Consider the following 115,343-nt stretch of genomic DNA (forward strand, 5'->3'; position numbering starts at 1 on the left):
ACGGACGGTCGGCGGGACGGCGATGTGCGCGTACCAGGCCGCCGCCGCGTTCCACCTCTTCACCGGAATCGCCCCCGATACCGAGCGGATGCTGCGTCATCTTGACGTGCTTCTCGCTTGACCGTCCTCCAGGAGCATCAAGATGCTTACCGATACGACGACCCGGGAACTCCCGGAACCCCTCTCCCTTCGACGCATGGTCGGCCCCGGCATCGTGGCCGTGGGCATCGGCATGGCGGCCGGCGAGATCATTCTCTGGCCGTACCTGACCGCGATCGGCGGCCTGGGCCTGCTCTGGCTCGCCTTCACCACCCTGGCCGTGCAGTTCGTCATCAACATGGAGATCGAGCGATACACCCTGGCCACCGGCCAGACCGCGCTGATGGGCTTCTCTCGCTGGTGGAAGGGCTGGGGCATCATCATCTGCCTGGCCGGCGCCTTCCAGTACGTCTGGCCCGGCTGGGCGACGAGCGGGTCCACGGTTTTCACGTACCTGTTCGGCGGCGGTGACCCGGTCTGGATCACCGTGATCGGCCTGGTCCTGGTCGGCGCCCTGCTCAGCGTGTCCAAAGTGATCTACAAGACGGTCGAGCGGGTCGAGGTCGTCAAGGTCGCCCTGACGCTGTTCTTCCTCGCCGTCGTGGTCGTCTTCGTCATCTCGCTGAGCACGTGGGGCGAGGGCGCGAAGGCCACCGTGACCGATTTCGGTCAGATCCCCGAGGGCATCACGTTCACCCTGATCCTCAGCGCGATCGGTGCCGCGGGCGCGGGTGGCGTACACAATCTGGTTCTTTCGAACTGGATCCGCGACAAGCGTTACGGCATGGGCGCGCACGTGCCCCGCCTGATCTCACCCATCACCGGCCAGGAGGAGGCGGCCGGCGCCGACCGTTACCAGTTCCCGGTCGACGAGGCTTCGCTGAGCCGCTGGGCCACCTGGTGGAAGCGCGCGAACATCGAGCATCTGGCCACTTTCGTAGCGGTCTGCTTCGTGACGATCAGCGTCATGAGCCTGCTCGCGTACGAGACCCTCTTCGGCCGCGACGATCTCAAGTCGGATCCGTCCTTCCTCCGGATCCAGGGCGAGATCTTCTCCGCCGAGGTGGGCGGCTGGCTGCGCCTGCTCTTCCTCGCGGTAGCGGCGGTCTCCCTCTGGGCAGCCGCGATGGGCCTCCTGGACATCATCGGCCGGCTGGCCTCCGACTTCCTGCGCCGCACGTACCTGACCGATTCCGCCCGCTGGACCGAATCCCGCGTCTACCTCGCGGTGGTCTGGGCCGAGATCTTCCTGGGCTCCGCGATCCTGCTGGCCGGCTTCACCCAGCCCCTCGGCCTGCTCATCGTCTCCACCTGCGCCGCGTCAGTGGTCACCCTCCTTTACTCGATCCTCCTGGTCCGCCTCAACACCCGCGATCTCCCCGCCGCGATCCGCCTGCGCGGCTGGCGCCTGGGCGGAATGCTCATCGCCATCGCCTTCTACGGCTTCTTCGCGATCGCCATGGTGGTCACCCAGTTGCAGCGCCTCTAACAGCACCTTTCTTTCGGTACGCCCCAAATCCCACCAACCGCATCAACCACCTCCCGTGGCCTCCCGACACCTGCCGGCCCCTCCCCCCGGCGCCCTTCGCCGCCGGCCCCGGCGCCCCCTCACCGCCACAAAGCCGAGCCGTAGCCCAGCGAGGTCATCAAGCCGGATGACCTATCTGGGCCACGGCTCGACCGGCACGAGCGACTATTCAGGGTCGGGGCCACAGGGCGGCGACCGACAGGAAGCACATAGCGGTGATCGCGCCTACGGCCAGGGTCAGGGTGCCGAGGGCACCACCGGACATGGCCCAGAGGTCGCCGGCCAGCAGCGCCGTGCCGGACAGTGCGGCGGCCGCGGCCAGGGTGCGGGAACCCGCGGCCAGGGTGCGGGAACCCGCGGCCAGGTACCGCCGGGCGAGGACGTAGCAGGCCGCGATCAGCGCGATGAACGTGATCGAACCGGCGGCCATGTGGCCCAGCGCGTGCCCGCTCATCGTGGTCGGCACGGACGACCCGGGCTCGCCGGGCGTGGTTCCGTCAGCGGTGATGGCGAGTGGGGTGCTGGCTTCTGCTGGCATTTGGGGCTCCTCGTCGTCGGGGTTTGCCCTGGCGTCGGCTACCAGCACCTGACAGGTAATGGTTCGATTACCTGTCACATGGGCTGGATCGACGCTGGGGCAGAACTACACCGATGTGAGGGAGAAGGACGATGCGCTACCTGATGCTGCAGAAGGCCCACGGCGCCGAGCCGGACGAGAAGCTGTTCGCTGAGATGGGCGCCTTCATCGAGGAGCTGACCGCCTCCGGCATGCTGCTCGCCACCGGCGGGCTCGACCCGGCCGGGTTCAAGATGGAGTCGGCGGGTGACGAGCTGACCATCACCGACGGGCCGTTCACCGAGGCCAAGGAGGCGATCGGCGGGTTCGCGCTGGTGGAGGTCCGGTCGAAGGAGGAGGCGGTCGAGCTCGGCCGCCGGTTCCGGAAGATCGTGGGTGACGGGGAGACGCTGATCCACCAGGTGTTCGGCCCGTGACCGAGACCTCGGCCACCGCCGGCACGCCCGACCTGGCGACCGGCGCCGGCACGCCCGACATGGCGGCCGGCGCCAGTACGCCCGACGTGGCGGCGGTGGCCGGGGCTGTCTGGAAGCAGGAGGCCGCGCGGATCGTCGGCGGGCTGCTGCGGATGGTTCACGACGTCGGGCTGGCTGAGGAGTTCGCGCAGGACGCGCTGGTTGTGGCGTTGCAGCGGTGGCCGGTGGACGGCGTTCCGGACAACCCCGGCGCGTGGCTCATGACCATCGCGAAGCGCCGGGCCGTCGATCACCTGCGGCGCACCACGAGGCTCGAACCTCTCACCCACGGTCCGGAACAGGCGCCGGAACCGGCCGACGACGATGTGCTCCGGCTGATGTTCACGGCTTGTCACCCCGTACTCCAGCCTGAAGCTCGGGTGGCACTCACCTTGCGCGTGGTCGCGGGATTGAGCACGACGGAGATCGCCAGGGCTTTTCTGGTCACCGAGCCGGTGATCGTCCGGCGGATCGCCGGTGCGAAACGCACCCTGGCCGATGCCGGGGTGGCCTACGAACCGTCCGCCCCGCTGGCGTCGGTCCTGGAGGTCGTCTATCTGATCTTCAACGAGGGCTACTCGGCGACGTCCGGTGATGATCTGATCCGCGCTGACCTGTGCCTGGAGGCGTTGCGGCTGGGCCGGCTGCTGGCCGGGCTGGCACCGGACCAGCCGGAGGCGCACGGGCTGGTCGCGCTGATGGAGATCCAGCAGTCCCGGTCGGCCGCACGAACCGGCCCGTCGGGTGAGCCGGTGCAACTGCACGAGCAGAACCGCGGCCGGTGGGACCAACTGCTGATCCGCCGAGGTTTCGCGGCGATGCTGCGGGCCCGAGAGGCCCGAGAGACCCGAGAGGCCCGAGAGGCCCGAGAGGCCGGCGAGCTGGCCCGGCCGTCCGGTGGGCCACCCCCGCAGGCCGGACCCTATGTGCTGCAGGCGGCCATCGCGGTCTGTCACGCGCAGGCGCGGACCGCTGAGGACACCGACTGGGCCCGGATCGCGTCACTCTACGACGCGCTCGTCCGGCTGATGCCGACCCCGGTGGTACGCCTGAACCGGGCCGTAGCAGTCGGTTTCGCCCGTGGGCCGCAGGCCGGCCTCGACCTGATCGACGAACTGCGGGCCGATCCACGGCTGACCGATTACCACCTGCTGCCGAGCGTTCGCGGTGATCTGCTGCGCAGGCTCGGCCGGGTGACCGAGGCGCGGCACGAGCTGGAGCGGGCCGCCGGGCTGACCGCCAACACGGCCGAACGGGAGTTCCTGCTGGCCCGGGCGGCATTGTTGCCGGAGGTCGGCGGGCGCAGTCTCGGTGAGGCGACGGCCGCGTTCCTCGCGAGTCCTGGGGTGAACAGCCCGGCCACCGCCAGGGCTTATGGTCAGACGCTGTCGCGAATCGCCCGGGTTCTCGGCGAGCGCACCCCGTTGTCCGAGCTGACCGCGGCCCGGGTTCACGAAGCCTGTCAGGTGCTGTGGGCGGACGCGATGCCCCGTGGGTGGAACCGGCACGTGGCGGCTCTGCGGTCATTCGCCACCTGGGCTAATGTTCCGGAAATATCCGGAATGCTCCAGCCGCTCGTCGTCACGTCGCCCCCGGCTGCCGGTACCACCACGTGGCCGGAGAGTGCACCACTCCGGGAACGGACACTCTGGACGATGGTCAGGGAATCCAGCGCCCCGATCACGGCGATCCTCGCCCTCGACATCGAAGACCTGGATCTCGACGATCGGCGGACGATCACCGGCGTGGTGTCATGGCGATCGGCGACAGCCCGGTTGCTGACCGAGCTCATCGCCGAGCGTACCCATGGCCCTGTGTTTCTCTCCGAACGACGGCCCGGACCGGGCCGCCCAGCAGCGACCCGGGATCTCTGCCCGGTGACCGGGCGGAGGCGGCTCTCCTATGAGCGCGCCGAGTACCTGTGCAAACAGGCAACCGGCAGCACCCTGCGCCGCCTCCGCCCGTGACCGCCTTCTGAGCCAAGCGCCTTGAAGCTGGCGGCCTGAATCCGGCAGCCTGCACCCGGCGGCCTGAATCCGGCAGCCTGCACCCGGCGGCCTGAATCCGGCAGCCTGCACCCGGCGGCCTGAATCCGGCAGCCTGCACCCGGCGGCCTTAACCCGGCAGCCTTAACCCCGGGGCGCGGGTCAGGCCCGGCGGCGCCGGGTCCAGGAGAAGCCGATCAAGCCGGTGATCGCGGCGAGCACGCCGCCGCCGACCGTCCACACCCAGCGGGACGAGAACTCCGGCACCCCATCCGCTGAGAGCGAGAGCCTTGAGGAGTCGGCCGACGCCGACGGAGACGCGACCGGGCTTGCCGTCAGCACCTCACCCGGCCGGTTCACCGGAACCAGTGGCGCTTCGAGTTCACCCTGGTCAGCCCCGGTATCACCACGAGCGGCGGTCAGGGTCAGATCGACGGTGACCGGTAGGCCGAGGTCCTGCTCAGGCATCTCGGTGGTGGACAGGCGCACGTAGTACGTACCCGGCAACGGGTCACCGTCCCACGGCTCGGCCCACGACCGCACCTGCCGCAGCCGGCAACCGAGCGTCACCGAGGTGGCCGCGGTCTCGGCGATCGGGTTCTGCTCGCCGGCCACACAGGCCTGCCTGCGGCGCAGGCCGTCGAAGACCTCGACGGTCCAGGACTGCGCGCCGGTCCGTTCGGGCAGGCCGACGGTGGCGGCCAGCTCCGGGTTCTCGCCGGCGGCCGCACTGAACGACCAGTAAAGATAGTCACCGGTCACGGCGCTGACGCGGACCGGCTGGGCCGGGGAGATCGTGACGGCGGTGAGGAACGACGTGCCGGCGCTGCTGACAGCGGGAATGGGCGCGGGCGACGGCGCGGCAAACGCCACCGACGGGATGCCGAACACCAGCGACACAGAAGCGGCAGCAGCGGCGGCAGCAGCAGCAGCAGCAGCGGTTGTCTGAACGGCTCGCATGTCAGTTCTCCCTCCACTTGGCGACCCACCAGCGGGTCAGCCAGCCGGCCAGGACACCGGCTACGAGGCCCGCGATCGCGAGCACGAAGAGCAGCAGCCAGCCGCGTCCGAGGCCGGGTGCGTCCGGGGCCTGGGAGGCGTCGACCAGGTCGATGCTGAGTTCGAGGGGCATGCCGGGTGCGCCGGCGGCGGTCTTCGAGGCGAACGAGTTGCTGACGATGAGGCAGACGGATTCAGATGATTTTTCGGAAATATCGGTGGACCAGCGTAAACCTGTCGATAAAACGTCAGAGCGTCCACTGCCCGCGTCGACGCCACGGACCAGCTCGCGCCCGCCGGCCGTGGCCGCCTTGAGCAGTACCCCGTAGTCACGGTTCAGTTCGCGGTCCAACGCGATGCTCACCGACGCCCGCAGCTCCTGCCCCGTCGCGACGTCGACCCGATAGAACCGGTGTTCCCCGATCAGCTCCCGGTCGGTGTAGACGCCGGCCGCCAGCAGCGGCGCCGTCGTGCAGTCCTCGGCACCGGCCACCGCAGCCGGAACGACCGGCGGCGGCAGCGCGGCCCGGTCGACCACCTGCTTGATCCGTTCGGTCAGCTGCTCCTCGCTGTCCGCTGCCGCGTACGTCCCACCGGTCGCCGTGGAGATGCAGACAAGCTGCTTGCGGGTCTTCTCGTCCGGCGTGAGCCCGAGCGTGTCGATGACCAGGCTGGTGCCCTGGGCGGCCAGTTCACGGGCGACGGTGCACGGGTCCGGCGGGGTGCAGGTGTCCTCGCCGTCGGTGATCAGCACGATGCGGCGTACCGATCCGGTGTCACCAAGGTCCTCGGCCGCCTTACGCAGGGCGAGTCCGATCGGGGTGAAACCGGTCGGCTTCAACGACGCGATGGCGTTCTTGGCGGCTACCCGGTTGACCGGCCCGACCTCGACGATCTGCTGGGTGTCCTTGCAGCCGACCTTCTTGTTCTCACCGCCGTAGGTGGCCCCGAGCACCCGGATACCGAGCTGCGTCGTCTCCGGCAGCGCGTCGACGACATCGTTGAAAGCCTGTTTGGCCACCGAGATCCGGGTCGCCCCGTCGATGTCGTCGGCCCGCATCGAGCCACTGACGTCGAGCACCAGCTCCACCCGCGGCGGCTCAGCCACCGTCTCCGGAACCTCATCGGCGCGGGCCGGGCTCGCACCCAGCATCACATTCGAGGCGATCAATCCTATTGCTGCCACTATGGACAGTTTCTTGTGGATCACGCGGCAAGATCATAAACACCGGCCCCTTGGGTACGCGTAACCGCCCCTCCCCGGCCCCGAAGCCATCATGACCCCCGTGACAGTGGGCAAAGCGGCACCCACTCCGGGTGTGTGAGGGGGCGCCGGGGCCGGCGGCGAAGTGCGCCGGCGGGAGGGGCCGCCAGGTGTCGAGAAACCACGGGAGGCCGTTGATGCGGTTGGGGCGGCTTTGTGCGTATCAAAAAAAGGGTCAAGGGCGCGGGCCTCGGTTCCACCAGAGGGAGAGGGTGACGCCGCTCGCGGCCAGGAGGAAGCCGGCGAGGAGGAACCAGGAGGAGATCTCGACGTCTTGTGTGGTGACGCCGAATTCGCTGGGGAGATCGCCGAGTACGTCGGTGAGTTGTTCGGCGTCCTCGGCCTTGAAGTAGCGGCCGCCCGTGAGGTCGGCTACCTGGGTGAGTGCTTCCTCGTCGATTTCGCGGGCGCCGCCGCGGCCGCCGCCCGCGCCGAAGCCGCCACCGCCGTTGCCTCTGTTACCGAACGGGGAGTCGCCGTTGACCTGGTCGGCGGTGCAGACGAGCTGCTGGGGTTCGGTGGTGCCAAAGCCGATCGTGTAGACGCGCAGGCGGCGGGCTGCGGCTTCCTGAGCGGCAGTGACCGGGTCGACGCCCGTGGTGTTCGAGCCGTCGGTGAGCACGACGATGGTGTCCGGCTCGTAGTCCTGCTGCTGGTCGGGTGTCGTCGTGCCACCGAGTTCCGCTCCGGTGGCCGGCACGTCGGGGTTGATCTCGGCGATCGCGTCGACCGAGGTCAGAATGGCCTGGCCGATCGCGGTGCCGCGGGACGTCTTGAGGGTGTCGATCGCGTCGAGCAGCGGCTGCTTCTCCGAGGTGGGCGCGACCAGCAGACCGGCGATGCCGGAGAACGCGACCAGACCGATCTTGGTGTCGCCCTCCTGGGCCTCGACGAACTCGCGGGCCGCGTCGACGGCCACGGCGAGCCGGTTCGGGGCGATGTCGGTGTTGCACATCGAGCCGGAGACGTCGATGGCCAGCAGGATCGTGGTGTTGTTGGACGGCACGGCCACCGAGGCCTGCGGCCGGGTGATCGCGCCGGCGACGGCCAGCAGGCCGGCCAGGAACAGGAAGACCGGGATGCGGCGACGCCACGCCGTGCGGCCGGGCAGCGCCGCACGGATCAGCGCCACCGAGGAGACGGTGATCGCGGTCCGCTTGCGGCGCCGGTTCAGCAGCCAGCGAGCGAGCAACAGCAACGGTACGACCAGAAGCGCGAGCAGTGCCCACGGCCAGCTCAGCGACATCAGACGATCCTTCCGTGCCAGCGGGTGCTCAGGAACCCGCCGAGCGTCAGCAGCAGGAGGGCCGCGGCGGCGAACGGCGCGGTCAGCTCCAGCGGCTCCTTCTCGGTGGTGAGCCGCAGGTCGATCGACTTGGTCGTGTCGGCGAGCGTGCTCGCGTCACCGGCCTCGTGGTACGTGCCACCGGTGACCTGCGCGATCGCGGTGAGCAGCGATTCGTCGAGCGCGGTGCCGAGCTGGAAGCCGTCGACCTCGACGGTGCCACCCTGCGCGGTGCCCACGCCGACGGTTTGAATCCGTACGCCGGCAGCCGCGGCGAGTTCGGCGGCTGCCTCGACGTCGGGTCCGCCGGTCTCCTCGCCGTCGGAGAAGACGACGATCGTGGCGGACGGCCAGTAACCCAGGTCCGGTGCTGCTCCACCCTCTTCGGGGAGGGCCACCGGCTTGCCGGTGATCGTGCCCAGCCCGACCAGGATCGCCTGGCCCAGCGAGGTGCCGCCGCTCGCCTTGACCCGCTCGATCGCGGCGACGGCGGCCGCGTGATCAGCGGTCGGCGCCTGGGTGAGCAGGGCCTGGTCGCCGAAGACGAGCACGCCGACGTCCACCGTGTCCGGCTGCTCCTCGACGAAACCGGCAGCGGCGGTCTGCGCGGCGGAGATCCGGCTCGGTGAGACGTCCTCGGCGGTCATGCTGTTGGAGATGTCGAAGGCGAGCAGCACGGTCCCGGAGACCCGGGGCACGGACACCTCGGCCTGTGGACGGGCCAGCCCGATCAGCATGACCGGCAGGGCGGCGAGCAGGAGTGCGTACGGCAGGTGCCGCCGCACACCGCCACCGGCCAGGGTGCCGAAACCGGCAGCGGAGAGCGCGGCGGACCGGCGACGCTGCAGCGTGACGTACCCGTAGATCGCCGCGCCGGTCAGCACGACCGCGGCGACGAGCACCAGAGGGTACAGGAAAGTCATCGTCCGGACCGCCTCACCATGTCGACCAGCACGGCGAGCAGGTCCTGGTCGGTGGTGACCCGGTGCGGGCGTACCCCGGCCTTGCGCATGTTCTCGGCGAGGGCTTCCTCGCGGGCGCCGACCTGATCGGCGAGCCGGGTACGCAGCAGCGGGTCGCTCGTGTCGACAAGGATCTGCTCACCGGTCTCGGCATCCTCGACGAGCACCAGGCCGAGGTCGGGAAGTTCCAGCTCGGCGGGGTCGACGACCCGGATCACCACCACTTCGTGCCGGTGGGTGAGCATGGCGAGTGATCGTTCCCAGCCCGGATCGCCGATGAAGTCGGACATCACGAAGATCAGGCTGCGGCGGCGTGAGGTGGTCGTGGCGGCCAGGCGGAGCATTTCCCCCAAGTCCGTTGTTTTCTGCTCTTTCGAGGTCTGCGACCGGGTGAGTTCACGCGCGATTCGCAATGTCTGATCCCGGCCACCACGTGGCGGGATGACCTTCTTGGTGTCGTTGTCGAACAGGATCGCGCCGACCCGGTTACCGCCCTGCGCGATCAGCCTGGCCAGGCTGATCGCCAGCTCGCCGGCGACCGATTCCTTGCCGTCGTTGCCACCGAATCTCATCGAGGCCGACCGGTCCACGACGAACCAGGCCGTCATCTCGCGGTCCTCGGTGTACTGCCGGACGTGCGGCTCGTCGAGCCGGGCCGTCACGTTCCAGTCGATGTGCCGGACGTCGTCCTCCGGCGAGTACGCGCGCAGGTCGGTGAAGTCGAGCCCGGTGCCGTGCCACACCGTGCGGTACGCGCCCTGGAGGCGCCCGTCGAGGCGGCGCCCGAGTTTCCACTCGAGGCGCCGCAGCAGCCGATCCGGCGCTGTCACCATGATCTAGCGGCCCCGAGGTTCCGGGAAGGACAGGTTCGCCAAAATCTTCGAGATGATCAGGTCGGGGGTGACCTCGTCGGAGAGCGCTTCGTACGACAGGACGAGCCGGTGCCGCAGCACGTCCGGAGCCAGGTCGCTGAGGTCCTCGGGCACCACGTATTCCCGGCCGCGGATGAAGGCGAGCGCCCGTCCGGCCAGCACCAGGCTGATCGACGATCGAGGGCTGGCGCCGTACGTCACGTAGCGCGCCAGGTCGGTGAGGCCGACCCGGGCCGGTTCGCGGGTGGCGTGTGCGAGGTTCACCGCGAACTCGATGAGCGACGGGTCGACGTAGACCCGGTCGGCCTGCTGCTGAAGCTCGACAAGCGTTTCCGGGTTGATGATCTTCTGGATCACGGCGGCCGGAGCGAGGGACCGCTCGACGACCACGAACTCCTCGGTGATGCTCGGGTAACCGACCACCACCTTCATCATGAAGCGGTCGACCTGCGCCTCAGGCAGTGGGTAGACGCCCTCGTTCTCGATCGGGTTCTGGGTCGCCATCACGAGGAACGGGTTCGGCAGCTTGTGTGTCTCGCGGCCGATCGTGACCTGGCGTTCCTGCATCGTCTCCAGCAGGGCGCTCTGCACTTTCGCCGGGGCGCGGTTGATCTCGTCGGCGAGCAGCAGGTTCGTGAAGACCGGGCCGAGCTGGACCTGGAACTCACCGGTCGGCTGGTGGTAGACCCGGGTGCCGACGATGTCGGCGGGCACCAGGTCAGGGGTGAACTGGACCCGGTGGAAGTCGCCGCCGATCGCCTCGGCCAGAGACTTCACGGCGAGCGTCTTGGCCAGGCCGGGCACGCCCTCGACCAGGATGTGCCCGCGGGCGAGCAGCGCCACGATCAGCCGCTCCAGCAGGATGTCCTGGCCCACGATGGTCTTCTTGACCTCGTAGAGGACTTTCTCGATCGGGCCTGCGGAGGCCGCCGGCGCGTCGGTCCAGCTCATGTAAAAGTCCTTTTTCCTGAGAGGGGCTTTTCTTAGAGGGGCTTTTCCTTAGAGGGGCGGAGCTTGGCCGTTGCCTTCGCCGCCGCCGCCGAGGGCCGCGCCGATCGGCACGGCGAAACCGATGCCGATGAAGGTGCCCGCGTCGGTCGGGTTCGCCAGCGCCACGACGACGCCGACCACCTGACCCCGCGTGTTGATCAGCGGTCCGCCGGAGTTGCCCGGGTTCACCGCCGCGTCGAACTGGATCAGGCCTTCGATGTCGTCGGACTCGTCGCGGTCCAGCTTGCGGTCCAGCCCGGAGACCACGCCGCTGCTGGTGCTCCAGGTCAGGCCGAGCGGGTTGCCGATCGCCACGACCTCGTCGCCGACCGCGGCGCCACCACCGAGCGTGGCCGGGATCAGCGTCTCCGGCAGCGTCTGCGGCGCGATCGTCGCGATGTCCTGCGTGGCGTCCTCACTCGCGATCGCGGCCGCCGAGCGGCTGCCGTCCGCGTATGTCACCCGGATCGTCTCGGCGCCGTCGACCACGTGCAGCGCGGTCAGGATCGTGCCGTCGGCGTTGGCGATCACACCGGTGCCGGTGCCCGCCTCCAGCCGGTTCGCCGAGTCGTGGCCGGTCGTCTCGATCAGCACGACGGAAGGAGTCAGCGTCTCTGCGATCTCGGCGACGGTCAGGGGCGCGTCCGAAGCGGACGGAGAGGCCGAGGGAGCGGTTGCGGCAGGACTCTCGGTTTCGCCCCCATTTCGTACGAGGACAAGCGCGGTGATCGCCACAGCCCAGATGACGACCGCACCGATCAGCAGCTTGCGACGCCGCTCCGGAGTGTTCCATCGGGCCTTCGGCTTTTCCTGCTGCTCCGCCGGTGCGGGCTCCGGCGCGGGAACCCCCTCCGGGCGGAGCACCGTCATCACGGCACGACCGCCAGACTTTCCATTACTTGACCCTAAAAGCGATTCCTTAGAATTTGCCATGAGCCTTCTGATGGTTTCCGGTACGCAAATTTATCCATATGCCACAGAACGGTCCTGTGGCTGTTCCCGGTCACTCCGATCTTGCTGCGGTGGCGAGGGAGTGCGCCATCTCATCGATATCGGCACCGGACTCCTCGATCACCTCGTCGACGATCTCGGTGACCTCGTGCACCTCGGCGCCGACCTCACGCATCAGGTGGGCGGCGAGGGCCGCGACGACAGTGAGGGCGGGTTCGATGCGGAAGGGTGGCCGGGGCGGGCCGCCGGTGAGAAAGCCGAGAAGCGCCAGGCCGTGAGCCCGTTCCTCGTCGGTGATGCCGAGGTCGGCGAGGCGTGCACGGGCCATCAGGCTGTCCAGGTCAACCGGTGACGGATCGTGGTCGAACCGGATGGCGAGCAGCACCTGAAAGATGATCAGCAACCGCATCGTGTCCGGGACGGCAGTCGTGGGGCCGGCGCCGGCGGTCGCGCACCGGGCGAGTTCGTGTGGGGTGCGGGCCAGAAGGTCGGCGGGCGACAGAGCACCACCGTCACTCGCTGGCAGCCTGTCACTCCCCATCGGCAGCTCGTCACTCATAGCCGGGCCTTACCTCATAACCGGGCCTTATCTCATAGCCGGGCCTCGTCTCATCGCCGGGCCAGAGTTCGGCGCCGGACCTCGGCTCGGTGGCCGGGCGCGCCTCGGTGGCCGGGCTGGTGAGGCGGATCAGGGTGAAGCGGACGTCGGGGGCCGGGTCGGCGCGGGCGGTCTCGATCACCCAGTCGCCGGGGGCGAGGTCGTCGATCAGCAGGTGTGTCCTGGTCATCGCGTAGTCGCCGGAGAAAACGGCGTCGAACAGGCGCAGCGGCTCGTCTACGCGGATCATTCCGGCGGGCCGCCATCGCGCCAGCCCGGCGGCGGCCAGCGCGTCCCGGCGGGGGTCGATCACGGCGTTGCGGGCTTCGCGCTGGAAGATCAGGTGGTGGCCGGGCAGGTAGCCGGTGGGTAATCCGCCCGCCCGGATCACCAGGGCATCCGACGTGCCGATCGGCAGGATCCCGGCCTCGCCGGAGATCGCGCACGCACGCTGATAGGCGGCTTCCCATTCGTCGCCGAGTTCTTCCACGCCGCCCGCCTCTTCCACGCTGCCGGCCTCTTCCACGCTGCCGGCCTCTTCCGCGCTGCCGGCTTTGGGGGCGGCGCCGGCTTTGGGGGCGGCGCGGGCTTTGGGGGCGGCGCCGGCCTTGGGGGCGTTGCCGGGAGGTGGGGGCGCGCCGAAGGGTAGCTCCAGGCCGAGCCAGGAGCTGACCACTGATTCTCCGATCGCGATCAGCGGACCGCCCAGCGACGTGATCAGCACGATGCGGGCCCGTCGCCCTCGGGTCCAAGCAGCACTGTCGGCACACCCCTTTCGCGCGGGCCCACTGCGGGCCTGCATGGAATACAGCGCCGCCCGCAACAGGTTTGTCACCGCGTTGAAATGGGAGCGCTCCCATGCAACGATGGGCGTCACTGTGCTTTCCGCGTACCCCCGAACGCGAAGGACCACCCAGATGCGCGCACTCGCGCGGCTGGCCGTGACCACCCTGCTGGTCGCGGCTCCTCTCGCCGCCATCACCATCACCACTGTCGCGAGCGCGGCCGAGGACCCCGCCCCGATCATCGTGCTCACCAGCGACTTCGAGGACGGCACCGTCCAGGGCTGGTCCGGGCGGTCCGCCGAGACGATCGCGCACAGAACCGCCGTCACGCACGCCGGGACCGGCAGCCTCGCGGTCAGCGGACGCACGGCGACCTGGCAGGGCCCGTCACTCGACGTGCTCGACGTCTTCGAGAAGGGCACTGCCTACACGATCTCCGCTTGGGTACGCATGGAGTCCACCTCGGACAACGCCCGGCTCAGCGTCGAACGCCGCACCGGCGGGGTGACCGCTTACGATCAGGTGGCCGGCAACACGGCGGTGACCGCGGGCGGGTGGGTGAACCTGACCGGGCGCTACACGCTCGCGACCGACGTCGAGTTCCTCCGGGTCTACGTGGAGACGGCGTCGACGACCGGCTCGTTCTACATCGACGACGTGACCGCTTCCTACGTCCCGGCGCTGCCCGTACAGACCGACATCCCCGCGGTACGCGACGCCGTCACGTCGTTCCCGGTGGGTGCCGCGATCACCGGGGCGGAGATCGTCGGGGATCACGGCGCGCTTCTCCGGCGGCACTTCTCCTCGGTCACTCCCGGAAACGCTCTCAAATGGGATGCCACCGAACCCTCGGAGAACACCTTTTCGTACGCACAGGCCGACCCGCTGATCGCGTTCGCCGAGTCCAACGGGCTCGCCATCCGCGGGCACACGCTGGTCTGGCACAACCAGACGCCGGCCTGGGTCTTCACCGGCGCCGACGGCCAGCCGATGACGGCCACCGCGGAGGACAAGGAGTTGCTGCTGGCCCGGCTGGAGAACCACATCCGCAACGTGGCCGGCCATTACGGCACCTCGATCGCCGTCTGGGACGTGGTCAACGAGGTCATCGACGAGAACCAGTCAGACGGTCTGCGGCGTTCATCCTGGTTCAACGTTGCCGGGCTGGACTACATCCGGACCGCGTTCCGGGTGGCTCGCGAGGTGCTGCCGGACGCGAAGCTGTTCATCAACGACTACAACACCAACGTCCCGGCGAAGCGCGACAAGCTGTACGCCCTGGTCGCCCAGCTTCGCTCGGAAGGCGTACCGATCGACGGGGTCGGCCACCAGATGCACATCAACGTCAGCTGGCCCACGATCGCCGAGTCCGAGGCGATGATCCAGAAGTTCATCCCGCTCGGTGTCGAGCAGCAGATCACCGAGATGGACGTCAGCATCTACACCAGCAGTAGCGAGAACTTCGCGACGCCGCCGGCCGAGCGACTGCTCCAGCAGGCGTATGTGTATCGGGACACGTTCGCGCTCTTCCGCAAATACGCCTCGGAGATCACATCGGTGACGCTGTGGGGATTAGCGGACGACAACACGTGGCTGGACACGTTCCCGGTGACGCGCAAGGACGCGCCACTGTTGTTCGACACGCGCTTGCAGGCGAAGTCGGCGTACTGGGGCGTGGTCGACCCGTCAAAGATCCCACCGTCGCCGTCAGTCTCGGCTTCGTCCTCAGTTTCGGCGTCGCCGTCGGGGTCCGCTTCGCCGTCGGGGTCCGCTTCGCCGTCTGTTTCGGTGTCGCCGTCGGGCTCGGTGTCGCCGTCGGGCTCGGCGTCTGGCGCTGCGGGGTGTGCGGTCACCTATCGGGTCACCGGCAGCTGGCCGGGTGGTTTCCAGGGCGACGTGAAGGTCGCCAATATCGGGACGGCAGCGATCAACGGGTGGTCACTGGCTTGGCAGTTCACCGGCGGGCAGCAGATCTCCCAGCTGTGGAACGCCTCGATCACCCAATCCGGCGCTGCCGTGACCACGACGAACACCTCGTGGAACGGAACGCTCACTCCAGGCGGATCCGCCTCCTTCGGTTTCCTCAGCAGCTGGACCGGCAGCAACCCGGCCCCGGCAGCCTTCACCCTGAACGGCAAGCCCTGCACGCTCCTCTGAGCACGAGCAAGACAACGGCGCACCAAGGGCCACCAGCACAAGTAACGCAAAAGGCGCAACGCGCGAGGTGCCGCTCGAAGATCTTGTGCGGTTCGACCGGCCGATCGACCACGAGTGCACGAGTTTGCGGGACGGCCACCCGTGGCATGTCGGTTTCGAGTGGTTCGCGGCCGTTTGTGGCGACGGTCTGCCACCACAGCAGGTGGACATGCCGAATCTTGGAGACTCGTGGGTGCCCTGTGCCCCACCGGTCTCCAGGGTTCGACCGACACGATGCTTCACAGAGCCGGCGTGGTGACGCGGTGCTTCACAGAGCCGGCGTGGTGACGCGGTGCTTCACAGAGCCGGCGTGGTGACGCGGTGCTTCACAGAGCCGGCGTGGTGACGCGGTGCTTCACAGAGCCGGCGTGGTCGACGCGGTGCTTCACAGAGCCGACGTGGTCGACGCGGTGCTTCGCCGATCTTGTGGAGTTCGACGAACCGTTTGCGCACAACTCCGCAAGATCGGCCGTGCCTGTTCGATCTTGCGGAGTTGCGCGGACACGTCTGCGGAGAAGTCCACAAGATCCAGACGCGGTGGAGCGGAGGGGGCAGGGCGGCGCGGGGCGGCGCGGAACAGCGCGGGGCGGCGCGGAACAACGCGGGGCGGCGCGGAACAACGCGGGCCGGCGCGGAACAACGCGGGGCGGCACGGAACAACGCGGGGCGGCGCGGAACAGCGCGGGGCGGCACGGAACAGCTTGCTGAGATCGCGGCGAATTACGTGGTGAGCAGGGTGAGCACCGTCTCTCCGGGTTCGGGGTGGGTGGACAGGAGGGCTCGCACCGGAGCGTTCGGGTCTGGTTCGGCCGGTTCGGCCCAGTCGCCCTCGCAGCTGAGCAGGGCCGTCACCGCGTCCGGCGTCCGCTGGTGGGCGGCCAGCAACGCGAAGACCGGACTACCGCCCGGACCGGCGACCAGACTGCCGCCCGGACCGGCGACCAGACTGCCGCCCGGACCGGCGACCAGACTGCCGCCCGGACCGGCGACCAGGCTGTCGCCCTGACTGCCGCCCGGACGGCCAACCCTGCCTGCGGCCAGGCTGCCGGCTGCGCTTGGCTGGTGGGGTCGGGTGGGTGCTGGGCGGGATTGCCACGGTGGGGTCCACTCGTCGATGGCGGGCAGACTGCCGGGGAATGTGCGGCCCGCCTCCCTGGTCAGCACCGGTACCAGCTCGGCCGCCTGTGATTTCAGGGTCGTGATCAGGGTGGGCAGCCACGGCAGCAGGACCGGGTCGGGCAGCCGCCCGAACGCTTTCGACAGTGTCTCCACGACGAACGGCGCCAGCCTCGGCACCGGTTCGAGGGCCTGCACGAAACCGCTGACGTACTGCGGGAACGCCGGGACCACCAGTGGGTTGGCGAGCAGTTCGTCCACGCGTACCCGAAGGTCGGGCAATGGGAGATCGCCCAGCTGGTGGCGCGCCGCCCAGAGCAGGGACGTCTTGGCCGGCGTCTCCGGGTGCGACTGCCGCACGGCGAGTTCCAGCTGGGTGCGGTCACAGCCGAGGGACAGCGCGAGGCTTTCCATGCTGAAGAGGAATCCGAGCATCGCGCCGACCTGGCGCACACCGGTGTCCTCGTCAACGAACGCGGTCGGCAGCAGGGTGCAGTAGTGCGCGTACCCCTCGGTCACGAAGCGCTCGCACCAGCCGGGCAGCACCGGCTCGGTGGCCCGGTAATGGGCCATCAGCCGGCGGATCCGGCGCAGCACGGCCGGCGCCTCGTCGACGGTGCGCTCGGCGGCCAGCAATTCCACCGCGCGTACGCCGAGCTCGTCGGTGAGTCGCGGGCTGGTCAGGAAGAGCAGCGAGTCCTCGACCGCTTTCAGTGCGGTGGCGGCGGTCGCTTTCGGGTCCCAGGCGGCACGGCGCAGCCGTTGCTCCAGCACCTGCTCGACGGTGACGCCCTCGTAACCGAGCTCGATGATGGTCCGCTGGTGGCGGCCGATGTCGAGGTCCCAGCTCTCCTGGATGGGTTTCGCACCGAGCCGGCGCGATCCCATGATCGGGCGCACCGCATGGTCGGGCAGCAGGTAGCGCAGCATCCAGAGCAGGCGTGAGCAGGCGGCCAGCTCGGGCCGGGCGGCGAGGTCGAGCAGGGCGCGCTGGATCGTGCGCTGACCGAGGTTCAGCCCGAGCGGCGCGAGGCGGTCGTAGACGTCGCGGGCCAGGGGCGGCAGCGAGTCGTACCCGACCTGGCCGATCCGGTCGCCGCCGAGCAGGATCTCGCAGAGCCGGCGTACGTCGCGCCGGCCGGGGACGGTCTCCTTCTCGATGCAGGTGATCGCCGCGTCCTGGAAGTCGTACGGGGTGGGCCGCCGGCGACCGCGCATCCCGGCGAGCAGCACCGACGTCTCGAAGACCGCGATGGCGTCGGCCGTGCTGGCAAGGTAACCGTTGCGGCGGGCCAGCCGGACGATGTCGACGCACCAGCCGCGTAGTTCCTCCTCGTCGAGCCCGTCGAGGGCGGGCGGCCCGGAGAGGTAGCCGCTGAGCTGGTCGGTGACCGGCCCGCCGGCGGTGACCGGTGCCGGCGCCTTTTTCCGCGTGCTCTTCTTAGCGGACAGCGAGAACGGCCTCACCCCGGTCCGCAGCAACGATTTCTGCCAGGTGGCGGCCGCGATCGAGACCGAGCCGGGCGCCAGGCCGAACTGCGCCTCGATCGCCGAGTGGCTGGACGGGATGAGCCCGTAGAGCCACGTCGTCGCGGTACGCCCAGTGATCTCGAAGTCAGGCGTGCCCGGCTCCGAACCGGCTTCGGCAACCCGGCTGGCGGCGTGGAAGGCGCCGCAGATGTAGAGGCAGTCGGCCCGGTCGGCGCCAGTGGCGGCGAGGTGCTCCCGGATCCGGGTCCACATGTACCGCTCGCGGTCCTCGTCGGTCGCGTACCGCCGGGTGTCGTGTGGCGCGAGCCGGCGGAAGAGGCTGCCGACCATCACCATGACCTGCCGGTACGTCTCGTGGTCGGCACCGGCGAGGGGCTGCTCGACGTACTGGTCCCACCATTCGGACCAGTGCCGCACCCGGCCGTGGTGCAGCAGGTGCTCCTCCAGCTCGGCGAACCGGGGCCGCAGGTCGCCGATCTCCACACCGACCGCGTCGCCGTGCAGGTCGTCCTCGTCTTTCTGCGAGGAGGCACCCGGTTGCCACTGGAACACGTGGTCGGTGGAGCGGTCGACGAGAACCAGCTCGACGCCGGGGGTCTCCAGCGCGTACGCGACAGCCTGGTACTCCGCGGAGGCCTCGGTGATCGGCGCGACCACGCTGAGCGGCGCTGATTCCTTGGGGAAGCCGTCCAGTTCGGACGCGAAGGCCTGCAACGCCACCGGCAGACGGCAGTTGCGCAGCTCGGTGAGGAGCGGCGCGAGGTCCTCGCAGAGCTCCAGGTAGATCACCTTCGGCTGTTTCTCCCGCAGCCGACGGGCCATCGCGAGCGCCGAGGCCGGCGAGTGATGGCAGACCGGGAAGATCTCCAGCGGCTCGCGCAGCGCGTGATCGACGTCGTCGACCATGCCGGCCAGGATCTCCGGAAGCGCTGCCGGGCCACCGGCCAGCGCGTCAGCCGCGCCGAGCAGCTGCTCCCGCAATGAGTCGAAGGGACCGCTCACGACAGGGTCTCGATCGCCTTACGGCCGCCGGAGAGGAAACCGTCCCACTCGCCGCCGTGCTCACGGCTGCGCGGCTCGACCACGCCGTGCCAGTACTTGTTGAGGATCGCCAGGTCTTCCGGGCTGCGCCGGGCCAGCGAGCCGACCAGTGATCCGGCCAGCGCCTCGGCGGTGAGCGCGGAGGCGCCGAAGAAGTTGCTGTGCAGGATCGCGTCCTCCAGCACGCCGATCTGCTCGGCGGTGGAGAGCGCCGACTCCAGGCGCTCGTCGTCGCTGCTCGCCGAGCCGGCCGCCGCGCGCAGGTCGGCGAAGCTCTGCAGCAGCACGTCGAGCAGGGTCGGCGGGACCTCCAGCTCGATGTCGTGCCGGCGCAGCAGTTCTTCAGTACGGAACCGGACGATCTCCGCCTCACTCTTCTTGTTGGTCACCACCGGGATGCGTACGAAATTGAACCGGCGCTTGAGCGCGGAGGAGAGATCGTTGACGCCGCGGTCCCGGCTGTTCGCCGTCGCGATGATCGAGAAGCCGGGCTTCGCGAAGACGATGTTGTCGGTGTCCAGCTCGGGGATGGAGACGTACTTCTCGGAAAGGATCGAGATGAGCGCGTCCTGCACGTCGCTGGTCGAGCGGGTCAGCTCCTCGAAGCGGCCGATCACGCCGCCCTCCATCGCCGTCATGATCGGCGACGGGATCATCGAGGCCCGGGACTGACCCTTGGCGATGACCATCGAGACGTTCCACGAATATTTGATGTGGTCCTCGGTGGTGCCGGCGGTGCCCTGCACGACAAGCGTCGAGTTGCGGCTGATCGCGGCGGCGAGCAGCTCGGCCAGCCAGCTCTTGCCGGTGCCGGGGTCGCCGATCAGCAGCAGGCCACGGTCGGAGGCGAGGGTGACGATCGACCGCTCGACGAAGCTGCGGTCGCCGAACCACTTCGAGCTGATCTCCCGGTCGAGGCCGTCGGCGCGTTCCGACCCAAGGATGAAGAGGCGCACCATTTTCGGGCTGAGCCGCCAGGAGAACGGCTTGGGCCCGTCGTCGACCGACTCGAGCCAGTCCAGCTCATCGGCGTACTTGATCTCGGCAGGTGCACGCAGCATGTCGCTCATGGGGTGTCTCCTAGAAGGCGAGGAAGTTCTTGAGCTCGGTGACGAGCTTCTTGATGCGGCCGGAGAGGACCGGGGTGCCCTGGTCCTTGAAGCGCTGACGGAACCAGGGGTTGACGCTCTGCTGGCCGCCGCTGCTCACCGATCCGACCGGGATGAACCGGGCGCCGGAGCGGTGGATGGCGGCCATCCCGTCGAAGACGGCCTGTTCCTGCCACTCGTAGAAGTCCGAGATCCAGACGACCACGGTGTTGCGCGGGTCGACGATTTTCGGCCGGACCAGGTCGAGGGCGACGGTGCCGTCGGTGCCGCCGCCCAGCTGGGTGCGCAGCAGCACCTCGAACGGGTCGTGCACCCAGGGCGTGAGGTCGAGGGCCCTGGTGTCGTACGCCACCAGGTGGACGTCGACTTTTGGCAGGCCGGTGAAGATCGAGGCGAGGATCGTGCAGTTGACCATCGCGTCGACCATCGAGCCGGACTGGTCGACCACGACGATCAGGCGGGCCGGGGTGACTCGTTTCGCGGTCTGCTTGTAATAGAGCCGGTCGACGTAGAGGCGCTCCTCCGCCGGGTCCCAGTTCGGCAGGTTCTTCCAGATCGTCCGGTCGATGTCGAGGTTGCGGTAAACCCGTTTCGGCGGGATGGACCTGTCGATCGTGCCGGCGCTGGCCTGCGCCACCTGCGTACGCAAGACCTCGGCCACCTCGTCGACGAAGCGACGGATCAGCGCCTTGGCGTTGGCCAGCGCCACGCCGTCGAGGTTGTCCTTGTCACGGAGCAGCTGCTCGATCAGGGACATGCTCGGGGTGAGCTGCTTGGCGAGCTTGGGGTCGGCCAGCACCTCACGCAGGCGCATCCGGCTGACCAGGTCGGCCTCGATCGAGGCGAGGGCCGGGCCGAGGTCGACGTGGAAACCACTGCCCTGCTCGCTGCCGGCTGCCGCGCCGCCACTGCCGCCACTGCCGGCTGCCGCGCGGCCACGCATCGAACCTGGCTGGCAGCCCAGCGCCCGCTCGAACCAGCCGGCGTCCGCCTGCCAGCGGGACAGCTGCCCCGCCGTGACGTTGCCGGAGCCGGTCCCGAAGACGTTGAGCAGCAGCTTGGAGACGAGCGCGGCCCGGCGTACCTCGCCGTCGGTGTCGTCCTCGGCGCCGCTCAGCAGGCCCTCGAACTCCGCCTCGAGCCGCGGGAAACGCTGCACCACCGTGTCGACCGAGACGCCCGGGTCGAGCAACGCGGCCGGCAGGCCGAGGTCGTCGACGATCGCCATGCTCCCGGACTCCAGCGCGGGCTGCTCCTCGGGGTCGAAGAGCCGGGCGAGCAGTCGCCAATAAAGCACCTGGCGCCGATTTTCCGCTGTCGTCATTTGCGCAGCAGCCTTCCCGCGCGCTCGCGCAGCACGTCGACGGCCGTGCCGGCGACCGCCTCCGCCTTCGCCGCTTTGGCGTCGAGGGGACCGAGTGCCCAGTCCCCGGTGTGCACGGCGACCGCTTTCTTCCTGACCGAGGCCTGCACGGCGAGCGGCTGCACCAGCCATCGGCCGGCGTCCCAGCGCAGCAGGCCGATGCAGGCGGTGGACGCGGCGATCAGGGCCGGGGTGAGCGGGCCGGCCACCGGCAGCCGGTCGGTGGCGATCGGCACTGTGACACCGCCCAGATCGAGAGCCTCCGGCCCCGGCGTGTAACCCTCCAGCAGCACCGGCTCGGCGATCGCGGCCGGGTGCCGGTCGAGCGGCGCGGCGGAGAAAGCGGTTGCGGCGCCGAGCCGGACCCGAGCGGTGGCGAACGGGTCGGCCGGCTCGCCCGCGGTGACCCGGGACTCGTCCCAGATCAGGTCACCGCTGCCGGTCAGGGTCAGCCCGTTGGCCTCGACCACACGGTGCTCGGCCATCGCCGCCCGGAAGATCGGGAAGCCGGCGAGCATCCGCCAGGCGGACGGCCCGGTGATCGTCTCGACTTTCGGTGCGGCCACCGAGACGCGCACCAGGCGCACCTCTCCCCCGGCTGTTTCGAGCAGGCCGTGCGCCTGCGCCCGGAACACCGTCGGGTGCTCGTGCAGGTCGACGCCGAGCAGCAGGAAACGGCCGTCGACCGGCTCGCCCGGGTCGGCCGGAAAGCCGGCCTGGGAGAGCAGCAGGGCCCGGGACCAGAGGTCGGCCCAGCGGCGGACCGGGATGCGCTCGCACGTGGCGACCGGCGCGGCCGCCCCCAGCTCGGCGGCGAACCCGTCGAGAAGGACCGCGAGCCGGCGGGCCGCCGGGTCGGCGAGCAGCGCCTGCACAGCCGATGAACCGGCCGCGGCAAGCTCGTGGTCGACACCGCGCCAGCCGGCGATCGCCAGCTCCCGCAGCCAGGACCGGCTGCCACCGGCCACGATGGCCGGACCGGCGACGGGCGACGGCGACGGCGACGGCGACGGCAGGCGATCACGGCCCAGTGCGCCGGACAGCGTGCCGAGCAGCGCGTCGTGGGCGGCACCGAGCAGCGCGGACCGCGCGCCGGCCAGCGCGGCCAGATGCTCGTCGGTCACTGTCCCGGAAACGATCTTGCCGATCGAGTCGGACACCCGGCCGGCCAGAGGCGAGCCGGTGAACGCCCCGGCCAGCGACTCCAGCGCGGCGGCCCGGTCCTCGTCGATCCGGGCGAGACCGTGGACGAGCGCGTCGTCGAGGCCGTCGATCAGGGCGAGCGCCTCGGTGAGGCCGGTCGGCTCGGCGCGCAGGGCGTCGGTGAGCATCAGCGCACCGCCCCGGCGGCCGGGAACCACACCAGGTCGGGCAGCGGGTCGGTGGTGGCGGGCAGCTCCAGGTAGGACAGGTGGCGCAGGAAGCTGCTGAACACCTCGGCGGCACGGTTCGCCGCGACGGTCGGGTGCAGGCCGGTGATCAGGTCGGCGTCCTCGGCCACCTCGATCTTCAGGTATCGCGCGACGCGGGCCGCGCCGTACTGCAATGTGGCCTCGGTCAGCAGCGACCGCAGGTGGTTGCAGGCGAACGAGCCGCTCAGGCCGCCGCAGGGACGGTTGTTGTTGGTGTTGCAGCTCAGGCCGTGATCGCCGGCCGTGATCGAGGAGACGTAGACCCGGGAGACGTCCGACCTGCTCGACACGACGCCCTGCAACCGGCCCTCGGCGAGCTCGAGGAACGGCACCTTCGCCAGTTTCCGCGATCGCACGGGCTCGATGACGGGCGCCGAGCTGCGGCGCTCGTAGGGGATGCTCATGGGGCGTAGTTGTATCGGAGGGGTCCGACAAAAACGCCGGACCCCGGTTCGGCTAAAACGCCGGACCCCTGCCACGCGCCCTCAGAGGTGCTCGCGCAGACCCATCCGGGCGTGCAGCGCGCGCAGCGGTTTCGGCGCCCACCAGTTCCACCGTCCGAGCAGACGCATGAACGCCGGCACCAGCACCGGGCGCACCAGCAGCGCGTCCAGGATGATCGCCAGCGCCGAGCAGAGCCCGAAGAACTGGATGAACGAAACTCCGGACACCAGCATGGCCAGGAACGATACGGAGAGGATCGCCGCTGCCGCGCTGATCACCCGGCCGCTGTGCGACAGTCCCTCCACCACCGCGGTACGCAAATCGGCGCCCTGCCGGTGCCGTTCGAGGATCCGGGAAAGCACGAAGACCTCGTAGTCCATCGAGAGTCCGAAAGCCACGCAGAACAGCAGCACCGGGATCGCCACGGTCAGTGGTGTCGCGGTGAAGCCGAGCACTCCGGACAGGTGCCCGTCCTGGAAGATCCAGACGGCGACGCCGAAGACCGAACTCATCGTCAGCAGGTTGAAGAGCAGCGCCTTGATCGGCAGGAAGACGCTGCCGGTCAGCAGGAAGAGCAGCGCGAACGTCGTGCACGCGATCAGGATCAACGCGTGCGGCAGCCGCCCGCCGATCGAGCCGGTGATGTCGACCAGCTGCGCGGCCGGCCCGGTGACCAGCACCGGAACCTCGGCCGGCACCGGGACGACCCGGACCGCGCGGGCCAGCTCGGCGCCCTTCGCCGAGTACGGCTCGACGTCGCTGAGCACCGAGAAGTACGTAGCCATCCGGCCCGAGGCGAAGGTACGCGGATGCACCGTTGTCGCACCCGGCACGACCGTCCCGTCCACGTACGTCCCGGCCATGCTGTCCACCCGGGACACCCCGTCGACCAGGGACAACCGGGACGCGTAGACGGCGGCCCGCTTGATGCCGTTCGTGCCGGTGCCCCAGCCCTGTGCGACGACCACGGTGGCGCCGCTGCCGGTGCCGGCGAACTCGGAGCGCATCGCGTCCGCGACCACCCGGCTCTCCGCCTTCTCCGGCAGCACCCGGTCGTCGGCGATGCCGAACTTGATGTGGGTGAACGGCAGCGCGAGCGCGACCAGGAACATGATCACCGGTAGCGCTGTCAGAATCGGCCGGCGCATGACGTGGCCGGCGATCCGTCCCCAGAACGGCGCGTGCCCACCGGCAGCCGGCCTGCGGCGCAGCACCGGCCACTTGTCGATCCGGTCGCCGAGCAGCACGAGCAGGGCCGGCAGCACCATGAGTGCCGCCAGGACGGTGGCGATCACGACGGCGATGCCGGCGTACGCGAACGAGCGCAGGAAGTACTGCGGGAAGACGAGCAGGCTGCACAGCGCGACCGCCACGGTGGCCGCGCTGAACACGACGGTGGACCCGGCCGTACGCATCGTGGTGGCCAGCGCGGAGATCTTGTCCGGGTCGCGGAGCCGCTGCTCGCGGTACCGGGAGACGAACAGCAGGCTGTAGTCGACGGCCAGGCCCAGGCCCAGCGCGGTCGCCATGTTGACGGCGAAGACCGACACGTCGGTGAAGACCGCCAGCAGGCGCAGCGTGCCGAGGGTGGTGACGATCGAGAAGAGGCCGATCAGCAACGGAGCGCCGGCGGCCCAGACCGTGCCGAAGACGAGCAGCAACAACAACAGGGTGATCGGGATGGCGATCGCCTCGGCGTGCGCGAGGTCCGTCGTGACCTGCTCGTTGATGTCGTTGTTGACCTGGGTGAGGCCGCCGAAGGAGACGTCGATCCCACCGGAGGAGCCGGTCAGCGAGTGGAGATCAGCGACCCGGTCGGCGCTGACATCCTCGTCACCGTCCACCCGCGCGAGGATGACGCCTTTGTCATGATCACGACCGGCCAGCTGCGGTACCGGTTTCCGGGGGTTCCAGTACGACCCCACCACGGTCACGCCCTCCGTGGCGGAGAGCCGCTGGACGACCCGGGAAGCGACGACGAGCATGTCGGCGTCGTCGACCGAACCGCCCGGCTTGGAGATCATCACGACCAGGTTCGGGTCGGCGGCGTGGAAGTGCTGTGCCATCCACTGCCGGCCCTTCACCGACTCGGAGCTCGGGTCGTCGAAGCCGCCGCTCTTGAGCGCGCCGATCAGGTCGCCGCTGAAAACGATGGCGGCCACCGCCACCAGCAGCGCGGTGAGCAGCACGGACTTGGGGCGGCGGGTGACGAGCCGGACCACCGGCCCGGAAGCCGGGCCGGTGGTCGGGGTGCGGCGGCCGGTGGTGGCCGGCCGAGGGGCAACCGATGTCATTCCAGGCTCACGCGGGCTGCGGCACGGTCGCCGGGTCGAGGTGACGGGCGAGCAGGTCGACGGTGTGCTCGATGTCCTCCGTGGTGTGTTCCGCGGTGATGAAGAACCGCAGCCTGGCCAGCTTCTCCTTCACCGCCGGATAGAGGATCGGGTTGGCGCTCACCCCGTTCTTGAGCAGCGTGTCGGAGAGCCGCAGCGCCTTGATCGAGTCACCGGTGATCGCCGGCACGACCGGGGTGCCGTCACTCGGCCCGGTGTCCACGCCGGCCTGGCGGGCCAGCCGCAGGAACATCGCCGAGTTGTTGTGCAGCGCGGCCAGCCGCTGCGGCTCCTCGCGGAGGATGTGCAGGGCAGCGAGCGCCGCGGCGGCGTTCGCCGGGCTCATCCCGGCGCTGAAGATGAAGCCGGGCAGCGTGTACCGCATGTACTCGATCAGCTCGTGCCGGCCGGCCAGGTAACCGCCGCAGCTCGCCAGGGACTTGGACAGGGTGCCCATCCAGACGTCCACGTCGGCGCGGTCGATGCCGAAGTGCTCGCCGACGCCGCCACCGCGGGCGCCGAGCACGCCGATGCTGTGCGCCTCGTCGACCATGAGCAGCGCGCCGTGCTTCTTCTTCAGCGCGATCAGGGCCGGCAGGTCACAGATGTCGCCGTCCATGCTGTAGACGCCCTCGACCACGATCAGCACCCGGCGGTACCGGTCACGGGTCTGGGTCAGCAGCGCGTCCAGGGCGGCGTAGTCCTGGTGGGCGAACGGCTGGCGGGCGGCACCGGAGAGGCGGCAGCCCTGCAGGATGCTGTCGTGCGCGAGCGCGTCGTGCACGATCAGGTCGTCCGGGCCGACCAGGTGGCCGATCACGCTGACGTTCGTGGCGTGGCCGCCGATCAGGGTGATCGCGTCCTCGGCGCCGACCAGCTCGGCAAGGGCCCGGTCCAGCTCGTCGTGCAGTGCCCGGTTGCCGGAGAGGATCCGTGCCGCGGAGACCGAGGAGCCATACCGTTCGACGGCCTCCTTCACCGCGTACGCGACCATCGGGTGCCCGGACAGACCCAGGTAGTTGTAGCTGGAGAACGAGATCAGCTGACGTCCGCCGACCTTGGTGGCCCGGCCGATCACGCTGTCGTGCACCAGGTAGTACGGGTTCGTCACGCCAACCCGGTCGAGCATCACACCGCGGCGCTGGAACTCGACGACCTCGGGCAGGTAGGCCACGTCGGCGACCTCCTTGCGCGGGGGCACCACCAGGGAACGCTCGGGCGACGGGACGACCGGAGCGGCGTGCGCCGGGGCGGGAGCGGGTGTGCCGCCACCGAGGGCCGCCGAGAGCACCTGCGCGAGTTCACCGACGGTGGACACCTCGAAGACGTCACCCGGGTCCAGCTCCAGGTCCGGCCAGCGGCGCTTCACCGCGGAGACCAGCTCGGCCGTCATGATCGAGTCGAAGCCCAGGTCGGTGCCGAACGACTGGTCCGCCCGGACCAGGTCCGACGGGTACGCGCTGATCTTGCCGACCATCACGGCGAGTTCGGACACGATCTGCGAGGTGTCGTCCGGAGCGGTCTTCTGCGCCGGGACCGGGGCACGCTTCGCCGCGGGCACGCCATTGAGAACCGGTTCCTTGACCACGGCCTCCTTCACCACCACCGGCGGCGGGCCTTCGATAGCCGCGACCGGCTGAGCCGCCGGAACGGCCGGGGCCTCGATCCCCGGGACCGGCTCGGCGCCGATGCCGCGCAGGACGGCGAGCTGCTCCCGCATCAAAAGAATGACGTCGTTCACTGTCGTCGGATCTCCATTCCTGGTTGCGACATTCCTGGTTGCGACATTCCTGGGTACGACATTCCGGGTCGTCGCGACCGGAAGCGCCATGCGCTCCGGGAAGCGGACCTCAAGCTCAGCCACCGACCCCGGCGAGACAACTGACCCCGGCGAGACAACCGACCCCGGCGAAACGACCGATCCCGGCGAGACAACCGATCCCGGCGCCACTGCGGCAGCCGCGGGACGGCTCGCCCGGGTGACGGCTCGCCGCGGCCCGTCCGAGCCGGCGGCGCGGCGGATCGAGTAGTGCTGGGTCACCAGCGGCGACGGCGGCAGGGTCAGCAGCGGTACGCCCAGACCCGCGAACAACGGCGTCAGGTCTACCGGAACACCCGCGACGGCGAGCCGTCCCAGGCCTTCCAGCAGCGCGTACCCGTCGTCCGGCTCGGCCGGCATCAGTGCGATCTTGTCGAGCGGCGCCGAGGACGGGATCTGCGCGGCCATGCCGAGCAGCGCGTCACCGGAGCAGACCTGCACGAGGATGCGCGCGCCGGCGTCGACAGCGTTGTCGACAGCGTCACGGAACATCACCGGGGACGACGTCTGGCGGCCCCAGAGCGTACGCAACAGGTCCGGCTCGGCCGGCGCCTCCGGATCCACACTGGAGAAGAAGCGGGCGGTGGGCGTACGCACGGCAAGGTCTGCGGCGTAAGCCGCGACCCGTCCGTCGACCTCGGCCATCAGCGGCGAATGGAAGGCGTGCGAGACCCGCAGCTCGACGGCCGGGATGCCCCGGGTGCGGCAACGCTCCACCAGGTTCTCGACGGCTTCGCGGTGCCCGCTCGCGACGGTCTGCGCGGAGTGGTTGTAACAGCCCGCCCAGACGCCACGGATGCCGGAACGCAGCTCCTCGAAAGCCCGCGCGTCGGCCTTGATCGCGGCCATCGTGCCGGGCGCCGGCTCGTCACCGGCGGTCACCGCGGCGCCGCGTTCGATCAGGAAGTCGAGCCCGTCGTCCGGGGTGAGCGCCCCTGCGGACACCGCCGCCACCAGCTCACCCACGCTGTGCCCGAGGGCGATGTCCGGAGTGACACCGCAGTCGGCGAGCAGCTGGGTCATGCTGATTCCGGTGACACCGAGTCCCGGCTGACAGATCCGGGTGGCGCTGACCTGTGCCTCGGCGTCCGGTCCCGGGTCCTCGCAGAGCAGGCCGGAGACCGCGGTGCCGGTGCGCTTGTCGACGGTGTCGGCGAGCGGTCCGGCGTACCGGGCGAAGAGCGGGAAGCGTTCGACCAGGTCACGCAGGACGCCGGGGCGCAGCGAACCCTGACCGGGGAAGAGGAAGGCGACCTTGCGGTCGTCCTCGCCCAGCGGCGTCTCCGAGGCGTACAGACCAGGTCCGAGTTTGCCCAGCGTGCCGGTGGAGAGTTCCTGCGCGGCGAGCGCCAGGCGGCCGGCGAGCTCCGCTCGCGTCCGGCACATCACGGCCAGGCGCGCCGGGAGCGCTTCGCGGGTGGCCATGGTGCGGGCCACCGCGGCAGGGGTCAGGGCCGGGTGCGTGGAGACCATTGTGGAGAGGCGCTTTGCGTACGCCGAAAGAAGCTCGACATTCCCGGCAGTGATCAGTACGAGCCAGGGCCGTCCGTCATGGCCCGACTTCTCGCCCTCGTCGAGTGGGTCCGGGGCCTCACTGAGCACCGCGTGCACGTTGGTGCCACCGAATCCGAAGGAGTTGACGCCCGCGCGTCGCCGGTCGTCACCCACCTCCGGCCACTCCCGCGGCTCGGTCGTGATCGACAGGTTCGCCGCGGCGAGCGGCAGGTCGGCGTTCTCGGTGATCGCCGGCTGCGGCGGGATGATGCTGTGGTGCAGGGCCAGCGAGGCGCGCAGGATCCCGGCGGCGCCGGCGGCCGGGAGCGTGTGCCCGATGGTCGCCTTGCCGGAGGACAGGTAACAGGGGCGGTTGTCGCTGTGCCCCTCGCGTACCCGGCGGACCGCCTCGATCTCGACCCGGTCGCCGACCGCGGTGCCGGTGCCGTGCGCCTCGAGGAAGTCGATCGCGCCAGGCTCGAGCCCGGCGTCCACGTACGCGGCCCGCATGGCCGCCTCCTGACCTTCGGCCTTCGGCGTCATCGGCCCGGCGCCGCGGCCGTCGTTCGCCGTACCGATCCCGTTGAGCACCGCGTAGATCCGGTCGCCGGCCGCGATCGCGTCGTCGAGCGGCCGCAGCACCGCGATCGCGCCGCCCTCACCCAGGACGAAACCGTCGGCGCGGGTGTCGAAGGGCCGGCACACACCGGCCGGCGAGAGCGCACCCACCCGGGAGAACCCGATCAGCGCGCTCGGCGTCATGTTGATGAACACCCCGCCGACCAGCGCGGTGGTGCACGACCCGGTACGCAGGTGGTTGACCGCCTCGTGCAGGGCGACCATCGCCGACGAGCACGCGGCGTCGACGGCGAACGCCGGACCGCCCAGGTCGAGCAGCTCGCTGACCGTGCACGGCGCCATGTTGAGCAGGTTCCCGGCGAGCGAGAAGGACTGTGCCGGCTCGATCGCGGCAGCGGCCTCGGCCACCGCCTCGATCAGCGCGGAGTCGTGCGCACCGGCCGGGAGGGAACCGTCTGCCAGCATGGTCGCGATGACCCGGGCGCCGGCGATGTCCCGGTAATCCGATGAGCTGAGCCCCACGAAGACCCCGGTACGCGAGCGGTCGAACTCGCCCCGCTCCCAACCGGCGTCCTGCACCGCTTCGCGAGCCAGGTCGACGAGCAGCCGGTGCTGCGGGTCCATGGCCTTGGCGCGGCGCGGCGGGATGCGGTGGTGCAGGGCGGCGAACCGTTCCACCTCCGGGATGAACGCCACCCGGTCCGTGTACGTCGCGTACTTCTCCCGGAAGTCGGTCGAGAAGAATGTCTCATGATTCCAGCGGTCCGCCGGAACCGGTCCGAATTGTTGAGCCGCGTTCAACGAGTTAGCCCAGAACTCGGTAACGTCGCGAGCGCCCGGAAAACGGCAGGAAAGGCCGACGATCGCTATATCCACTGATGTCCCCATGCTTGTGTGCCTGGAAGGCCCAACCTGAAAGCGGGCAGGAAAGCGCCGACCTCGCCGATGAACAGCCGTCGGCGGATGCGCTTACTGAGTAGTGACTGACGCATATCTCACCGCCCTGAGCTGCGGATATGCCATGAAGCAGTAGTGCCACTCACTAAAATTCAGTACTTCTGTCAATTCATGTCGAAAATTTCCTTCCCGTACGCGGCGCACTCCTACTCAACGGAACGGGAATCGGAAGGTGTCGGGCGTGCTCGATGATTCACAGCACATTCCATCGGGACCGTCACAGTTACCGATCAGCGAGATCTCGGACGCGCGGGAAAACGTACCGGCTCGGGAAAGGTTACGAATCTCGACCCGATAGGGTAGTAGTCGGCCCCTCGTGTGTGCGGAGCTTTGCCGAATGGCTGCGAAGCGCCTAGCTTTCTGCGCCATGAAGCAAATGACCAAACGGTGGCTGGCTGCCGCGGCAGTGGTGGCAAGCATCGTCGCCGCAAACCCGGCTCCGGCCCAAGCGGCACCGACTGTTCAGCGGCAGCGTCTCATCGCGACCGCGTACTACGGGACCATGGACATCATCGCCCGCGAGACCCTCGGCCTGAAGGCCCGGTTCATCACGGTCGGCGGCCGTCCCGTTCCCAACCTGATCGTCAACTTCGTCACCACGGGCGAGCGTTTCCCGATGTGCGAGGCGACCACCGACCTCAACGGCTGGGCTGAGTGCCGCAACGGCCCGATCCCGCCGCCGCAGTCGCTGGCCAACCTCCTGGTCAACGGCTACGACGCCGTCTTCGACGGCAACCGTTACTACATGCCGGTGGCCGCCCACAACAACATCGGCATCGGCTAGAACCTCAAGCCAAGCCCGGCAGCCCGGCCGGTGATCGGCACTCCCGATCACCGGCCGCCCGCCGCCTGCCCACAAAAAAGCCCCCGCCGCCGGCAGGGGCTTTTCGCGTAGCCGTGATTACTACTGCCTACGCATTGTTGCGACCATGAAACCGAGCGGAGTTCTCTGGGCCAAAGACGCGAACCAGTGATGATCAGGCAGCGTGATCCCGCGGCAACGCTTCAGCCGGCAGTACCAGCACCTTCCCGTCCACACGTTGGACGAGACCGATCTCGATGTCAGGAAGTTCCGAGGCGGCCACCGACTCCTCGTCAGCCAATTGCCTCAGCCGACCGGGCCAGGCGAGCAGGGTGTTGACCTCGCCCTGTGTCAACAGGCGGTCGGTGAAGCTCTTGGTCGGTGCGCGGAGCTGGAGTGCCGCCATGTCCACCAGGAGCACGCGCAGGTCACCCTGGAGTTCGTCGACGTCTCGCTGCTCGTCCTGCAGCACATCGGTGAAGCGGTGAAAGTCGAGTTCCGGGGATCTCTGGGCATGGTCGACGGCTTGCAGGACCGCGACGCGCCGCTTCGTGGCGATCGCCAGCATGGCGAGCCGGAGTTCGGTGCGGAAGGCGCCGTTGGACTGATCGATACCCGGGAAGGCCTGGACGAGGTCAGCGATCTCCACTCCCTCGGGCGGGAACCCTTCGAGCCTGGCCCGCCACGCTTTCGCCCTGCGGGTGGCCGCCTCGATGGCGGTGTCGACGGTGTGCACCGCGGAGTCCAGGCCCAGCGAATGCCCGGCCTCGCCCCTGTCGAGCAGCAGCGCGGCTGCCCTTTCGACGGCTCTGGTCGCGCCGTTGAGGCGGTCGCGTTCCTCGTCGAGGTTCTGGGCGGTCAGCTCCTGAAGGAGTTCGGTGACCCGTTCCATGGCCTTGCGGCGCTGCTCTTCGGCGTGCACGCTCGCGGCCGCGGCCACGGCGAGCAGAATGAAGGTCGAGGCTGCGGTGACCACGGCGGCTCCGGTCACCGCCTTCGCACCGTTCTTCATGAACGTAGTGGCGCCGGAGGACGTCGCATCGGTCACCACTGGAACGAACGTCGCGTTTTTCTCGATTCCCGCCTTGCCGAGGATGCCACTGTAGATCCCGCCGGCGACTTCCTTGGACGGCATGGACCGAACCAGCCCTTTACCGAGTTGCGCGGCCAGTCGCCTCGGTACCACCATCCGGTACAGCGTCTCCGAGGTCTCCGACAGCGTCTCTGTTGACTTCGCCGCATCCGCGGGCAGTTTCAGCAGGTTGCGGAGTTCCAGAGCGAGCGGCGAAGCCGCGTCGAGGAGCTTTCCACCGGAAAAGTGCGTTTGCGGCGGAAGCACATAAGCTTCCACGGTGACGAGTGGCGTATCGAGGAATGCGGCGAGTGCCTGCCGCAAACCGGCCAGTCGCGCCGGCGTCATCCCTTCAGGGGCTACAGGAAGCTGAACTGCTTGCGAAACCTTCTCGGGGTTCGTGGCCAAGGTCCAGACCGGCACCTGCAACTGCTCTGTCACGCTCTCCGCCATTCCTAGTCGTGGCTCCGGCCGAGCCTAGTGGTGTCGACGACGCCGGAGAATCGTCGTCTTCGGCAACATCACGAGAGATACGTATCAGTGGGCTACCGGATCAGGTCCGGCAGCGGCACCGTCATCGGGCTGCTGTAGCGGCCGGCGGTTTCTGTACCTGCCGGTCATGGATGAAGTTCGTGGCATCGACGGTGGCACTCGTAATGGCGCACAGTGTCGCCGTCAGCGCGAGCCAGAATGCCGCCGTGCTCTTCCAGTCCTCGGCGATCTTGACGGTGACCACTTCAATGCCGTCGCCTCCGGTCGGCAACCGGCCAGGACGCGTGCCGGGCGTATTCGGGTCAGGCTGGCGGCGCCAGCCGAAGCGGGCGAAGAACTTCGACCACACGTGCTCCGACCGGCCGCATCCGAAGATCAGGCCGTTGACCGGGCGGCCGCACTGCCCGCCCTTCTGCGTGGTCACTCCGCACGTGGTCGGCGCCTTCACGGCCAGCACCCAGGCCGGGATGGCGACAGCGACCGAGACCGACCAGGCGAGGCTCATGAAGTCGAGCGTCACCAGGAAGTAGACGACGCCAACCACGGCCACTGCCTCGATGCCAAGCATCACGAAGGCATAGTCGCGTTTCTGCATTACGGGACCTCCTGTGAGTCGAGGAGCGTGATGAGGTCGATCAGTTCGGCACGGAGCCGGGCCAGTTCGGTGGCGGTGATGCCGAGTTCGTAGGTGTGGTGGTGACCGGCTCGTGACAGGGCCCACCACAGGTAGCTGGCCCGTTGCCCGATCTCCGGGCCGGCGTAGTGGCCGAGAAGGAGCAGTTTGTGCCGCTGGGCGCGGGCCTGCCCGATCTCCGGGCACGCCCGCTGCCAGTAGCGGTCCATGGCGGTTTCGAGTTCGTACCGCAGCAGCCAGGCGCAGGCCCGCGGCCAGCATCCCCGAGCTCCACGGATGACGGTGGTCAGCATCCGGTCGGCGGTTTCCAGGCAGGTGCTCATGACAGCCTCGCCACCAGGGCCTCGGAGGCGATGACCATGTCGACGCTCTCCATGTCGCAGTGCCCGTGCATCGCCTTCGCTACGGCCTTCACCGTGTCGACGGCGCGGGGCACCCGGCTCCGGTTCAGCTGGGCGTAGAGGTCCCCGCGACGGCCGGGGTCGCCGAACAGTCCGAGGGTCAACCTGTCCTGGACACTGTGAGCCGCGTCCAGGGCAGCGTCGATTTCTCGCAGGGGCGTGCCCGCCGCGTACTGCGCTGCCCGATAGCGGTCCATCGCCGTCGCCTCGAGCGCAGACCGGCAGAACCCGGCGACCATCAGCCGCCTCGCCTGTTCCGGGATCTCCTTGTCTCGAGCGACCGCTCGGGCGTCCTCCAGGTAGCGCTTGGCCGGCCACAGGTTCTTGCGCACTTCGACGACCGATCCTTCACGCCGGGTCACCTCGCGGACGTCGGCGTCCACGCCGAGTCGCCGGATCGCTTCGGGCAGCCGGTCGTCGTGGGTGAACACCACGACCTGCCGGGTACGTGCCACCTCCCGCAGCACCTCGGCGAACCCGTCGACCTTGCTCGGGTCCATGCTCTGCACCGGGTCGTCGATCACCACGAACCGGTACGGGCTCGCATCGGCGCACGCCCGTGGCAGGAACAGCGCCAGCCCGAACGCATGCAACTCGCCCTGGCTCATCACGGCGAGCGCCGGGGTGTCCGTCCCGTCGACAGCCACCGAGATGTCGACCCGCCGCCGGGTGTTCGTGCCGCCGAGCTTGATCTCGCCCATCTCGACATTGCTCTCCTGCCGCAGCAGGTTCCAGATCTGCTGAGACTGCTGGGCAGCCGCCTGGAACCGGTCGGCCCGCATCCGGTCGGTGACAGCGGTGAGGTCGCTACGTGCATTGGTCAGCAGCGCCAGCTCACCCGCCTCGACCCGGACCACCATGGCGTCCTCCACCCAGCGGCGGATCGCGGCGCCGGGCTCCTGCCACGAGTCGTGCCGGTTGGCCAGCCACTCGGCTGCGGCCACACCGAGCTTGTAGTGAGCTGCCGAGACAGACTCCCAGGAGGTTCGGTCGACGGTCAGCGAGTTCAGTGCCCCGTCGACCGCGGCAGTCAGCTCGGGCAGGGCCGGAGCCAGGTCCGCCACGATCGGTGCCAGCATCCTGCGTACGGCGCCGATCTCGCTCTGCACCTGCCGCAGCAGTTCCTCCTGTCGCTGGGTCGCGACACGCACCGCCTCGGTGGCCAAGCGCAGCCGGCCGACCTCCTGCTCGGCTTGTTCCCGCCAGGAGCCGTTGAGAACACCGACCTGGCACACCGGGCACGACTGATCGCCAAGGTCCCGGTGCATCTCCAGGGCACCCCACAGGAGATCCGCCACCCGATGCCCGACAGCGATCTCGGTCCGGGCGAGCTGCTGAACCGACTCCTCCGCACCGGCCAGCTCACGCAAGCTGTGCCCGATCTCCGGAAACTCCAGTTCGGCGAGCCGCCGCGCGGCTGACGCCGCAAGAGCGTCAACACCTCCGGCCTCCCCGAGGGCCAGGTCAGCGAGCCTCGCAAGGCTCGCCTTCCCGGCTTGCTTTCCCAGCAGGCGTACGGCTTCAGCGGCACGCGGGTCGTCCAGTACCTCGAGTCGCGTGCGCAGATCGTTGAACGCGCCCCGAAGCGCGACCGCCCGATCGTCACGTTCTTTACGCAGCGCCTGCAGCCGTGCGCTGGCGGCGGAGAGCGGCGCCAAGCCGAGGATCGGCGCGATCGAGTCGTACAGTTCGGTGGGTTTGGATCCGATCACCCGCTCCAGATCCCGGGCGGACAGGAACGGCCGGAAGCGGTCAGCCGGGCCCAGCCACTCGGGCAGGCCATCCGACGGCATCGCGGCACCGTTCCGGGTCACGCTCACCGTCGCAGCTGCCACGTCCGTCTCGCCAGCTGCCCAGGTGCGGCGGACCACGACGGGCTGACCGCTTTGTGCGGAGCGCAGCTTCACCGCGATCGCCCGCTCGCCGTCGAAGTGCATGTTTCGCCATCCCTCGCGGAAGACGGCCGGCCGCTGCGACCAGCGCGGCGAGTCCTCGGTAAGGGCGTACTCGATCGATTCGGCGAGACTGGACTTGGCGGAACCGTTCCGCCCCGCAATAACGGTCAGGCCGGGTTCGGGCTTAAGCCGCAGCGCAGCGGCGGGTGCGCCGATCCCACGGAAGCCGATGGCCTCCACCGACTCCAGATAGATCTCCGGCTCCTCGCCCGCCCGGGTCGAGTCGGCGGGTGCGTCGGGCAGCGGCTCGCCGCGCATGACGGCCGCCAAGTTGTCCTCGCCGAGAAAGGCCGCGAGGACCAGATCGATTGCCGGTCCGGTGGCTCCGTGAGCTCGCAGCCGGTCGGTGAGTTCGTGATAGAGCGTGAGTGCGTCGTCCATGGGGACCCCCTGTTTACTACCGGTTGATGCTCTGTTCGCGGCAGAGCGGTGTTGCGGTCAGTCGTGCTGCGGGAAGAGCGTTGGAACGCCGGTGAGGCCGGCATACGAGCTGGTCACGATGGGGAGATGGTCCAGTTGCCGTCGGCGGTGATCTCGACAAGTGCCGGTGCCTGCAACGGCCGGGTGCCGGAGTAGCCGCCGATCTCGTTGACGAGCAAGCCACCCTCACCGGTCTCCAGCGAATACGCATAGACCACGAAGTTCGCCGACCCCTTGGAGTGCGTGATCTTCGCCTTCGTGGCCGTGCCGCCCAGGACGATGACGTCATCGCCCTTGCCCGCGGCCTTACCGGAGGCAGCTTTAGTGGCGAGTTGGTCGACCGAACCGATCGTCAGCGTCCAGCGGCCGGTCGCCTCGATCTCGAACTGGGTGGTCTGCGCGCCGTCCTCGAGGTTGATCCAGCGCTTGCCCTTGTACTTGCCGATCTCGTTGACCAGCAGCGACTCCGGACCATCGCTCTTGAGAACGGTGTTGCTGGAGCAGCGGCAGTCGAAGACGACAACCGAGAGGTCGCTGAGCGGCGGGATGTCAACGACATCGTCGCCTTTGCCTTTGATGACGCGCGGCTTGGCAGCCGCCTTGGTGGTCGCCGGCGCTTCGGCCGGGGTGGTGGTCTCCGTTGCCGTGGTCTGGGTCGCCGTCGGCGTGGTCTCAGCGATCGTCGTCGCCGGTGCTGCGGAGGGCACGGACACGGCCCCGAGCTTGGAGTTGTCCTCCTTGTCGGCCGCGCTGATCGCGGCGACCCCGGCACCGCAGCACAGCAGGACGAGTGCGGTCAGCGCGGCACCCCCTATGACGAAGATGCGCTTGCCCCGCTTCGGCTGAGGCGCCGGCTGCGGGAAGGGTGCCTGCGGGAACGGGTTCTGCGGGATGGTCATCGTGCGGCTCCTAATCGAAGAATGTCGTTCGCGGTTCGACCTCAACAGGAGAGCATGAATTGGTGACCGGCTCGCTTGAGGTTGTGATAACCCGGGTTATCAGCCATAGCGATGGACACGAGCACTCGAATGCCTAGAGTGAGTGGCCTGATTGCTGAGGAGGTGAGAGAGCGTGAGCGGGGAGTACATGTCGTCGACTGAGGTGGCCCGGCTTGCCCAAGTGGAGCGGCCCGTGGTCACCACCTGGCGCCGCCGGCACTCCGATTTCCCGCCCCCCGTGTCGACGGGGAACGGCCAGCCGCTCTTTTCGGCCACCGAAGTCCTGGACTGGCTTCTAGACACCGGCCTCGGCAACACGGACCCGACGACCTTGCGCGCCGAGCGAGACATGAACACCTTGACCGCGTACGCCCGGGAACACGGCGGCCGTCGCATGCTGCTCACGCTGAGCGCCGCTCTCGGCCTGCGTCATCTCGCCCGGCGCGCCCTTCCCGCCGATCCGCTTCCTCTCGCCGACCGCCTCGACCCGGACGACGATTTCCTGCTGACCGATCTGCGGAAGGCACCCGCCCCAGCCGTTCTCCCGCAGCTGGTCGAGCAACTGATCGAGGGTGCCTTCGACCCGAGCCGGGCACATCATTTTCTGCTCGGCAACGCGGCTCGTCTCGGCTGGCCCGAGTTGAACGCCGACGCGCTCACCGCTCCCCTGCTCACGCTGATCCGGATGGTCACCGACCTGCCGGGCCGTCTCCCGACGCACGGCGACCTCACCATCGGCGATCCGTGGGCCGGCCCCGGCGACCTGCTCGCCGCAGTTCTGACCGGCCAGGAGCCGGAAACGCTCCGCTTCACCGCCGCACAACCGGACCCCGCGCTGGCCCGGCTGATCCGCCGCCGCCTACTGCTGGCCGGCGTCCCCGAGTTCAACATCGACGTGGTTTCGGACGAGCTGAATGACGAGTTCGCCGAAGCGGACGTGATCGTCACCCGGCTCCCCTACCAGCCCAGCGAGCTCCGCGACACAGTCGAAGACCTCAGCAAGATCAACGATATCGCCGACCGGCTCGGCCCCGGCCGTACCGCCATCGTGATCGGCCCCGCCGCCAGCCTGGTCGACGCCTTGCGCGACACCGACGCGATCACCAAACGGGCCGACCTGTTGGGTCAAGGCTTCGTGGAAGCGGTGGTGCGCCTGCCTGGCGGGATCTTCCCGGCTCGTCCCGGCCACCCCGCCGCCCTGTGGGTGCTCACTCGCGATCCGATCCGCGCCACCGAAGGCCGAGTCTTCCTCGCCGACCTCACCAGCGCTGTTCTCGATGAACGGTTCGCGCGGGCGGTGGCCGAGGACATCCTGCTGTGGCGGTCCGAGGGCTTCCGTCCCGGCGACGGTCACGAGCCCAGGACCGGCCAGGCGGTTCTGCTGAAGACTCTCGACCTGCGTCGCGGCACAGCGCTACGGCCGCCGGCTCCCGGCTCGGCCACCGTGCGGGCCCGGCAGGCCACCGACCGGCCCGCGCTGATCGGCGAGGCCGAGCGCCGCCTCTCCGACGCCGAGCGAGAAGCCACTCGTTACGGCGAAGAGCACGGTCCCCTCAACACCCGCGCCGCCCAACGTGACGAGGCCCGGCTCAAGGCAGTCTCCCTCGGCGCCCTGCGAACCGCCCGCCGCGTCCGCCAACTCCCCGGGCACCGCCTGTCGCCCGCGCATGTCACGCCCCGCGGCCACTACCGGATTCTCGGCCCCTCCGAAGTCCTCGCGCAGTCTTCGAGGCGCTGGATCGACCGGCTCACCCTGAACACGGAGTATCCCCACGCCGTCCTTACCGAACCAGGCGACATCGTGGTGACCTCGGGCCCTCGGTTTGGCGCTTTCCTCGACGAGACCGGCCTCTCGGTGATCGAGTTTCCGGCCCGCGGCCTCCGCATCGCCGATGACGACGGCCTCACCCCACGAGTGCTGAAGGCGCTGCTCGACATCGCCGATAACACCACCCGCAGCCCAGGAGCAGTACGTTCGCAGCGACTGCGGGACGTGACCATCCCAGATCTCGACAGCGACGAGGCGGCCCGTTTGGATGACGTACTCCGCCGACTCGACGAACGTGAGCGCCTGTTACGGCAGCAAGCCGACCTTCTGACCGAACTGCGCGGACTCGCCGTGACCGGCTTCGCCGACGGCACCCTCACGACTTTGTACGGTACGAACTCCTGAACTCCACCAGAACGGAACACACAGTGCCTCCACGCAAGCGTGCCAGCGGACAGACGGAGCTCTTCGCCGTGTCCAGCACCAAGCAGATCCAGGACATCCTTTGGAAGGCCGCGGACAAGCTGCGCGGCTCCATGGACGCGGCACAGTACAAGGAGTTCGTGCTCGGCCTGGTCTTCCTCAAGTATGTTTCGGACGCATTCGCCGAACGCCGCGACAAGATCGCCGAGAGCCTCGCCGACCTTCCGGAGAGCCGGCGTGCCGATTTCCTTGACGATCGCGACGAGTACACCCTCGCCAACGTCTTCTGGGTGCCGGAGAACGCCCGCTGGGACTACCTGGTGGAGAACGCCCCCCAGGGCGTCGGCGAACTACTCGACAACGCCATGGACGCGATCATGCGGGAGAATCCGGCACTGACCGGCGTTCTACCGAAGATCTTCAACCGCGACAACGTCGACAAGAACCGCCTCAAGGAACTCGTCGACCTGATCAGCGACGCCCGGTTCACCGGCCATGGCGACCGCCCGGCCCAGGATGTGCTCGGCGAGACCTACGAATACTTCCTGGAGAAGTTCGCCCGCGCCGAAGGCAAGCGCGCCGGCGAGTTCTACACCCCGTCCAGCGTGGTCCGCATTCTCGTCGAGGTGCTGGAGCCTTACTCCGGCCGCGTCTACGACCCGTGCTGTGGCTCCGGCGGCATGTTCGTCCAGTCACAGAAGTTCATCGAGTCCCGCGCCGGCCGCGAGCACACCCACGACATCGCGGTGTACGGCCAGGAACAGAACGAACGCACCTGGCGGCTGGCGAAGATGAACCTCGCCATCCACCACATGGACCCCGTGGGCATCGCCGACCGCTGGGCCGACACCTTCGAAAACGACAAACACCCGGACATGCGGGCCGACTTCATCATGGCCAACCCGCCGTTCAACATGAGCGACTGGGCCCGTCGCGAGTCAGACTCCCGCTGGAAGTACGGCGTCCCGCCACAGAGCAACGCCAACTACGCCTGGCTCCAGCACATCCTGTCCAAGCTCGGCGACCGCGGCAGCGCCGGCGTCGTCCTGGCCAACGGCTCGATGTCCTCTAAGCAGTCCGGCGAAGGCGAGATCCGGCGCACCATGGTCGAAGCAGACGTGGTTGCCTGCATGATCGCCCTCCCGCCGAACCTGTTTCGCACCACCGCCATCCCCGCCTGCCTCTGGTTCCTCACCAAGGACAAGTCCTCGCAAGGGGCGAAGGCGCTGACCGATCGTCGCAGCGAGATTCTCTTCATCGACGCCCGCAACCTGGGCACTATGGTCGACCGGACCGAGCGCATCCTCACCGACGACGACATCACCAAAATCGCCGACACATACCATGCATGGCGAGGCACGAAATCCGCCAAAACAAAAAACCAGACGTACGAGAATATCCCTGGCTTCTGTTATTCAGCAAAGCCCGACGAAGTAGCCGAAAATGATCACGTCCTTACTCCTGGTCGCTATGTCGGTGCCACCAAAATCGAGGAAGACCCGAACGCAGAGCCGCTCGCGGACCGCGTCGACCGCCTGAAGAATGAGCTCTATACCCATTTTGATGAGTCGGCTCGTCTGGACCAGGCCGTTCGTGCCCAACTCGGAGGCCTTGTCTAATGTGGCAAACGCTTAAGTTTCAGGAGCTGGCCTCCGCCGACCGGTGGTCTTTTACCATCGGGCCGTTCGGGTCTAAGGTGACGACCTCTGATTACCGGCCGATTGGTATCCCGTTCATTCGCGGCGTCAATCTCGCCCGCGGGATCTTTCTCGAGGATGAGTTCGTATTCGTTGATAACGATAAGGCCGACGACGTCCAATCAGCCAACGCGGTTCCTGGCGATCTTGTCTTTACCCGTAAGGGGACTATCGGTCAGGTTTCGATGATTCCACGTAACCCCCGTTTCCCAAGGTACGTAATTTCCGGCAGTCAGATGAAGGCAAGGCTCGATCCTGCCCTCGCCGTACCGGAGTACTACTATTACTGGTTCCGATCGCCAGAGGGCCAACATGCGTTGCTCTCGCACATGGTAACGGTAGGAGTGCCAAGCCTAGCGAACTCCCTTGACACGCTGCGGAACATTGTTGTACCGCATCCGCCATTGGGAGAACAGCAAGTAATCGCGGCCTTGCTCGGTGCACTGGACGACAAAATTGCGGTCAACGACCGCATCGCAAATACCGCACGCGCGCTGGGAATATCGTTATTTCAGTCAGCCCTAGAATTTGCGGACAAGGAAATGGAGATCGGTGGAATCGCGTCTCTCCTGACCAGGGGGCAGACGCCTAAATATACGGACGCCGGGAACGCTGTCACCGTCGTGAACCAAAAGTGCGTGCGAGATGGCCGGGTTAATGTCGGTCCGGCACGCCTCGCCGAGGCTAGCCGCGTGAAGGCGGATCGAGTCCTGCGGAAATACGACGTTCTTGTCAACTCGACTGGAGTCGGGACCCTGGGGCGAGTCGGGATCTGGTCCGATGAAAGGTTCGCGACAGTCGACTCGCACGTCACGATCATCCGAATCGCTCCGCCGCTTCCAGCCATCATCGGTGGATTTGCTCTCCTAGCGGCTGAACCGGAGATCGAAGCCCTCGGCGAGGGTTCGACCGGCCAGACGGAACTTAGCCGCTCAAAGCTGTCATCGCTAACAGTCCGAATTCCCGCCGATGGCATCGAAGGGCTGGCGCGTCAGATTACTGGTCTCGAATTGAGGGCTGATGCGGCTCTGATTGAGTCGAAAACCTTGGCGGCACTGCGAGACACGCTTCTACCAGAGTTGATGTCGGGGCGGTTGCGGGTCAAGGACGCCGAGAAGGTTGTTGAAGACGCGGTTTAGGTAGCGACGGTTCACGGGGAGGGGTTGAGATGACGTCTGTCGGAAGATTGAACGAGGCCGATTGGGAGACGCTGGCGCTGGAGGAGTTGTTCGATCTCGGCTGGGAGACCGGTGCCGGGAAGGATTTCGGTCCCGGCACCGGGCAGCGGCAGACGTGGGCCGATCTCGTACTGGTCGAGGATCTGCGGGCGGCGATCGAGCGGCTCAACCCCGACCTGCCCTCTTCAGCAGTCACCGAGGCGGTCAGGGCAGCCATCGACGTGGCCTCTCGGGAGGCATTCGCCGAAAACCGGGCGGCCCACGAACGGCTGGTCCACGGCATCCGGTCGATCTCATACACCGACTCTTTCGGCGCTGAGCACAATCCCACCGTCCGCCTGGTAGATCTGCACGACCCGGACCTGAACGTCTACCGAGCGATCAACCAGGTGCTGGTGGTCGACGGTGACCACCAGCGCCGGTTCGACATCGTGCTCTACCTCAACGGCCTGCCGGTGGCGTTCATCGAGCTGAAGAACGCCACCGACGAGAACGCGACGCTCACCGGCGCGCACGCGCAACTGCGGACGTACCTTGCGGAGTTCCCGCTGGCCTTCCGGCACGCGGTGCTCTGCGTGATCTCCGACGGGGTGACCGCGAAGTACGGCACCCCGTTCACCCCGTACGAGCATTTCGCACCCTGGAACATCGACACGTACGGCGAGAGGGTCGATACAACGTCACCGGAGTACGACGGCCCGGAGGCGCTCGTCGTCGCCCTGCACGGCCTGTTCCTGCGGCGACGTTTCTCGGAGCTGACCGCCGGTTTCGTCAACTTCACCTCGACCGCGAAGCGAATAGCCAAACCGCACCAGCATTACGCGGTCACCGAGGCGATCCAATGCATCGTGCGAGCCTCGCAGAGCGACGGTAAGGCCGGCGTCGTCTGGCACACGCAGGGCTCCGGCAAGTCGGAAGAGATGGTGTGCACGGCGGCGATGGCCGCTCACCACCCGGCGCTGAAGAACCCGACGATCGTGGTCCTCACCGACCGCAACGACCTCGACGACCAGCTCTTCGACACGTTCCACGAGAGCCAGCTGTTGCTGGGTCAGGAACCGGAGCAGGCTGATTCCCGCGCTGAACTGCGGGACAAACTGTCGAACCGGAACGCCGGCGGCATCATCTTCACCACGTTGCAGAAGTTCGGGCGTACCAAAGAAGAAAGGGAGGCCGGGAGGCCGCATCCGCTCCTTTCCGACCGCCGCAACGTCCTGGTGATCGTCGATGAGGCGCACCGCAGCCACTACGACAGCCTGGACGGCTACGCCCGGCATCTGCGCGACGCGCTGCCGCACGCCACGTTCATCGCGTTCACCGGCACCCCGATCGCCACGGCCGAAGTGAACACTCGCGCCGTCTTCGGCGACTACATCGACGTGTACGACCTGAAGCGTGCCGTTGACGACGAGGCGACCGTGCGGGTCTACCACGAGCCGAGGATCATCCCGGTGTCGTTGCCGCCGGACATCGACCCGGAGAGCATTGACGAGCAGGTGGAGACGCTCACCGCCAGCTTGGACGACGCAGAACGGCGCAAGGCAGTGGCCTACGCGGCCACCATGAACACCGTCTACGGCGCCCCGGACCGCGTCGAAACCCTGACAAAGGATCTGGTCGAGCACTGGGAGACCCGGCGTGAGCTGATAAAGCCCCAGCTCGGCGGCCCCGGCAAGGCGATGTTGGTATGCGCGACCCGCGAGATCTGCGTCAAGGTCTACGACGCTCTTGCGAAGCTGCGCCCGGGCTGGGCGGATCCTGCCGTCGACAAGGGCAAAATGAAGATTGTCTTCACCAGCTTGCCGACCGACGACGAGATATTCCGTCCGCACATGCTGCGCCCCTCACAGCGCAAGACCGTTCAGACCCGCGCGAAGGACCCGGAGGACCAGCTCGAGTTGCTCATTGTTCACTCGATGCTGCTCACCGGCTACGACGCGCCGCCGATCCACACCATCTACATGGACCGACCGATGCGGGGCGCCAACCTGATGCAGGCGCTGGCCCGGGTCAACCGCCGCTTCGCCGACAAGCAGGACGGCCTGCTCGTCGGCTACGCCCCGCTGACCGAGAACCTGCGCAAGGCTCTCACCGAGTACACGCCCAGCGATCAGCAGGACCAGACGCTGGGCAAGGACATCGATCGGGCCATCAGCGAGGTGCACAACGAGATCTCCGTCATCGAGGCCATGCTCGCCCCGGTGAAATGGCGGGAGACCCTGGAGAACCAGGCAGACAAAAGGAGTTGGGTACGAGCGGTACGCAAGGCTGCCAACTTTCTGCGTGATCCGCGCACCCCCGGCAACAATCCCGACCCCGGCAAGAAGCCGTTGCATCAGCGCTTCCGTGACTCGGCCGGCCGGTTGGAACGGTTCTACCGGCTCTGCTCCAGCAGTCGCGACTTCGTCGAACGCGCCGGCGACATCCAGCGGTTGCGCCGCGACATCCATTACTTCCGTGACGTACGTGTCTGGATCGTCAAGGAGGAGGCCGCCGATCGCGAGGCGAAGGGCTTGCCTAACACCGCCGAGGTGGAACGCTACCTGTCCCAGCTCGCAGCCGAGGTGGTCGACGCTGCCGATATCACCGACATCTACGCCGAGGCCGGTCTCGGAAAGCTCGACATCACCGAGCTGAACGGCGTCGCGGTCCAGCGGCTACAGGATTCGGAGACCCCGCACCTGGCGTCCGCCGCCCTGCGTCGACTGATCCAGCGCAAGATGCGCGAGGTCACCAAACACAACGTGGTCCGTCAGGAACGCTTCTCCGCGCAGCTCGAAGACCTGATGAGCCGCTACATGCGCCAGCAGCTGACCAGCGCCCAGCTGATCGTCGAACTCGTCGAACTGGCCAAGGAGGTCTCCGCCGACGCCCGCCGGGGCCAGCAGTTCGACCCGCCGCTGAATCACGCCGAACTCGCCTTCTATGACGCCGTGGCGCAGAACGGCGCTGCCACCGAACTCATGGGCATCGGTACCCTCGCCGAGATCGCCCGGGAGCTGGTCAAGTCCGTGCAGTCGACCATCACGGTCGACTGGTTCTCCCGTGAGCCCGTACGCGCCAAACTGCGCAGCCACATCCGCAGGTTGCTCGCCCGCTTCGACTATCCGCCGGACCACGAACGCGCGGCCGTCGACCTGGTCCTCCGCCAGCTGGAGACCTTCGCCACCGACTGGGCCGTCACCGCAAATGGGAGGCCCTGAGCCCGCTACAGCGTGCGACAATCCACTTCGTACTCTGCTTTGGCCTCCGGGAGGACGACTTGAGTTCGGCCAGCCACCGATCTGGTAGCCGCGATGTAGCTCTCCAGGTCCGCCAGACCGAAGCGGCCCTCCGCTCGGTCTATATCAGCGGCGAACTACTCACTCTTGAGGATCTGGATGGACGGCCGGAGGAGGAGCGAGCCCCACGTGCTCTCTCCCGGGCACTCGCCGCGCAGGCTGTCCGCATAGTCACGGGATGGACCGCGCAGGATTCGGCGCTCACCGTCATCGACGGCGTCGGGGATCAGGGCATTGACGCGATCGCCGTGGTCGAGAAGCCCAATCCCCACGTCTATCTGGTTCAAGCGAAGTGGAGCAAGACCGGCCACGCCAACGCTGATCGTTCCTCAGTGATGGAACTTCTGACCGGCCTGCGCCTCATCGATGACGAGGACTTCACTCCGTTCAACCTGCGAGGACGCATCCTGGCCGAGCAGGCCAAGAACGTCATGTCGCAGGGACCGGTTCCGGTGACGCAGGTCGTCGTTCTGATGCGCGCCGAGGACGTGTCGCGAGGTTTCCTGGAAGCAGTCAAGGGCGGAGAGCGGGAATTCAACCGTCACGGCAACGTGCTCGACAGCCGTGTCATCCTCGCGCCGGAGGTATGGGCCTCGATCCGCGACGACATGTCACCGCGACCAGTCGAGCTGGAGGCCGAGCTTTTCCCGTGGTTCCCGGTGAGTACGCCCTATCTGTCATACCAGGGCGTGGTGGAAGCAGAACAGGTCGCGCGGTGGGTCGAGCACGACACGAACCTCTTCCAACTCAACATCCGTAACCCTCTCGGCCGCACCCCGATCAACAACGAGATGATCGAGACCCTGACCGAAGAGCCGGCCCATTTCTTGTACTTCAACAACGGGGTGACGATCCTCTGCGAGTCGGTTGACGCCGTCCCGCAGTCGATTCGTTCGCCGCAAGCGCGACCGATCAAGCTGACGTTGCACAATGCCAGCGTCGTGAACGGGGCGCAGACCGTCCGTTCCGTCGCCGAAGCCGTCGCCGCCGACGAGGACGCCGCCACCGCCCAGATCGGCGTACGCATCATCGTGACAGGCAAGGCGGTGGAGTTCGCCAAGCGAGCCACCCAGGCGACAAACAGACAGAACCGGGTGGAGGCACGGGACTTCATCGCGCTCGATCCGGTGCAGGCCGCCATCCTGGAGGACATGCGGGCCGAGCTCGGACTCGATTACAGCGTCCGCCGGGGAGAGCTGGAGCCCGAACCGGATACCGGATGCTCGGTCGTCGAGGCTGCTTGTGCGCTGGCATGCGCACACCCCGACAGCCAGTACGCGGCCAGGATCGCAACTACTCTCGACGTTCTCTGGGAACGCGGGTCACGGGGCGTCTACGACATCCTGTTCCGGCCGCAACCCGGCGTCTATGCCCTCTGGAACTCCGTTTTGCTGCTCCGGCAGGTACGCCGCGATCTACACGACCTTCGACCGCAGTACACCGGGCGCGGCGCCGCTCTGATCGACCACGGCCTGTACCTTCTCGCCCATCTGGTGTTCCGGCGACTCGACACCGATGCGATCGATGAGCCCGACTCGAAGCTGGAATGGGCAGTCAACGCGGCGGAACAGGTAAAGGGTTTGGTCGAGGCGCTCTTGCCAGCGGCTGTCGCGGCAATTGATGAGATGTTCACTGACCGTGCGCAAATTCGGGCGGTCTGCGCTGACGTCACACGTTGTCGCCAGATCACCGAACACGTACTCACCTCGGACGGGTTCTCTCGCCCTCCGGTCAAGGACAAATACCGTCGGCTGGCACCCGGGCGCACTCGTCGCCCGAACGCCGTCTCCGTTCTGGTCGACAGGGCTGTCCTTCCCGAAGGCGAGGCACTCACTTTGGTCGCCTCGGCACTCAGTGAGGTGGAGGCGCTCCGTGATTGGCTGGCAGAAGAGCCCAAGCGCTCACGTGCCAGCTGGGTTCCGCATCGCGGCAAGCCGATCCTATGGGCAGCAGACGGCCAACACTATTCGCCGTCAGGGCTGATCTCTCATATGTGGCGACTGGCCGGCTGGGAGAATCGGCCCGTGGCAAACCAGGGAACCGCACGATGGGCGGTCAGTTCCGGGGAAACCCTTGCCGACCTTGCATGGCGAGCCCTTCGCGAACTCGACACGCCTGACGATGCCGATTGAGTCATACACTGCCTCGACAATTGAATGATCGACCTCGGGTTGGCTCGGCGGGTATGCGATCGTCTATCGGCCGGCTACCTTCCACGCCCGGACGAACTCCCGGTACAGGAACTGCTGGTACGGCTGTCCTCCGATGCGAAACTGGGCCATCTGCCGGCCGATTGCCTTCGTGCCGAACCAGAGGCCGGCCACTTTGGGGACGCCGGTCGCCACCTGCACCACCGAGGCGACGTCGTCGACAAGAGATCTTCGTCGGTCACGCACCGCATGACGGTGGCACGCAGCTCGGCTGCGTCCTCCCGGTAATCGCGGACGCGCTCGATGACCGTCTCCAGCCAGTCGTGATCCGACTTCTGCATGGTCTCCAAGGCGTCCCAAAGCCGGCCGCCGAGCAACGGCAGCTCCAACTCGAGCAGCCGCATCCGGTGAGATTGGGACGCTCCGGCGGCCTCCGACAGCGACCGATGGATTCCCCTGACAGCCTTGATCAGATCGAGTAACGAATCATTGTCGGGGTGGTCCTGGTTGAGCTGGAATGTCAGCGAGAAGTCCCGGCGCATCGGGTGCGCCTGATAGCAGGTCCCCGCCACCTCGGCTCTGACCTTGTATTCGAGGCCACGAACCAGGTTGGCCATGACGTACTTCTGTTCTGCGGCGGAGGCGACTCGCTCCAGGGATCCTTCGAGGGCCAGCGCGGCCGCTCTGAGGAAGCGCAAACATCGGCAGGGGGGTGCGGGTGGCGAAGCCCCCGCTACGCGCGGCGAAGTCGCGCAGAAATGACGAGCGCCCCCGGTCCGCGGACTCCGCGGACCGGGGGGCACCCAAAGCTCGTGGGCGATACTGGGATCGAACCAGTGACCTCTTCCGTGTCAAGGAAGCGCGCTCCCGCTGCGCCAATCGCCCTACAGACAAAGCCCTGCGAGGTGGAGACGGGATTTGAACCCGTGTACACGGCTTTGCAGGCCGTTGCCTCGCCTCTCGGCCACTCCACCGTGGCGGCCGATGCAAGGATCAGCAACAGCCTTCTCCGAGCGGACGACGGGATTCGAACCCGCGACCCTCACCTTGGCAAGGTGATGCGCTACCACTGCGCCACGTCCGCACGATCTCCGGAACTTTCCCGGCGACGGATGAAACCTTAGCCGAGCCCTGCCACCTGCCGCAAAGCGGGTCCCCCAGCACACCCCGAGCAAGGCCAGCACACCCCTAGCGGGGATCGCCGAGGATCCGGCGCACCTCGGCGATCAGCTCGGACTGGAACGCCGCGACGCTGCCGTCGACGACGCCGACGCGGTAGTCGGGGCCGGTTTCCGGGTGGTCGGCGAGCGCCTGGTCGTGGCGCCGGGCCTCGCCGTCGACGTGTCCGGAGGTATACGCCTGCAAAGAATCGTCCATCACGGCGCCAATCTCCCACGCCCCGAGCACCCGGCCGGTCAGGACTTCAGCTGGAAATCGGCGTCGCGTAGCGGAGTTTGTGCACCTTGAGGATGGGTGTCGTCTCGGTGGACCGGACACCGTCGATCCGGGCGACCTTCTCGTTGAGGAAGGACCAGAGGGCCGCGTTGTCGGCGGTGAGCACCTCGGCGCAGAGGTCCGCCCGGCCGAGCAGCGTCGAGACGTACGTGACTTCGGGCATGTCGACAAGCGCTTCGACGACGGCCTGGTGCCGGGCCGGGTCGACGGTGAGGAAAACCAGGCTGAGATGGGTGTTTCCGAGCTGTTCCGGGTCGGCGAACGCGACGATGCGCAGGATGGACGCGTCCTGGAGGCGTTTGACCCGTGCCCGGACGGTGGCTTCGGAGGAGCCGATGTTGCGGGCGATTTCCCGGAACGCCCGCCTGCCGTCCTCCTCCAGCTCGTGCACGATCGCGCGGTCCAGCTCGTCGAGGGTGTGGTCAGACATGCGGAAAGCGTAGCGAAGCGCCTGTGCGATGCGTTTCTGCGCGGTAAAACAACGTGGATACTGCGCATTGCGCAGTTGCAACCCTTCCGAAGACGCAATGCGTGGTGCTAGCGTCCCGTCAACGCGAAACGCGCAGCAATGAGCCCCTAAATTCACGCAATGCGCGAGGAGGCCCGACGTGCCGGAGCCGCAAACCGATATAAGACCGACCTCAGATCACGTCTACGAGAAGACCCTGCGATGGTGGGATGGCTTCACCATCAGCCTCTCCATCCCGGCCGCCTTGTTCGTCGGCATGGGTTACGCCATCGGATACATCGGCGCGTGGACCGCCCTCGCCCTGCTCGGCGTGGTCGCTGTCGTCGCCTGCCTGCAGAACTTCGTCTACTCCGAGCTGGCCGGCATGTTCCGCGACAAGGTCGGCGGCATCTCGATGTACGCCCACCAGGGCTGGCGCACCCGCTCCACCCTGGTCGGCCCGATCGCCACGTACGGCTACTGGTTCGCCTGGTCGAGTTCGCTCGCCATCTACGGCCTGCAGATCGGCACGCTCGTGCAGGCCGAATGGTTCCCGGAGCAGACCTGGACGTTCTCGACCGGGCTCGCCGAGATCGGCTTCCCGCACGTCGTGGCGCTGGGCGTGCTGGTGCTCGGCTGGGCTCTGAACGTGCTCGGCATGCGGCCTGCCATGTGGCTCATGTACGCGACCGGCGTGCTGGTCCTCGTACCCATCCTGATCTTCGCGATCGCGCCGTTGACGACCGACGCCTGGTCGATCAGCAACCTGCACTGGGACATCGCCGCGAGCGGTTTCCCCGGCTGGCGCACGGCGATCGCCTGGATGTTCGTGCTGGCCTGGTCGGTTTACGGGATCGAGGCGGTGGCGTCGTTCGTCCCCGAATTCCGCGACACCGCCCGTGACTCGCGGATCGCGCTGCGGCTGGCCGGCGTCTTCGTGATCGCGGTGTACCTGCTCGTCCCGTTCGGCGTCGGCGGGCTCGCCGACCAGGCCGCTGTCGCCGAGGATCCGGTCGCCTTCTACCTGGGCATCTTCCCGGGCGGTGACCTGCTCATGACGGTCTGCCTGATCGCCGGTCTGATGCTGCTGATGGTGATGACCACAGCGGACGGCGGCCGGGTCCTGCACGGCAGCGCCATCGAGGGCCTGACCATCAAGCAGCTCGGCGAGCTCAACCGGTTCAAGGTGCCCGGCCGTGCGATGTCGCTCGACCTGGTGGTGAACGTGATCCTGATCCTGTTCGTCGGTGAGGCACTCGCCGTGATCGTGGCCGGGATCCTCGGTTACATCCTCTGCCACATCCTCTCGCTGACCGGCTTCCTCCATCTGCGGCGCGACGCGCCGGACGCCGAGCGTCCGATCAGGCTCGGCAAGCAATGGGTCGCGATCGCGGCGGTGCTCGCTCTCTTCGACGCGGTCCTGCTTGTTGTCGGCGCGCTCTCCGCCCAGATCACCGGGTACGGCGGAACGAAGGAACTGGTCATCGGCGTGCTCGTGCTCTCGGTGTCGGTCCTGCTGTACCTCTACCGCCGGATCGTCCAGGACGGCGAACGCTTCGTCTGGAAGGAGCAGCCGGCCCGATGACCGGGAACTGGAACTGGCCGGGCGGCAAGAAGGTCGCCGTCAGCTGGACGTTCGACGTGGACGCCGAGGCCGGCTGGCTCGGTGAGGGCGAGGAGTACTCCCGCCGCCTCACGATCCTCTCGGAGGGCCGGTACGGCATCACGCGAGGCACTCCGCGGATCCTCGCCCTGCTGAAGAAATATGACATACCGGCAACCTTCTTCGTACCGGGATACACCGCCGAGAAGCACCCGGGCCTCGTCGAGGCGCTGCTCGAAAACGGTCACGAGATCGCTCACCACGGTTACCTGCACCTGCGCAGCGACAAGGTCAGCACGGCCGACCAGGAAGCCGAGATCGACAGGGGCCTGGTGGCACTCGCGAAGGCCGGCGCCACCGATGTCACCGGTTATCGCTCCACCTCCTGGGAACTCACCCCGGAGACGTTCGAGCTGCTGGTCGACCGCGGTTTCGGGTACGACTCCAGCTGCATGGGCGACGACCGGCCGTACGTCGAGCAGTGGAACGGCCGCGAGATCCTGGAGTTGCCGGTGCACTGGTCGCTCGACGACTGGCCGAAGTTCGGCTGGAACATCGACGGCGGCGGCAACGTCACCGACCCGTCCGAGCTGCGGCGCAGCTGGTGGGCGGAGTTCCGGTCGGCGGCCGACGAGGGCCGGCACACCACGTACACCATGCACCCGGAGGTGATCGGGCGGCCGTATCGCCTGGTCGAGGTGGAGGCGCTGCTCGACGAGATGACAGCACGCGACGACGTCTGGTTCGCCCGGCTCGACGAGGTCGCCGCGCACTGCCGGCCTCTGCTGGGCTTGCCGCCGAAGGACGTGGCATGACCACTCGGACGTTCCGGTCCAGCGTTCTCGGGCCACGCGAGCGCGGTGAGGAGTTCGGGCGGACTTTCTCGGACGAGATCAGTGCGTGCGTTTTCGCGTACACAAGGCTCTTTGAAATGGCCGCGAGCGGGCCTGTCGACCTGGACCACCTCGGTGGTCTCGCCCGCGAGGCGATCTGGGCGATCTCCGGAGAGATCGCCGAGGAGATCAACGGCCTCGCCGCCGGCTCGGGACGCAGCGTCGCGGAGATCTGCGCGATCAACGCACGCACCGAGATCCTCGCGCTCCTCAAGAGCCCAGCGACGGTACGCGGGGAGTGCAGCACAGTGGTCCGACTGAACAAAAACGGTCAGCCGCTCGCGGTGCAGGCCTGGGATTGGTACGAGTCGCTGGCCGGCTCGTGGCTCGTCTGGGAGATCCCGCACCCGGACGGGTCGGTGACCACGACACTGACCGAGTACGGCATCGTCGGCAAGATCGGCGTGAACAGCCGTGGCCTCGGCGTTCTCTTCAACATCCTGCATCACGCGGCGGACGGATCAGGGATCGGCGCTCCCGTGCACGTGCTGTCGCGCGCGGTGCTGGACGGCGCCCGCGATCTCAACCAGGCGCTGGTCCGCCTGGCCGGAGCGCCCGTCTCGGCGTCATCGGCGCTGACGCTGGTCGCGGCCCGTGACGGTGAGTGCGCTGCCGTGAGCGTCGAGGTCAACCCGGTCCGGGTGGGTTATGTGCTGCCGGACGCGGACGGGTTGCTGCTGCACACGAACCACTTCCTCAGCTCACCGGCATCGTCGGGTGACACCGAGCTGATCACCGGGCCGGACAGTGTGGTCCGCCTGGATCTGCTGCGGCGGCGGCTCGCGTCGTCCCCGGACGTGATCGCCGCGATGAACAGCCATCTGCTCGGCGGTGGTGGCCTCTGCTGTCACGCGGATCCGGCACTGCCCGCCGCTTCGCGTTTCGCCACCCTGGCCGTCGTCGAGCTGGACGTGGCCTCCGGAACCCTGACCGCCCACCCCGGCGGCCCCTGCTCCCTCCTCTGAATTGGAGATCAACATGGCTCTGCGACTCAAGCGCATCGACAACATGGACATCCTGACCAGGAACGTCGCCGGCCTGGTCGACTTCTACCACGGACTGCTCGGACTGCCGTTTCACCTGCCTTACGTCCCGGAGGAGGAGTGGGCAGCGATCAACCTCGGCAACCTCACCCTCTACATCTTCAAATCCGAGGCCGGCGAGCACGAGCCACGCCGGACCGCTGTCAACGCCGACAACGCACCGGGGTACGACTCGATGGCGTTCGAAGTGGACGACCTGGATCTCGCTGAGGCCGAACTGGACGGCAAGGTCGAGTGGGTCGACGAGCGGATCGAGTGGAAGCACCCGAACGGGACCTGGTACCGATACCGGCCGTTCTTCGACCCGGACGGCAACATGCTGTACGTCACCGAGCCGCACCAGGCCGGCGCATGAGTTCGGCCCTACCCGGTTCGGATCTCACCGGGCGGGTCGCGCTGATCACCGGCGCGGCCCGCGGGATGGGTCTGGCACACGCGTCCGCCCTGGCCTCGCTCGGCGCGCGTGTCCTGCTGGCCGACCTCGACGAGGAGGTCGTCGAGGTCGCGGCCCGGATGCGCCAGGAGGGCATGTCGACGACCGCGGTGACCGCCGACATCACCGACCCGGCGACGCCCGCCGCGCTGGTGGCGATCGCGGAAGATTTCGGCGGGCTGGACATCCTGGTGCACAACGCCGGCCTGATGCACGACTGGCGGACCCTGGACGAGACACCGCCGTCCGCACTGGATCGATACCTGGCCGTCAACGTGACAGCCCCGTACGCGATCACCCGGGTTGCCGCTCCCCTGCTGCGCCGCAGCCCGCACGGCCGGGTCGTCTTCATCTCCTCGCAGTGGGGGCAGGTGCCGGACGGGCACAGCTATGGATACATGGTCTCCAAGGCCGCCCAGCTGGGCCTGATGAAGGCGCTCGCCGCCGAGTTCGTCCGCGACGGCGTGCTGGTCAACGCGGTCACCCCGGGAGCGATACAGACCCGGATGGTCCCCGACGACCGGTACGACGAAGAGGTCGCAGCGGTTCCGCTGGGCCGCCTGGGGGCGCCTTCGGAGATCGCGTCCGTCGTCGCTTTCCTCGCGTCGGACGCGGCGTCGTTCATCACCGGTCAGGTCATCGGCGCCAACGGTGGCGCCCTCGTCGTCGGAATTTGAGGTCTGTTGATGTCCCTTACTTCGTCCAAGCGGGATCAGGCCGAGGAGGCCATGCGTCGCTCGTGGTTCCCGGTGGCGCGCCTCGTTGATCTCGACAAGCCGGTCGCCGCGACGCTTCTCGGTGTGAAGCTGGTGGTCTACCGCGACGGCTCCGGGCAGGTGGTTGTCCAGTCACGGCGCTGCCCGCATCGCGGTGGCGACCTGTCCATCGGAGAGGTTCACCCGGCGTCGATCGCCTGCCCGTACCACGGTTGGGAGTTCGCCAGCTCCGACGGGGCCTGCTCCCGGGTGCCGTCGCTCGCCGACCAGTCGAGGATCCCGCCGAAAGCCCGGATCCGGACCTACCCCGCCGTCTCGCGTTTCGGCCATGTCTGGACGGTTCTCGAAGAGCCGGTCGGTCCGATGTACGACCCGGAGGAGTGGCAGGACGCCGATCTCGTCTGGCTCGCCGCTGATCCGATCGACTCACCGGTCGGCGTCGGTGTGACGATCGAGAACTTCCGGGACGTGGCGCACTTCCCGTTCGTACACAAGGTCTCGATGGGTCCCACGCCGGAGGTTGTCGAAGCTCTCGACGTGAAGCGCGACGGCGTGGACGTGTGGATGTACCGGCCGCTGAACGCGGGCACCGGCGAGTGGGCAAACGACGGCGACTGCATGATGAAATATCACTGCATAGCGCCCGGTCTGGCCTCGATCACCTACGAATACCAGAAGTACGGCGTCCGCGTCGTCGCCGGCTTCCCGTCGCCCGTCTCGTACGAGCACGTGAAGATCTTCTGGGGTGTGGCAAACGCGGCGGATTACTCCGGGGCATCCCTGGCGGAGAACCTGCGCGTCGAGGAGATGGTCTACCTCGAAGACGTGCCGATCGTCGAGAACCTCGACCCCCGCGAGATCCCGTGGGACGCCGAGGTCGAGGAGTTCTCGGTACCGGCCGACATGTTCACCCTCAACTACCGGCGCTGTTTCCTGGAGCTGATGCGCCGCACCCGGGAGAGCGTCGATGCCGGCTGAGCCGCTGTCTCTGCGGGTGACCGAGTCCCGGTGGGAGGCCGAGGGAATCGTCTCGTTCACCCTCGCCTCCGGCGACCCGCTGCCGGTGTGGGAGCCGGGCGCGCACGTCGACGTGCATCTGCCGTCCGGGCTGGTCCGGCAGTACTCGCTCTGCGGCGACCCGGCCGACCGGTCGAAGTATCGGATCGCGGTGCTCGCCCTGCCCGGCGGCCGCGGTGGGTCGCTGGAAGCCCACCGTGAGCTCCGGCCCGGTCAGGTGATCCGGGTGGGCGTGCCTCGCCAGACGTTCCCGCAGGCCGAGGCCGATCGGTACGTGTTCGTGGCGGGCGGCATCGGTATCACCCCGCTGCTCCCGATGATCCGGGCGGCGGTGCGGTCGGGGGCACCGTGGGAGCTGGTTTACGGGGCGCGGTCAGCGGCGCACTTCGCGTTCGCCGCCGAGATCGGCATTTCGGAGGCTGTCCACCTGATCGACGCACCACTCGATCTTGAGAAAATCGTGGCGGGGTCGGCGGGCGCGAAGGTCTACGCGTGCGGACCGGGCGGCATGCTTGATGCGCTCCAGACCCTCATGGAGGCCGCCGGGCGCGGCTCCGAGCTGCACGTGGAGCGGTTCGCGGCACCGATTTCCGCTTCTGCAGCGGTCACGGGTTTTGAAGTCGAGCTGACTCGCACCGGGATCGTGGTGCCGGTGGGGCCGGAGAGCTCGATCCTGGAGTCGGTGCGCGCCGCCGGTGCGGACGTGCCGTCCTCGTGCGAAATGGGATTCTGCGGCACGTGTGAGACGAAGGTTCTCTCCGGAGCCGTCGATCATCGCGACGACCTGCTCACCGAGGAGGAACGCGCGCAGGGCGGCACGATGATGATCTGCGTGTCCCGGGCCGCGTCCGCGCGCCTGGTCCTCGATCTGTAATCAACCACAGTCGACCCCCACCGTGGTCACAGACTCCACACAACAGGACTGCCGATGCTTGTCTTCGGTGACCAGTCGAGGAGCCTTGATGAGTACGCAAGACCAAGCCAAGCAGTCCGCCAGCCCCGAGCCGGCGCCGTCGGCAGGCGCACCGGAACCAGTCACGGCGCCGGAGGCGGCGGCAGCACCAGAAACAGCGGCAGCACCAGAAACAGCGGCAGCGCCAGGGACGGCGGCAGCGCCAGGGACGGCGGCAGCGCCAGGGACGGCGGCAGCGCCGGAGGCACTGACCGAAGCCCGCGACCCGTGGGCGCCCAGACCCGCCGATGCCCACACAGCGGCCTTCCCCGCTGCGGTTCCCGCCCCGCAGCCGGTTACCGGAGCTCACGCCGATGGCACAGCTCAGGGTGGCGGCGAGCTGACCACCGCTACCGAGGTGATCACCGTGCCGGCGCCGGCTACCGAGGTCAGCACGCCGAGCGGGCCGCAGGCGGAGGCAGTCGCCGGGGAAACGGTCCCTGGCGAGACGACTGTCGGCGGGCCTGCTGCCGGCTGGCCTGCTGCCGGTGCCTGGGTTCCGCCGGTCGGAGAGGGCCCGTGGGCTCCGCCGGCGAAGGTTTCGGCGCGGGAACGGTTCGCCAAGAGCCCGAAGCTGGTACTCGCCGCCGCCGTCCTGGTCACCGCCGTCGCCAGCTCCGGCCTGACCGCCGGGATCATGTCAGCGGTCGGCGGTGACAGCGCCTCCACGCCGGCCGTGACAGTTCAGCAGGGCGGCCCCGGAAGCGGGATGCGAGGAGGCGGCGGCTTCCCCGGCGGGAGCGGCAGCGGCGGCTTCGGCGGCCAGGGGCAGGGCGGCTTCAGCGGCACCGACCCAGGAACAACCGACCAGGGCACGACAGACCAAGGCACGACCGACCAGGGCACGACGGACCAGGGCACGACAGACCAGGGCACCACCCAGCAGGGCACCACCCAGCAGGGCACCACCCAGCAGGGCACCGGCACCTGACCGCCCCATGATCCGAAGGCGGCGTGACTCCCCCGGTCGCGCCGCCTTCAGCTTTCGTGATGCCGGGTGGGCTTACAGGTTGAGTGGGGTGGGGTTGTCGGCGAGCGCTCGCAGTTTCTCGGCCGGTTCGGGAACCAGGCGGCGAGTCTGCCGGTCCAGGAGGCCCGCCACGCCGGTCACCGTGGCGACCGGGGTGCCATCGATACGCGTATACGCCTGCGACACCGTGAAGGTCTTGCCCGTGCCCCATTCGAAGTCGCACGTCACGTCGACCTCGTCGCCGGCGCGGAGCTCCTTCAGATAGCGGATCGTCGTCTCCAGCACCACCGGCCCCACACCCGCCCCGACCAGCACCTCCGGGGACAATCCGGCGGCGAGGAAGCACTGCCAGCGGGCGTGCTCGCCGTATTGCAGGTAGACAGCCTGGTTCACGTGTCCTTGAAGGTCTAGTTCGTACCCTCGTACCGCGATCCGCACCTGAAACATCGCCCGATCCTCACACATCGGACCTACTTTCTCCGTATAGCTGTGAGGGTGACCAGTGTCCCAACACCTCTCCGTCCGGTGGTGGCGGTCGCCGACCGGATCCGCACCGCCACCAGGCTCGGGCTGGTCGTGCTGACTCTGCTCGTGCCGGGTTGCCTGGCGACCGGGATGTACACCGCGGAAACCAGCGCGGACATCAGCTTCAGCGTGCGGGAGCAGGAGGGCGCTGACGTGTTGCGCCCGGTTCTTCTCGCGCTCGCGGAGGTGGCCGCTGGGCGTACCCCCGATCTTGAAGGGGTGCGGGAAGCCGCAGCCGCGTTCCCGGAGCTGGATCTCGCGGAGGCCGCGGCCGCTGTATCCGAAACAACGGACACCGCGGCCGGGCTGGCGGACCTGGTGGCGGTGATCGGGAACAACTCGAATCTGATCCTCGATCCGGACCTGGATTCGTTCTACGTGATGGACGCGCAGGTGGTGCAGCTGCCGCAGGCGCTGGTCGCGGCGTTGCAGCTGCCCACGGCCGGCACGAAGACGGCGGTGCTGGCCGGTCGGCTCGCCGGCATCGCGGAGTCGCTGCGCAACGATGTCGCGACGGCTGTCGCGAATACCGACGATTCGTCGCTGAGCGGACGGCTGGCGCCGGTGAGCGCGCTGGCCGACGAGATCACCAAGCTGGCCGAGGGCGAGACGGCTGACGTGGCAGGCGCCGCCGCGAAAGCCGTCGGACCGCTGCACGAAGGCCTGTCCGCGCTGCTCGACGACCGGGTGGACCAGTTTCGGATGGAACGCGGCACCGTTCTGGCGATCTCCATCGGCGGGTTCCTGCTGGCGCTCTGGTTCGCGGCTGCCGTGCTCTGGCGGACGAGCCATGACGTACGCCAGACCGTGGCCGCGGTGACCGCGATAGCCGGAGCGGATCTGGCGCCGCGGCCGTTGCCGTCCGGCCGGGACGAAATGGGCGACATCGGGCGTGCGATCGAAGTGGCCCGGTCCCGGCTGGTCGAGCAGGACGCGGCGCTGGCCGGCGCGGCTCAGGCCCGGGAGCAGCAGTTGCGCGCCGGGTTCCTGCATCAGAGGCAGGCCGAGGCGCAGTTCCGCCGGCGTACCCAAGAAGTCATCGACGAGTCCACCGGAGTGATCGCCGAGGAGCTACGGCAGGTGCAGGACAAGGTCGGCGAGGTGACCGGCGCGTCCGCAGTGATCGACGAGCGGATCACCGCGGCGGACGACGCCACCCGGGCGATCGTGAACCAGGCGCAGACAGCCGAGCAGGTGATCGCCTCGCTGGAGGAGAGCCTGCGCCGGGTCGCCGAGACGGCGCACCTGGTCACCGGCATCGCCGGGCAGACCCGGCTACTCGCCCTGAACGCCACCATCGAGGCGGCCCGGGCCGGTGATCTGGGGTACGGCTTCACTGTCGTCGCCGACGAGGTGAAACAGCTCGCCAACCACACGGCGGAGTCGACCGACCAGATCACCCGGACCATCGACGACCTGAAGAGCGACACGACGGAGATGGCGCACACCATCGCCACGATGATCGAGGGCATCGGCGGGGTGGGCGACGCCGCTACCTCGCTGCGGAGCGTCGCCGCCGACCAGGGACGGCTGATGGATTCGCTCGCCGGGCAGATGTCCGCCACGCTGGGCCGGATCGAGGACATGGCCGGTCTGGCGAGCACCCTGGAACGCCGGGAGCACGACCGGATCGCGGCGGCCGGCAAGCTGGTGCTGCACCGGCCGGGTCATCAGCCGATCGAGGCTGTCCTGATCAACGTGAGCGCGGGTGGCCTGCGGTGTCAGGTGTCCACCGACGCGAAGTACGCCGAGGGCGACACCATGGACGTGGATCTGGAGAGTGCCGAAGTGCGGCTGCTGGTGCACTCCCGGGTGGTGAACATCGACAGGCAGGAGCTGGGCCTGCAGTTCATGGTCACCGACGAGGCCTTGGCGGAACGCCTGGTCACCTTCGCCGACCGCCTGATGAACGACGCCGAGGATTGATCAGCCCCACCTGGCGAACTGCGCCCGCGCCTGCCGCTCACCCCGTGCAAGCAGCAGCTCACGCCCGCGCGGCAACCGGCCAAGACCTTGACTGACCAGCACGTTCGCGGCGAGCCGGGTCAGGCCGTACCACGGTGGCCGGTACGGCAATCCGAGGTCCCGGATGGCCGCCGGTCCGAGCAGCCAGCAGCTCACCGAGAGCGCCCGTTCCCGCTCGTAGACGCGCCGCACCCGGCCGCCGGGCAGGTCGTCGGCCATGTGGATGAGCGCCCGGGCGAGGGCCACGCTGTTGGCATCGGGCGGCGGATCGTTCGACAGGAAGTGGTAGAGCAGCCGACGGCCACGCCGCTCGTCGTGCGGCAGCCATTCCTCGTCGACACCCATGAGCCAGCCGATGTAACTCCACAGGTGCATGACCGCTGCGGCGTCGGCGCGGGAGACGCGTACCCCGAGCAGGCGCAGGTGCAGCAGGAAGCTGGTGCTGAACACGCCGAGCGTGCTGGCCTGGTCGTACTGGTTGATCGGCAGGCCGCGCAGCGCGTGGTCCCAGGTCGGATCGGCTTCGAGTTTCGCGTTGAGCAGCGCGTGCATGACGCGGACGTGCAGGGTCAGCCGGAAGCCCTCGGCGCCGGGCGCGAGACCGCCCGGCTCGGTGACGGCCCGCCACCAGATCGACGTCTCCTTGATCCGGCGCAGCGACTCGCCGCCGGCAAGCCTTCCGGTACGCACGAGAGGCTCCAGCGCGGCCGCCGTGCGATAACCACCGAGCAGCGATCCGTACGCGAGAACGAGGCCGGCGTCCATCCCGAAGGCACGGCAGGCCTGCGCGCCACGTTCGAGCAGACGGTCGTCGACCCAATCAGGCCGCGTTTCGACTTTATCGAGAAATATCCGAATCGCGCCCGTCGGGACATCATCGGAAGAGGCGAAAAATCGGTGTAAGTCGCCAGCCGGCACCGACCGGACCAGCGAATCAGCCAGCTCGTCGCGCCGGGTCAGCCCCGCCCGCAGAGCAGCCAGCTCCGCGTCGGTGGGATCAGCGCCCCGGCCCGCCACGAACCGCAACGGACGAGCGGCCCGCTCGGACCAGGCCCGGTCAAGACCAAACCTCGTTGGAGTCATACCCCGACGATAAGTGCTTTCCCTTCCAGCAAGCGGCGTAGACGTTCGTCGATATCACCGCTTGTCACAGGTGCTTCGCCCAGGACGATCAGGCCGGTGGTTCCGTCGATCGTCACAGTGGTTCCTTCGGCGAACGTTCGGTTGTTCACGCGTACCCCAGTGGTCTCGACAGAGACGCCTGCCTGGACCAGGCCGCGGTGAGCACGACGGAGCGGGTGCGGGCCTGCTGTTGCGCCCTGGTGAGCCGGACCATGCCGCCAGGATACTCACATCATCCGGATGTTCAGAACATCTGATTAGGGCTGGGCACCGAGCTTCACCTGCGTTCCTGCGGCTTTTCCGGCCCTGATGTAGTCAACCTTGACCGTGTCGCCGGGATTCTTCAGGAGTGTCACGGCGGCCACGTCGTTCGTCGTGGTGACCGCACTTCCGTCGATCGCGCTGACGATGTCGCCGGCTTTCAGTCCCGCCTGCGCCGCCGGACCGCCGGCCACCACCCCGCGGATGAAGACACCACCGGCACCGGCCCGATTCGCGGGGACGGTGATCAGGCTGAAGCCGAAGTACGCGTGGGTGACCGTGCCCGTCTCGATGATCTCGTCGGAGACCGATTTCGCATGGTCGACCGGAATCGCGAACCCGAGCCCGATGTCACCACCGCTGCTCCCACCGGACGCGTCCGGAATCCCCGCACCGGCGGTCGGAACCCCGATCAGCTCAGCCGCGCAGTTCACCAGCGCGCCGCCACTGTTGCCCGGATTGATCGCGGCATCGGTCTGCACCGCGGAGACCAGCAAAGCCGTCTGACCGTCGTCACCGGGAACCTCGATGGTCCGGTCCAGCGCGCTCACGATCCCCGAGGTCACCGTGTTGGAGAGCCCGAGCGGCGCACCGAGCGCGACGACGGGCTGACCGACCCGCACGTCCTCCGAGGAGCCGAACGCGATCACCGGCAGGTCACCCTGCCCATCCACCTTGATCACTGCAAGGTCCGACTTCGGGTCACGCCCGGTGATGACGGCCGGAACGGTACGCCCGTCATTGAAAAGCACACTGACCTGCCCACCATCGACGGCGAGTGAGATCACATGGTTGTTGGTGAGTATGTAGCCGTCACCCCGAATGACCTCCCCCGACCCGGTCCCGGCAGCCTCGCCGCTGGACGCCGAAATAGTCACGACGCTGGGCAGAGCCTTGGCGGAGACCTCGGTGGCGGCACAGGTCTGAGCGGTGTCCGGCAGCGGCGCAGCCGACCCACCGGCGGGTGCACCGCTGGGCTCACCGGAGGCGACAACAACGCCCCCGACAACGGCCCCCAGGACAGCAGCCACAGCCACCCCAACCCAGGTGACCCACCCACCCCCAGCCCTGCCTCCCCCAGCCCTGCCGCCTCCAGCGCTGCCTCCCCCAGCCGTCCCGCCCCCAGCGCTGCCTCCCCCAGCCCTGCCGACGCCTGAACCGCCGCCAGGCTCGACGCCAGGTCCAGAGCTGGGTCCAGAGCTGGGCCCAGAGCCAGGTCCAGAGCCGGGTCCAGTGCCGGGTCCGTTGCCGATTGACTCGCCGCCAGCCGCGCTGTCCATGCCCACCGCCCTCGCCTCAGCCCACGTCCAAGCTCAGCAAAGGCGACCGGCCCGATCCGCCACATCCTCCCCAGAGAATGAGCCCGGAAACGGAGACGGACCGACCACCAGCCAGCAAGCGACCACAAACTCACAAGATCACCCCAGACAGCGCAGGCGGGCGAGGGCGAGGGTGCGGGCGAGCCGGATCGTGAGGCTGGGCGGTCGGCTGGCCGAGACGGAGGCACACGCGAGGAGTTAGTAGCAGTGATGAGGACTCACCGATTGCTTGCGTGAACTCCCGTCACGGCCCAGGCGTGGATGAGATCACACGCAAGTACTCGGTGCGATCTCATCCACGCGAACCACCCACACCGTGCGGCCTGATCCACGCAAGAGCCGGCTACTCAGGAGCCGTGAACTCACCGCCCCTGTCTCGACCCAGGTTCGGTAGTGGCGAGCAATGCGCGGCGCCGGGCGGGCACGCTCAAGGCCGGGAACTGGCGCAGAGCCGGACGGGTTGGCGCGGAGGCGGGCAAGCCGGCGCGGGCAGATCAGCCAGCGGCAGCGGGGGTGCGGGTGGCGAAGACCCCGCACGCCGGGGTGGCAAAGACCCCGCACGCCGGGTGGCGTCGCGCAAAACAAAACGAGGCCGGCATGGTCAGCGCTGAACAGCTGACACACTCCGGCCCCGGTCTCGTGGGCGATACTGGGATCGAACCAGTGACCTCTTCCGTGTCAAGGAAGCGCGCTCCCGCTGCGCCAATCGCCCGCACAGGTCTTGCTGAAATCCTGCGAGGTGGAGACGGGATTTGAACCCGTGTACACGGCTTTGCAGGCCGTTGCCTCGCCTCTCGGCCACTCCACCGAGGTGACCCTGTGGAACAGGCCGCTCCGAGCGGACGACGGGATTCGAACCCGCGACCCTCACCTTGGCAAGGTGATGCGCTACCACTGCGCCACGTCCGCATGCTCCCCGGGCTCCCCCGGCGACGGACAAAACATTAGCCGGTCCCAGGGGCTCTTTCCAAACCGGGGTACCCCGGCGTGTCGTCACCTGGGAAAATAGACCCGCCCGGTACGCAGAACCAGGTGCCCGTCGACACCAGGGATCATGCCGCCACCGGCAGCCCCGGCGAGGTGAACGCTCGCCCGTCGTCGGTGACCGCCGCCGATTCATAACCGTCAGCGACCCGTTTCGCGAGCCACGCCAGCCCGCCCTCACCCATGGCAAGAGCAGCGGTCGCATAGGCATCGGCGACAGCGAGATCCGGGCCGACGACGGTGACTGAACGTAACCCCGCAGCCGGCTTCCCGGTGCGGGGGTCGAAGACGTGCGCACCCCGCTCATAGGTCCCCGAGGTAGCCACTGCCCCGTCGGTGAGCGACAGCACCCACGCGAGCTTGTCGGCCTCGAACGGATGCCGCACACCGACCCGCCAGGGCCGGCCACCGGGACCGGCTCCCCGCATCCGGATGTCGCCGCCGGCGCTCAGGAAGTGCCGCCGCGAACCAGCGGCGGCCAGCCTTTCCGAGGCGACCTCGACCGACCAGCCCTTCACATAGCCGGACGGGTCGAGCGACCCACCGGCGTACGCGTCGAAGTAGCCGTCGGTGTCCCGCCACAGGTCGGCGCACCGGTCCAGGACCAGCCGCAGATCAGGCGAGGCATCGGCCAGGTTCAGCGTGCCGTCGCGGAGACGGCAGACCTCGCTGTCCGGCTTGTAGGTGCTGAAACGCCCGTCGACCTCGTGCAACCAGGCACAGGTCATGTCCACAAAACCCGACAAGTCGGACTCGGGTAACTCGTCGGCCAGCTCGATGCTGACGACCGTACCCATGACATGCTCGACGTGGCGCACGAAGCCTGACCCTACGCGCCTGCCTTGTCCAAGGCAGCCTGGAGCGACTCGGCGTATGACTGGCTCGTGAACGTCGCTCCGGAGACCGCGTCGACGTCCGCGCTCTGCGCCGTGAGAGCCGAGGCGCTGAGCTTCTTCACGGCGTTCGGGTTGATCGTCCCGCTGAAACCGTCCGAGGGGTACGTCGCGTCCGCCGCGCTGATCTTGCCGCCGCTGACCTTGATGGTGACCTGGACGGTGCCGTATTCGTTCTGGACGGCCTTGCCTTTGTAGGTGCCGGCCTTGAGCCCGGCCTCCTCCTCAGCCGGAGCCTCAGCCTCAGCCTCAGCCTCAGCCTCCGCTTCCGCGGTCTCCTTCTTCTTCGAGGCCTTCTTGCTGGCCGACGGCGAGGGATCGGCGGCAGCTTCCTCCGCCTCGTCCGAGCCCGAGTCGCCGCCCGCGGGCGCCTCCTGGGCCACGGGAGAGGTGGCAACCGGCGCGTCCGGCGGCTGCACGCTCAGGCGCACCCCGAGGATCAGGGCCGCACCGGTAAGGGTGCCGACAGCTGCTGCGGTACTACGTCGCATCGCGGAACTCCCGATTCTAGAGACAAAACCCAGAACAAAACTCAGAACTCGAACGGATCGAGATGGAGCTGGCTGTCCGGCACGTCGAGCTGGCGCAGTGTGCCGACCGCCGCGTTCACCAGCCCGGGCGGGCCGCACAGGTAGACGTCACGCCGGTTCACGTCGGGCACCAGGCCACGCAGCCCTTCCGGGGTGAAGAGCCGCTTCGGGCCGGGATCGTTGCGGCCGCCGACGATGTATCGCACCCAGGCGTCCCGCTGCTCGGCCAGGTCCTCCAGCTCGGCGCGGAAGACCAGCTCGTCCGGACGGCTGGCCCGGTAGATCACGATGGTGTCGGCCGGCATGTCCTCCAGCAGCGCCCGGATCGGGGCGATGCCGCTGCCGCCGGCGATGAGCAGGGCCCGCCGCCGGGTACGCCGCTGCGCCGTGAACGTCCCGAACGGACCCTCCGCCCAGACCGGCGTGCCGGGGCGCATGGTGGCCAGCTTGGCGGTGTGCCCGCCGGCGATCGTCACGGTGAGCCGCAGCCACTGCCCGTTCGGGGCGGCCGACAACGAGAACGGGTGCGACTGCCACCAGCCGTTGGCGGTCAGGAACCGCCAGCGCATGAACTGCCCGGCCTGCACCGGGATCTTGTCGAGCCGCTTGCCCTCGATGTAAATCGAGAACGTGTTGGCGCCCTCGGCGACCACCTCGGCGACGCTGAACCGGTGGCGGGCGTTGAGCCAGACCGGCTCGACGATCCGGCCCCAGATCAGCGCGGCGAGGGTGAGGCAGCCGAGGGCCGGCCAGAAGACCGAGGCGAACTTGCCACTCATGTCGGCGCCGGAGGAGATCTGGTGCGCGTACCCGAGGAGCAGGACCGCGTACCCGCTCAGGTGGATCAGATGCCAGAGCTCGTACGGCAGGACGTTGCGGAGGAACCTGATCGAGGTGAGCGCGATGACGACGAGCAGAACCGTCGCGATCGTCGCGCTGATCATGTCCGGGAACGTGGTGATCACGGTCCAGCCCTGCTCGACCACGCCGGTCCCGGCGGTGAGCGAGTACGCGTAGACGATGAACACGATGTGCGCGACAACCGCGGCGAACAGCGAGGTTCCGAGCCAGCGGTGCCAGCGCAGCAGATCGCGGGAGCCGACCCACTCCTCCAGCCAGGAGACCCGGCTCATCATCAGCAGCTGGATGAAGAGCAGATATCCGCCGATCAGGCCGGTGATCCGCCCGGCCGCGAGCATCATGCTGGTGGTGTCGCTGACCGCGCCGGCCTGGGTGTTGAAGAGCCAGAGAGCGATGCTGGTGCCGAGGCCGGAGAAGAACAGCAACACGGTGAGCAGCCGGTTGCCACTTGTCGCCTCGGCGGGCGGGCGGTCGTCCTCGGGGATGGGGACACCTGCGCCGGCCTTCCAGCCGGTCGGATCGGTGAGCGACTCCACCACGATGTCGCCACGCCGATAAGGGTCCTGCTGGTACTGCTGCTGTTGCTCCGGCCACGGCGGCATCGACGGGTTGTCCCAGCTCGGCCGGGCGTCACTCCGCAGGTCAGCGAAGTATCCGTCGTCATCGGGCAGCTCTCGCTGGTCCTGGAAGGCCGGTATGGCCATCATCCTCACCTGCTCAGCAGTCGTCTCACGGCGTCTGCCACCCCTGCGGCCAGACGTGACAACCCGAGGGCCGTCAGGAATGGGTACGCGCATGACTGCCGGTTGGCTCAATGCCACTCCGGAAAATTCCGCTCTGCGGGATCGGGATAGGTTGCCGGAATGAGCAACCCGGACGTGGTCACGGTTGTCGGCGTCGGCGCCGGCGGGTGGCCGGACCTTTCCGGTACGGCTCAGCGCGCGCTCACCGAGGCCGAAGTGATTTTCGGAAGCGCCCGCCAGCTCGACCTGCTGCCCGCCTCGGTGCCGGGTCGCCGCGAGAAGTGGCCGTCCCCGCTGGTCCCGGCCCTGCCCGGCCTGCTCGAGGCAGAGAGTGGACGGTCGGTCTGCGTGCTCGCCAGCGGCGACCCGATGTTCCACGGGATCGGCTCCACCCTGGTTCGGCTGATCGGCGCTGACCGGATCCGAGTACTCCCGCACCCCTCTTCGGTCTCCCTCGCGGCGGCCCGCCTGGGCTGGGACCTCACCTACGCCGACGTCGTGAGCTTGGTCACCGCACCCGCCACCACGCTGCACCGATGGCTCAATCCGGGCCGCCGGATCCTGATCCTTTCGTCAGGCGCGCAGACACCCGCCGAGGTCGCCGGACTGCTCGACGCGAGCGGCTTCGGCTCGGCGTCGATGACCGTTCTGGAACAGCTCGGCGGTCCCGGCGAGCGCGTGGTCGCCGGGACCGCCGGCACGTGGATGGTCCCGCCAGGCGACCCGCTCAATGTCATCGCGCTCGAGCTCGGCGGCGGCCCGCCGGCTTCGTGCGTCCCCGGCCTCCCCGATCTTGGGTACGCCGGAGACGGCCAGCTGACCAAACGGGAGACGCGTGCGGTGACCCTGGCCCTGCTCTCCCCCGCCCCGGGTCAGCTGCTCTGGGACGTCGGCGCGGGCTCCGGCAGCATCGGCATCGAGTGGATGCGCAGCCACCCGGCCTGCCGGGCGATCGCGATCGAGTCGTCAGCCGACCGGGTCGCGACGATCACGGCGAACGCGGCCTCGCTGGGCGTACCCGGTCTGCGGGTGGTGCGGGGCCGTGCGCCCGAGGCCCTGGACGGGCTCGAAGCACCCGACACGATCTTCGTTGGAGGCGGCTTGACCCGCGACGGAGTCCTCGACCGCTGCCTCGCGGAACTGCGTCCCGGTGGACGGCTCGTCGCGAACGCGGTCACCGTCGAGTCCGAGGCGGTCCTCGCCGCCGGGTACGCGAAGTTCGGCGGCGAGCTGACCCGGCTCACCGTGCAGCGCGGTTCGCCGGTGGGTGGATTCACCGGATGGCGCTCGTTCATGCCCGTCACGATCTGGTCGGTGGTCCCGTCATGACCGTTCACTTCATCGGTGCCGGGCCCGGCGCGGCCGACCTGATCACGCTGCGCGGGCACCGGCTGATCGCCGCCGCGCCGGTCTGTCTGTACGCCGGCAGTCTGGTACCGGCCGAGCTGCTGGAGGCCTGCCCACCCGGTGCCCGGCTCGTCGACACCGCCAACCTGAACCTCGACGAGATCGTGGCGGAGATGGTCGCCGCGCACCGGGCCGGACACGATGTGGCACGCCTGCACTCCGGTGACCCGTCGGTGTTCAGCGCGGTCGCCGAGCAGATGCGCCGGCTCGACGCGGCAGGCGTGCCGTACGACGTGACACCCGGTGTGCCGGCCTTCGCGGCGGCGGCCGCCTCACTCGGCCGGGAGTTCACGGTTCCGGGGGTGGCGCAGACGGTGATCCTGACGCGTACCGCGGAGCGGGCCACCGCCATGCCGCCCGGCGAGGATCTGGCGACGCTCGGCGCGAGCCGCGCCACGATGGTGCTGCACCTGGCCGTGCAGCGGATCGACGCGGTGGTGGCCGAGCTGGTCGGCAACTACGGCGCGGACTGCCCGGTCGCCGTGGTGGCGCGGGCCAGCCGGCCGGACGAGCTGATCGTGCGCGGCACCCTCGCCGACGTCGCGGACCGGGTGAAGGCAGCGGGCATCAAACGGACCGCGGTGATCGTGGTCGGCGCGGCGCTGACGGCCGGCCAGTTCCCGGACAGCCACCTGTACTCGACCGCCCGATGCCGATCCTGATCCTCGGCGGCACGGCCGACGCGCGCCGGCTCGCCGGGCTGCTCGTCTCGGCGGGGTATGACGTGGTCAGTTCGCTGGCCGGGCGTACCCGGGAGCCACTGCGGCCGCCCGGCCGGGTGCGGATCGGGGGGTTCGGCGGGGTGGATGGGCTGGTCCACTATCTGCGGGACGAGCGGATCGACGTGCTTGTCGACGCCACACATCCCTTCGCCGCCACGATGAGCGAGCATGGCGCCGCGGCTTGCGGGGCGTTGGGCGTACCCCATCTGGTCGTGCGAAGGGAAGGGTGGAGCGCGTCCGCGGGCGATGAGTGGCACCGCGTCGCGTCGCTCGACGCGGCCGCGAGGCTGATTCCGCAGCTGGGACGGCGGGTTTTTCTGACCACCGGCCGGCAGGGAATCGCGGCATTTGCCGGGCTTGACGAATGCTGGTTCCTGGCGCGTTCGGTGGAGGCGCCGGCGGGGACCGTGCCGCGCCGGTTGGCGGTGCTGCTGGATCGTGGTCCGTTCACTGTGGAGGGTGAGCGGCGGCTGCTCGCGGAGCACCGGATCGATGTGCTGGTCACGAAGGACAGCGGCGGCTCGGACGCCAAGCTGGTGGCGGCGCGGTCGGCGGGGGTTCCGGTGGTGATGGTGGATCGTCCGCCGCCGCCGCGGGGTCCGGTGGTCGCGACGCCGGAGGAAGCGGTCGGCTGGTTGTCCGATGTGGCGGCGCGCTGAAATACGACACCTTCGAGGGGCTCCTCTCGGTCGGCGTCGATGCGAGGCTCGGAAGATGGCCGGGCCTGCGCTGTACGCCGAGTTGAACGCGGTGCGTGCGCTCGTGGCGCACGGCCTCGCCGAGGTGAGCACCGCCAGCGAGGTGGGCCATTTCTGGATCCGCTCGGCGTGCGCACGGCTCGCCGCGATCGAGGCGGTGCTGGTCGACGCCGCCGGCGTGCCGCTGGCCGGGGTGACCGTGCTGGCCGGCATCTCGATGCTTGCCGGTCGCCGGGTGCGGATGACTCTGGGGCGCCGGAGGCTCGCCCGTCATCCGGCGCCCGATATCGCCGGGCACACCCCTCGCCGACCGGGATTGGTCATCGTGCCGGAAACCCTGCTGCACGCCCGGGTCCGGCTCGTGTCGGCAACGCTGCGGCACGTCGGCACCGGCCGATGGAACGCGCAAGAGTTGCAGCGCGCGGCCCGGGCCGATCCGGTGACGAAGCGGCTGGCCGAAGCTGATCTGCTGCTCTGCCAGGCCGTCGACTGCATGGAGCGGTACCTCGACGATCTGGCGAAAGGATGATCCCCCGGCGGGACGACCCGTTCTCCGGCCGGGTCGCGCCGCGCCTGGCCCGGATCGAACGAGAGCTCACCGCCGCGGTCGTGGACGCGCAAAGCCGGGACTGGGCGGCTGACCGGCCGGATCGGGTGGGTTTCGCCCGGTTGGGCCAGGCGCGCGATGAGGTGCGGCGGGCCTGCCGGCGATACCGCCGTTTTCCCGTTTTTCCGGGCTTTTTCTTGAGACGCGCGGCGGCTATCGACGACCCCTACCTCTATGCCGGCCTGCGGCGCCGGATCGAGGCGTGTGCGGCAGCGGCGCGGGCCGACAAGTCCTACAAACGCCGGGCCGCCGCGACCGATCTGGAATACGCGCTCGACTGGCTGGCCGCCGCCCAGGAGGAACTGCCGCGAAGCCGGCCGGCGGTCGAGCCGGGCGCGAGGCCCGGCTCGACGTGACGGTTCCTAGAGAATTCCACCGGTCAGGATCGAGACCGGCTTCGGCGCGATGACCGGCGGCAGCTGCTTACCGGGCTTCACGGCCTTTGTCGACAGCTCGTCGGCGTCGTCCGTCGGGATCTTCCCGGTGAACGGCTGGTGCGCGGCGTGGCAGACCGTGCCCTTGGCCGGCACCTTGCCGGTGAGCAGGTAACTGTCGATCGCGTTGGTCGCGCAGACACCCGTGCCGTACGCGGTGTGACCCCAGTTGTCGCTGGTCAGCAGCCGCGAGTTGGGCAGGAGCTTGCTCGACGAGACCGAGGCGGCGTAATTCGTCGCCGGGTCCCAGTAGTTGCCGACGACGAGCACCGGCTTGGCGGTGCGCTTGTTGAACGGCCCCCGGTACGCGTCCTCGTCCTTCACCGTCCAGGTGTTCGTCGCGCACTGGACGGTCAGCCAGCCCCAGGCCCGCCCGAAGTACGGCGCCTTCACGTCACGCAGCGCGGTCGACGCCGGCCACGAACTGGCGTACTTCGGGTGCTTGCCGTCGGTGCAGATGACGGCGCTCTGTGCCTCGAAGCTGTTGTCGTACGGGAAGTCGTACCCGATCGCCCGGGCCGCCCGGATCCGTTCGAGCAGGCCGGTCTTGGCGGCCGCCTCACCGTTCGCCGCCTTGCCGACCAGGGCGATGATCGAGGCGACCTCTTCACCGGCGTACGTCGAGTAGAGCGATCCGAGGAGCGCCCCGACGAAGTCCGCGTACGTGATCTTGAAGGTGCCGAACTCGTCCTCGATCACCAGCGGCTTGGCCCGCAGCTTCTTGGCGAGAGCGGTGAAGTTCTTGAGGGGGTCGCCTGCCGCGTACTCGCAGTACTGCTCGCCCGCCTTGTCACAGCGCTTCAGGATCTCCTTGAGCGCCTTGTACGCCCCGTCGGCGGACTTCATCCGCGCGTCCAGGATCTGGTTGCCGGATTTGCCGGAGCCCACCCACTGCCGCGGGTCGATGTTGCCGTCCACCGCGATCGCGCGGAACCGGTCCGGGAACATGTTCGCGTAGAACTGGCCCAGCGCGGTGCCGTAACTGAAGCCCAGGTAGGTGAGCTTCTTGTCACCGACGGCGCGGCGCATCAGCTCCATGTCACGGGCGACCTCGGCCGTCGACATCGCACCGGCGAGGGACTTGCCGGTGGTCGAGCAGCCCTTGCCGAACGCCTTGGCGGACTTGATGTACTTCGCCTCCTCCTTCTTGCCGAGGGGGAAAGCGACGTTCATGCCGTTCAGGACGGCGGTCTGGTCCTTGACCGACTTGAAGCACTTGATGTTGGCGCTCGCGCCGATGCCGCGCGGATCCACGCCGACGATGTCGAACCGTTCGAGGAGCGAGTCGCTCAGGAAGCTCGGGGCGAAGAGCGCGAACTCGGTGGACGAGCCGCCCGGGCCACCGGGGTTCAGGAAAAGGCTGCCGATCTTCTTCTTCTGATTCTTCGCCTTGATCCGCAGGACCGCGATCTCGGTCTTGGCGCCCTTCGGCTTGTCGTAGTCGAGCGGCACCTTCACGGTGGCGCACTCGGCGGTCCCGTAACACTTGTACCAGCCCAGCTTCGGCGTCGGCAGCTTGTCCAGCCGCTTACGCTCCGCCTTGCTGGTGGTGGCCGCTTTCGAGGCCTCTGCCGCCGGCGTGAACGCCTGGGCGGGAACGGACGCGCTCAGCGCCAGAGCGATGCCGGCCAACCCGGCGACGCCCGCGACCAGAAAGCGCGATCGTGGCATGTGCATGCATTGCCCCCTGTCTTGATGACGCACGGCATCGTAGGGGAGCCATGCACGCTTGCAAGTCCCTCTATAGGGGTCTTTTCCTAGATTCCGGCGGTTGCCAGGCTCCGGGTGACCACGTCGTGCCGCCAGCACACCGTCGCGGCCGCATTGACCCGGCGCGGGCGGCGGGCGATCAGCACACCGTTGACGACCAGCGCGCTCGCCAGGCCCACGAGAGCGGATGCCCAGACGGCCGGCTGACCGGCGCCGAGGCCGTACGCCAGCCACGACGCGCAAGCACCGGCGGCGAGACGCCAGCGCAGCGGCGAGATGCCGGAGAGGTCCTGGGTACGATTGCGCAGCAGGGCGAGCGGCTGCGGGATCGCGGACACGAACGAGACCGACGCGAGGACCGTACCGAGCATCGCGGCCGCGGCCGGACCACTGATCTGGGGCAGGGCGGCCAGCGCGGCGATGGCGACGATCGCCAGCAGCACGCCACCGGCCATGCCGGCGCTGGTCAGCAGCGCCCGGCCGGAACGCAGGTGCGGCTGGGTGACCAGCAGCGCGACCAGGATCGCGAGGCCGGTCGACGAGCTGACCGTGTTCGTGACCACCTGGAACGAGTCGTTGATCAGCAAGCCGTACGTCACCCACCCGGCCGGCATCGCGACACCCAGCATGCATGCCGTGGCCGAGAGACCGCTGGTGCGGCGACGCACGCAGGAGCGGTAAACCTGGGGCCAGGCGATGGACATGGACAGTGCGGCGCCGATGATGCCGAAGACGTGGGTAAGCATGTTCCATTTCCGGTCGGGGTCGGTTGCACCGGTCCTTTCGGCCTGGTCACCGACCCGCTGACGCCTGGAAACCGGATGGCACCCCACTGCTACGAAGCCGCAACCCGGCCCCTGGGGTGCCGTCCACCCGCTCGCGTTTGGCACAGTGGACAGATGCTGACCGACGTGGACCTGCCCGCGCCCGGACTGCTCTGGACCCGCTGGGCGACGCTGGGCGCCGCATTGACCGCGATAGGCCACACCACCGTGTGGTCGATCGACGATCATGGCGCCACGTTCGACGACCACGACGGCGGCTGGGCCCGGTTCGCGCTGCTCGACGGCAGACGCGCTGTTCTCCACGGTCACCACCGGGAACACAGCGCCACGGATCCCCCGATCGACCTGCTCACCGGCGCGCCCGACTGGCTGCCCTGGGACGAGCTGTCCCCCCTCGCCGAATCCGACCGGCTGGGCTTCGTGATCTGGCACGAGAACGGCCGCTGGTCCCGCGTGCGTTACCGCGACGGCCTCCAGGACGGCATGTCCGAGCTGCTCGCGCCGCTGGTCACGGCGGAAAGCACGATCATCGCGCTGAGCGCGATGACCCCCGGAGGCACGCGCGAGGCAGGAGAGCGGTTGCTCAATGCGGGGGTACGCGCGGAGCTCACCGCCAGTGATCTAGAGGCACTGCTCGGTGGCGTTTCTGGTGCTCCTGGCGCTCTCGGTGGTGTTGAGGGTCTTGATCTTGATGCGGCTCTGGCTGTCGCGGCGCGGGCCGGCCTGATCCCCGGCACCCGGGCGCCCCGGATCACGGCGGGCAAGCGGCCGCCGATGCGCCGGGTGCGCCGGCTCAGCCAGGGCGAGCACGACCGCCTCGTCTGGGCCGCCATGCGCGACGCCACCGAGCTGCGCCGCCCCGCACCGCCGACCACCGACGAGCTGGACACCCTGGTGAGCTGGCTGCAGGAACGTTCACCGCAGGGCGACGGCCGATGCAGCCTGCTCGCGTACGCCGACGCCACCAGCTTCAGCTCCCAGCCCGGCGACCGCCCGCCCGCCGACCACCCGGACGAGGAGCGTTACGCCGCGTTCCGCCGCCTCACCGAGCTGGTCCGCGCCCTGCGCCGAGCCGAGTCCGACCCGCGTTACGGCCGCTGGCTGTACCTGCGCGTGGAGACCAGCGCGACAGGCGTACAGATCGAGCGACGGTACGACTCCTGGCCCAGCTGGTGGCACGACGACGGTGTCTCCGGCCCGTGGCGTACCAACCTGCAGGAGGAGATGGAGACGAGACTGCCGGCGTACCGCCCGTCCTGGGTGCCGCTACTGGACCCCGAGGTGGCGTACCGTCCGACCGCGTGAGGGAGCCGGCTTTGCCGGGCTTTGTTAGTCTTTGCCGGGCTTTATCGGGCTTTGCCGGCCCGCAGGAGGTCGAGGGAATTCGTCAGCCGGCGGGCCCGGGTCTCAGCGGTCTTGGCCGAGGTCAGCTGCTCGGCATGCCACCGCTGATTACTGAACGACAGACTGTCCCAGAACGCCTTGACCTGCGGCTCCACGGTGAGCGCCGCGTCCAGGTCCGCAGGCACCTCAACCGTCCGCGGCGTGCTGTCCAGCTCCACCTCGACGTCGTGCACCTGCCCGGCCTCGATCCCAGCAGCGGCCCGGCGCTCCGAGCTGACCCCCAGCCAGTACTCCCCGCCCATCCGAGCGATCGACGACCGGAACTCGAACCCGTTCACGCGGACGACCACCTTGGGCCGCCCACCCCCGCCGAGCGCTTCAACAACCGAGTCGGCCACCTGAAAGCCGGCGGTGCTCCCACCAGTAGCCCGCAACTCCCCCCGAAACTCCATGACCGCCACCCTACGACGCTTCTCCCCACGGCTCTCCCCCTTCCCGCCCCGCCCTCCCCGCCGCCCCGCCCCCCGCGCCGCCCCCGCGCCCTCCCTGCGGCGCTCTCTCGTTGCGATCTTGTGAGTTTGCGGCTGTCATGACGGCGCAGCCGCACACCTTCGCGTGGTTCCTAACCGTTCAGCGCCTCTCGAAGCTGGCCGGCGACCGTCGCGGGATCGGTGCGCAGGAGAAACGCGAAACCGGAGGATTCGGTCGCCCCGCACCCACACCCGGTTCTGCCGAAGCATGTCCGCAGCCCAATACCGGACGTCCATGTGATGCGCCCCGTCGATCTCGACGTGCAACCGAGCCTCCGCCCAGTACGCGTCCAGAAATCGCCGCCGCCCGTCCGCATCCAGCCGGAACCGCTGCTGCTCCGGCAACGGCAACGTGAACCGCCGGCAGAGGGCCAGCAGATCCAATTCGGACAGCGACTCCGCACCGCCCTCGACATCCCCGATCGTCGTACCGATCAGTCGCCGCCGCCGCACCCGCGGCATGTCAGCAAGCACCCGCCGCAGCTCGGCCGGATGAACCCGCCGCTGCTGACAGGCACTGACAATGATCCACCGGGCTTCACCGTCACTGTCCGCCCAAGCCGCCCCGTCGACGACAGCCCGGGCGACACCGGTACACGGCAACCGCGCCCGACGCCGATACCCACCGGCCCGAAGCGTGGTGCGGTGCACCCGGACCTCCGGCATGTCCGCGGGCAGTCCGGCGACCCGGCCCACCCTGCTCCGGCCGGCCGGAACAAGAACATCGATCGGCTCCAGTCGAAGCCCGGCGACACCACTGACAGTCGCCGCGCTGGCTCCCGACAGACATGCCCCGCCACCGGCGGCCAGCACAGCCACCCACAGCTGCTGATCACGCCAGAGACGACCGTTCTCGGACAACAACACCCCGCGACAGATGGCCCGCCACCGCCGCTGCGCAAGATGAGTACGCACCGCAGCCCGACCGATCAACCCAACAGCCTGTCGAGTGCTGATCACACCCGCCTGCTCACAGAGAAGCCACTCAAGCTCACCGGCACCCGGCCCCGGAATAGGTCGCATCCCAGCACCCTGCCCAACCCCACGCCCTGCCCGCCGACCCCCCTGTGGACAACCACCCACTGTGGATAACCCGCCGCCCGGCCCCGGGCTCAGCTATGGCCCCGCCACCGCTCACCGACAGCCCCTCGCCCGCCGCTCAAAATCTTGCGAGCTTCCGGCTGCAGCACCGGCACAAACTCACAAGATCCACACGAGCGGCCCGACAGCGACACCAGACGCACGAACCAGGCGTGCGCGGACCAGACGTGCGCGGACCAGACGTGCGCGGACCAGACGTGCGCGGACCAGACGTGCGCGGACCAGACGTGCGCGGACCAGACGTGCGCGGACCAGACGCGCGGACCAGGCGTGCGCGGACCAGGCGTGCGCGGCCTCTCGGCTGCCGCTCTGCCGCGCTCCCGTGGATCTTGTGAGCTTTGGGCTGCGGCGCCGGCGCAAACTCACAAGATCCCGGCGAGGGCTCGCACACGCTTGCCAGCCCCGCCGAAAGTCGTGAGTTTGCGGCTGCGGTGGCGGCGAAAACTCACAAGATCTCCACGAGCCCTGGAACGGCAGGCTCCATCCACAGCGGCAGGTGCGGCGACCAGCAGATGCGGACCAACTGGCCCGCGCCGGTTCGGAGGGTGTGGTCAGGGGTGGGTTGTGAAGGTGGCTCTGGTCAGGAGGGTCAGCTGGGCTCGCTTGTGACCCAGGTCGATCTCGTCGCCCAGGGTGAAGCCGTGGCGCTGGAGGCGGGTGATCATTTTGGTGTTGCGGATGTCTGGTTCGGCGATGATTCGCTGGTGGGATGGGTTGGTGAAGAGATGGCGTAGTAGCGCCGGGAAGACGGCGCTCGTCACGTGGGGGAGGTCTCGGTCGCCGGCGTCCAGGAGCAGGTGCAGGCCGAAGTCACCCGGTTGGACGTCGTAGAGCTCGCCCACCGGGTCGTGCTCTGGGTCGTATGTCTGGAAGATGCCGATCGGTCCGTCGTCCAGCAGCAGGAGGTAGGCGTGGTGGGTGTCCAGGCCGTCTACGAAGGCGTAGATCTCCTCCACGTCGGAGACCGTGTGGGAGGTCATTCCCCAGTACTGGTTGCGGGGCTTGGTCACCCAGCCGTGTACCAGCTCGGCGTGTGCGGACGGGTCGAGCGGGATCATGATCAGCTCGCCCAGGCCGGGCAGCTTCTCCGAGAAAATGATCACGAGTCCTCCAGAACAGAGCGGTCCAGCACGGAACGGTCCAGCACGGAACGGTCCAGCACGAGGCCGTCCCAGTCGGTTGTCAGCGGGACCAGGGATCCGGACGCCCAGAGCGGCAGCTGGTCCAGGAAGTGCGGCGACTCCGGGTCGCCATGGGCACCGAAGGGTACGACCCAGCGGCTGCGCTGCCGATCGCCGAGATCCCAGATGTACCGGGCTACCGGCCCTCGCACACACAGGTCGCTCACGCCGGTGACGCTTGACGTGTTCAGCACGCAGTCCCGTGAGCCGGACAGCTCGACGCGCGGGAACTCGATGTCCAGTCCGGACAGGACGATCGGGTACAGCAGGTGCCGGGAACCCCACCGCGAAGAGTCAGCGACCGACGCGGCGGGGCCGGCCAGCGAGGCCGGGTCCAGACCCAAGCCGCGCAGCACCCCGTCCAGCGAGTGCCCGATCCGGCCTCGCGGGTCGATCCACGGGGTGAAGAGCGGGTCGTACCCGGACTCCTCGAAGAGCGGCTTGAGCGACGGGAACTCGCAGAGCGCCCGGGCCACCGAGGAACGCCACGCCTCGCGCCGGCCGGCCTCCTCGGAGTCGGCCGGCATCGAGGTGTCCATGTGGATCAGGGCGGACGGCACGCCCGCGTCGAGCAGGGTGCGGATCCGCGCGGCCCGGGCGGGCGGGGCGAAGTCGATGCCGTGCGCTTCCGAGTCGGGGCGGCGGTCGTTGGCGTTGACCACCGAGGACACTTCGGTACGCGTCATCGGCGCCCACCCCGGCTGCCAGGCGAAAGCAGGGTCCCAGGCAGGTACCGGCACCCAGCGATTGCGATCGTCACGCACCGGCACTCGGCCGGCCGCGAGCTGCACGACCCGTCCGGTGTCGTCGGCGATCAGCACACTGTTGACCGGCTCGACCCAACGGGAGAGCGCGTCGGCCACCTCGTCAGCGGTGGTGGCCCGCATCAACGGCAGCAGCGCGTCGAACCCGAGATCGGCACCGGCCCGCGCCGGAGTCCGCAGGCTCAGCACCGCACCAGCGGGACTGGAGCCAACCGGACCAGCAGGGCTGGAGCCAAGCGGATCACCGGGGCTGGAGCCAACCGGACCAGCGGGACTGGAGCCAACCGGACCACCGGGACTGGAGATCACCGGGCCGCGGGCGGTCTCGATGATGTCGACCACGACCGGGTCGGCGTCGCGTACAAAAACGGTCTCTTGAAGGGTGAGGGCCGGCTCCCAGCCGGCCGCGCCGCGGGCCTCGACCCCCGCTTCGGTCGCGCGAAGTTCTTCGATGTAGAGATCCTGGTAATCGGCCATCGCGTTGGTGATCGCCCAGGCGACCGGGCCGGCGTGGCCGAAATGCTGCACGCCGGGTACGCCGGGGAAGGTCAGCCCGGCGACGTCGAACTCCGGACAGGCGAGGCGAATCTGCTGGTAGACGCCGGGGAGTTCGAGCAGGCGGTGCGGGTCGCCGGCGACGTGGAACGGGTACGCCCAGGCGTTGCTGCCGGCGCCGTTCGGTCCCTCGATGGCGAACCACTCCACAGCGGAGGGTCCAAGGGTTCGCTCGACGTGCGCCCGCCACATCTTATTGGGAAATGTCCCGAAAAGGATGTGCTGGACCTGGAAGACGCCGAGCGACGACCAAGGCTGCCATTCGATACCGGCAGAGCGAATGCCATCCGCATAAGCATCGAAAAAAGAACGAGTCTCCCCAGAAAGCGTCGCATAACACCGCTGCGCCGTGTCGTCCAAACGAGCACGACGCGCGAAGACGTCCCACTCCACCTCATCGGCGCCCATGACCGAAGCCAGACGTCCCTCCGATCGGAGCCGCTCCACCAGCACCTGCTGGCCCCGATCAGAAGCGGTCACCCGCCCCTGCAGGTAGGCCAGTTCGAGAACCGAGCCGGCTTGCAGGTGCGGGATGCCGTAATCGTCGCGATAGACCTTCATCAGGCGATCGGATTCTCCAGCTCACCCGCGTAGATCAGCGAACTCTCCTGATCGGCGATGTCCACCATCTGCAGGGTGTTGCGCAGTTGGAGCCGGTTCAGGCAGGAGTGCGCGAACGTCGGCCGCAGCAGGTCGAGCCGGGTGGCGATCGCCGGATGGTCCTTGGCGTGCTCGCGGACGCAGTCGCCGGCGAGCGACCAGAAATCGGCCCAGGGCAGCACGCCGTCGACGTCGAGGATGCCGGCGAGGTGCCGCAGGTACCCGTCGAAGACGTCGGTGAAGAGCGCCAGCTCCTTCAGCTCGACCGAGGTGATCATGCGGATCCGCTCGACCTCGCCGGGTAGCGGACGATCGTTCATGACCGCCACCTCCTCGCCGATGTCCTTCATGAACACCCGGGTCGGCACGTGGTTCCGCAGCACCAGGATCAGGTTCTCGCCGTGCGGCATGAAGGCCAGGTCATACTGGAGCAGACAGTGCACGATCGGACGCAGGTAGGCGCGGAAGTACGTCGCCACCCACTCCGCGGCGCTCACGCCGGACTCCCGGATCAGTGCGGTGGCCAGGGCGTTTCCGTCCCGGTCGCGGTGCACCAGGCTCGCCATGGTGGCGAGACGCTCGCCTTCGGCGAGCATCGGAATCGGACTCTCACGCCAGAGCGCGGCAAGCATTTTTGTGTACGCGCTAGGCGTCCCGGTCCGGTGATAGGCGTCCCCGACATACCCGATGGCAGCGAGCTCGCGCAGCACGCCGAAGCCACTGGCACGCAGCTCCTCGTCGCCGTTCACGACGTCCGCGACCCACTGGTTGATCGGCGGTGTGGCCTGCATGTACTTCGGCGACAGCCCGCGCATGAAGCCCATGTTCTGCACGGCGATCGCGGTCTTCACATAGTGCCGGTCCGGCCGGTCGATGTTGAAAAACGTACGGATCGACTGCTGTGCCCGATAACGATCAGCACTCTCGTCGAGCGGGACGATCGCGCGGCGAGCCACCTCGGCGGCGAACGTGACGGCGAGCTTGTGCTCCCACTGCCACGGGTGCACGGGGAGATAGCGGTAGTCGTCCGGGTTCAGACCGCGCGAGCGCAGCTGACGCTCGTAGTGATCAAGGGTGTCGCCGAACTCAGCCAGATAGTGAGCGCGCTCGTCACCGTCGTACACGAAGATGCTCTCGGTCTTGAGCACCGCGACCCAGCGCAACCGCACCGGCTTGCCGGCCTCCGGCGCGAAGGCGGCGTGGTCCTTCAGACCGAAACCGATCCGGCCGTTGTTCGCCACGAAACCGGGGTGGCCCTCGGTCATCGCCGACTCGATCGTCTGAAATCCGTCCTTGGAATTGGCCGCGTGCGCCAGCTCGTCGGCGGTCTCCCGCCGGTGGGTCAGCTTCCAGGCGGTGCCGGCCAGCGTCGCGGAGATCTCTTCGAGGTACGTGCCGAGGAGCTGCTCCGGAATACCCAGGGTCTCGCGGAGCCCGGAGATGAAGTCGAGCGCGTCGAGAGGACCTTGGAGCGATCCCGGGTCGACTATCCAGTGCTCCATCGGGAGCCGACGCGCCGTGAAGACAATTTGCCCGAACTCATAGCGATCGTCACCGAGGGAGACCGGAGCGATCAGGCGCTCGTGGCTGAACTCCGCGATGGCCTTCGCGATCAGCTGCCGGTTGGCGATCTCGAACGCCGCCGGGTTCAGGTGCGGCACACTCATCTCGTACGCGGCCCGGGTGCAGAAACTCAGCCGGGCCGTCTTGTCGTGCAGTTCGATGTGCCGCTCCTCGACGAAGCCGGCCTCGGCGTTCTTCCGGGCGATCGCCTCGTTGCGCACGTCCGGCTCGACGACGACCCGATCGATCTTCGAGTCAGCGAAGCAGAAGTCCATCACGGCACGGAACACCGCCGAGGTGAGACCGGCGCGGCGACCGGTGGGTGGTGCCACCAGCACGTGCATGCCGATGTCACCGGGACGCACGTCGTAGAACGAAGCCAGCTCGCTGTGCGCCGGCTCGTAGGTCTCGGCGAGAAAGAGCGGCACGCCGTCGTCGCCGTACCCGAGCCACGCGTGGTGGTGCGGGTTGTCGGCGATCTTCTGGTACTCCTCGCGTACCCGCGCGGGCGTCGCACCCTGCAGGCCCCAGTAATGGGACCGGGGATGGGTCACCCATGCGTGCAGAAGGTCCAGGTCACGATCAAGATCCAGGGGTACGAGGTTCATGAGGTCACCAGTTGACGGGGGATGTCGGCGGTGGGGGCGCCGAACTGCTGGAAGGCGACCGATTGCTCGATCTTGTAAATTTCGCGTCCGGTGATGCCCTTGAGGATCACCGAGTTGCGGTACGGGCCCATGCCGAGATCGGGCGCGTTGACGCTGTGCGTGTGCTCCTCGGCGTTCTGCACGAACACCTCGTTGCCGGTGACGTCGATCGCGTAGTCGACGGCCACGTCGAAGCGGCCACGGGCGTCCCAGCGGATCCGGTCCCGGACCGGTTCCAGGAAGGACGGCACGCGGGGCGCGTACCCGGTGGACAGCAGCAGGCCCTGTGTCGTGGCGGTGAACGAACGGTTCTGCTCGGCGTGGTGCAGCGCCAATGTGTAGCGCTGCTCGGCGGCGTCCCAGATCACGCCTTCGAGTGCGGTGTTGGTGAGCAGGGTCGTCGGGACCTGCCCGTGCAGACTCTTGGCGTAGAGCGTGTCGTAGATGGCGTCGACCAGATCGGCGCTGATCCCCTTGTAGAGATGGCGCTGCTCGCGGCCGAGCCGGTCACGCACCTCCATGGGCAGCGCCTGGTGGTACCGGATGTACTCCGGCGACGTCATCTCCAGGGTCAGCTTCGTGTACTCCATCGGGAAGTACCGCGGCGACCGGGTGATCCAGCTCAGGTGGTACCCGTGCGTCTCGATGTCGTTGAGCAGATCGAGGTAGATCTCGGCCGCGCTCTGCCCGCTGCCGACGACCGTGATCGAGTCGAGGGCCTGCAGCTTCTGCTTGTTCGGCAGGTAATCGGCGCTGTGCACGTACGGCCCCTGGTCGACGGCGGCCGGCACGCGTGGCTCGGTGCCGATGCCGAGCACCAGCTTCCGGGCGCGGTAGGTCTCACCCGCGGTGTGCACGACGTACGCCTCACCGTCGTGGGTGACCGTGTCGACCCGGGTGTTCCACTTGATCGACGGCAGCTGCCGGGCGACCCACTTGCAGTACTCGTTGTACTCGGCCCGCAGCGGGAACCAGTTCTCCCGGATGTAGAACGGGTAGAGCCGGCCCACCTGCTTGAGGTAGTTCAGGAACGAGAACCGCGAGGTCGGGTCGGCCATGGTGACCAGGTCGGCCATGAACGGCACCTGGATCGTGACGCCCTCCAGCATCAGGCCCGGGTGCCAGTCGAACTCGGGCCGCTGCTCCAGGAAGACGCCGTCCACGTCCGCCAGGTCGGCGGTCAGCGCCGCGAGACCCAGGTTGAACGGTCCCACACCGACAGCGACGAAGTCATAGGTACGCATCAGGCCATCACCGCCGCGGTCGGCTCGCTGGTGAGCCGGTGCGCGATGCCCCGGATCAGGTCCAGCACGTCCTTCAGGTTGCTCATCGTGGTGTTCGGGTTGAGCAATGTGAACTTGAGCCAGTAATGACCGCCGACAGTGGTTCCGGCGACGATCGCCTGGCCGTCCCGGAACAGCTCCTGTCGCAGCCGTGGCATCAGCTCGTCGCAGGCCTCGACGCTCAGGCCCTCCGGCCGGAACCGGAAGAGCAGCGTGCTCAGCGTCGGCTCGGTCAGCACCTCGAAGTCCGAGTCGGTCAGCAGGTGCTCCCACGTCTCGTGCGCCCGGTCGACAACGGTGTCGAACATGTCGCCGATCTGCTCCGAGCCGATCGTGCGCAGCGTCATCCACAGCTTGAGCGCGTCGAACCGGCGAGTGGTCTGCAGGCTCTTGTCGACCTGGTTCGGCACGGTCGCGGTACGCGGGTTCAGGTAGTCGGCGTGCACCGCGATCCGGCGCATCGTCTCGCCACGGCGGACCACGACGGCGCTGGAGCTGACCGGCTGATAGAAGCTCTTGTGGTAGTCGACGGTCACTGAGTCGGCCTGCTCGATGCCTTCGAGCAGATGCCGGCGACGGGTGGAGACGAGCAGGCCACATCCGTACGCGGCGTCGACGTGGAACCAGATGCCGTGCTCCGCGCAGATCGGGCCGATCGCCTTGACCGGGTCGATCCGGCCGAGGTCGGTGGTGCCGGCGGTGGCTACTACGGCCATCGGGATGCCGCCGTCCCGGCGTACCCGATCAATAGCCGCAGCCAGCGCGCCTGGATCCATTCGTCCGTTGCCGTCGGTCGCGACAGCGACCACGGCGTCCGCGGCGAGTCCGAGGATGCCGGCCGATTTACCCACGCTGAAGTGGCTCTCGGTGGTCGCGAAGATCCGCAGGAGCGGGATCGCGACCTCGCGTGGCTTGCCGGCGCCGGCCAGGGAGTCCTCACGGGCCAGCAGCATCGCCTGGAGGTTCGACTGGGTGCCACCGCTGGTGAAGATGCCGTCGGCGCCCGGGCCGAACCCGATCCGGCCGGCGGTCCAGTCGATGAGCCGGCGCTCGATAAGGGTGCCGGTCGCGCTCTGGTCCCAGGTGTCCACCGAGGAGTTGACCGCGGAGATCAGGACCTCGGCGCTGAGGGCGGGGATGGCTACGGGGCAGTTCAGGTGCGCTACGTACGTCGGCTCGTGGAACCAGATGGCGTTGTCCAGATAGAGCCGAGCGACCTCGTGCAACGCGGCGCCGGTGTCACCGAGCGGACGGTCCAGATCGACGGCGTCGACCTGTTCCTGAAGCTCGGCGACCGAAGCACCGGAGTACGGCTGCCGCACTGTTTTCACCCGGTCGGCCAGCAGTGCTGACGCGTGCCACACGCCCGACGTGTATGCGTCGAGAGTGGACCCGGAGAACAGGTGCGGGGACGCGAACCCCTCCAACGTGGCCTCCACTAATAAGGTAATCCTTACCTAACTAAACGGAGGCTAACTGCCGGGACTCACGTTGGAAACCTGAGCAGGTCGCGTCGGGGGGCGACGGCCGGTCCCCGTGCGCCCGAGTATGGCCACGACCAGCGCATCGACCCCTGCAAGATTGTTCCGGGAGTGAGGGGTGATTCATCCCACAATGCGGATAAGGAGCCCACCGCCCAGGACGGTGGACTCCTTTGGATCCGGCGCGCTCTCGGTTGGATCGCTCAGAACGCGGTCAGCGTGATCCCGGCCGCCTGCGGATCGCCGTCGTGCACGAGCGACTCCTGGTTCTGCACGTCGTCGAAGGCGAACGCGTACGCCTTGCCGTCGACCATGTTCTGGTGGATCACCCGGGCGTAGACGTTTGTCACTTCACCCTGGTAGAAGTCGGTCGCGGTGCCACTCGGCTGGGTGTCGAGGCGGCCCAGCGTGGTCCGCTGCAGCGCCGCGCACAGGGTCCGCGCGATCGGACCGACCACCTGGTCGTTCGGTGCACCGAGAGCGCCGTCACAACCCCACACGTTCGCCGTCGACGGCTTCGTGAACGACGCCACCGTCCGGCCCGCGGTGTCGGTGAAGTTCAGGACATTCCCGGTGGTCCGGCCCAGATATTTCACACCCGGTTGATCGGTGAAGGGGATGACGGTCAAAACCTTGCTGCGGTACGCGTTCCAGGCGTCCGTGATGTAACCATCGAGATAGGTGGGGCTCATCAGGCCGGCGTCGGCCGCCTTGCCCGGAGCCAGCACGCGCAGGACCGTACCGTCAGAACCGGTCACCACACTCTTCGCGAACGCCGGGTCCGCCTTGATCGTGTCGATCACCCGCTGCCGGCCGCCGGGCTTCACCTCGCCGGTCTGGCTGCTGGCGCTCTTCCCGGTGACGCTGACGATGTGCGGCACCGCGAACATGTCCACCTGCGAGCTGTTCAGCCAGAGACCGGAGTCGTTGAGGGTGAACTCGCTCCAGTCGAAGAGGATGTCGCGGTTCGGGTCGCCGCCCGCCCACGGAGCCGGCTGGACCAGGCCGTCGGCGGTGAGGCGGAAGTCCAGCTTGCTGCCGAACGAGAAGTAGATCCGGCCGGACAGGTTCTCCGGGATCTGGATCGTGGTGCTCTTGCCCTTGGCCGGGCCCGGGATCGAGACGTCCGGGGCCGGAACCGGCACGGTGGCGCCCCCGGTCCACGGGGTGAACCGGCCGGTGGCGTCGGAGTACCCGAGCTTGCCGGTGGCCAGGTTCGTGCCGAGGACGTAGAGGTGGACGGCTTCGTCACGACCGCTGTCGTTGGTGAAGGTGACCGGGAGCAGCCCTTCCACCTTTGCTGGAGTTGTCGGGTTTGCCGCCGTTTTTGTGGGCGTTGCGGTTTTGGTCGGCGCCGCGGTCGGTGCGGTCGTCGGCGCGGCTGATCCTGTCGGCGCAGCGGTCGTGGGTGTTGTCGTTGCTGTGGTCGTTCTTGTCGGCGCCGCGGTCGTGGGTGCCGTTGTGGCAGTCACCCCGTTGCACGAAACGCCGTTCAGCTTGCAGCCGGTCGGCTGGGCGCCCGCTCCGACGAAGCCGAACGTCACCGTGCCGCCCACCGGAATCGCACCGTTCCAGGACCGGTTCGTGAAGGTCCGGTGGCTTCCGGAAGCGGCCATGTCGGCCTCCCAGAAACTGCCGATCGACGAGCCGGCCGGCAGGTCGAATTCGACTTTCCAGGACGACATCGCGGACGCGCCGGTATTGCTGATCGTCACCTCGTCCTGCCAGCCACTCCCCCAGTCGGAGACCGTGCGTACGCTCGCCGTCGGCGCCGCGGCCGAGGCCGGCAGGGCGATCCACGCAGTGCCGAGCGCGGCCGCGATGGCCGCCGCGGCGAGGACAAGACTTCGTTTCCGGGGCATGGGGGTGCCACCCTTCGAAGGGGAACGTTGGGGAACGATCGCCATTATTCAAAGGGCGGCACCGGAAATGCGCGCTGTTTAAGGTCGCTTTAATGTCGGATTCACCGACGTTTTTCACTCGCTGCGGATAACAGTTTTTCTCAGACTCGGGTCAGCCGGATCGCTGACCAGGAGATCCGGGGCAGGGTCAGCGTCACGTCGCCGCCGCCGCCGTTGTCGCCGCCGCCGAGCGCGATCCCGGTGAGCGGCTGCATGGTGACCCGGTCCGGGTCGTCCTTCGTGTTGGTGGCGCGGACGTCGTCGTCGGTCAGCGTCCACGCCTCGGCCACGGTCAGGTCGTCGCCGAACGCCCGCAGATCCACCGCGAACTCGACGGACTGCTCTTGGTCCCGGTTCACTGCGAAGACGACCACATCACCGGTGGCCGGGTCGTGGGTGGCGACCGCGTCGATCACCGGGGCCTCGCCGTACTTCTCGGTCGAGTAGACCGGGCTCTGGATCTCCAGGCGCAGCACGTCACCCTTGGCGAGCGCCGCGGTACGCGCGAACGGGTGGAAGATCGTCTGCCGCCAGGCCGGCCCACCCGGCTCGGTCATGATCGGGGCGATCACGTTGACCAGCTGCGCCTGGCACGCGGCGGTCACCCGGTCGCTGTGCCGCAGCAGCGAGATCAGCAGGCTGCCGACCACCACGGCGTCCGCCACGTTGTACTGGTCCTCGATCACCCGCGGCGCGACCTCCCACTCTTTCGGCAGCGGGGCGCTCTGGAACCGGGACAGGTACCAGACGTTCCACTCGTCGAACGACAGGTTGATCTTCTTCTTGCTCTTGAGCCGGGCGCCGACCGCGTCCGCCGTGGCCACGATGCTGTTCACGAAGTGGTCCATGTCCACCGCGCTGGCCAGGAACGAGCCGAGGTCGCCGTCGTGCTCCTCGTAGTACGCGTGGCAGGAGACGTAGTCGACAACGTCGTACGCGTGCTCCAGCAGCGTCGACTCCCAGGAGCCGAACGTCGGCATGATCGAGCTGGAGCTGCCGCACGCGACCAGTTCGAGATCCGGTTCGGCCGAGCGCAGCGCCCGCGCCGTCGCGGCGGCCAGCAGGCCGTACTCTTCGGGGGTCTTGTGCCCGGTCTGCCAGGGACCGTCGAGCTCGTTGCCGAGGCACCAGAGCTTGATTCCGTACGGCTTCTCGGCGCCGTTGGCGCGGCGTAGCTCGGAGAGGTGGGTCCCCTCCGGGTGGTTGATGTACTCGTGCACGTCGAGCGCCTCCTGCACCCCACGGGTGCCGAGATTCACGGCGTACATGATCTCGACGTCGGCCTTCTCGGCCCACTTGGCGAATTCGTCGATGCCGACCTCGTTCGTCTCGATGCTGCGCCAGGCGAGGTCACGGCGGCGGGGACGGTCGGCGACCGGGCCGACGCCGTCCTCCCAGCGGTAACCCGAGACGAAGTTGCCGCCGGGGTAACGGACCATCGTGACGCCCAGCTCACGGGCGAGGGCGAGTACGTCGGTGCGGAACCCGTCCTCGTCGGCGAGCGGGTGGCCGGGCTCGTAGATACCGGTGTAGACGCAGCGGCCCATGTGCTCGACGAACGAGCCGAAGGTACGGCGGCTGACCGGCGCCACGACAGAGGCTGGATTCAATGCGACACGCGCACGAAGCATCGTTGTTTCCCTTTACCAAGAAGAAGAGGAGATGCGCGGATTACTTGACGGAGCCGAGAGTCAGGCCACCGCGCCAGTACCGCTGCAACATCAGGAAGGCCACGATCAGGGGGACGATCGCCACGAGGGCACCCGTCACGATCACGCTGAAGGTGGCTCCGGCGCCGTTGCCCATGATCGCCGACATGTACCAGGTCCGCAGCCCCACGGTGAGCGGGTAGAGCTGGTCGTCGCTCAGCATCACCAGCGGCAGGAAGAAGTTGTTCCAGGACGCGACCATGCTGAACAGCAGCACCGTGACCAGGGCGGGGCGCATGGCCGGCAGCACCACGCTGCGGAAGACCCGGAACTCGCCGGCGCCGTCGATCCGGGCCGCCTCAAGCATCTCGTCCGGGATCGAGTCGGCCACGTAGACCCGCAGCAGGTAGACACCGAACGGGTTGAGCAGCGACGGCAGGATCACCGCCCAGACCGTGTCGACCAGGTTGGCCTGCGACATCAGCAGGTAGGTCGGCAGCACCAGCGCCGTGGCCGGCACCATGATCAGCCCGAGGAGCAGGGCGAACAGCTTGTTACGGCCCGGGAAGCGCAGCTTGGCGAAGGCGTACCCGGCCAGCGCCGAGACGACTGTCGCACCGACACCGCTGACCACCGCGTAGAACGCCGAGTTGCGCAGCCAGATGAGGAAGATGCCGTCCTGCCCGGTGAACACCTGCTTGAGGTTCTCGAACAGGTGGAAACCGGAGAACCACAGCGAGTCCGACTGGAACAAGCCCTGGTTGTTCTTGGTCGCGGCGACCAGCAGCCACCAGAACGGGAGCAGGAAGTAGACCGCCATCAGACCCATCACCACGTGGGCGGCGACGCTGCCCTTTCTGAGGCTCATTGCAGCGCGCTCCGTTTCCGGGTGGCGAAGAGGAAGATGTACGACCCGATGAAGACCACCGCGCCGAGCAGGAACGAGATCGCCGCCGAGTAGTTGTACTGCTGGAACGAGAACGCCTGGCCGTAGGCGTACATGTTGGGCGTGTAGTGCTGGGTGATCGAGCCCGGGTTGAGCGGCTGGAGGATCAGCGGCTCGGTGAAGAACTGCAGGGTGCCCATGATGGTGAAGAGCGTGGCCAGGACCAGCGCCGAGGAGATCATCGGCGTCTTGATGCGCAATGCGATCTGCACCTCGCTCGCACCGTCGATCCGGGCGGACTCGTAGATCTCCTTGGGCAGGCCCTGCAGTGCCGCGTACAGCACGATCATGTTGTAGCCGGCCCACTGCCAGGTGACGATGTTGCCCAGCGACGCCAGCACCGTGTCACTGGCGGTGAAGTCGATGCCCAGCGCGGCGAACGGGCCGACGCTGTCGCTGTAGAGGAAGCCCCACATCAGGGTGCCGATCACCACCGGCACGGCGTAGGGGACGAAGGCCGCCAGCCGGAAGAACCGGGAGAACCGGGACGTGGCCGAGTCGATCAGCAGGGCCGCCAGCAGCGCGAGCGCGATCATCACCGGAGTCTGGATCAGCCCGAAGACCAGGACCCGGACCACGCCCTCACGGACCAGCGGATCGTTGATCGCCTGCTGGTAGTTGTCGGCGAACGCGAAGACCTCACCCTCGATCAGGGTGGACCGGTAAAGGCTGATCTTGAACGCGTACGCCAGCGGGAGCAGCAGGAAAGCGATCAGCAGCACCACGAACGGCAGGACGAACAGCCAGCCGGTGGCCGCCTCCCGCAGATGGGTCGCCCGCCGGGTGCTCACCTTCGGCGAGGGGTCCGCGGCCGCCGGAGCGGCCGCGGGTGAAGTCTTCACCTCGGTCATTACTGAACCTTGAAGCCCTGCTGGGTGGCGTAGGTCTTGACGTTCGCCTGAGCCGTGTCCAGCGCCGCCGACCACGCTGTCTTCTTCTCGATCGCCTGGCCCAGGTTGGTGGTCAGCTGGTTGAAGTTGTAGCTGTTGAAGGGGCTCCAGGCCAGCGGGCCGATCGCCTTGTACGCCGGGACGAAGACCTCGTTGACCTTCTGGCCGCCGAAGAAGTCGTACTCCTTGCTGAGGAATGCCTCCGACTCCAGGATCGGCGTCGCGGTCGGGAACAGGAACGCCTTGTCGATGCCGATCTTCCACGCGTCGGTGTTCTTCGGGCCGAAGATCTCCATGGCGACCTTGGCCGCGATGTCCGGGTACGTGGCCTGGTCGGTCACCGCGAACGAGGAGCCACCCCAGTCGCCCTGAGCGTTGGCGCCGGCGGTCCACTGCGGCAGCGGCGCGACCTTCCACTTGCCGGACGCGCCGGCCGCGTTGGCCTGGATGTAACCGGGGCCCCATCCGGCCGCGAGGTACGTGGCGTACTTCTCGGAGTTGAGACCGGCGTAGAAGTCGGTGGTGTGGAAGGCGGTGTTGTCGGCGAGACCGCCGTTGACCATGCCCTCCCAGTAGTCGAAGACCTTCTTGGACTCGGCGCTGTTGAGGTTGACGCCGATCTTCGACGGGTCCGCGATGTCATAGGCGTACGGCTGGGCGCCGGCCTGCCACTGCAGACCGGTCATGAAGCCACCGTCGTTGGCGCCGAAGTCGGTGATGAAGCTCTTGCCACCGGACGCGGCCTTCAGCTTCTCGGCCTGGGTCTTGTACTCGTCCCAGGTGGTCGGCACGGTCAGCTTGTACTTCTCGAAGATGTCGGCGCGGTACATCATCGCCATGGGTCCGGCGTCGACCGGGATGGCGTAGACCGAGTCACCCGTGCTGACCTGCTTCCACGCCCAGTCGACGTAATCGCCCTTGACGTCGTTGGCGCCGTACTTGCCGAGGTCGACCAAGTGCTTGGTGAGCTGGAAGGTGGGGATCTCCTGCAGCTCGAGCTGCACCACGTCGGGCGCACCCTTGCCGGCTTTCAGTGCGGTCTGCAGCTTGGTGTACTGGTCCTGGCCGGTGCCGGCGTTCGTCCACTCGATCTTGACGTCGGTGTGGGTGGAGTTGAACAGGTCGACGACGGCCTGGAACTCCGGGTACCACGCCCAGACCTTGACGGTCACGGTGCCTGTCGGTTTCGCGGTGGCCTTCTCGTCGTCACCGCTGCTGCCGCAGGCGGTCAGGGCGAGCGCGGAGGCAGCGATGGCCGCCACAACCGATCGCCGACTGACCCGCCGTGCGCTAAGTTTACTGACGTTCACTGGGTCCTCACAGACAAGTAGTTGCGTATCCAGTTGATCAGTTCTGGACCCTGCTCAGGGACCAGAGAGCCGGCCTCCGGTGCTGGCACACCGGGGGTCGGCCAACAAGCCGAACTTCGCACGCCAAACGGTTATCCACGGTCCGGCGGGCACTGTTGCTACGCTTTTGCAGCGCTGCAAAACACAGCATGCACGGACGCCTGTACGTCGGCAAGGGGTAACCTGCCGGAAACTTGGGGCGGGCAGAGGGGGGCACAATGCGTCGAGAAGTCACTCTGCGTGACGTCGCGGAGCTGGCCGGCGTATCAAGCCGAACCGTCTCCAACGTGGTGAACGGTTACGCCAACGTCACCGAACGTACGAGAGAGCGCGTTCAACGCGCGGTCGAAGAACTCGGGTACCGGCCGAACGTCCTTGCGCGGAACCTGGCGCAGGGCCGATCCGGGCAGATCGCGGTGGTCGTTCCGTACCTCGACACCCCGTACTTCTCCGAGTTGTTGCAGAGCGTGATCCGTGCGGCGAGGATCAGCGGCTATAACGTTTTGATCGATCAGACCGACGGCGACGCCGAGCACGAGCGCGGTTTCATCGCGCACGGATCGCGCCGGCTGCTCTTCGACGGCGTCATCTTCAGCCCGCTCGGCCTCGATCAGCGGGCCCTCGCCGACCGGGACCCGGCGCTGCCGCTGGTGATCCTCGGCGAGCGGGCCAGCGACGGCACGTTCGACCACGTCGGCATCGACGACGTGGCCGCCTCCCGCCAGGCCACCGAGCACCTGCTCGACCTGGGCCGGCACCGGGTTGCCGCGATAGGCGACCAGCCCTATGCCACCGGCGAGGCCGCGCAACTGCGTACCCAAGGATTCCGCGAGGCGCACACCGCCCGAGGCCTTCCGGTACGCGAGGACCTGATCATCGGCACGCCGCGGTTCAACCGCCCGGACGGCGCTCGCGCGATGGCCGATCTGCTGGACCGGGGGGATCGGCCGGACGCGGTCTTCTGTTACAGCGACCTGGTGGCCCTCGGCGCGATTCACACGATCCTGGCGCGCGGCCTGCGGGTGCCCGAGGACATCGCGGTGATCGGGTACGACGACATCGAGGATGGCCGGTACTCGAACCCGACCGTCTCCACGATCTCGCCGGACAAGGAGTGGATAGCGACCACGGCGGTGGAACGGCTGCTGCTGAGGATCGGCAGCAGCACACCTCCACCGGGGCTGGAGCTGCGCGCCCCGCACAAACTGGTAGTGCGCGAGTCCACTACTGGCCGAGCTAGCTACCGAACAGCTTCGCTGCCGTGATCACGGTCTGGGTGATGCCGTAACCGAGCATCACGCTGACCAGAGCCCAGGAGATGAAGAGCCTCATCGCGCCGCCACCTCCTCCTTCTCGTGAACCTCGGCGGGCACCGGTTTCACCAGCAGGTTGGCGACGAAACCGACGGCGAGCAGCGCCACCATGGTGAACAGCGCGGGCTTGTAGGCGTCCGCTGTCAGCGTGCCCGGTTTGCCCTGCGCGTCCAGGAACCCGTTGACGATCAGCGGCCCGGCCACGCCGGCCGCCGACCAGGCGGTCAGCAACCGGCCGTGGATCGCGCCGACCTGGTACGTCCCGAACAGATCGCGCAGATAGGCCGGGATGGTCGCGAACCCGCCGCCGTAGAACGACAGGATCAGCCCGGCCAGCAGCACGAACAGCGGGATCGCGGTGCCGCCGAAGACCGCCAGCAGGGTGTAGAGCACGATGCCGCCGCCCAGGTACAGCATGTAGATCGGCTTGCGGCCGATCAGGTCGGAGGTCGACGACCAGACGAACCGGCCGGCCATGTTGAACAGCGACAGCACCCCGACGAACCCGGCCGCCGCGGTGACCGCCACGGCCGAGGTGCCGCCGCTGTCCCGGAAGAAGTCCTGGATCATCGGGCTGGCCTGTTCCAGGATGCCGATGCCGGCCGTGACATTGCAGAAGAGCACGATCCAGAGCAACCAGAACGACCGGGTACGAATGGCGTTGGCGGCCGAGACCTGCGCCGTGGTGACGAGCGGCTTGGCCTGCACCGACGCGGGGTCCCACTTCGCGGGGCGCCACCCGTCGGCCGGCACCCGGATGTTCACCACGCCGAACATCATGATCACGAAGTAGCCGGCGCCCAGCGTCAGGAACAGCGCTGTCAACGCCTCGCCGCTGGCCACTGACGTCGCGACGTTCGGGTCGTACCCGCTGTCGTAGAACGACATCAGCTGCCGGGACAGCGGCCCGGCGATCAGCGCGCCGCCGCCGAACCCCATGATCGCCAGTCCGGTGGCGAGGCCGGGACGGTCCGGGAACCACTTGATCAGCGTGGAGACCGGCGAGATGTATCCGATGCCCAGTCCGATGCCGCCGAGTACCCCGTACCCGAGATAGAGCAACCACAGCTGGGTTGTCGCGATGCCGAGCGCGCCGACCAGGAAGCCGGACGCCCAGAACGAGGCGGACACGAACATCGCTTTGCGGGGCCCGTTCGCCTCCACCCAGGTGCCACCGAGCGCGGCGGAGAGTCCGAGCATCACGATCGCGATGCTGAAGATGACGCCGATCGCGGTCTGGCTGGTGTCGAAGTGCTGGACCAGGGAGTTCTTGTAGACGCTGGTGGCGTAGACCTGACCGATGCACAGGTGAACCGCGAGCGCCGCGGGCGGGATGAGCCAGCGGCTGTAACCCGCCGGAGCGACGGTGTGCTCGCGATCGAGAGCGGAGAGCAGAGCCATGGCGGCGGCGCTACCCATCGTCGTCGGTCGATAAACCTTCCTGATCGGCCCAGTCCAGCAAAGTTTCCAGTGAGAACGCGCGGTCGTCGATGGCCGCGTGCAGATCACCCAGCTCGGCGAAGCGGGCCGGCACCGTGCGGATCGTCAGGTCACCCGGCTCGACGTCCGGGATCTCGTCCCAGCGCACCGGCGTGGAGACGGTCGCCGAGGGCACACCCCGTACCGAATAGGCGCTGGCGATGGTGTGGTCCCGCGCGTTCTGGTTGTAGTCGATGAACAGCGCTTTCGGGTCCCGGTCCTTGCGCCACCAGGTGGTGGTCACGTCGTCCGGCGCCCGCTTCTCGACCGCGTGCGCGAAGGCCAGCGCCGCCCGCCGAACCTCGGAAAACCCCCAGCGCGGCTCGATCCGGACGTAGACGTGCAGGCCCTTGCCGCCGGACGTCTTCGGGTAGCCGACCATGCCCAGCTCGTCGAGGACCTCGTGAACCACCCCGGCCACCTTGCGGACCGTGCCGAACGGGCAGTCCGGCATCGGGTCCAGGTCGATCCGCCACTCGTCCGGTTTCTCGGTGTCGGCCCGCCGGGAGTTCCACGGATGGAACTCCACGGTGGACATCTGGACGGCCCAGATCACGTCGGCCGGCTTTGTCACGCAGAGCTCGTCGGCGTGCCGGTTGTAGCGCGGGAATTTCACCCGGACCGTCTCCAGCCAGGGCGGAGCGCCGTTCGGCACGCGTTTCTGGTGCACTTTCTCCCCGGCCAGGCCGTCCGGGAAACGGTGCAGCATGCACGGCCGTTCCCGGAGCGCCCGGACGATCCCGTCGCTGACCGCCAGGTAGTACTCGACCAGGTCGAGCTTCGTGGCGCCGAGCTCCGGGAAGTAGATCCGGTCCGGGTTGGAGACCCGGACGTCATAGTCGCCGACTTCGATCACCGTGGCTTTACCTGCCATGGTCAGAAACTAGCCCAACCAGGCCTCGTCCAGGTCCAGAAGCAGGGTGTCACCTGAATCGAGCAGATCCAGCATCGGCCCGATCCGCGGCAGCTCGTGCGTGACGAAATACCGCGCCGCGAGCCGCTTGCCCTCGTAGAAGTCACCCTCCTTGCCCTCGGCGGCGAGCCACTGCTCCAGCCAGATCCAGGCGATCACCAGATGGCCGGCCGCGTCGAGATAGGCGGTGGCGTTGACCAAAGCTTTCTCGGGGTCTCCGGCAGCCCACAGCTTCGCGGTCGTCGCGGCCAGGCGATCGGCGGCCGCCGCGATCGGCGTACCCAGGTCAGGATTTTTCTGACATGTTGCTTTGATCCGGTCGAGCAGCAGCGTCAGGCCTGCCCCTTGACGGAGGAGAACCTTGCGGCCGAGCAGGTCGAGCGCCTGGATGCCGTCGGTGCCCTCGTGGATCGAGTTGAGCCGGTTGTCCCGGTAGAACTGCTCGACCGGGTACTCCCGGGTGTACCCGTACCCGCCGTGGATCTGGATGGCGTGGTCGTCGGCGAGCCGGCACCACTGCGACGGCCAGGCCTTCACGATCGGGGTGAGCACGTCGAGGAGCAGGTCGTTCTCCTGCGACGACTCGTCGACAAGCTTCGCCGCGTACAGGATCAGGGCCAGGCCACCCTCGACGTACGACTTCGAGGCGAGCAGCATCCGCCGCACGTCGGGGTGCTCGATGATGGCGACCGGCGGGGCCGACGGGTCCTTGCCGGCGACCGGGCGGCCCTGCTGGCGCTCCTTGGCGTAATCGAGGGCGTGCAGGTAACCGGTGTAACCGAGGGCCACCGCGCCGGCGCCGACACCGATCCGGGCCTCGTTCATCATGTGGAACATGTACTGGAGGCCGCGGCCCTCCTCCCCCACCAGGAAGCCGGTCGCGTCGTCGAAGGCGAGCACCGCGTTGGTGGTGCCCCGGTAACCCATCTTGTGGTTGAGCCCGGCCAGGGTCACGCCGTTGCGCTCGCCGGTGTCCAGGTTCTTCTTCGGCACGATGAAGAGCGACAGGCCCTTCACCCCGGCCGGCGCGCCGGCGACCCGGGCCAGGACCAGGTGGATGATGTTCTCGCTGAGCTCGTGGTCACCACCCGAGATCCACATCTTGCTGCCGGTGATCCGGTATTCGCCGTCCGGCGACTTGACCGCTTTCGTGGTGACGTCGCTGAGCGACGACCCGGCCTGCGGCTCGGACAGGCACATCGTCCCGGTGAACCGGCCCTCGAGCATCGGCTCCACGAACGTCGCGATCTGCTCGTCGGTGCCGTGCGCCAGCAGCAGATGCGCGTTGGCCGAGGTCAGCATCGCGTACGCCGACGTGCCGGTGTTGGCCGCCTGGAACCACAGGAAACAGGCACGCTGCACGACCAGCGGCAGCTGCAGCCCGCCGTGCGCGGCGTCGACAGTGCCGGCGATCAGCCCGGACTCGGCGAACACCTTCAGCGCCTTGGCGACCTCCGGGATGATCTCCACCTTTTCGCCGTCGAACGTCGGCTCCTGGAGGTCGTTCTTACGGTTGTGCGGGGCGAAATCGCGCTCGGCGATCTTCTGGGAGACGTCCAGGAACGCGTCGAACGTCTCCCGCGAATGGTCGGCGTACCGCTCGCGCGCGGTCAGTTTCTCCACGTCGAGCCATTCGTAGAGCAGGAACGCGAGATCACGCCGGGAGAGCACCTTGGACACCGCAGCCACCACCGTTCGTCGAAAACTCCTTGCACACAGTGTGCACTAAGTTCAGTCCGACGCGCGGTGCCTGCCCATCCGGCCGCCGGAGACGCCCGCTCTGCGGCTGCCACCGGCGTGCTTGATCGCGTACATCGCGTGGTCAGCGGCACGCAGCGCGGCGTCCGGGTTCTCGGCCGCCGGCGCCAGGTGCACCCCGATGCTGGCGCCGATCAGGATCTCCTGGCCGCCGATCCGGAACGGCAGCTCCAGGACGTACCGGATCCGGCCGCTCATGGTCGCCGCGTCCTTCTCCGACAGCACACCCGGCATCAGGACCACGAACTCGTCGCCGCCGACCCGGGCGAGCACGTCGGTTTCGCGTACGCAAGCGGTGAGCCGGTCTGACACCTGGCGCAAGAGTTCGTCGCCGACCTCGTGGCCGTGCACATCGTTCACCGGTTTGAAGCCGTCCAGGTCGACGAAGAGCACCGCGACCGGGGTGGAGGCCAGCGAGGAGTCCAGCACGTCCTGCATCCGCCGCCGGTTCGGCAGGCCGGTGAGCGGGTCGTGCTGCGCCTCGTGGGTGAGCCGCTCCTGAAAGGCGCGGTTCTCCGAGATGTCCCGGGCGTTGATCACGACGCCGGAGAGCGCCGGGTTGTGCATCTGGTTGGAGGCGGTGAACTCGAACCACCGGTACTCGCCGTCCGCCGAACGGGCCCGGCACTGCATCCGCACCACCCCGTCCAGGTCGTCGAGCAACCGGCTCAGCCGCTGCCGCATCTCCGGCTCGTCCTCCGGGTGGATCAGATCGAAGACGCTGTGCCCGGCGAGCGCGCCGGTCTTGTACCCGAGGACAGCCATCGCGCTCGGGCTGCTGAAGACGATCCGGCCCCGGCCGTCCAGCACCGAGACCAGGTCCGGAGCGTGCTGGAAGAGCGCCTGGAACCGCTCGTCGGCGCGGCGGCGCGTCACCTGGGTGCGGTAACCGAGTACCGAGATGCCGGCCACGCCGATCAGCAGCATGGCGAGCAGCGTCAGGTTCAGGGTCTGGCTGCGGGAGTGCACCACGCCGTCGAACGACGACTTCGTCTGAATCCGCATGTACGTCCAGCCGCTGGGCAGGCCGCCGTAGACGATCGCGATCATCGGAGTCTTGCCGGCCTTGTACTCGACGAACTGCACGCCGTCGACATCGAGGTCGGTTTGCAGCGCAGAGGCGATCTTGGTGCCGATCAGGTTCCGGTCGCTTGATGCGCCGACCACGCCTGAGCTGTCCGCCACCAGCGTGGTGTGCGTCTCGGCGGAGAGCCGCACGGCGTAACTCTGCAGCGCGGTCTTGGTGACCTGGTTGAGGCCGATCAGATAGCCGATCACCGAGTCGTTCCCCGGGATCGGCACGGCCACCGCCGCGAGGGCGACCCCGTCCACGATCATGATGTCGGAGAAGCCGGCCTGCCCCTCGGCCAGCTGCGCCTCCATCGGCGCCCAGCCGGCGTCGCCGGCCGACGGCAGGCCGGACGTGCGGCTGCTGGTGAGCAGGTTGCCGTTCAGATCGGCGGTCAGCAGGCCGTACTGGAACGTGGTGCTCTTCGCCGCCGCGGCGGCGAGGATCCCGCGGTCCGCGGCGCTGTCCTTACCCAGGTGCAGGGCGTGCTCGACCAGGATCTGGGACAACTCGGCGGCCGAGTTCACCTGCAGCTGGCCGGTGAGAGTGCCGTTGTTGGTGCCGAGGGCACTGCTGTCGGCCCGGTGCACCGTGTCCGCAGCGCGCAGCGCCGAACGGTTCACCACAAAGCCGACCACACCAGCGGCAGCCAGCAGAAGCACGCTGACCACCACAGCTATCCAGTTGCGCAGCCGCATTCCGGTTCCTCCTCACCGCACTTCATCGGCCGCGCGGCGCCGGACTGAAGAATCCTCCTTAGGGGCTTCGCCAGGGAAAGAACAGGGGAAAAGGGGGCGGCGCTTCTCACCATCGACCCACGATGATGAGGGGGCAACAGTGCGTCGTCGATGAACGGAGCACCGCATGCGCAGACAGGTGGTCGCGTCGCCTCCCGGGTGGCTCTCGCCACTCCGTGCCCGGATCCCGGCGCCTCGGGTCTCTCACGAGGGCCGTCCGCCCGTACCCATGAATCCCGAAGCCGGAAGCGGGCCGCCTGGCCGGCGCCGGATCATCCGAACGGGTCTCACCCTGACCGGCGCGGCGTTCGCGGCTGTCTTCCTCTGCCTGTCCTTCACGCCGTCGCTGCTGCCGCGCGCCTGGTTCCTGCAGGGTGTGGTGGGCGGCGTCACGGCGGCGACGGGTTACGCGCTGGGCACCGCGATCGGCGCGCTGGTCCGGGTGCGCCGCCGGTTCAGCGCACGAACGGTGCGGATCGCCTGGCGGGTGCTGTTCGCCCTCGTACCCCTGCTGTTTTTGATCTTTCTCTGGCTCGGTGTCCGATGGCAGCGCGAGCTGCGCGGCAGGCTCGGCCTGCCGCAGGCGCAGGAGTACGACGTGATCCGCACGCTCGGGATCGGTCTGCTCACCTTCGGGGTGATCCTGCTGGTCGCGCGGAGTCTGCGGCTCGCCACCCACGGCTGCGCTCTGGTCTTCCGCCAAGTCGTCCCGCATCGGGCGGCCTACTGCGCGGGTGCCGTCGTGGTGACGCTGCTCAGCTATACCGCGCTGGACGGGCTGGTCATGGGGCAGCTGTTCTCGATGGCGGACCGATCGGCGGCGGTGGTCAACAGCGGCACCGGCAACGGCGTCACGATGCCCACGTCGGTGCTCCGGTCCGGTGGGCCGAGGTCGCTGATGACCTGGGACTCGCTGGGACGGCAGGGCCGGGCGTTCGTGGCGGCCGCGCCGACGACGCAGGAGCTCAGCACGTTCGCCGGCCGGCCCGCGCGGGAACCGATCCGGGTTTACGCCGGGCTCACCTCGGCCGACACCGTCGACCAGCGTGCCGCCCTGGTGGTCCGCGAGATGGATCGCACCGGCGCGTTCGACAGGTCCGTCATCGCGATCGTCACGCCGACCGGTACTGGCTGGGTGGACAACCGGGTCACCCGATCGTTGGAATACATGTACGGCGGTGACACCGCGCTGGTCTCGATGCAGTACTCGTACCTGCCGAGCTGGATCTCGTTCTGGAGCGACCGGTCCGAGGTGGCGGTCAGCGCGGCCGCCCTGATCGGCGCGGTCCAGGACCGCTGGTCCGCGATGCCCGAGGTCAGCCGGCCCAAGCTGCTGCTCTTCGGCGAGAGCCTGGGTACCTACGGCCTGGAGAAGGTGTCCGGCTCACCGGAGCAGATGGTCGCCGGCTCGGACGGCATGCTGCTGCTCGGGCCGACGTTCGCCAACCCGCTGCACCGGGCGCTCACCGAGAACCGCGCCGAGGGCAGCCCGGTCTGGGAACCGCGGTACCCGGACCTGCCGATCGTCTTCGCCGAGAGCGGCGCGAACCTGCGGGCCCTGACCGCCGAGCGGCCCAAGGTGGTCTACCTGCAGAACGCGACCGACCCGGTTGTCTACTGGAGCTGGGACCTGCTCTGGAAGAAGCCGAAATGGCTGACCGGTGAGCGCGGGCCGGACGTCACACCCGACATGCACTGGTACCCGGGCATCACGTTCTGGCAGACCTCGTGCGACCTGATCTTCGCGAACAAGGTGCCGACCGGCCACGGCCACGTCTACAAGTCTCAGGCCATCGACGGCTGGGCCGCGATCGCCCCGCCGCCGGGCTGGACGATTTCCGACACCCTCAGGTTGCGGGAGCTGCTGGGTTAGCGTTTCAGCCACGGTTGGAGGACCTTGGTAACCCTCGGTAGCACCAGGTAGGTCATGATCGGGGTCAGCACGAGCGTGCCGATCAGGGTTTTGAGCACCACGTTGAGGCTGTCCAGGTGCGGCATCAGCAGAATCGCCGAGAGCAGGCTGACCGGGAAGAATCCGAGCCAGATGGTGACAGCCTGCTTCCATCGGGGCGGCGCGGCCGGCGCCGGGCTCGGCTGGTCGACCTCACGCTCCACCGGTGGGTCGAACCAGCCCTCGATGCCGGTACGCCGCTCGACCCGGGTGTGCTCGACGAATCCCTCGGCCGACGACAGCCACCATTTGCGCTGCTCGGACTCCTCCCAGTCGCGCAGCGCCTCCGCGTCGGCGAACCGGTACAGCATGTGCCACTCGGAGGAGCCGACCTCCGGGCGTACCCAGCCGGTCCCGAGAAACCCGGGGAACGCCTCGGCGAGCGATGCGCCGGCCCGGACCCACGCCGCCATCTCAGCGGCACGGGCCGGGTCAACACGGCGAGTGATCGCGACGGTCACAGCGAGCTGAGGCGGGGACTCCATGTCCCATATTCTGGTACGCCGGTGTTTCGAGCAGGCTGCGTCCCAGCTTTCAGTGCGCTGCCCCACAATGCGGCTTAACGCCAGGGCCGCCGGCTTAACGCTGCGGCCGCCGTGGTGTGCAGCCGGGAGCCGTGACGTGCAGCCCGATCCCGGCTTAACAGTGCGGCCGCCGGCTTAACGGTGCGGCCGCCGGCTTAACGCTGCGGCCGCCGGCTTAACGGTGCGGCCGCCACCGTGTACAGCCGGGAGCCATGACGTACAGCCGGGGGCCGTGACGTACAGCCCGATCCCGGCTTAACAGTGCGGCCGCCGGCTTAACGGTGCGGCCGCCACCGTGTACAGCCGGGAGCCATGACGTACAGCCGGGGGCCGTGACGTGCAGCCCGATCCCGGCTTAACGGTGCGGCCGCCGGCTTAACGCTGCGGCCGCCACCGTGTGCAGCCGGGGGCCGTGACGTTAAGCCGGGTCAGTGGGTCAGGCGGGCTATGCGGCCCTGCTCGCCGGAGGCCCAGCAGGCGCCGTCGGCTGTGCAGGCGACCGCGTCGAAGCTGCCCGTGTCGAAACTCCGCCAGGACACCCCGCCGTCGTAGGAGACGTCGCTACCGGTCGGGCCCACGGCCAGCGCGGTTCGGCCCCGGCCGGTCCACGCCACGCCGGAGCGGTACTCGCCCGGGACCTCGCGGGACACCGTCCAGGTCCGGCCGCCGTTGCGGGACAGCGCCGCGCCGTCGGGAGCGGAAGCCGGGGTCACGTAGTCACCGCCGACCGCGAGACCCTGCCAGCCACCGCCCGACTGCCCAGCACCCCCGGACTGCCCAGCACCCCCGGACTGCCCAGCACCCCCGGACTGCCCAGCACCCGGCCGGCCGTCGGTGGCGCGGCCGGTGCCGTTGGTAGCGCGGCCGGTGCCGTCGGTGGCGCGGCCGGTGCCGTCGGTGGCGCGGCCGGTGCCGTCGGTAGCGCGCCCGGTGCCGTCGGTAGCGCGCCCGGTGCCGTCGGTAGCGCGGAACGCCAGGCCGTAGACGCCGGCGCTCGGGCCGCCCGGGATCGGCGAGTCGGAGACCGACCAGGTACGGCCGCCGTCGTGGGACGTGAACACCCGGGAGGGTTCCGCGCCGCCGGTCGCGAACCAGGCGTTGTTCCCCTGCGCGACCAGGCACGTGCCGCTCGCCGCGAAGGCGAACTCGCCGGGCAGCGCCGCCGGCATGCCCTCGGTGGGCCGGACCTGCCAGGTACGGCCGCCGTCACGGGTGGCGAGGATCCGGAACTTGCCGTCCACCGGGTCGGAGAGGGCCAGGCCGTGCCGGCGGTCGGAGAAGTCCAGGCAGTCGTAGAAGGCGACCGGATCGTCGTTGCGGAACGACTCGGTCCAGGTGCGGCCGCCGTCCGTTGTGGCGTACACCCGGGAGTCGGTGCCGGAGCCGATCGTCAGGGCGACCGCGCTGCGGGCGTCGAAGGCCGCGATGTCGCGGAACTGCAGAGACGCCGCCTCGGGCGGGCCGACCGAGGACCAGGTACGCCCACCGTCAACCGTGCGCAACACGGTTCCGGCCGAACCGGCGGCCCAGGCGACAGTGGCGCTGACCGGCGCGAGCCCGCGGAACCGGGCGGTCGACCCGGTGTCGGTGAGCTGCCACGTGAGACCGGGGCCCGGGGTGAATCCGGTGCCGGCGGTCATGACGAGAGCCAGAGCTGGTATCGACAACATTCGCTGCATTGGCATGACCGCAACCTATCGCGAAAGCCTCAGACGTTCAGGTACGCGAGCACCGCCAGGACCCGGCGATGGTCGTCGTCCGAGGGCGGCAGGCCCAGCTTCGTGAAGATGCTGCTGATGTGCTTGCTGACCGCTTTCTCCCCGATGAACAGCTTGCCGGCGATCGCGCCGTTCGACCGGCCCTCGGCCATCTGCCCGAGCACCTCCCGCTCCCGCATGGTCAGCGCGGCCAGCGGCGGCTCGTGGCGGGCCAGCAGCTGGGAGACCACCTCGGGGTCCAGCGCGGTGCCCCCGGCGGCGACCCGGCGCACCGCGTCGACGAACTGGGCCACGTGCGACACCCGGTCCTTGAGCAGATATCCGATCCCGCCCTTGCGGTCGCTGAGCAGCTCCCGGGCGTACAACGGCTCGACGTGCTGGGAGAGGACCAGGACCGGCAGGCCGGGTATCGTCGCGCGGGCCGCGATCGCCGCCTGCAGACCCTCGTCGGTGAAGGTGGGCGGCAGCCGTACGTCCACCACCGCCACGTCCGGCCGGTGCGCCACCAGCGCCGGCAGCAGCTCCGGCCCGTTGTCGACGGCCGCCACGACGGTGAAGTCGTACGCCTCCAGCAGCCGGGTCAGGCCGTCTCGGAGTAGGGCGAGGTCCTCGCCGATGACAACGCGCACGGCAGCTCCATGGTCACGACAGTCGGTCCGCCCGGCGGGCTGGACAGGCTCATCGTGCCATCGAACGCGGCAAGACGACGCTCGATGCCTCGCAGTCCGGTGCCGGCCTCCGGGTCGGCGCCGCCGAGGCCGTCGTCGCTGATCCGCATGGTCAGCGTGCCGTCGTGGTGCCAGAGCTGCACCTCGGCGTGCTGGGCGAAGCTGTGCCGGGTCACGTTGGCGAGGACCTCGGCGGCGGCGAAGTACGCGGCGGACTCCACCGGCGTGTCGAGCCGGCCGGGCACCGCGGCGCCGACGCTCGTCGGGATCGGCAGGGCCATCGCCAGAGCCCGGACAGCGCCTTCGAGACCGCGTTCGGCGAGGACCGGCGGGTGGATTCCGCGTACCAGATGGCGCAGTTCGACGAGCGCGTCCGAGCTGGTCTCGCGCGCCTCGGAGAGGAGTTTGCGGGCCATCTCGGGGTTGTCGTCGACGAGCTCGGCAGCCAGGCCGATCGTCATGCCGAGCGAGACGAGCCTGGCCTGCGCGCCGTCGTGCAGGTCGCGTTCGATCCGGCGCAGCTCGGCGGCCTGCGCGTCGAGGTTGTCGGACCGGGTGGTGGTGAGGTGGCTGACCCGCAGGCGAAGCTCGGCGTTGCGGGTCGGCGCGAGGAACAGCCGGGTCAGCCAGGCGTCGGCGGTTCGCAGGTACGGCGCCATCGCCAGTCCGATCGCGAGGATCACGGTGCCCTGCGGCAGCGACAGGAATCCCTCGCCGACCGTCTCGATCGGCCAGATCGCGCCGTACCCGTAGTTGCCGGTGCCGAGCCAGATCCAGAGCGGCAGCAGCACGATGCCCTCGATGCCGTAGAGCGGCACGGCCAGCGTCAGCACACCCAGCACCAGGCCGGCCACCGCGCCGGGCAGCAGCCAGGCGAAATCCCGCCAGGTGGCCGGGTCGGTGACGATCCAGCGGTAGCGGGTCAGCAGGCCCCTCGACGGCGGCACCGGGCGGTACGGGCGGGCGATCGGCATCCCGAACGTCGCGGCGAGCCGGCGGGCCAGCCGGGCACGGACCCGGATCAGCGCGGTCACCAGCGGCAACAGCACCAGTCCGATGCCGAGCACCGGGGTGAGCACCAGCGACACCACGAAGAGGACGAACAGCGGGATGTTGGTGATGGCGAGGGCGACACTCAGCACCCCGCCGCCAACGGCCCGTACCCCGTCCCGGATCCAGTCACGCGACTCCATGTCCTCATCCTGGACCGCGGGCGCCAGCCTGTCGGTAGTGCCAGCCCTACCACCGTGGGGGGACCTGACACTCCTGACTTACCCACGGGCGCCCGCGAGCCTGGACGTTATGACGATGACAGCTGAGACACGAGCCGCCGGCAGCGACTTCGCCGAGCTCGGCCGCCGGATCAACGCAGCCGGCCTGCTGCGCCGGCGGCCGGCCTATTACGCCGTACGCCTCACCGCCGTGACCCTCGCCCTGATCGGCGGATGGGCAGCTTTCTTCCTGGTCGGGGCATCCTGGTGGACCGTCGCGGTGGCAGTGCTGCTGGGTGTGGTGTTCGCGCAGGCCGCACTGGTGGCGCACGACCTGGCCCATCGGCAGGTGTTCCGCACCAACAAGCCCAGCGCCCGGGCCGGGCTGATCGCCGGGAACCTGGCGATCGGCATGTCCTACGGGTACTGGATGGACAAGCACACCAAGCATCACGCCAACCCGAACCACGACGACCTGGACCCGGACGTCGGCCCGGGAGTGCTGGTCTGGAACCGCGAGGACGCACAGGGATTCATCGCGAAATATCAGGCATATTTGTTCTTTCCGCTGCTGACCCTGCTCGGTCTGTCGCTGAAGCGTGACAGCGTCCGCGCCCTCTTCGACGGCACCGTGAAGCGCCCGGTCCTGGAAGGAACCCTCCTCGCCGTCCACATCGCCGGCTATCTCGCGGCGCTCGCCCTGGTCCTGACCCCGCTCCAGGCGCTCGCCTTCTTCGTGGTGCACCAGGCGGTGTTCGGCGTCTACCTCGGTATGACGTTCGCGCCGAACCACAAGGGCATGCCGCACCCCGACGGCACCGAGGACTTCCTCCGCAAGCAGGTGCTGACCTCCCGCAACGTGCGCGGCGGCTGGTTCGTCGACGTGGCGCTCGGCGGCCTCAACTACCAGATCGAGCACCACCTGTTCCCGGCCATGCCGTCACCGAACCTGCGCAAGGCCCAGCCGGTGGTGCAGCGCTACTGCGAGGAGATCGGCGTCTCGTACGAGATCACGAGCCTCACCGAGTCCTACGCACAGGCGCTGCGCCACCTCCACGACGTGGGTGCGGACCTGCGTAAGAGCTAACGCGGAATGTTGCGCAGGTTGGTGCGGGCCAGGTGCAGCATCTGGCCCACCCCACCGCCCAGCACCGTGCGGCCGACGGCGAGCGCGAAACCGGCCGCCTCCTCGGTGGTGACGTGCGGCGGAAGTTCGAGGGCGTTCGGGTCGGTCACCACGTCGAGAACGGCCGGCCCGTCGTGTGCCAGGAACTCACGCATCGCCTGACGGACCTCGTCAGGCTTCTCTACGCGTACCCCATGAATGCCCGCACCGCGGGCGATGGCAGCGAAATCGACCGCCTCGTGGTCGGTCTCGAACGGCGGGTCACCGGCCACCAGCATCTCCAGGCGGACCATGCCGAGGCTGGAGTTGTTGAAGACGACCACCTTGACCGGCAGGTTGTGCAGCTTCGCGGTGAGCAGCTCGCCGAGGAGCATGGCGAGCCCGCCGTCGCCGGACATCGAGACGACCTGGCGGCCCGGGAAGGCCTTCTGGGCGCCGAGTGCCTGCGGCAGCGCGTTCGCCATGGTGCCGTGCACCCAGGAGCCGAGCAGCCGGCGGTGCCCGTTCGGGGTGATGTACCGGGCGATCCAGCTGCAGCACATGCCGGTGTCGGCCGTGAAGATCGCGTCGGCGGCGGCTTCCTCGTCGAGGATCGAAGCCACGTACTCCGGGTGGATCGGGGTCAGGTGCTCGACGTCGTGCGTGTACGCGCCGACCACCCGCTCCAGCTCCTCGGTGTGCTTGGCCAGCATCCGGTCGAGGAAATCACGCTTCTTGCGATCGAGCTTCGGCAGCAGGGCCCGGATCGTCGCGCCGACGTCACCGGCAACACCCTGGTCGAGCGGCGTACGCCGGCCGAGCCGGGACGGGTCGAGATCGACCTGGACGGTGTTCTTGCCGGGCAGGAACTGCCGGTACGGAAAGTCCGTGCCGAGCAGCAGAAGCAGGTCCGCCTCGTGGCTGGCCTGGTAACAAGCCCCGTACCCGAGCAACCCGGACATCCCTACGTCGTACGGGTTGTCGTACTGCAGCGACTCCTTGCCCCGCAGGCTGTGCCCGACCGGCGCGGCGAGCACCTCGGCCAGCTGGAGCACCTCGTCGCGAGCGCCGGCGCAGCCGATCCCGCCGAAGATCGCCACCTTCTCGGCCGCGTTGATCCGCTCGGCCAGCTCGTTGATCACCTCGGGCGAGGGCACGCCGAGGACCGGGCCGGCCGGGCGGTGTGCCGTGCCGGTCTCGTTCACGGCGTTGGCGCCGAAGACGTCACCCGGCACCACCAGCACCGCGGCGCCACGCTTGCCGAGGGCCTCCTGGATGCCGACCCGGGCCAGCCGCGGCATCTGCTCGGCCGACGACACCAGCTCGGTCCAGTGGCTGGCCTGGCCGAAGAGCTGCTTCGGATCGGTCTCCTGGAAGAAGCCGGTGCCGATCTCGCTGGAGACGATGTGCGACGCGATCGCCAGAACCGGCGCCCCGGACCGGTGGGCGTCGAAGATTCCCTGGATCAGGTGCGTGTTGCCCGGCCCGCAACTGCCCGCGCAGACCGCGAGACGCCCGGTGAGCTGCGCTTCCGCCGAGGCCGCGAACGCCGCCGCCTCCTCGTTGTGTACGTGCACCCACTCGATCGCGCCGCTGCGCCGAATGGCGTCACTCAGCGAGTTGAGGCTGTCACCGACCAGCCCGTAGATCCGCTCGACCCCGGCCTGGACCAAGACCTCGACAAATTGGTCGGCTACCGTCTGCTTCGTCCCGAACATGGCACGCCTCCTGCACCGATTCCCCGTCAGGACCTCGGTGTACCCGCGCTCCAGGGCGCGCGAACGGGACGTGCGTCTCATCCTTTTCAGTACGCGTGACCGCTGTTGATCACGGGGAACCTGCCGACTCCTGGGACGGGTGGGCGTACAGTCTTTGAATCCGGCCCGCACGGTACCGGCATATGAGGCGATTACCGCACGACGCAACGAGCGTCACACCTGGTGATGGCCTATGTTTCACCGGCGGGGTATTTGGCGTTTGCATAGGATTAAGGTCTAGAGTGCCGCGCGTGAAGGTGACCTTGCAGGAGATCCGGGAGCGGACCTACAAGCCGGTTGACGCGTGGTGGACCGTGCTTCTGGTCGACCCGCTGGCGTCCCGGTTGGTGCGTCTGGTCGCGCCCCATCGGTGGATCACACCGAACGTTCTGACGCTGTTCGCGACCGTGCTGGGTGTCGGCGCGATGGTTGGTTTCGCCATCGGCGATCGCTGGGCGCTGGCCGCCGGAGCGATCCTCTTCCACCTGAGCTTCGTCGTCGACTGCATGGACGGCAAGATCGCTCGACTGAACGGGACCGGCACGATATTCGGCCAGTGGCTGGACTTCGTTCTGGACCGGGTCCGGGTCTTCTTCTGCGCGATCACGCTGTTCGGCGGTCAGTACCTGCAGACCGACAACGTCGCCTACCTGTGGGTGATGGCGGTGGCGGTCTTCCTCGACCTCTTCCGGTACCTGAACAGCCAGCAGATGGCGAAGGTCCGGCGGGTCATGCGGGACCAGATCCTTGAGCTCCAGCCGCAGGTCGAGGCGCTGCCGGAGACGGCGGCCGAGCCGCTCGACGAAATGCCCGCCGCTCAGGCCGGCCCCCCGTCGTTCCGCCGCCGGATCGGCAACACGCTGCGCCGCAACCGGATCCGCACCCACCTGTTCAGCGGCATCGAGTACGAGATGTCGGTCTTCATCATCGGCCCGCTGCTCGGACTGGTCATCCCGGTCACCATCCTGGCCGGCGCGGCGCTGCTCGTCTTCGAGCTGTTCCTGATCCTGAAACTGCTGCGCGCCTGCCAGCAGCACCCGGCGAAACTGGCGGCCGCCCAAGCCGCGTACGCCGCCTGGGAAGCCGAGCAGGCCCCGCCCGCGAGCATCCCCTCCCCTGGCATTCCTGCGACGGGTGTGCCCACCTCCGTCTGATTCACCGATCCCCCAAGCTCCCCCAGCACCCTCGGCGCCCACGCCGGGGGTGCTCCTGTTTTGCACCCCTTCGGCGATCCGCCCTCACCCGGGCGCTGCCGAAATGGAGGTCATGAACCGGGAGAACGTGCCACTCACCGTGCGGCTGCGACTCGTGAGCGCCAACTCCGGCCGCCCTGTGCCCGGGTACGAGGTGGACCTCTGGCACTGCGACCGCCATTCCCACGATCGCGAATCCCGCGGCCGGCAGATCAGCGACCCGTCCGGCTGGGTGGCCTTCCCGAGCGCCTTCCCGGCCTCGTCGGCCGGTCATTGGCCGCACATGCACTTCGAGGTGCTCCGGAACTCCGACACGATCCACTCGGCCCAGCTGGCGCTGCCCGGGGACAGCCGGCACACCATGAGCCTCACCAGCGACACCTGCTTCACCGGCGGCTGGTCCCTGGAGATCCCGTCGGTCACCGGCGACACCCACCGGGGCCTGGTCGCCACCCGCACCGTCGGTCTCTGAACGCCGGACGGCACCGGCTAGATTTGCCCGATGCCGCGCCGCCGACTGCTGTACCTGCTCGCCGTCGTCGCGCTTCTCGGGCAGATGGCGTTCGCGATGGTGACCACCGCGATGCAGCAGTCACCGACGATCGACGAGCCGGTGTACGTCGGCGCCGCCGCGGTCTACGGCCAGCAGCACAGCCTGCGCTACAACCCGGAGCACCCGCCGCTCGGCAAGCTGTTCATCGCGGCCGGGCTGGCGTTCGCCGACGCGGAACTGGACCCGGCGTTCGAGGGCAACCAGACCCGGCTGGGGCGGCACCTGCTCTACGAGAGCGGTAACAACCCGTTCCAGCTGATGCTCCTGGCCCGGCTGCCGATCATCCTGCTGACCCTGCTCTTCGGCCTCGTGGTGCTGGCTTTCGCCCGGGACCTGGCCGGCCCGGCGGCCGGACTGATCGCCCTCACCCTGTACGCCTTCTCCCCCGACGTGATCGCCCATGGATCACTGGCGACGCTCGACGTGCCCGCGGCCGGACTGCTGCTCATCGCGTTCTGGACGGCGTGGCGGGCCCGCGGCCGGCCGAACCTCTACCTGCCACTGGCCGGGCTGGCGTTGGGCGCGGCCCTGGCGACCCGGATGAGCGTGCTTCCGGCCGTACCCCTGCTTGGTGGTCTCGCGGGCCTGTCCATGTGGAAAGCGCAACCGGCGCGGGTGGCCGGGAAGCGCTTGCTGATCGCTGCGGGAGCGGCGATCGGGGTCGGTGTGATCGCGGTGGCGACGGTGTGGCTGACCTATCTGGCGGTGGATCCGCGGCTGCGCTGGACCACCCCGGCCGGGCTGCCTGATCCCGGTGGGCTGCGAGGGCTCGCGGTGGACCTGATGCCGTTCCCGCAGGCATACCGGGACGGCATGCTGACCCAGTTCAAGTTCGAGAACCGGCTGTTCAACGGCTTCCTGCTGGGTGAGGCCTATCGAGGATCGCCGTGGTACTACATGCCGGTCGCGATCCTGATCAAGACGCCGCTCGGGATGCTGGTGCTCTGGGCGGCCGGCGCGATCACCCTGCTCGTGGTGCCGAGACTGCGGGCGGCGGCGCTCTATCTGCTGCCGGTCTCGGCCGTGCTGCTGCTGTTCACGATGACCGGGGCACGCAATTTCGGCACCCGGTACGTGATCTTCCTGCCGATGTTCCTGGCGGTCGCGGCGGGAACGGTGGCGCTCATCCGGTTCCGCTTTTCCAAAGAGATCACGGGTGTCCTGGTGCTGACGGTCGCCGCCGGATCCATCCTGACATTTCCCACTTATATTCCTTATTCGAATATCGCCTTCGGGGGCACCTCGAACACCCACAACACCCTGCACGACGCGAATGTCGACTGGGGACAGGATCTGCCCCGTCTCTCGTCCCGGCTGAAATCGGATTATCCGGGCGAACAGGTCTGGCTCGTCTACAAGGGCGCCGGGGTGCCGAACTACTACGGGATCGTGGCCGGCGACCCCTACAAGGTGCCCGAGGAGCAGGTACGCGGCCTGCTGGTGGTCTCGGATTCCCGGGTCGCCCTGGCGAAAGGCCGGCTGAAGAACCTGATCGAGTCCAGCACCGCGATCGACCACGTAGGCCACTCGATCACCATCTATCGACGCTGAAGCCGGTCAGGCCTTCCGGTTACTCGTCGGTAATGCTTAGGTGACACGATGACGCATTACGACATCGTCATCGTCGGCAGTGGCTTCGGCGGCAGCGTCAGCGCCCTGCGCCTGGCCGAAAAGGGATATCGGGTCGGCGTGCTCGAAGCCGGCCGCCGCTTCACCCCCGAGACTCTGCCCAAGACCTCCTGGGACCTGCGGAACTTCCTCTGGGCCCCGCGTCTCGGCATGCGTGGCATGCAGCGGATCACGCTGCTCAAGGACATCATGGTGCTCTCCGCGGCCGGCGTCGGTGGCGGTTCACTGGTGTACGCGAACACGCTCTACAAGCCGCCGGCGCCGTTCTTCGCCGACCCGAACTGGGCCGGGATCACCGACTGGGCGGCCGAGCTCGACGTCTTCTACGACCAGGCGTCGCGGATGCTCGGCGTCAACGAACAGCCCACCATGACGCCCTCCGATGTGGTGATCAAGCAGGTCGCCGAGGACATGGGTGTGGGGCACACGTTCCGGCGTACGCCCGTGGGTGTCTTCTTCGGCGAACCCGGCAAGACGGTGCCCGACCCGTATTTCGGCGGCGCCGGCCCGGACCGCACCGGCTGCGTCGAGTGCGGCAACTGCATGATCGGCTGCAAGGTCGGCGCGAAGAACCGGCTCGACGTCAACTATCTCCACCTGGCGGAGCGGGCCGGTGCGGTGGTGCACCCGGACACCGTTGTAACCCGTTTCCATCCTGCGGAGGGCGGCTGGCGCGTACAGACGAACAATGGCCTTTTCACCGCTGACCACGTGATCCTCTCCGCCGGGGCGCTCGGCACCCAGGGTCTGCTGCACGCCATGAAGGACACCGGCGTGCTGCCCCGGCTCTCGGACCGGGTCGGTCAGCTGACCCGGACCAACTCGGAGGCGCTGCTCGGGGCCGCCGTGAAGGAGGTGCCGGCGCAGCCCTACTCCTCCGGGATCGCGATCACCTCGTCGTTCCACCCCGACCCGGACACCCACATCGAACCCGTTCGGTACGGGCCCGGCAGCAACGCGATGGGTCTGCTCTCGACGCTGCTGGTGGACGGTGGCGGGCGGGTGCCACGGCCGTTGCGTTTCCTCTGGCAGGCGCTGCGGCACCCGGTCGTGCTGGGGCATTCGCTCTCGGTGCGGCGGTGGAGCGAGCGGACGATCATCGCGCTGGTCATGCAGTCGGTGGACAATTCGCTGACGGTTCGGCGTACCCGCCGTGGCCGGCTCACCACGAGCGTCGGGCACGGTGAGCCGAACCCGGTGTGGATACCCGTCGGCCACGAGGCCGTGCGCCGGCTCGCCGACCGGATCGGTGGCTTCCCGGGCGGGACCGTCGGGGACATCTTCAACATCCCGCTCACCGCGCACATCCTGGGCGGGGCGACGATCGGCGAGTCGCCGGCGTCCGGGGTCGTCGACGCGTACCACCGGGTTTTCGGCTATCCGGGCCTGCACGTCGTCGACGGTTCGGCGGTGCCGGCGAACCTCGGTGTGAACCCGTCGCTGACCATCACGGCGATGGCGGAACGGGCCATCGCGCTCTGGCCGAACAAGGGCGACGTTGATCAGCGCCCGTCGCCCGGCGAGGGATATCGCCGGCTGGAGCCGATCGCACCCCGCAATCCGGCCGTTCCCGCTCACGCGCCGGCCGCTCTGCGCCTCCGCGTCTTGTGATCCACTCGCTGCCCCTCGCGCCGGCGGCCGAGCCGTGTCTCACGACGGCCGGGCGACCGGATCCGCGGTTGCGGGAGCATGTGCTGGCCTACGGCGGGTTCCGCGGCGCCGGGCAGATCGCGCACCGGGTGCTGCCGCTGAACGTGGCGGTGCTGGTCATCGACCTCGCCGGAGGTGCCCGGACGGTTACCGGGCCGTCCTCCGGGCCGGTGCTGTCGCGGGACGTGCGCTGGGGTTTCGGGGTCACCGTCGCTTTCCGCCCGGCTGGGGTGCGTGCGCTGCTCGGGGTGCCGATGCCGGAACTCGCCGGGCGGTCGGTCCCGCTTGCGGATCTGGTCGGCAGCCGGGAATCGTCGCTGGTCACCCGCCTGGCGTCGGCACCGGGCTGGGGCTCGCGTTTCGCCATCCTGGACAGCTGGCTGATCGCCCGCAGCTCGGACACTTCTGATTTATCAGAAATGTGGGTAATGGAAGCCTGGCGCCGGCTCCAGCGTGGACCCACCCGAGTCGGCACCGTAGCCACCTCGCTCGGCGTCAGCCGCCGCCGGCTGGAGTCCACCTTCCAGCGCCGCATCGGCCTCACCCCGGGCACTGTCGCCCGCGTCGCGCGCTTCCAGCGCGCCACCGACATGCTGACGATGGGCACGCACCTGCCCAGACTCGCGCTCGATTGTGGGTACGCCGACCAGCCGCATCTGACCCGTGAGACAAAAGCCCTGTCCGGCCTGACCCCCACCGAGTTACGCCGAGCCCTGCACCGCGCCATGGGCTGACCGCGCGCATTCGTTCAAGACGAGGGGCCCGCGGCTTCGTAGCGTCGGTACGCATGACGCTCATCCTCACCGGCAAGACAGCCCTGGTGACCGGCGGCTCACGCGGAATCGGCCGTGCCGTGGTCCGGCGCCTGACCCGGGACGGCGCCCGGGTCGTGTTCACCTACCACTCGGCGGATCAGGCAGCCGCAGACCTGGCGGCCGAGACAGGTGCCGAGGCGGTCCGCTGCGACCAGGCCGATCTGTCCACCCTGCCGGACATCTTCACTCCGGTGAAGGACGGCCTGGACATCCTGATCAACAACGCCGGAGTGAACGACCCGAGCCCGATCGACAGCCTCACCCCGGCCGCCTTCGACCGGGTCATGACGATCAACGCGAAGTTCCCGCTCTTCGCCATCCAGGCGGCGATCCCGCTGCTGCGCTCCCCCGGCCGGATCGTCAACATCTCCACCCTGAACACCGCGATCCCCGGGCCGGGCCTGTCCCTGTACTGCGCCAGCAAGGCCGCGCTGGAACAGTTCACCGCGGTGGCGGCCCGCGAGCTGGGCCCCCGGTCGATAACGGTGAACACCGTCTCGCCGGGAGCGACCGACACCGACCTGCTGCACACCACGAACTCACCGGAGTCCCTGGCGCAGACGGCCGGCCTCACCGCCCTCGGCCGCCTGGGCACCCCGGACGACATAGCGGCGGTGGTGGCATTCCTGACGACACCGGATGCGGCCTGGCTGACCGGCCAGAACATCCGGGCCACCGGCGGCCTGCTCGTCTGACCATCCACCCGATTACGTGTCGACTTCAGTTCCAACCCGCACCCCAACTCGACACGCATCGGCGGAGGCTCACGGCGCGTTGCCGTCGGCCCACCGGGCGAACGAACCTGGCCGCCGGGCGAGCCGTCCGCCGGGGCGAGCCGTCCGCCGGGACGAGCCGACCGCCGGGACGAACCGACCGCCGGGACGAACCGACCGCCGGGGCGAGCCGTAGCTCAGACATGTCATCGGGCACGTATGAGGTGTCTGAGCTACGGCTGCTGGATGCGTGCCGTACACCAGACACGTAATCGCAGCCTCATGACATGTCTGGTGTACGGCTCGCCCCCGCGCCCACCACGGCTTGCGCTCGCGGTCGCTCGCACACCTGGAAAACTGCCGCAAGCACAAGCCGGGCCGCTCGGGACCGGGCCGCTCGGGACCGGCTTGTGGTTGCGGTTGTTTTGCTGGTGGCGGGTGGGTGTGGGTGCTTGTGCGTTCGCACGGGGGTGACAGGAAAAGGGCGCAACCATTTACGCAGGTCGCCCGGCGCGGGAGCGTAGCGACCCGCGCCGGGCCCTCGGCGGGAGCAGCGGTCTGGACCCACCGCCCCGCTGCGAAATGGATCTAAGCGATCTGCTGCCACCAGCCATCGACCGGCGGGGGGTTGTCGACGTCGATGCGCTCGCCGGGGCGGGGGATCGCGAGCCGGACGTCGCGGGCCTTGGCCTCGGACCAGGTGCGGTCGGCGGGTTCGGCCCAGTCGTGCAGGGCGAGATTGAACGTCGCCCAGTGGACCGGGATCATCAGGCCGCCGCGGACGTCGACGTGCATGGCGACGCCGTCCTCCGGGAGCATGTGGATGTCGGGCCAGGCGTCGCCGTAGGCACCCACCTGCACCAGGGTCGCGTCGAACGGGCCGTATTCGGCGCCGATGTCAGCGAAACCCGGGAAATATCCGGTGTCGCCCGAATAGAACACCTTGCGAGTCGGGCCGTTGATCACCCAGCTTGCCCAGAGGGTCTCGTCGCGGGTGAAGCCGCGGCCGGAGAAGTGCCGGGCCGGCGTCGCGACCAGCTCAATGCCGTTGACCTTGGCTTTCTCGTTCCAGTCGAGTTCGATGATGCGGGTCTCCGGAACGCCCCATTTCTCCAGGTGGGCGCCGACGCCGAGCGGCACCAGGAACGGCGCGGCCTGCAGGTCCACCAGGTTCTGGATGGTCACCATGTCGAGGTGGTCGTAGTGATCGTGGGAGATCACCACGGCGTCGAGTGGCGGCAGCTCACGCAGCGGCAGCGGCGGCTCGTGGAGCCGGCGCGGGCCGGTGAGGCGGGACGGGGAGCAGCGGTCGCTCCAGACCGGGTCGAGCAGGATCCGCCGGCCCTCGATCTCAACGAGCGCGGACGAGTGGCCGTACCAGGTCACGTGCAGCCCGGAGGCGTCCAGGCCGGGCGCCGGCTCGACCACCGGGATCGGCTGGTGCGGGTGGCGTGCCTCCCGGCCGGTCAGGGTGGCCGCGAAAACCTTGGGCATCGACGTGGCGGTGAGCATCGTCGCCGGAACGGTATTGCGGAACTTGCCGCCGGAGTACTGCGGGGACGACTCGACCCGGGTACGCCGGGAGCCGCCCGCCCGGGCGCCGAGCTGGGCGGGGAGGTCGCGGGCGGCCCAGACCGCCGCGGCGCCCAGGGCCAGAGCCATCACGGTACGGGTACGCGTTCGCTTCGCCATGTGACCAGTCTGACGGTCCACGGCCGTGCGCGACCACCACGTTCACCATGAAACACTCACGCCGTGACGCTCGACACCCTTCAGTCCCAGCAGCAACTCATCGTCCGCCAGCGGATCCGACTCATGGTCAACCAGTACGAGATCCACGCCTCCTCCCCGG

At 68.5% G+C, this 115,343-nt stretch carries 92 protein-coding genes and 6 tRNA genes (2 of these 98 only partly in view); 36 read left to right on the forward strand and 62 right to left on the reverse strand.

Annotated features, from left to right (window positions below; genetic code table 11):
* Nucleotides 1-121, forward strand: partial view of a shikimate dehydrogenase gene (locus ACQP2E_RS31485; RefSeq protein WP_433826595.1) — the 3' end only. The gene continues 686 nt to the left of window position 1, outside the view; 121 of the gene's 807 nt are visible here — the last part of the coding sequence; its start codon lies off the left edge, out of view; it ends in the stop codon at nucleotides 119-121.
* Nucleotides 122-142: 21 nt separating this feature from the next.
* Nucleotides 143-1,528 carry an Nramp family divalent metal transporter gene (locus ACQP2E_RS31490; protein WP_433826596.1) on the forward strand — a complete coding sequence of 462 codons (1,386 nt, stop codon included), beginning with the start codon at nucleotides 143-145 and terminating at the stop codon, nucleotides 1,526-1,528.
* Nucleotides 1,529-1,736: 208 nt separating this feature from the next.
* On the opposite strand, the gene ACQP2E_RS31495 is transcribed toward ACQP2E_RS31490, so the two are convergent.
* Nucleotides 1,737-2,105 carry a hypothetical protein gene (locus ACQP2E_RS31495; protein WP_433826597.1) on the reverse strand — a complete coding sequence of 123 codons (369 nt, stop codon included), beginning with the start codon at nucleotides 2,103-2,105 and terminating at the stop codon, nucleotides 1,737-1,739.
* A 131-nt stretch (nucleotides 2,106-2,236) separates the two neighbouring features.
* On the opposite strand from ACQP2E_RS31495, the gene ACQP2E_RS31500 reads away from it, so the two are divergent.
* Entirely contained in the window at nucleotides 2,237-2,560 is a 324-nt protein-coding gene (locus ACQP2E_RS31500) for a YciI family protein (protein ID WP_433826598.1), read from the forward strand.
* Entirely contained in the window at nucleotides 2,557-4,566 is a 2,010-nt protein-coding gene (locus tag ACQP2E_RS31505; RefSeq protein ID WP_433826599.1) for a DUF6596 domain-containing protein, read from the forward strand. The genes ACQP2E_RS31500 and ACQP2E_RS31505 overlap by 4 nt, the downstream gene beginning before the upstream one ends.
* 180 nt (nucleotides 4,567-4,746) lie before the next feature.
* Here ACQP2E_RS31505 and ACQP2E_RS31510 read toward each other — a convergent pair whose 3' ends face one another.
* From ACQP2E_RS31510 to ACQP2E_RS31550, 9 genes are all read right to left on the reverse strand, one after another.
* On the reverse strand, nucleotides 4,747-5,544 hold the full coding sequence (locus tag ACQP2E_RS31510; RefSeq protein WP_433826600.1) for a peptidase: 798 nt from the start codon (nucleotides 5,542-5,544) through the stop codon (nucleotides 4,747-4,749).
* A gap of 1 nt (nucleotide 5,545) precedes the next feature.
* Nucleotides 5,546-6,793 carry a VWA domain-containing protein gene (locus ACQP2E_RS31515; protein ID WP_433826601.1) on the reverse strand — a complete coding sequence of 416 codons (1,248 nt, stop codon included), beginning with the start codon at nucleotides 6,791-6,793 and terminating at the stop codon, nucleotides 5,546-5,548.
* Between the two features lie 229 nt (nucleotides 6,794-7,022).
* Nucleotides 7,023-8,093: a VWA domain-containing protein gene (locus ACQP2E_RS31520; protein ID WP_433826602.1), complete on the reverse strand. Its 1,071-nt coding sequence runs from the start codon at nucleotides 8,091-8,093 to the stop codon at nucleotides 7,023-7,025.
* Nucleotides 8,093-9,055 (reverse strand): VWA domain-containing protein, encoded by a 963-nt coding sequence (locus tag ACQP2E_RS31525; protein WP_433826604.1) that lies wholly within the window; start codon nucleotides 9,053-9,055, stop codon nucleotides 8,093-8,095. The genes ACQP2E_RS31520 and ACQP2E_RS31525 overlap by 1 nt, the downstream gene beginning before the upstream one ends.
* A complete protein-coding gene (locus ACQP2E_RS31530; RefSeq protein WP_433826605.1) occupies nucleotides 9,052-9,927 on the reverse strand; it encodes a DUF58 domain-containing protein in 876 nt (291 codons plus the stop codon). The genes ACQP2E_RS31525 and ACQP2E_RS31530 overlap by 4 nt, the downstream gene beginning before the upstream one ends.
* 3 nt (nucleotides 9,928-9,930) lie before the next feature.
* The gene (locus tag ACQP2E_RS31535; protein WP_433826607.1) at nucleotides 9,931-10,917 is read right to left on the reverse strand and encodes an AAA family ATPase; all 987 of its coding nucleotides are present in this window, start codon (nucleotides 10,915-10,917) and stop codon (nucleotides 9,931-9,933) included.
* A gap of 48 nt (nucleotides 10,918-10,965) precedes the next feature.
* Nucleotides 10,966-11,826 carry a S1C family serine protease gene (locus tag ACQP2E_RS31540; RefSeq protein ID WP_433826608.1) on the reverse strand — a complete coding sequence of 287 codons (861 nt, stop codon included), beginning with the start codon at nucleotides 11,824-11,826 and terminating at the stop codon, nucleotides 10,966-10,968.
* A gap of 133 nt (nucleotides 11,827-11,959) precedes the next feature.
* A complete protein-coding gene (locus ACQP2E_RS31545) occupies nucleotides 11,960-12,466 on the reverse strand; it encodes a hypothetical protein (protein WP_433826609.1) in 507 nt (168 codons plus the stop codon).
* Nucleotides 12,459-13,229 carry an Imm21 family immunity protein gene (locus ACQP2E_RS31550; RefSeq protein WP_433826611.1) on the reverse strand — a complete coding sequence of 257 codons (771 nt, stop codon included), beginning with the start codon at nucleotides 13,227-13,229 and terminating at the stop codon, nucleotides 12,459-12,461. Before ACQP2E_RS31550 ends, ACQP2E_RS31545 begins: the two co-directional genes overlap by 8 nt.
* A 193-nt stretch (nucleotides 13,230-13,422) precedes the next feature.
* Between ACQP2E_RS31550 and ACQP2E_RS31555 the strand changes: the two genes are divergently transcribed.
* Complete coding sequence (locus ACQP2E_RS31555; protein ID WP_433826612.1) at nucleotides 13,423-15,447, forward strand: endo-1,4-beta-xylanase; 2,025 nt, start codon at nucleotides 13,423-13,425, stop codon at nucleotides 15,445-15,447.
* A gap of 759 nt (nucleotides 15,448-16,206) precedes the next feature.
* Here ACQP2E_RS31555 and ACQP2E_RS31560 read toward each other — a convergent pair.
* From ACQP2E_RS31560 to ACQP2E_RS31590, 7 genes are all read right to left on the reverse strand, one after another.
* Entirely contained in the window at nucleotides 16,207-19,095 is a 2,889-nt protein-coding gene (locus ACQP2E_RS31560) for a DUF5682 family protein (protein ID WP_433826613.1), read from the reverse strand.
* Nucleotides 19,092-20,204, reverse strand: coding sequence for an ATP-binding protein (locus tag ACQP2E_RS31565; protein ID WP_433826614.1), 1,113 nt, complete (start codon nucleotides 20,202-20,204; stop codon nucleotides 19,092-19,094). The genes ACQP2E_RS31560 and ACQP2E_RS31565 overlap by 4 nt, the downstream gene beginning before the upstream one ends.
* Before the next feature lie 10 nt (nucleotides 20,205-20,214).
* Complete coding sequence (locus tag ACQP2E_RS31570) at nucleotides 20,215-21,567, reverse strand: vWA domain-containing protein (protein ID WP_433826616.1); 1,353 nt, start codon at nucleotides 21,565-21,567, stop codon at nucleotides 20,215-20,217.
* Entirely contained in the window at nucleotides 21,564-22,937 is a 1,374-nt protein-coding gene (locus ACQP2E_RS31575) for a hypothetical protein (RefSeq protein WP_433826617.1), read from the reverse strand. The genes ACQP2E_RS31570 and ACQP2E_RS31575 overlap by 4 nt, the downstream gene beginning before the upstream one ends.
* A complete protein-coding gene (locus tag ACQP2E_RS31580) occupies nucleotides 22,937-23,422 on the reverse strand; it encodes a hypothetical protein (RefSeq protein WP_433826619.1) in 486 nt (161 codons plus the stop codon). Before ACQP2E_RS31580 ends, ACQP2E_RS31575 begins: the two co-directional genes overlap by 1 nt.
* Before the next feature lie 81 nt (nucleotides 23,423-23,503).
* Nucleotides 23,504-25,756, reverse strand: a complete 2,253-nt coding sequence (locus ACQP2E_RS31585; protein WP_433826620.1) for an MMPL family transporter — start codon at nucleotides 25,754-25,756, stop codon at nucleotides 23,504-23,506.
* A gap of 7 nt (nucleotides 25,757-25,763) precedes the next feature.
* Complete coding sequence (locus tag ACQP2E_RS31590) at nucleotides 25,764-30,575, reverse strand: aminotransferase class I/II-fold pyridoxal phosphate-dependent enzyme (protein WP_433826622.1); 4,812 nt, start codon at nucleotides 30,573-30,575, stop codon at nucleotides 25,764-25,766.
* Nucleotides 30,576-31,011: 436 nt separating this feature from the next.
* Here ACQP2E_RS31590 and ACQP2E_RS31595 point away from each other — a divergent pair, with 436 nt between their 5' ends.
* Nucleotides 31,012-31,428 carry a hypothetical protein gene (locus ACQP2E_RS31595; RefSeq protein ID WP_111649219.1) on the forward strand — a complete coding sequence of 139 codons (417 nt, stop codon included), beginning with the start codon at nucleotides 31,012-31,014 and terminating at the stop codon, nucleotides 31,426-31,428.
* Between the two features lie 193 nt (nucleotides 31,429-31,621).
* Here the strand turns inward: ACQP2E_RS31595 and ACQP2E_RS31600 are convergent, their stop codons facing one another.
* From ACQP2E_RS31600 to ACQP2E_RS31620, 5 genes are all read right to left on the reverse strand, one after another.
* Nucleotides 31,622-32,959 carry a hypothetical protein gene (locus ACQP2E_RS31600; protein WP_433826623.1) on the reverse strand — a complete coding sequence of 446 codons (1,338 nt, stop codon included), beginning with the start codon at nucleotides 32,957-32,959 and terminating at the stop codon, nucleotides 31,622-31,624.
* A gap of 133 nt (nucleotides 32,960-33,092) precedes the next feature.
* A complete protein-coding gene (locus ACQP2E_RS31605; RefSeq protein WP_433826625.1) occupies nucleotides 33,093-33,605 on the reverse strand; it encodes a hypothetical protein in 513 nt (170 codons plus the stop codon).
* The gene (locus tag ACQP2E_RS31610; RefSeq protein ID WP_433826626.1) at nucleotides 33,605-33,967 is read right to left on the reverse strand and encodes a hypothetical protein; all 363 of its coding nucleotides are present in this window, start codon (nucleotides 33,965-33,967) and stop codon (nucleotides 33,605-33,607) included. The genes ACQP2E_RS31605 and ACQP2E_RS31610 overlap by 1 nt, the downstream gene beginning before the upstream one ends.
* Nucleotides 33,964-36,381, reverse strand: a complete 2,418-nt coding sequence (locus ACQP2E_RS31615) for an AAA family ATPase (RefSeq protein WP_433826627.1) — start codon at nucleotides 36,379-36,381, stop codon at nucleotides 33,964-33,966. The genes ACQP2E_RS31610 and ACQP2E_RS31615 overlap by 4 nt, the downstream gene beginning before the upstream one ends.
* 113 nt (nucleotides 36,382-36,494) lie before the next feature.
* Entirely contained in the window at nucleotides 36,495-37,319 is an 825-nt protein-coding gene (locus ACQP2E_RS31620; RefSeq protein WP_433826628.1) for a hypothetical protein, read from the reverse strand.
* Between the two features lie 172 nt (nucleotides 37,320-37,491).
* Here ACQP2E_RS31620 and ACQP2E_RS31625 point away from each other — a divergent pair, with 172 nt between their 5' ends.
* From ACQP2E_RS31625 to ACQP2E_RS31645, 5 genes are all read left to right on the forward strand, one after another.
* The gene (locus tag ACQP2E_RS31625; protein ID WP_433826629.1) at nucleotides 37,492-39,531 is read left to right on the forward strand and encodes an SAM-dependent DNA methyltransferase; all 2,040 of its coding nucleotides are present in this window, start codon (nucleotides 37,492-37,494) and stop codon (nucleotides 39,529-39,531) included.
* Nucleotides 39,532-39,599: 68 nt separating this feature from the next.
* A complete protein-coding gene (locus ACQP2E_RS31630; RefSeq protein ID WP_433826630.1) occupies nucleotides 39,600-41,168 on the forward strand; it encodes a type I restriction-modification system subunit M in 1,569 nt (522 codons plus the stop codon).
* A gap of 77 nt (nucleotides 41,169-41,245) precedes the next feature.
* A complete protein-coding gene (locus ACQP2E_RS31635) occupies nucleotides 41,246-42,385 on the forward strand; it encodes a restriction endonuclease subunit S (protein ID WP_433826631.1) in 1,140 nt (379 codons plus the stop codon).
* A 29-nt stretch (nucleotides 42,386-42,414) separates the two neighbouring features.
* Nucleotides 42,415-45,627: a type I restriction endonuclease subunit R gene (locus ACQP2E_RS31640; RefSeq protein WP_433826632.1), complete on the forward strand. Its 3,213-nt coding sequence runs from the start codon at nucleotides 42,415-42,417 to the stop codon at nucleotides 45,625-45,627.
* Nucleotides 45,628-45,686: 59 nt separating this feature from the next.
* Nucleotides 45,687-47,837, forward strand: a complete 2,151-nt coding sequence (locus ACQP2E_RS31645) for an AIPR family protein (protein WP_433826633.1) — start codon at nucleotides 45,687-45,689, stop codon at nucleotides 47,835-47,837.
* 63 nt (nucleotides 47,838-47,900) lie between these two features.
* Here the strand turns inward: ACQP2E_RS31645 and ACQP2E_RS31650 are convergent, their stop codons facing one another.
* The 6 genes from ACQP2E_RS31650 to ACQP2E_RS31675 form a co-directional block, all read right to left on the reverse strand.
* Nucleotides 47,901-48,101, reverse strand: coding sequence for a hypothetical protein (locus tag ACQP2E_RS31650; protein WP_433826634.1), 201 nt, complete (start codon nucleotides 48,099-48,101; stop codon nucleotides 47,901-47,903).
* 567 nt (nucleotides 48,102-48,668) lie between these two features.
* A tRNA-Val gene (locus ACQP2E_RS31655) sits at nucleotides 48,669-48,740 on the reverse strand.
* An 18-nt stretch (nucleotides 48,741-48,758) separates the two neighbouring features.
* Nucleotides 48,759-48,829 (reverse strand) — tRNA-Cys (locus tag ACQP2E_RS31660).
* Between the two features lie 38 nt (nucleotides 48,830-48,867).
* A tRNA-Gly gene (locus tag ACQP2E_RS31665) sits at nucleotides 48,868-48,939 on the reverse strand.
* A gap of 104 nt (nucleotides 48,940-49,043) precedes the next feature.
* Complete coding sequence (locus ACQP2E_RS31670; protein ID WP_433834103.1) at nucleotides 49,044-49,232, reverse strand: hypothetical protein; 189 nt, start codon at nucleotides 49,230-49,232, stop codon at nucleotides 49,044-49,046.
* A gap of 46 nt (nucleotides 49,233-49,278) precedes the next feature.
* The gene (locus ACQP2E_RS31675) at nucleotides 49,279-49,740 is read right to left on the reverse strand and encodes an Lrp/AsnC family transcriptional regulator (protein WP_433826636.1); all 462 of its coding nucleotides are present in this window, start codon (nucleotides 49,738-49,740) and stop codon (nucleotides 49,279-49,281) included.
* Between the two features lie 178 nt (nucleotides 49,741-49,918).
* Between ACQP2E_RS31675 and ACQP2E_RS31680 the strand changes: the two genes are divergently transcribed.
* The 8 genes from ACQP2E_RS31680 to ACQP2E_RS31715 all read left to right on the forward strand — a co-directional run bounded on the left by ACQP2E_RS31680 (nucleotide 49,919) and on the right by ACQP2E_RS31715 (nucleotide 57,346).
* The gene (locus tag ACQP2E_RS31680) at nucleotides 49,919-51,343 is read left to right on the forward strand and encodes an APC family permease (RefSeq protein ID WP_433826637.1); all 1,425 of its coding nucleotides are present in this window, start codon (nucleotides 49,919-49,921) and stop codon (nucleotides 51,341-51,343) included.
* Nucleotides 51,340-52,176, forward strand: coding sequence for a polysaccharide deacetylase family protein (locus tag ACQP2E_RS31685; protein WP_433826638.1), 837 nt, complete (start codon nucleotides 51,340-51,342; stop codon nucleotides 52,174-52,176). Before ACQP2E_RS31680 ends, ACQP2E_RS31685 begins: the two co-directional genes overlap by 4 nt.
* The gene (locus ACQP2E_RS31690) at nucleotides 52,173-53,219 is read left to right on the forward strand and encodes a C45 family autoproteolytic acyltransferase/hydolase (RefSeq protein ID WP_433826640.1); all 1,047 of its coding nucleotides are present in this window, start codon (nucleotides 52,173-52,175) and stop codon (nucleotides 53,217-53,219) included. The genes ACQP2E_RS31685 and ACQP2E_RS31690 overlap by 4 nt, the downstream gene beginning before the upstream one ends.
* A 13-nt stretch (nucleotides 53,220-53,232) precedes the next feature.
* The gene (locus ACQP2E_RS31695) at nucleotides 53,233-53,652 is read left to right on the forward strand and encodes a VOC family protein (RefSeq protein WP_433826641.1); all 420 of its coding nucleotides are present in this window, start codon (nucleotides 53,233-53,235) and stop codon (nucleotides 53,650-53,652) included.
* On the forward strand, nucleotides 53,649-54,407 hold the full coding sequence (locus ACQP2E_RS31700; RefSeq protein ID WP_433826643.1) for an SDR family NAD(P)-dependent oxidoreductase: 759 nt from the start codon (nucleotides 53,649-53,651) through the stop codon (nucleotides 54,405-54,407). Before ACQP2E_RS31695 ends, ACQP2E_RS31700 begins: the two co-directional genes overlap by 4 nt.
* Nucleotides 54,408-54,416: 9 nt before the next feature.
* Nucleotides 54,417-55,424, forward strand: a complete 1,008-nt coding sequence (locus tag ACQP2E_RS31705) for a Rieske 2Fe-2S domain-containing protein (protein ID WP_433826644.1) — start codon at nucleotides 54,417-54,419, stop codon at nucleotides 55,422-55,424.
* Nucleotides 55,414-56,337 carry a PDR/VanB family oxidoreductase gene (locus ACQP2E_RS31710; protein ID WP_433826645.1) on the forward strand — a complete coding sequence of 308 codons (924 nt, stop codon included), beginning with the start codon at nucleotides 55,414-55,416 and terminating at the stop codon, nucleotides 56,335-56,337. Before ACQP2E_RS31705 ends, ACQP2E_RS31710 begins: the two co-directional genes overlap by 11 nt.
* An 88-nt stretch (nucleotides 56,338-56,425) precedes the next feature.
* Nucleotides 56,426-57,346 carry a hypothetical protein gene (locus ACQP2E_RS31715; protein WP_433826646.1) on the forward strand — a complete coding sequence of 307 codons (921 nt, stop codon included), beginning with the start codon at nucleotides 56,426-56,428 and terminating at the stop codon, nucleotides 57,344-57,346.
* A 72-nt stretch (nucleotides 57,347-57,418) separates the two neighbouring features.
* On the opposite strand, the gene ACQP2E_RS31720 is transcribed toward ACQP2E_RS31715, so the two are convergent.
* Nucleotides 57,419-57,832, reverse strand: coding sequence for an acyl-CoA thioesterase (locus ACQP2E_RS31720; protein ID WP_433826647.1), 414 nt, complete (start codon nucleotides 57,830-57,832; stop codon nucleotides 57,419-57,421).
* A 48-nt stretch (nucleotides 57,833-57,880) separates the two neighbouring features.
* On the opposite strand from ACQP2E_RS31720, the gene ACQP2E_RS31725 reads away from it, so the two are divergent.
* Nucleotides 57,881-59,836: a methyl-accepting chemotaxis protein gene (locus ACQP2E_RS31725; RefSeq protein ID WP_433826648.1), complete on the forward strand. Its 1,956-nt coding sequence runs from the start codon at nucleotides 57,881-57,883 to the stop codon at nucleotides 59,834-59,836.
* Here ACQP2E_RS31725 and ACQP2E_RS31730 read toward each other — a convergent pair whose 3' ends face one another.
* The 8 genes from ACQP2E_RS31730 to ACQP2E_RS31765 form a co-directional block, all read right to left on the reverse strand.
* Nucleotides 59,837-60,958: an oxygenase MpaB family protein gene (locus ACQP2E_RS31730; protein WP_433826649.1), complete on the reverse strand. Its 1,122-nt coding sequence runs from the start codon at nucleotides 60,956-60,958 to the stop codon at nucleotides 59,837-59,839.
* A 296-nt stretch (nucleotides 60,959-61,254) separates the two neighbouring features.
* Nucleotides 61,255-62,289, reverse strand: coding sequence for a S1C family serine protease (locus ACQP2E_RS31735; RefSeq protein WP_433826650.1), 1,035 nt, complete (start codon nucleotides 62,287-62,289; stop codon nucleotides 61,255-61,257).
* Between the two features lie 928 nt (nucleotides 62,290-63,217).
* Nucleotides 63,218-63,289: transfer RNA gene (locus ACQP2E_RS31740), tRNA-Val, on the reverse strand.
* A gap of 25 nt (nucleotides 63,290-63,314) precedes the next feature.
* A tRNA-Cys gene (locus tag ACQP2E_RS31745) sits at nucleotides 63,315-63,385 on the reverse strand.
* Nucleotides 63,386-63,414: 29 nt separating this feature from the next.
* Nucleotides 63,415-63,486: transfer RNA gene (locus ACQP2E_RS31750), tRNA-Gly, on the reverse strand.
* Between the two features lie 143 nt (nucleotides 63,487-63,629).
* A complete protein-coding gene (locus ACQP2E_RS31755) occupies nucleotides 63,630-64,358 on the reverse strand; it encodes an FAD:protein FMN transferase (protein WP_433834105.1) in 729 nt (242 codons plus the stop codon).
* Between the two features lie 32 nt (nucleotides 64,359-64,390).
* Entirely contained in the window at nucleotides 64,391-64,945 is a 555-nt protein-coding gene (locus ACQP2E_RS31760) for an FMN-binding protein (protein WP_433826651.1), read from the reverse strand.
* A gap of 41 nt (nucleotides 64,946-64,986) precedes the next feature.
* On the reverse strand, nucleotides 64,987-66,552 hold the full coding sequence (locus ACQP2E_RS31765; protein ID WP_433826653.1) for a ferredoxin reductase family protein: 1,566 nt from the start codon (nucleotides 66,550-66,552) through the stop codon (nucleotides 64,987-64,989).
* 156 nt (nucleotides 66,553-66,708) lie between these two features.
* On the opposite strand from ACQP2E_RS31765, the gene cbiE reads away from it, so the two are divergent.
* Genes cbiE through ACQP2E_RS31790 form a run of 5 tightly spaced genes read left to right on the forward strand, consistent with a single transcriptional unit; the run spans nucleotide 66,709 to nucleotide 70,378 of the window.
* Nucleotides 66,709-67,917 (forward strand): precorrin-6y C5,15-methyltransferase (decarboxylating) subunit CbiE, encoded by a 1,209-nt coding sequence (cbiE, locus tag ACQP2E_RS31770; RefSeq protein WP_433826654.1) that lies wholly within the window; start codon nucleotides 66,709-66,711, stop codon nucleotides 67,915-67,917.
* Complete coding sequence (gene cobM, locus ACQP2E_RS31775; RefSeq protein ID WP_433826655.1) at nucleotides 67,914-68,657, forward strand: precorrin-4 C(11)-methyltransferase; 744 nt, start codon at nucleotides 67,914-67,916, stop codon at nucleotides 68,655-68,657. The genes cbiE and cobM overlap by 4 nt, the downstream gene beginning before the upstream one ends.
* Entirely contained in the window at nucleotides 68,645-69,376 is a 732-nt protein-coding gene (locus ACQP2E_RS31780) for a cobalt-precorrin-6A reductase (RefSeq protein WP_433826656.1), read from the forward strand. The genes cobM and ACQP2E_RS31780 overlap by 13 nt, the downstream gene beginning before the upstream one ends.
* 55 nt (nucleotides 69,377-69,431) lie before the next feature.
* Nucleotides 69,432-69,944, forward strand: a complete 513-nt coding sequence (locus tag ACQP2E_RS31785; RefSeq protein ID WP_433826657.1) for a hypothetical protein — start codon at nucleotides 69,432-69,434, stop codon at nucleotides 69,942-69,944.
* Entirely contained in the window at nucleotides 69,941-70,378 is a 438-nt protein-coding gene (locus tag ACQP2E_RS31790; RefSeq protein WP_433826658.1) for a hypothetical protein, read from the forward strand. The genes ACQP2E_RS31785 and ACQP2E_RS31790 overlap by 4 nt, the downstream gene beginning before the upstream one ends.
* A 6-nt stretch (nucleotides 70,379-70,384) precedes the next feature.
* Here the strand turns inward: ACQP2E_RS31790 and ACQP2E_RS31795 are convergent, their stop codons facing one another.
* Nucleotides 70,385-72,133, reverse strand: a complete 1,749-nt coding sequence (locus ACQP2E_RS31795) for an alpha/beta hydrolase (RefSeq protein ID WP_433826659.1) — start codon at nucleotides 72,131-72,133, stop codon at nucleotides 70,385-70,387.
* 80 nt (nucleotides 72,134-72,213) lie between these two features.
* Nucleotides 72,214-72,912 carry a SemiSWEET transporter gene (locus ACQP2E_RS31800; protein WP_433826660.1) on the reverse strand — a complete coding sequence of 233 codons (699 nt, stop codon included), beginning with the start codon at nucleotides 72,910-72,912 and terminating at the stop codon, nucleotides 72,214-72,216.
* A 153-nt stretch (nucleotides 72,913-73,065) separates the two neighbouring features.
* Here ACQP2E_RS31800 and ACQP2E_RS31805 point away from each other — a divergent pair, with 153 nt between their 5' ends.
* Entirely contained in the window at nucleotides 73,066-74,256 is a 1,191-nt protein-coding gene (locus tag ACQP2E_RS31805) for a hypothetical protein (protein WP_433826661.1), read from the forward strand.
* 41 nt (nucleotides 74,257-74,297) lie between these two features.
* On the opposite strand, the gene ACQP2E_RS31810 is transcribed toward ACQP2E_RS31805, so the two are convergent.
* From ACQP2E_RS31810 to ACQP2E_RS31865, 12 genes are all read right to left on the reverse strand, one after another.
* Nucleotides 74,298-74,747: a YdeI/OmpD-associated family protein gene (locus tag ACQP2E_RS31810; RefSeq protein WP_433826662.1), complete on the reverse strand. Its 450-nt coding sequence runs from the start codon at nucleotides 74,745-74,747 to the stop codon at nucleotides 74,298-74,300.
* 1,278 nt (nucleotides 74,748-76,025) lie between these two features.
* On the reverse strand, nucleotides 76,026-76,292 hold the full coding sequence (locus ACQP2E_RS31815; protein ID WP_433826663.1) for a pentapeptide repeat-containing protein: 267 nt from the start codon (nucleotides 76,290-76,292) through the stop codon (nucleotides 76,026-76,028).
* 185 nt (nucleotides 76,293-76,477) lie between these two features.
* Nucleotides 76,478-77,026 carry a GNAT family N-acetyltransferase gene (locus tag ACQP2E_RS31820; RefSeq protein WP_433834107.1) on the reverse strand — a complete coding sequence of 183 codons (549 nt, stop codon included), beginning with the start codon at nucleotides 77,024-77,026 and terminating at the stop codon, nucleotides 76,478-76,480.
* On the reverse strand, nucleotides 77,026-78,987 hold the full coding sequence (locus ACQP2E_RS31825; protein WP_433826664.1) for a penicillin acylase family protein: 1,962 nt from the start codon (nucleotides 78,985-78,987) through the stop codon (nucleotides 77,026-77,028). The genes ACQP2E_RS31820 and ACQP2E_RS31825 overlap by 1 nt, the downstream gene beginning before the upstream one ends.
* Entirely contained in the window at nucleotides 78,987-81,197 is a 2,211-nt protein-coding gene (locus ACQP2E_RS31830; protein ID WP_433826665.1) for a GNAT family N-acetyltransferase, read from the reverse strand. The genes ACQP2E_RS31825 and ACQP2E_RS31830 overlap by 1 nt, the downstream gene beginning before the upstream one ends.
* Nucleotides 81,194-82,480 carry a lysine N(6)-hydroxylase/L-ornithine N(5)-oxygenase family protein gene (locus ACQP2E_RS31835; protein ID WP_433826666.1) on the reverse strand — a complete coding sequence of 429 codons (1,287 nt, stop codon included), beginning with the start codon at nucleotides 82,478-82,480 and terminating at the stop codon, nucleotides 81,194-81,196. Before ACQP2E_RS31835 ends, ACQP2E_RS31830 begins: the two co-directional genes overlap by 4 nt.
* On the reverse strand, nucleotides 82,480-83,958 hold the full coding sequence (locus ACQP2E_RS31840) for a pyridoxal phosphate-dependent decarboxylase family protein (protein WP_433826667.1): 1,479 nt from the start codon (nucleotides 83,956-83,958) through the stop codon (nucleotides 82,480-82,482). The genes ACQP2E_RS31835 and ACQP2E_RS31840 overlap by 1 nt, the downstream gene beginning before the upstream one ends.
* Nucleotides 83,959-84,203: 245 nt before the next feature.
* A complete protein-coding gene (locus tag ACQP2E_RS31845; RefSeq protein ID WP_433826668.1) occupies nucleotides 84,204-85,862 on the reverse strand; it encodes a beta-1,3-glucanase family protein in 1,659 nt (552 codons plus the stop codon).
* A 140-nt stretch (nucleotides 85,863-86,002) separates the two neighbouring features.
* Nucleotides 86,003-87,532 (reverse strand): alpha-N-arabinofuranosidase, encoded by a 1,530-nt coding sequence (locus tag ACQP2E_RS31850; protein WP_433826669.1) that lies wholly within the window; start codon nucleotides 87,530-87,532, stop codon nucleotides 86,003-86,005.
* Between the two features lie 40 nt (nucleotides 87,533-87,572).
* A complete protein-coding gene (locus ACQP2E_RS31855) occupies nucleotides 87,573-88,418 on the reverse strand; it encodes a carbohydrate ABC transporter permease (protein ID WP_433826670.1) in 846 nt (281 codons plus the stop codon).
* A complete protein-coding gene (locus ACQP2E_RS31860) occupies nucleotides 88,415-89,347 on the reverse strand; it encodes a carbohydrate ABC transporter permease (RefSeq protein WP_433826671.1) in 933 nt (310 codons plus the stop codon). Before ACQP2E_RS31860 ends, ACQP2E_RS31855 begins: the two co-directional genes overlap by 4 nt.
* Nucleotides 89,347-90,648 (reverse strand): ABC transporter substrate-binding protein, encoded by a 1,302-nt coding sequence (locus ACQP2E_RS31865; protein ID WP_433826672.1) that lies wholly within the window; start codon nucleotides 90,646-90,648, stop codon nucleotides 89,347-89,349. Before ACQP2E_RS31865 ends, ACQP2E_RS31860 begins: the two co-directional genes overlap by 1 nt.
* A gap of 305 nt (nucleotides 90,649-90,953) precedes the next feature.
* Between ACQP2E_RS31865 and ACQP2E_RS31870 the strand changes: the two genes are divergently transcribed.
* Complete coding sequence (locus ACQP2E_RS31870) at nucleotides 90,954-92,000, forward strand: LacI family DNA-binding transcriptional regulator (RefSeq protein ID WP_433826673.1); 1,047 nt, start codon at nucleotides 90,954-90,956, stop codon at nucleotides 91,998-92,000.
* On the opposite strand, the gene ACQP2E_RS31875 is transcribed toward ACQP2E_RS31870, so the two are convergent.
* The 5 genes from ACQP2E_RS31875 to ACQP2E_RS31895 are packed head-to-tail and all read right to left on the reverse strand — an operon-like array spanning nucleotide 91,972 to nucleotide 97,965.
* Entirely contained in the window at nucleotides 91,972-92,067 is a 96-nt protein-coding gene (locus tag ACQP2E_RS31875) for an MFS transporter small subunit (protein WP_433826674.1), read from the reverse strand. The two genes, ACQP2E_RS31870 and ACQP2E_RS31875, sit on opposite strands and share 29 nt — an antisense overlap.
* Nucleotides 92,064-93,443 (reverse strand): OFA family MFS transporter, encoded by a 1,380-nt coding sequence (locus ACQP2E_RS31880; protein ID WP_433834109.1) that lies wholly within the window; start codon nucleotides 93,441-93,443, stop codon nucleotides 92,064-92,066. Before ACQP2E_RS31880 ends, ACQP2E_RS31875 begins: the two co-directional genes overlap by 4 nt.
* Before the next feature lie 16 nt (nucleotides 93,444-93,459).
* Nucleotides 93,460-94,401: a non-homologous end-joining DNA ligase gene (gene ligD, locus ACQP2E_RS31885; RefSeq protein ID WP_111651576.1), complete on the reverse strand. Its 942-nt coding sequence runs from the start codon at nucleotides 94,399-94,401 to the stop codon at nucleotides 93,460-93,462.
* A gap of 9 nt (nucleotides 94,402-94,410) precedes the next feature.
* Nucleotides 94,411-96,120, reverse strand: coding sequence for an acyl-CoA dehydrogenase (locus ACQP2E_RS31890; RefSeq protein WP_433826675.1), 1,710 nt, complete (start codon nucleotides 96,118-96,120; stop codon nucleotides 94,411-94,413).
* 51 nt (nucleotides 96,121-96,171) lie between these two features.
* The gene (locus tag ACQP2E_RS31895) at nucleotides 96,172-97,965 is read right to left on the reverse strand and encodes a diguanylate cyclase domain-containing protein (RefSeq protein ID WP_433826676.1); all 1,794 of its coding nucleotides are present in this window, start codon (nucleotides 97,963-97,965) and stop codon (nucleotides 96,172-96,174) included.
* Between the two features lie 166 nt (nucleotides 97,966-98,131).
* Between ACQP2E_RS31895 and ACQP2E_RS31900 the strand changes: the two genes are divergently transcribed.
* Entirely contained in the window at nucleotides 98,132-99,877 is a 1,746-nt protein-coding gene (locus tag ACQP2E_RS31900; protein ID WP_433826677.1) for an alpha/beta hydrolase, read from the forward strand.
* On the opposite strand, the gene ACQP2E_RS31905 is transcribed toward ACQP2E_RS31900, so the two are convergent.
* The 4 genes from ACQP2E_RS31905 to ACQP2E_RS31920 all read right to left on the reverse strand — a co-directional run bounded on the left by ACQP2E_RS31905 (nucleotide 99,874) and on the right by ACQP2E_RS31920 (nucleotide 104,058).
* Nucleotides 99,874-100,440, reverse strand: coding sequence for an antibiotic biosynthesis monooxygenase (locus ACQP2E_RS31905; protein ID WP_433826678.1), 567 nt, complete (start codon nucleotides 100,438-100,440; stop codon nucleotides 99,874-99,876). The two genes, ACQP2E_RS31900 and ACQP2E_RS31905, sit on opposite strands and share 4 nt — an antisense overlap.
* A gap of 467 nt (nucleotides 100,441-100,907) precedes the next feature.
* Entirely contained in the window at nucleotides 100,908-102,164 is a 1,257-nt protein-coding gene (locus tag ACQP2E_RS31910; protein ID WP_433826679.1) for a WD40/YVTN/BNR-like repeat-containing protein, read from the reverse strand.
* Between the two features lie 23 nt (nucleotides 102,165-102,187).
* On the reverse strand, nucleotides 102,188-102,826 hold the full coding sequence (locus tag ACQP2E_RS31915) for a LuxR C-terminal-related transcriptional regulator (RefSeq protein ID WP_433826681.1): 639 nt from the start codon (nucleotides 102,824-102,826) through the stop codon (nucleotides 102,188-102,190).
* Entirely contained in the window at nucleotides 102,778-104,058 is a 1,281-nt protein-coding gene (locus tag ACQP2E_RS31920; RefSeq protein WP_433826682.1) for a sensor histidine kinase, read from the reverse strand. The genes ACQP2E_RS31915 and ACQP2E_RS31920 overlap by 49 nt, the downstream gene beginning before the upstream one ends.
* A gap of 109 nt (nucleotides 104,059-104,167) precedes the next feature.
* Here ACQP2E_RS31920 and ACQP2E_RS31925 point away from each other — a divergent pair, with 109 nt between their 5' ends.
* The gene (locus tag ACQP2E_RS31925) at nucleotides 104,168-105,163 is read left to right on the forward strand and encodes a fatty acid desaturase family protein (RefSeq protein WP_433826683.1); all 996 of its coding nucleotides are present in this window, start codon (nucleotides 104,168-104,170) and stop codon (nucleotides 105,161-105,163) included.
* On the opposite strand, the gene ACQP2E_RS31930 is transcribed toward ACQP2E_RS31925, so the two are convergent.
* Complete coding sequence (locus tag ACQP2E_RS31930; RefSeq protein ID WP_433826684.1) at nucleotides 105,160-106,899, reverse strand: pyruvate dehydrogenase; 1,740 nt, start codon at nucleotides 106,897-106,899, stop codon at nucleotides 105,160-105,162. The two genes, ACQP2E_RS31925 and ACQP2E_RS31930, sit on opposite strands and share 4 nt — an antisense overlap.
* A 290-nt stretch (nucleotides 106,900-107,189) precedes the next feature.
* Here ACQP2E_RS31930 and ACQP2E_RS31935 point away from each other — a divergent pair, with 290 nt between their 5' ends.
* From ACQP2E_RS31935 to ACQP2E_RS31960, 6 genes are all read left to right on the forward strand, one after another.
* The gene (locus ACQP2E_RS31935; RefSeq protein WP_433826686.1) at nucleotides 107,190-108,092 is read left to right on the forward strand and encodes a CDP-alcohol phosphatidyltransferase family protein; all 903 of its coding nucleotides are present in this window, start codon (nucleotides 107,190-107,192) and stop codon (nucleotides 108,090-108,092) included.
* A 103-nt stretch (nucleotides 108,093-108,195) separates the two neighbouring features.
* A complete protein-coding gene (locus ACQP2E_RS31940) occupies nucleotides 108,196-108,603 on the forward strand; it encodes a hypothetical protein (protein ID WP_433826688.1) in 408 nt (135 codons plus the stop codon).
* Between the two features lie 30 nt (nucleotides 108,604-108,633).
* The gene (locus ACQP2E_RS31945; RefSeq protein WP_433826689.1) at nucleotides 108,634-110,235 is read left to right on the forward strand and encodes an ArnT family glycosyltransferase; all 1,602 of its coding nucleotides are present in this window, start codon (nucleotides 108,634-108,636) and stop codon (nucleotides 110,233-110,235) included.
* 48 nt (nucleotides 110,236-110,283) lie between these two features.
* On the forward strand, nucleotides 110,284-111,924 hold the full coding sequence (locus tag ACQP2E_RS31950; RefSeq protein ID WP_433826691.1) for a GMC oxidoreductase: 1,641 nt from the start codon (nucleotides 110,284-110,286) through the stop codon (nucleotides 111,922-111,924).
* 68 nt (nucleotides 111,925-111,992) lie between these two features.
* On the forward strand, nucleotides 111,993-112,697 hold the full coding sequence (locus tag ACQP2E_RS31955; RefSeq protein WP_433826692.1) for a helix-turn-helix domain-containing protein: 705 nt from the start codon (nucleotides 111,993-111,995) through the stop codon (nucleotides 112,695-112,697).
* Between the two features lie 53 nt (nucleotides 112,698-112,750).
* A complete protein-coding gene (locus tag ACQP2E_RS31960) occupies nucleotides 112,751-113,473 on the forward strand; it encodes an SDR family NAD(P)-dependent oxidoreductase (protein WP_433826693.1) in 723 nt (240 codons plus the stop codon).
* A 606-nt stretch (nucleotides 113,474-114,079) separates the two neighbouring features.
* On the opposite strand, the gene ACQP2E_RS31965 is transcribed toward ACQP2E_RS31960, so the two are convergent.
* Nucleotides 114,080-115,183, reverse strand: a complete 1,104-nt coding sequence (locus tag ACQP2E_RS31965) for an MBL fold metallo-hydrolase (RefSeq protein ID WP_433826694.1) — start codon at nucleotides 115,181-115,183, stop codon at nucleotides 114,080-114,082.
* A 123-nt stretch (nucleotides 115,184-115,306) separates the two neighbouring features.
* On the opposite strand from ACQP2E_RS31965, the gene ACQP2E_RS31970 reads away from it, so the two are divergent.
* Nucleotides 115,307-115,343, forward strand: partial view of a hypothetical protein gene (locus ACQP2E_RS31970; protein WP_433834111.1) — the beginning only. It continues 482 nt past the right edge of the window; the window shows 37 of its 519 coding nt (coding positions 1-37); the start codon lies at nucleotides 115,307-115,309; its stop codon lies off the right edge, out of view.

This window comes from Actinoplanes sp. CA-015351 (assembly GCF_050955685.1).
Lineage (GTDB): Bacteria > Actinomycetota > Actinomycetes > Mycobacteriales > Micromonosporaceae > Actinoplanes.

Coding starts and splice junctions, on each gene's coding strand:
- ACQP2E_RS31490 (WP_433826596.1), top strand. CDS start 143: ATGCTTACCGATACGACGACCCGGGAACTCCCGGAACCCCTCTCCCTT.
- ACQP2E_RS31495 (WP_433826597.1), bottom strand. CDS start 2,105: ATGCCAGCAGAAGCCAGCACCCCACTCGCCATCACCGCTGACGGAACC.
- ACQP2E_RS31500 (WP_433826598.1), top strand. CDS start 2,237: ATGCGCTACCTGATGCTGCAGAAGGCCCACGGCGCCGAGCCGGACGAG.
- ACQP2E_RS31510 (WP_433826600.1), bottom strand. CDS start 5,544: ATGCGAGCCGTTCAGACAACCGCTGCTGCTGCTGCTGCTGCCGCCGCT.
- ACQP2E_RS31520 (WP_433826602.1), bottom strand. CDS start 8,093: ATGTCGCTGAGCTGGCCGTGGGCACTGCTCGCGCTTCTGGTCGTACCG.
- ACQP2E_RS31525 (WP_433826604.1), bottom strand. CDS start 9,055: ATGACTTTCCTGTACCCTCTGGTGCTCGTCGCCGCGGTCGTGCTGACC.
- ACQP2E_RS31530 (WP_433826605.1), bottom strand. CDS start 9,927: ATGGTGACAGCGCCGGATCGGCTGCTGCGGCGCCTCGAGTGGAAACTC.
- ACQP2E_RS31535 (WP_433826607.1), bottom strand. CDS start 10,917: ATGAGCTGGACCGACGCGCCGGCGGCCTCCGCAGGCCCGATCGAGAAA.
- ACQP2E_RS31540 (WP_433826608.1), bottom strand. CDS start 11,826: ATGACGGTGCTCCGCCCGGAGGGGGTTCCCGCGCCGGAGCCCGCACCG.
- ACQP2E_RS31545 (WP_433826609.1), bottom strand. CDS start 12,466: ATGAGTGACGAGCTGCCGATGGGGAGTGACAGGCTGCCAGCGAGTGAC.
- ACQP2E_RS31555 (WP_433826612.1), top strand. CDS start 13,423: ATGCGCGCACTCGCGCGGCTGGCCGTGACCACCCTGCTGGTCGCGGCT.
- ACQP2E_RS31565 (WP_433826614.1), bottom strand. CDS start 20,204: ATGAGCGACATGCTGCGTGCACCTGCCGAGATCAAGTACGCCGATGAG.
- ACQP2E_RS31570 (WP_433826616.1), bottom strand. CDS start 21,567: ATGACGACAGCGGAAAATCGGCGCCAGGTGCTTTATTGGCGACTGCTC.
- ACQP2E_RS31575 (WP_433826617.1), bottom strand. CDS start 22,937: ATGCTCACCGACGCCCTGCGCGCCGAGCCGACCGGCCTCACCGAGGCG.
- ACQP2E_RS31580 (WP_433826619.1), bottom strand. CDS start 23,422: ATGAGCATCCCCTACGAGCGCCGCAGCTCGGCGCCCGTCATCGAGCCC.
- ACQP2E_RS31585 (WP_433826620.1), bottom strand. CDS start 25,756: ATGACATCGGTTGCCCCTCGGCCGGCCACCACCGGCCGCCGCACCCCG.
- ACQP2E_RS31590 (WP_433826622.1), bottom strand. CDS start 30,575: ATGGGGACATCAGTGGATATAGCGATCGTCGGCCTTTCCTGCCGTTTT.
- ACQP2E_RS31595 (WP_111649219.1), top strand. CDS start 31,012: ATGAAGCAAATGACCAAACGGTGGCTGGCTGCCGCGGCAGTGGTGGCA.
- ACQP2E_RS31605 (WP_433826625.1), bottom strand. CDS start 33,605: ATGCAGAAACGCGACTATGCCTTCGTGATGCTTGGCATCGAGGCAGTG.
- ACQP2E_RS31610 (WP_433826626.1), bottom strand. CDS start 33,967: ATGAGCACCTGCCTGGAAACCGCCGACCGGATGCTGACCACCGTCATC.
- ACQP2E_RS31615 (WP_433826627.1), bottom strand. CDS start 36,381: ATGGACGACGCACTCACGCTCTATCACGAACTCACCGACCGGCTGCGA.
- ACQP2E_RS31620 (WP_433826628.1), bottom strand. CDS start 37,319: ATGACCATCCCGCAGAACCCGTTCCCGCAGGCACCCTTCCCGCAGCCG.
- ACQP2E_RS31640 (WP_433826632.1), top strand. CDS start 42,415: ATGACGTCTGTCGGAAGATTGAACGAGGCCGATTGGGAGACGCTGGCG.
- ACQP2E_RS31670 (WP_433834103.1), bottom strand. CDS start 49,232: ATGGACGATTCTTTGCAGGCGTATACCTCCGGACACGTCGACGGCGAG.
- ACQP2E_RS31675 (WP_433826636.1), bottom strand. CDS start 49,740: ATGTCTGACCACACCCTCGACGAGCTGGACCGCGCGATCGTGCACGAG.
- ACQP2E_RS31685 (WP_433826638.1), top strand. CDS start 51,340: ATGACCGGGAACTGGAACTGGCCGGGCGGCAAGAAGGTCGCCGTCAGC.
- ACQP2E_RS31690 (WP_433826640.1), top strand. CDS start 52,173: ATGACCACTCGGACGTTCCGGTCCAGCGTTCTCGGGCCACGCGAGCGC.
- ACQP2E_RS31695 (WP_433826641.1), top strand. CDS start 53,233: ATGGCTCTGCGACTCAAGCGCATCGACAACATGGACATCCTGACCAGG.
- ACQP2E_RS31700 (WP_433826643.1), top strand. CDS start 53,649: ATGAGTTCGGCCCTACCCGGTTCGGATCTCACCGGGCGGGTCGCGCTG.
- ACQP2E_RS31705 (WP_433826644.1), top strand. CDS start 54,417: ATGTCCCTTACTTCGTCCAAGCGGGATCAGGCCGAGGAGGCCATGCGT.
- ACQP2E_RS31710 (WP_433826645.1), top strand. CDS start 55,414: ATGCCGGCTGAGCCGCTGTCTCTGCGGGTGACCGAGTCCCGGTGGGAG.
- ACQP2E_RS31715 (WP_433826646.1), top strand. CDS start 56,426: ATGAGTACGCAAGACCAAGCCAAGCAGTCCGCCAGCCCCGAGCCGGCG.
- ACQP2E_RS31720 (WP_433826647.1), bottom strand. CDS start 57,832: ATGTTTCAGGTGCGGATCGCGGTACGAGGGTACGAACTAGACCTTCAA.
- ACQP2E_RS31730 (WP_433826649.1), bottom strand. CDS start 60,958: ATGACTCCAACGAGGTTTGGTCTTGACCGGGCCTGGTCCGAGCGGGCC.
- ACQP2E_RS31755 (WP_433834105.1), bottom strand. CDS start 64,358: ATGGGTACGGTCGTCAGCATCGAGCTGGCCGACGAGTTACCCGAGTCC.
- ACQP2E_RS31760 (WP_433826651.1), bottom strand. CDS start 64,945: ATGCGACGTAGTACCGCAGCAGCTGTCGGCACCCTTACCGGTGCGGCC.
- ACQP2E_RS31765 (WP_433826653.1), bottom strand. CDS start 66,552: ATGATGGCCATACCGGCCTTCCAGGACCAGCGAGAGCTGCCCGATGAC.
- cbiE (WP_433826654.1), top strand. CDS start 66,709: ATGAGCAACCCGGACGTGGTCACGGTTGTCGGCGTCGGCGCCGGCGGG.
- cobM (WP_433826655.1), top strand. CDS start 67,914: ATGACCGTTCACTTCATCGGTGCCGGGCCCGGCGCGGCCGACCTGATC.
- ACQP2E_RS31780 (WP_433826656.1), top strand. CDS start 68,645: ATGCCGATCCTGATCCTCGGCGGCACGGCCGACGCGCGCCGGCTCGCC.
- ACQP2E_RS31785 (WP_433826657.1), top strand. CDS start 69,432: ATGGCCGGGCCTGCGCTGTACGCCGAGTTGAACGCGGTGCGTGCGCTC.
- ACQP2E_RS31790 (WP_433826658.1), top strand. CDS start 69,941: ATGATCCCCCGGCGGGACGACCCGTTCTCCGGCCGGGTCGCGCCGCGC.
- ACQP2E_RS31795 (WP_433826659.1), bottom strand. CDS start 72,133: ATGCACATGCCACGATCGCGCTTTCTGGTCGCGGGCGTCGCCGGGTTG.
- ACQP2E_RS31800 (WP_433826660.1), bottom strand. CDS start 72,912: ATGCTTACCCACGTCTTCGGCATCATCGGCGCCGCACTGTCCATGTCC.
- ACQP2E_RS31805 (WP_433826661.1), top strand. CDS start 73,066: ATGCTGACCGACGTGGACCTGCCCGCGCCCGGACTGCTCTGGACCCGC.
- ACQP2E_RS31810 (WP_433826662.1), bottom strand. CDS start 74,747: ATGGAGTTTCGGGGGGAGTTGCGGGCTACTGGTGGGAGCACCGCCGGC.
- ACQP2E_RS31825 (WP_433826664.1), bottom strand. CDS start 78,987: ATGAAGGTCTATCGCGACGATTACGGCATCCCGCACCTGCAAGCCGGC.
- ACQP2E_RS31830 (WP_433826665.1), bottom strand. CDS start 81,197: ATGAACCTCGTACCCCTGGATCTTGATCGTGACCTGGACCTTCTGCAC.
- ACQP2E_RS31835 (WP_433826666.1), bottom strand. CDS start 82,480: ATGCGTACCTATGACTTCGTCGCTGTCGGTGTGGGACCGTTCAACCTG.
- ACQP2E_RS31845 (WP_433826668.1), bottom strand. CDS start 85,862: ATGCCCCGGAAACGAAGTCTTGTCCTCGCCGCGGCGGCCATCGCGGCC.
- ACQP2E_RS31850 (WP_433826669.1), bottom strand. CDS start 87,532: ATGCTTCGTGCGCGTGTCGCATTGAATCCAGCCTCTGTCGTGGCGCCG.
- ACQP2E_RS31855 (WP_433826670.1), bottom strand. CDS start 88,418: ATGAGCCTCAGAAAGGGCAGCGTCGCCGCCCACGTGGTGATGGGTCTG.
- ACQP2E_RS31860 (WP_433826671.1), bottom strand. CDS start 89,347: ATGACCGAGGTGAAGACTTCACCCGCGGCCGCTCCGGCGGCCGCGGAC.
- ACQP2E_RS31870 (WP_433826673.1), top strand. CDS start 90,954: ATGCGTCGAGAAGTCACTCTGCGTGACGTCGCGGAGCTGGCCGGCGTA.
- ACQP2E_RS31875 (WP_433826674.1), bottom strand. CDS start 92,067: ATGAGGCTCTTCATCTCCTGGGCTCTGGTCAGCGTGATGCTCGGTTAC.
- ligD (WP_111651576.1), bottom strand. CDS start 94,401: ATGGCAGGTAAAGCCACGGTGATCGAAGTCGGCGACTATGACGTCCGG.
- ACQP2E_RS31895 (WP_433826676.1), bottom strand. CDS start 97,965: ATGCGGCTGCGCAACTGGATAGCTGTGGTGGTCAGCGTGCTTCTGCTG.
- ACQP2E_RS31900 (WP_433826677.1), top strand. CDS start 98,132: ATGCGCAGACAGGTGGTCGCGTCGCCTCCCGGGTGGCTCTCGCCACTC.
- ACQP2E_RS31905 (WP_433826678.1), bottom strand. CDS start 100,440: ATGGAGTCCCCGCCTCAGCTCGCTGTGACCGTCGCGATCACTCGCCGT.
- ACQP2E_RS31910 (WP_433826679.1), bottom strand. CDS start 102,164: ATGCCAATGCAGCGAATGTTGTCGATACCAGCTCTGGCTCTCGTCATG.
- ACQP2E_RS31920 (WP_433826682.1), bottom strand. CDS start 104,058: ATGGAGTCGCGTGACTGGATCCGGGACGGGGTACGGGCCGTTGGCGGC.
- ACQP2E_RS31925 (WP_433826683.1), top strand. CDS start 104,168: ATGACGATGACAGCTGAGACACGAGCCGCCGGCAGCGACTTCGCCGAG.
- ACQP2E_RS31930 (WP_433826684.1), bottom strand. CDS start 106,899: ATGTTCGGGACGAAGCAGACGGTAGCCGACCAATTTGTCGAGGTCTTG.
- ACQP2E_RS31940 (WP_433826688.1), top strand. CDS start 108,196: ATGGAGGTCATGAACCGGGAGAACGTGCCACTCACCGTGCGGCTGCGA.
- ACQP2E_RS31945 (WP_433826689.1), top strand. CDS start 108,634: ATGCCGCGCCGCCGACTGCTGTACCTGCTCGCCGTCGTCGCGCTTCTC.
- ACQP2E_RS31950 (WP_433826691.1), top strand. CDS start 110,284: ATGACGCATTACGACATCGTCATCGTCGGCAGTGGCTTCGGCGGCAGC.
- ACQP2E_RS31960 (WP_433826693.1), top strand. CDS start 112,751: ATGACGCTCATCCTCACCGGCAAGACAGCCCTGGTGACCGGCGGCTCA.
- ACQP2E_RS31965 (WP_433826694.1), bottom strand. CDS start 115,183: ATGGCGAAGCGAACGCGTACCCGTACCGTGATGGCTCTGGCCCTGGGC.